Raw genomic sequence first — 114,294 nt, 5'->3', positions numbered from 1 at the left:
CGTATTTGTAATGTTTGTGTATTGACTTTCATTTTGCAATTTTTTGAAAATTGATCAATAGTACCTACTTGTACTACTGTATTGGTTTGAGGGTTTTGTAATATGTTTCTCATATTATTATTTCTTTTTGCAGTAACATACAGTAGGTATCTGTAGAGATGGGTACCTTAGTGTCATTGCGTTCCAGTCTTCACTACTCAAGGCGTGTTTGAGCCACGAAGTCAAGTCCCAACACTTATTGTATATGCCGTGGTTGAATATATGGCAATGAAAATAGGCTTTTAGTATCTTCATATGATCATCGGTAGCGATTCTGTCATATATCAAAGATTTTATTTGCTCCTTATCTCTACCTATCCAACTCATATTCATATTGGTAAGCAAAGCACGTGTAGTTTCTTTCAGTTCAGAACTCTTTGCGAATTTTAATAACTCTTCTCGGTATTCGGGAGTAGCCTTAACTTTTACACCCGTTTTACCTACAGGCATCTCTGGTGCGTTTGCTTGTTTTTCAGCGGCTTGTTCGTCATATTCGCCTTTGTCTTTTTTGAATAGAAAATAAGCACCAACGCCTAACCCTACTAAGGCTATACCTCCAATGATATATGCTTGTTTTTTTGTTACATTCATATCTTCATATTTTAATAGTTTTAAAATAAACTTCTTGCATCGTATGCCATTAGGTTTCTCAAGGTAGCTAATTCTTTTTCTGAAAGGTCACCTTGTAAGAAACTAATCAAATCTTCATCACCATTGTTTCCTAATGAAAAATTCAAAGCACCAGAACGTTTTCCAAAAGCATTGTATATTGCAACAAAGCCGTTGTAATTGACACCTGAAAGAGCTTTGTATACCTCTTTTTCATTAGTTCCTCCTCCTCTCATTGCTGTATAAAGTATATTCGCTTTGGAAAAAGCAGCAGCTGGAGGCACATTGCTTGGTGCTGCTTTCGGGTTGTATTTCATTTTCTTAAAGCGATTTTTCCAATATAAATTATAAAAGGCGTATCCTGCAACTCCTAAAACAACTGTACCGAATAGGATAAAGCCTATATTAATCGTAGTTGATACAGCTTTTCGGTTATCTTCGGTGGCTACCTTGGCAAATACTTCGCTGGCGGCACCCGATAATTTATTTTTTTTACTCATTTTCATATTTTTTAAGGATTAGCAATTGCTATATTTTTAAGAATCCTTTTAAAGCATTCCAAAGAATACTGTTAGAAAAATAACTCAAAGCCTTTTTGTTATCTGAAAGGCTTGCGAGGCGTACTAATACTTTTTCGTCTAACGTTGCTAATTTTTCAAGGGCTTGTTGTTTGTTCATTGTTTCGTTGCATTAGATATTCGTACAATTCTCCTATGATTTCGTCGGTGATTTGAGGGTTGCTTATCATCTTTATAAATTCACTCTTTGCTAATGATAGATTAGCCCCTGCTAAAGCTGCTACGGGTGCTTGTGCTGGTGCTGACATCATTTTTTCGACAACTAACGGGGCTATTGCACCTAACGATTCACTCACTTTTTCAAAGGCAGGGCTTTCCCAGAAACCTTTTTTATTCAACAACTCCTCTTTTAATGCCAACTCGTGCTTCTTGTCTGCTGTATCTAACTGCAATCTTAGAGAGGCTTTTTCCTCGGTGAGGGTGCGTACTTGGCTTCGTAAATCTTTATTGTCTTCACGTAAGGTATCGTTGTCGCGCAATAGGTCTCTGTATCGCTCCTCGATTACTTTACTGCTGATCCAATCGGTAGTGGCTACTGGGGTGTAGCCGAGCCCCATTGGGTATCCCATAGCGGTGGGAGGTGCGAGCCGCACGGGCGATTCAGTGGGAGCAGTGGGAGCAGTGGGGGCTGTGGGAGCGGTGGGAATAGTGGGAGCGGTGGGAGCTGGGGCGACTTCGTTCATAGGTGTTTCTTTTTTGAAATTGAGGGTGAGGGTTTCGATTTTGTAGGTGGTTTGCTTGGCTCCTGCACCATAGAGGCGTTTTAAATCGATTTTTACATCGGTGGTAAAGCCTTTTGCGGGTAATGCCTTGAGAAAATCGCTTACAGAGCCGTATAGGGTGTGTATATCCTGCAAGGTGAAGCCGTACTTTGGGGCTGCTTGTTTGGCTAAACGGGCGGTGCCTTGTGTTACGGTGATGATATTTGCGGGGTTCTCGGATAGGAACTGCTCGATACGTTCTGCTGGGTTTTCCATTTTACTGATTTTCTAAGTTATTACTTTCTACTATGGGGACGATATAGGTCATTATGGCACTATTGGTTTTGCCTGCTTCTTTTTTGAATTTGATACGGAAGGCATTGTTTATGATAGGCATTTCGTTTTCAGCCATAAACATTTCACGTGGGGCAAATTCTTCACCTACGCTGTCATCGATGATAAATGAGGTTTCACCGTCGTTGCGAACTGTGAGTCCGACGACTCCTTGGGCGTTTGTGTCGCGATAGAAATCGAATACGGTATCATCGGTGATACGGTGGCGATATAATAGTCCTTTTCTCATTATTCGTTACAGTTGCAATCGCGTTGAATGGTAAAGATTAATTCACCGATGAAATCGTCGGTTAAGTTTTGATCTGCCAAGACAGCAACTTGGAATTTGTTGTTGTTGCACTCAAAGCCAACTTGCTTCATTCCTTGGATATGTCCACCTCCTTTGTGCTGAAAATCGCGGTAATCGACGGGCTCAATAATAGTGTTTGATTGAGGGTCGCGCACACTCATTTCGATAGCAAATTCGGGGTTATAGTTTTTGAAAGGAATAAAGTACACGCCTACGCATTTACCTTTTTCAAGTGTAACGTATTCGGTTTGCGCTTTTTGCCCGTTGGGTATCTTAACATTAACGCGGTTTGTTATTATACTACTTGTCATCTTGTTTTCAATTTGTTAATTAGTTTATTTTGTCAGTTTGCCAATGTGATAGACACATTGGCAAACTGACAAAATGGCACTTACTCTTATCGTTTCATATAAGTTTCAAAGCCTTTGAATAGGACTTGTACGAAAGATTTGTCGCCACTGGTTGCAGGGGTAATGGTGCTTCCTGCAGGGCTTTCGATGGTTACTTCGACGGTTTGTGTAGGCTCAATGAGTGCCAAGGCTCCAAGACGACGGTAAAATTCGTCAGATTTTTTGGCGTTGTTGATGCTGGCTACAGGTAATTTTACAATTACTTCACCGTTTTGACGCAATACGAGGGTTGAGGCTAACAATTCGGCTGGGAGTTCCTTGTTATAAGCGACTTCCCATACTTTTTTGCTTGCAGCGGCTTCGCCGTACAATAGGGTTACTGCATCGATGACAAAGAAGCGACCGTTGTCGAGGCGGTTACCGTCAAAGTTTGTTACCCCTACTTCTTGGGTGCTGTTTCCGTTGAGGAGTGGTACGTTACCTCCTAAGTTGATTAGTGCGTTTACGTATAATTCACTTGGGGTGGGTTTCATACGTGCCATTACTTCTGGTGAGAGGTTGAATTTGGCTGCTTGGCGGGCGAGGAATGTGGCAACACGTTGGTATTGCTCTTCATTTACAAAATACTCATTCATTTGTGTTTGTGTTTTAAGTGTTTATTAATAATTAGGCTTCTGCGAATAGGTCGGCTCCTGAGAGGAACAAGTTTTGTTGTTGTGGTTGTTCTTCAAAGGGGTTGTCTACTTCTTCGTAAGGGTAGTAGTCGTAATTGCTACTGCTATCTACGTATACGGTGGTTTCTTCGGCTGGGGCTCCGAGGGCTGTTTTGAGGATACCGTCTTTCATCGGTTCATTTTCCTTGGTGAGTACGCTTTTGAGTACTTCGGTGAGTTGGGTAGCTGCCATACCTGCACCAGCACTTTGGAGGAGTTTACCGCTTGTTTCTTTTGGGGTAGCAAAGGCGGCAAGGGCAAGTCCTGCAAGGGCGAGAGCTCCGTGGCGCAAGAGTGGTTTTTTGAGTACGCCTGATAGCTTGTCGGCGGCAACTCGTGAAACCATAGCGCCTGCTACGACACCTGCTGCTGTTGTAGCACTTTCGGTGAGTGTTTTTTGATTAATTTTGCTCATTTTTTCTGATTGTTTTTAAATTGTTATAGGGTGTTATTTTTTCATCATTAGGACGATAACAATAAGTGCGGCGGCACCGAGCCCGATGTATAGGGGGGTATTGTCTTTCTTATTGTCGTCTAACATTTTAGCTAACATTAGCTGTTGGAACATACTATTACTATTGCTTTCGTTGAGGGTGCCGTTTTGGCGTGCAACTGCTGTTTTGTATACGTATTCTTGTTCTTCTGGGCTTAAATCTTCACCGTTTACACGAACTGGCTGACCGCTTTTGAAAGAATTGATAACATTGGCGGCTCCTCCTGCTAAATCTACTAACTGTGTTAGACGTTCGAGTGTTGTGCCTGCTGTAATATTGTTACGCTGAAAGATATTACCGCCTTTTTTTTCTCGTAACTCTTGCCGTATTACACGATTTTGCTGGCGTTGTTCTTGTCTGATTTGTCGATTTTGCTGGCGTTGTGCTTTTTTTTCGGGGTTTGCCTTTAGAAAATCAAAGAATCCTCCCATACCTCCACTGTTACAAGTGGTGCAGGGTGCGGCGAGTTGATATACTGCTAATTTTGCTTCCATTTTATTTTTTTCTCATTAAGACGATAATAAAACCTAAGAAGAGGATACCTCCTAACATATATAAGGCGGTGTTATCGCTACCTTTATCGGTGATACTATCGACGATTTTACGTTCGTTTCTAAGTTTTTCGGCGTGCTGGCTTCGGGCGGTGGCGTTGGCAAATGAGGCTTGCTGGCGCTCTAACTCGAGGCGTTGGCGTTCTATTTCGAGTTCTTCTTTGCTTTTGGTAACGTGGTAGTGATTTTCGTTTACTACGGTATTACCGCTGTTGCCATTGTCATTGTTTTTGTTGCCAAAACTATCGTACAAGTCTTTGCCTTGTTGTGCTAATGTTAGCCCATTGCTTATGCCGTTTAATAGGGCTCCAGTATTCATTATGCGTTTACTTTTGTGGGTGATTTACGGAATAATAGGTAGCCTCCTACGATTGCTGCGCCTACTAATATTATAGTTTGTGTTTGCTTGGCTTGCTCTTTGGCGGTTGCTTTGGCTTGCTCTTTGGCGGCTGCTTCTTGTGCTTCGCGTTCGAGGGCGAGTTTTTGAGCGTCTTTGTTGGCTTGGTAGCTGGTACGGGCGTCGGCGATACGCTTATTATAGCTATTGAGTAGGTCGCGTTTTTGAGCGTTTAATTTTTCAAGTTCAGCCAAAGTGTTTCGCTGTTGTTGCAAATTTTCTGGTGATAATCGTTGCTTTGCGTTATTTATATCGGAAGTAACTCCTGCTACCCATTGTTCATAAGGGCGCACTTTTTCTATCCACTCTTTTTCGCGTTCAGTGTAGGTGTCGCAAGAAAAAGCTTTATTCCAAGTTCCTTTGATGTTTCTATCCCACCAACCCCAACCTAATCCTTCAACTTCGGCTTGTTGTTTTGGGTTGTTTTCCCACGCGTCTACGATTACTTTTGTACGTGCGATTTCAGCATCTAATTTATTGTTATCATCTCTTATTTTTTGTTGCTTTTGCTCAAGTAATACGTATTCTTTTTGTTGCATTCCGTTGTTATAGTTATCACGTTCTTTGATAAGTTCATTCAAACGGTCTCGCACTTCTACAAAATGAGCTTCTGCTCTTTGTGCGCGTGCGCGGTGAGGGTCGCAACCTCCTAATCCTTGGCAGGGTGAGGATAAGGAGGCGCGTGCAATTCTGTTTTGTGCTATTGTATCAAACATATTTTTTAAGTATTAGTTTTTGCTGATGAGTGTTAGTACTCCTATTCCTAATGCGCCAACAAGGGCGAGGTTTAGGAGTTTTTTGTTTTCGAGCCCTACCATTCTATTTGCTTCTGATTGTGCGATTTTACGGCGATTTTCGTCGCTGTGTTGCTCTTCGTATAGGCGTTGGGCTCGTATTTTTTTGAGTTCTTCCCAAAATGTTTTATTGGCAAGGTTGTAGGCTTCTGTTTTGCTTTTGGCGAGGTCTAACAGTTCTTGTTGGTACTTTTTATCGTACTTGAGATAGATACTGTATTGCTCACGCCTTAGTTCGTCTTCCATTGTTACTTGGGTAACGACTGGGAGGTATATATTACGGCGTATGGCGGCGATTTTTTCTTTGAAAGGTAACATCTCACGACGGTAGGCTTCAGCTTGTTGTGCGCCGTATTCTACCCGCAAGGTGGTTACATTCTCTTCAAGCCACGCGTCAAAACTCTGTTCGCTTCCATAAGGATATATGCCTTTTTTCTTGTCGCGGCTTTCTACTTTTAGGAAGCGGTATTTGGCTGATATTACATCTTTGCCACTGGGCACTATGAAGTACCAACTTCGTTCGGATACACTGCCTTGGCGTTCTATAATTGCTACATTAAAGTTTTCGGATAGCTTGAATTTGAGCATATCAAGCATATCATCAACGGCTTTTTTGGTGTTTTTGACGAATGTGTCGTAACTCTTTAGTGTTTCGGTACTACATTTTTGGTTGTGTACTTGGCATTCGTGGTAATAGTGTGCGCTACCGAGGTCTATTTCTTTCAAAAGTTTATTGAGTTCACTTGTAGCGGTAGGCTCCAATCCCTGCTCTAACTTGGTGCGCAGGGTGTTCATTGTGGTTTTGAACTGCTCAAAGAATTGTTCTTTTAGTCCGCGATTGATATAGTCGGAGGTGTAGAAAGCACCCGCGCAAGGGTCGCCCCAAAGCATTATGGCGAGGGCTACAATAGCGGTTACAGCGGCAATACATAGTCCTACAATGGTACCCACTCCAGGGACAGCGTTGGAAGCTAAAGCGGCTTTTCCTCCTATGGCTACAATGGTGGCGGTAGCGGTGGCTGAAGCTGCATTACCTACAGCATTGACTGTTTGTTGTGCTTTTTGCTTGTGATACGCGCCAGTGGCTTCGGCATTTTGCTTGCCTGCCTCATAGGATTGGTTTAGCAACTCTTCTAACTGCTGGTTTACATCGGCTTCACCGAGGGCGGTGGCTTCGTATTCTTTTTTCCAAAGGTTGTATTTACGTCCGTCGAGGGTGATTGTAAAGCCGTCTATCTTGAAAGGTACATTGGTTTGTTTCTCTTTGGCGAGTTGGTATACACGCGCTTTGAGGTGGGCGAGTTCGGGGTTATTAGGGTTGAGTTTTCCGATATTATCTATCGCCTCTACAAATGCTCGCCACGCTTGCCGTTTTTGATGTCGGGTGTCGCTTGTGAGCATTGTAGGTAGGGGCGATGATAAACCAGACTTTTCATTATGATAAACCGATACATCGTCTTTTTCGAGGTATGGCAGTTCTTGCATTGTGTTGATGGTACCGTCGATTACGTAATAACCTTGTGTGAGATTTGCGGTTTTTTGGTTTTTCGGTACTACTACGTATACGTGGGTGAAGCCGTTGGGGTTCATTGCTTGCTTAATACGGCGCATATAGTGCTTTATTCCTGCATTGAGGAGTATTGTTGAGGCAAATATGCTGTAGCTTTTGCAGTCGATACCGTCGAAACGGGAGAGCCAGCTACAAGCGGGGGAACGCAGTAGCTGTTTGTCGCCGTCGATACTATATTGAAAGTGCCAATACAAGAATTGGTGAATATCATTACAAAGTTTTTCGAGGGGCATTCCACTGAAAAACTTTAGGGTTAAATCGCGGGTGTGGTGCTGGTACTTGCGGGCTGTTTTTGCCATATTTTGGATAGCAAAAGAGGTGTCGCCGTTGCCGAGCTTGGTAGAGGAGCAGTCGGAGGGGGGCATAAAAGCACCATAGAGCGCGCCAGTGCGCACTTCGCGGTGTAGCCCCCTATTAATCTCGTCTGCTGTTATACTCATATTATGCGATTTAAGGTTATTAATATTCGGGGGCAAATATAGTATGGTGGGGAGGTACTTTTGTCAGAAACGGCACGAAGCTGTGAGAAACGGTCGCTATTGGTTAGACACGGAAGTAAGAAAGCCCGCTTTATGGGCGGGCTTGGAGGAGGAAGGTGTTTAGGAGATTGTTACTTTTCGTTGTATAGTGTAATACCTTTGATAAGTTTGAAGTGTTTTAGATTGTGGGTGTATACAGGTAAATCGTAATACACTCCCGTAGCACCGATAAGAATATCGGCAGGATCAAGGCTATTGTCTTTTTTAGATATATCAATGGAGAGTTCGGATATACCTTTGTTGAGATGTAGCATTTTTAAGGTATCAAATTTCTTTTTGTACTTTTGTCGTGTAGGTTTGTCAATACCCTTAAAAACACTTAACCATTTATTTAGTTCAATGAGTATTACTGGTGTTATGGCAATATTTTCTATACCTATTGCTTCAATATTTTCAACTACCTTTGGGACTCTTTCAAGGTATTTACTTATAATGTTTGTATCACAAATTACCATATACGTATTTTTTATCAAAAGGTTTTAGTTTTCCTTCTTTTATTAGTTTTTTAGTAATATCTTGTAATTCTCCCCAAGATACATCTTCTGTTTTTTTCTTAGAAGATACGGTTTTAGGTTTGGGCATTACAAGTCCCAAGCCCTTGCGGGTGCTGGTTTTGCTTGTGGTGCGTGTGGTTGTGATTGTAGCTGTTGCGGGCATAATATTGAGTGTTTTTTTGTTTGTATGGTGCAAAGATACAAAAATTTTGCCAATTAACAAATTGTGCTAATTGGCAAATTTCTTTGATTAAATTTCGTCGTTGTAGAAATAGGGGTCTATCGCTTCAGCAAACTCATTAAGGTAGGACATTGCGACGGTGAGATTAGGTGATACATCTTGTGGGTTTTCAAGCCATATAAGAGAGGCTTTGTAGTTGAGTGTGCGTATCATCTTGGCAAACTCTTTGGCGGTTACTGATTTGAAAAACTTACTTACGGCTTCAATATTGAAGTTGTAAGGGACGGTTGTCGCACCGTTGGGCGTGTGGCAAAGGATACTGTTATTCACCATTGCTACATTCTTTTCATTATTTTGCACTTTTGAAAAAAATATAATAGGCTAAAATTACTAAAAGGTTTAGCCTTTCCCTTTGCAAAACACACACGAGGGCGGTTGCGGTAGCATTAACTATCCGCAAGGGGGTACTAAACCTTATATAGGTGAGGTACGGATATAAAAAATCCGCACTATTTATTAGAGCGGTTTACGCCCTCTATGTATGTTTTGCGGTGCAAACATACGACTATTTTTTGAATTGGCAAATTTTATACTTTTAGTTTTCGGTTTTTTATTTCGTGTTGGAGTTCATCGGATAGGGTGTATCCTTCTGGGGCTCCATAGAGTTCTACAAAGGTGAGGAATTCTTGGAAGGTGATGTTTTTGCATTTGTTGCCTACAAAAGGGCGATAGCTTCTTACAATGTCGTTGATTGCAAAGCGTAGGTGTCGTTCGCTCCAGTAGGGCAAATATAGTTCGTATAGTTGTTTTTTGGTTTTTACGGTTGTGAGTACTTTCAAATTCATAGGGTTTGTTGTTTGTTTTTCTTTAATTCTCGTTCGTATAGGGTGATGTATATTTCTTTTTGTTTGTCGGAAACGTTTTTGTTGTTGTAGTATTGTTTGCTGGAGTCTACTATTTTGCCTTTGCGCTTTACGTGCAGTTGTATGCGGTTGCCGTAGTAGTCTTTTGCTTCGCACTCTACTGTTATGCCTCGCTGTAGGCAGTAGGAGAATGCTTTGGGGAATAGGTCGAGGTTCATTGTTTTATGGTTTTACGTTTTTAAGCAGTTAGTAATGTTTTTCACAAGGTTTTCGGCATTTTCAGCGAGTTTATTGGCTATAAATTTTATGATTTGCAATGAAATATCATCATCGACTTTTAAGATAAATTCTTCATTTATATCATTGCTGAATTTTACATACCCCTCGTATCTATTTTGTTGCTCTTCTGGTAATTCTTTCCAAGAATAACCACGTTCAAATTCTAATGAGAATTTTATTAGTTTAAAATCTGTTTTGCTGTTTTCGGTGTTCATCTTTGATAAATTTTTCGTTAATAATCTTGCCTTTTCGGTTTTTAATTTCGTTGTAGGCGATGTTTATACACTCCTCAAGGGTGGTGTTTTCTAAGAAGGCTATATCATCTAAATAACCAATTATGGTAATGATTTCGTAAAAATACAAAAAGGGCGTTTCTCCACCTATCCCTAATAATCTGAAATTAGCGTGCATTAGACGATTTAAACTATCTTGAATGTTTAATGCTAACACTACTTTGCTATTCCCTCGATTTCTTTCAAAATTCAAAACATCATTGATTTGCTCTAATACGTCTATTCTTTCCATATAGCAGTAGTTAATAAGTGTTACCATTACATCGCCAATAGCGTCCTGAATAGCGGTTTTGTCGTTGTCATAACACGCTTTTATGAGCTCACCGACTTCCTCGTGGGTTTTGATGAGCTGGTTAAAACGTGTTATTTTCTTATAGATTTCTCTTTCTTTTGCCCATTCTTGGATAAGGGGCACGAGTTCTTGGATTGTTCTCATTGTTTTATGGTTTTAATAGGGTAAATCGTTGAATAAATCGGGGTCGTTGTCGTCGTTGGACGGGTCGGACAAGGCGGACGGGTGGGACGGGGTGGTGGTTGCTGGGTTGGCTGCTGGGTTGGGGGTTTGTGGGTTGGTTTCGTCTTTGGGGATACCTACAAAGAAGTATTCTTTGGTGGTGCGGGTGTTATCGGGGTTGTAAACGGTGCGCTTGATGTAGCCTTGTGAATTGCATAGTTCTTTTGGGTTGAATACGTAGCCTTTGAGTTGGCAAAATAGGGCGATGTTCTTTTTGAAATTCTTTATTTGTACTGCCATTTTGCCGACTACATTGCGGTAGTCGTCGTACATTTCTTTTTTTAGTATTTCTCGGTTTAGGTTTTCTTCACAAAAATATTCTTCTGCCCATTCCATAAAGTTGTCGCCTATGGAGGCTTTGAGGGTGTTTATTTGTAGGTTTTCGATAGGCGATAGCACTGGTGCGTGCTGATTGGCAAGGAAAAATTGCAAGCACTGTAGCATAAAGTTATAGAATAGGTTGTACTGTTTTTCGTCCCAGTCTTGGAAAAAGGCGTGCCCAAAGTCGTCGATGGGTTGAAACTTGTCGGTGAGTGAAAAGTAGTAATAATCGGAAAATGTTACGAATAGGATTCGCCCTATATCGCTACTTGTCATATTGCGTATGGCGTGGTTGTAGGTTCCTACCATTTTTGGTGCTTTTTCGTAGGGTATATGGTAGTCGCCTTTTGTTTTTTCGTTTACGGTGATACCGTCGGTTACGTAGGTGTATACTTCGGAAAAGGGTATTGAGGCGTGCAAGTCGTCAAAATAGATGAGTGGTTCGCCTTTGTAGGTCCCGAATAGGTGTTTGTCGCGGAATAGGTCGGGGTTTTTACCGCCTCGATAGAAATAGGGTGCGAGTTCTCGTAGCCCGTTAATCATTAGCCCTTTACCGCTTCGTCCGTTGTTTTCGGTTACGCTGTCCTTTACTTTGTCGTCCATTACGTATACGTATTTTTCAAAGCCGCGTTTTTTGTATTTGTGGAGGAGGTAGCCAATGGCAAAGCATTTGCCGAGAAAGTGGCGTTCTTGGGTGATTTGCTGTTGCTCGGTAAGGTGTGGGCTGTTGAGTATATAGGTTTTGCGGAAATCGGGGTTTTGTTCTTTTTCGGTTTCCCAGTGTACGCGGCTTCCGTTGATTATAAAGTTCATAAATTCACAATCGGTTTGGTGTATATGTACGCGCTGGTTGCCTGCTTCATCTTGGTACATTTCAAAGAATGAGGGCAGGGCGGTGAATCGGTTGGATATGATGTGTTTGTCCCACACGTAGCAGGTGATGTCTTTATCGGTTACGGTTTGTAGCTGGGAGGCTGTTACTTTTACGGATATGTTATCAAAGAAAAAGATTTGATAATCGGCGCCGTAGTTGGTAAAGTCGAGGGTGCGTGCGGGTAGATTGACGAGGTCGGAGGCTCGTAGGGCGTTTGTTTTTTCGAGCATTTCGAGCACGTCGGGGGAGGTTCCTTGACGGATAAGGAATTCTTGGCAGTATTGGCGTATATCTTTTGAGGTGGGTACTTTTATTTTGTGTTTGTTTATTTGGATTAGTATATCGTCGGTTTCATTGGGATTTTTGTCGGTTACAAATTCGGGTTTGTATCCGAAAAAGTTATGACAGTTGAGGAAATAGAATAGGTTTCGGGCGTTTACGCGGTATTGTTTTCGCTCATTTAGCATTACAAAGTTGCAGGATACGGCAACGCTTAATTGTTCTTTGAATTTTTTGGTTATATATTCTTTTGAGGCGTGTGTAAAGTCGCGATGTAGGAGGTAGTCGCGAAAGTCTTTGCCTTTGGTGTTTCCGTCTTCATCGGTGAAATAGTAGTTGGGGAGGAATGCGGTGGGTAACTTCCAGTATTGTAGTGAGTATTTGTAGGCGAATTTTATGCCTGAGGGGTCTAAATCGGGTAGGTTTATTAGGTTTTTGGTGAGTTTTTTTAGTTCGTGGTATATGGTAGGTGTTATGATTTCGGCTTCGGAATTGCACCATACAGGATTGAATTCTTCGGATAGTGAGGCGACGGATACGCCGTCAGACCCACCAGAGCATATTATGATGTATGGGAGGAGCATTTCGTTTAATTCTTCTTGGAACATTTCTTTTTCTAAATCGCTGGTTTCTGGTTTTTCCATACGTTTTTGGAGTTCCATTATGCGCTCATAATTATTGCCTATTTTATCGAGGATACGCTTGTAGCCGTGTACGTAGTGGGTGGGTTTTTGTCCGAAATAAGAGTGTTTGTAGGATTTGTTAGATTCTTTTGGGCAATAGGTTTTTGCCCATTGCTCGTAGTTATCGGAATAGGCGAACATTGGGTAGGCGGGTGTGTTGGTTACACGCATTATTTTTCCGCTTTTGGTACGGCGTTCGGTGTAATCAATTTCGATGATACCGAAACTTTCGAGTAGTTCGGCGGTTACAAAGCGGGAATATACTTGTGGGTTTTCGATTTTTGGTTTTGCGATAATTTTCCAATAGTTTTCGGGTAGGGTGGTGTCTTCGCGAAAAGTTACGTTGCTTTGGAATACTTTGTCGGTTGTGGGTACGTTAAATTCGGCGTACAAGTCCTTGAGGGCTTCGCCAAATTCTTTGCCGGTGTACTTTTGAACGAGTTGTATGGGGGTAATAAATTCGCCACTGGAGAAGTCTTTTATCGCCCAAAAGTTCTCTCCCTTTGGAATGAAAAGAGAGGCAGAGGCGGTGCGTTCACCTTTGTTGAATTTGAAGTTTTTGGCACCCATACAGCCTATGCAGGCGGGTTCGTAACGGTAGAGTATATCAAGTCCTTTGTTAGTGTGGGCGTATAGTTCTTCAGGGGTGTACTTGTAGTCGTTATTCATTAGTTTTTAGGTGTTAGGGTATGGGGTAATTGCCAGTTGTTTATTGGAAAATAAAGCCGTGCCGATATTGCGCAGGTAGCACGGCTTCACTAACGAACTGACTAACATTATTTAATCTTCATCGGGGTAGGCGAAAGCTATTATTGTTGTATTTTGTGGGTCTTCTTGGTCTAATTCAGTAAGTAAGAAAGAGAGTTGCGCAACGCCTATATTGCTGTTAAGACTAAGGTGTCCACCAGCGAGGCGGTTGTATATATCGCTTATAGCATTCTCGTTTCGGTAGGATAAGTCGATGATTAGCATATCGTTTTCGACGGTTGTACATAGTACTTTGAGGTATTCGATGTTGTACAAGGCGTTTAGAATGCGGGTAACTTGGTTTATGTGATTCATTGTTTTATGGTTTTACGTGTTCGCTTCGTGTTCGGTTTGTGTTTGGTTTGAGGGCGTTTGCAAAACGCCCCTACTGGCGGTGTATGTCGATGAGTTTTTCGATGGGGGTACTAAAGATTTCGGAAAGGGCTATGAGGAATGAATAATGTGTGAGTTTGCTGCTTGCCTCTTGTAGCCATTTTTTTATGGTTCGCTGTGGTGTGTTGGTTTTGAGGTGTAGAATGGCGATGACGGTGTCGTCGATACGTTGTTGTATTTCGGTTTTTAGTGTTACGGAAATGGTTTGTGCTTGTATCATTTGTTATTTTATTAGTGTTTCTAATTGTTCTAAGGTTATATTTATTATATTTGCGTTTTAAAATTAGATGATATGCAAGAAGTACAAGAAAATCAAGACAATGCAAAACAGCAAAGCAATGTGCCACAGATGATTGAAAATGTTCTTAAGAATGAGGGTGTACAGGCTTTGCTTTTTAGTATCGCTAAAGCTATTGAGGGTAAAGTTACTACTCCCGCGGTAGACGGTGTGGGCATCCGGAAACGTAAAATTATTTTTGAGGAGCGGCGTATGGAGTCGTGGAGGCGTAATAGGCGCACTCACTTGTGGACTTATACTGGGCTGGTGGCTGGTGTTTTTATTTGCTTGAGCCTTTTGGTATTCGCGCAACGCATTAGCGAAACTATTTATGCAACGCTTGTAAGTGCTCTCATTGGCTATGTCTTTGGACAAATAAAGAATAGCAACAAGGCAAGCGCTGATACCGAGAAGGTTTAGTAAGGGTGTTTCTTTTTTCATTGTTTTTAGGTTTTATTTATTATTTTTGCCTCGCCCTTTCTTTGGGCAAATCTCTCCCATAGAGAGGGAACCTTAAATGAATGGAAATATTTCTTCTATTCAAATCCACAATTTACAAGTAAATAGTTCCTAAAAAGGCTCTGCCCAAAGTGGCGGGGCTTTTTTTGTTTTTTTTAGGTTTAATTTTTGTGTCTCAAAAATAGTTCGTATATTTGTCGCCTAAATATGATTACCATTATTAGTGACGCTTTTAGTGTTACTTTTTCGGGTACAAAAGTATAGCTATTTTTCTAAACTCCCAAATTTTTATAGATATTTTTCTCAGTTATGAAAGAAAGAATTTTGCAATTTATTGATTATAAAAACCTTAGCAAAAATAAATTTTATAAAGAGACAGGGCTTGCTAATGGTATTTTAGACAAAAACAGTGGGCTTTCAGCAGAAAGTATAGAGAAAATTTACTCTAAATACCCAGAAATAAATCTACACTGGCTTCTCACAGGAGAGGGCGAAATGTTGAGAAAAGAGGAAATAGTACAACAAGCGCTTAATAATGTAAGTAGTACTATTACTCAAAATCAAACTATAAATGTTCCTAAAGATTATGAAGAACTAAAAAAAGAAAATAAACGACTTACTCAAGAAAACTCTGGTCTGAAGGATAAGATTATATCACTAATGGAAGAGAAAATAAAGAAGTAAAATAACAAAAAAAATTAATAAGTGAATAATTTTTTGTATATTTGCGCCATAGTAATTTTTAAATTTATAAACCGATGAAAAAACAAGTATTTTTAGTGCTATTCTTAGCGGTAGCTATGATAGCAGGCTGTAGCAAGAGCGACACCAACGACAATCAAGTAATAGAGCTAAAAGTAAAAGCTATTTATGCTCCTAATACTGCAAAAGCTCTTTTTAATATAAGTATAACAGAACAAAAAACTATTACAGGAATAACGGTTACACTTTACAAAACGGCAGAGGATTTGCAAAAAGGAACTAACAAGGTAGCCAGTGGGGTAACCGATGAAAAGGGAGAAGTTCTCTTAAAAAACTTAGAAGAAAGAGAGTATTATATTCAAGCTCTTAATGACCATTGTCTGGGTAATGTGGAAGAAATAGCTAAAAACCAAAATAAAGTAACTCTTAAAAAAGGATTGGTAGCTAATTATGAAATTACTAATGTAGACCAAATGTCAGCAGTAGATATAAACAATAAATTAAATAAATCTATTTATATAAGTATAGATACTGATTCAGAGAAAGTTTTACTGGAAAAAGGAAAGAGTGTTGAAATTGTTGTAATTCCTACGGTAGGGTCTACCAGCTCTAATTATTTAAGTCATCAAATAAGTTTGTATAATAGTGTAGATGATACTCAGCCTTACGATTATAAAAGATTTTCAGTTAATGCAAATTGTCAAACATTTGTGTTAGACTTACAATAATAAAAAAATCCACCTATGGTTTACCTCCATTTAGGTGGATTTTTTTGCTCCGCATACAAAAAGATTTGTATGCAAAAAGATTTGTATGCAGATTTGTATGTAAAAATTCAGAACGTAATTGCTTTATTTTCTTATATTTATATTCTTTTTATTATACTGCATACAAAACATATAAAAGAAATAGATATATAAAGATAGAGAGAAACAAAACCTTTGTTTGTGAAGTAAAGTACTTGGAATACTGTGTCTATTTTGTGTCAATTACATTATAAATTCTTCTTTTTGTAGAGAGAATAACAACTGATAGCTAATTATTTGCAGGATATGAAGTGAGTATACCCCCTCCAGTTCCCGCTACAAAATAGGCGTAATTAGTTTGATAATCAACTAATTACGCCTAACTTCTTAAAATGTATGGGGCTTGTTTGGGGCTTTTTCCTGCATCTAACTATCAAAAACTTCAAAATGATTATCTTCATAAAAAAAGATAATACGCTTAATTTTCTTTCCTACAGTATTATTTACTATAGAAGATGATAAAGATACTTCTTTATCTAAACTAACTTTTTTTTCTTCTTTAATAGGAGAGGATAGAGTAGGAGAGGGACTTTCCATTTCTATTTCTGGAATATCACTGAATAAGTCAGGTTGTTGTACTTTTTTAGGTACGGAAACTTCTTTATCCTCTTTACGAGGAAATGTTCCTTTTCCTTGAGTTATCCAATACATATCCACCTCTGGAAATTTTTCTATAAGCTTTAAGATAAAATCTAAACTCGGCTTATTGCGTTCTGATAGAAGATGTGATATTCCTGAACGCTGAATTTCTAAAGTATCGGCAAAAGCTGCTGCATTCAATCCATAATAATCCATCACTTGTTGTAAGCGAATAGAAAAGTCTGATGTGTTTAACATTATAACTTATATCATTTTTATTAAGAATGTACAAATGTAAATCAATATTTTGAGATATACAAATTTAAAACAATAATATTTTCCCAACTACTGAAGTATTAATTTGTTTAATTTACATAACTAATTTATTTACAACAATTAATGAATAAACTATAAAAATTTCCTATAGTACCTTTATGAGAGATTTTCTACTAAAAAATGTTTGTTTTTATTGTGATTACACCTGTAAAAATCCATTAGGTTAATGCTATTTTATGTAAATGTAATTATAGATTACATTTGTAAAAATCTTCATGTTTAAGTTTTTACATATATATAATTGTCATCTATTAAAAATTTCTTATTTTTGTCCTCAAAAAATATATATAAATGGAAAAAAGACTTTCAGGACGTTATATTACCTATCAAATGATTATTCCTCTTTTAGATAAATATCCCTTTGATGAAATTATTCACTTAGGAAACTCTGTTAAAGGTATTCCCATTAACTTGTATAGAGTAGGTAAAGGTAATAAAAAAATATTACTTTGGTCACAAATGCACGGTAATGAATCTACTACTACTAAAGCTTTTTTTGATGTATTATTAAAACTTAAAACAGCTAATATTTTATCCGAATTGAGTATCTATTGTATCCCAATGCTAAACCCCGACGGAGCTAAATTGTTTACACGTGTAAACTTCAACAATATTGACCTCAATCGTGATGCTCACGAGCTAACACAGCCTGAAAGCAAGTGTTTGCGTAAAGCTTATGACCTTGTACAGCCTGATTATTGCTTTAATCTGCACGATCAACGAACTATTTTCAGTGTAGGACGAACTCCATTTCCAGCCACAGTTTCTTTCTTAGCTCCTGCTTATAATAAAGAACGTAATATCAACGAAGTACGACAGAAAGCAATGGAGCTAATTGTTGTAATGAATAGCATTTTACAACATCATATACCTAATCAAATAGCGCGTTTTGACGATAGTTTTAATATCAACTGTACTGGAGATAAATATACTTCATTAGGTACACCTACAATCCTTTTTGAAGCAGGACATTACCCTAATGATTACAACCGTGAACACACAAGATCTTATATAGCAATAGCTATTTTAACAGCATTAGATTACATCGCTACTTCTTATATTACAAATGTAAACTATGCAGATTACTTCAATATACCGGAAAACGACAAATGTTTTTATGATATTATTTTGCGTGATGATACACATAGTGGTAATGATGTAGGTATTCTTTACAAAGAAGTTTTAGAAAATACTCAAATCTCGTTTGTCCCTTATATTGTTGAAATTGGTGATTTATCCACTAAATATGGGCATAAAGAAATACCCCTATCTAAATATCTTAATGCTCCTATCAATAAAAGTTCTATTGAAAATAGTTTAGATTTACAAAAGCTTTAACACAAAGTAATACAGAAAATGTAAAAAATAAGTCTTTTTATTTGGATAATTCAAAATAAAATACTTACTTTGCGCGCTGAGTAAATTATAAAAATATAATAGATGGCGAGATACAAATTAGATGAAACTGATCATCAAATATTAGATCTGTTGATTGATGATACTCGAACCCCTTTTACTGAGATAGCCAAGCAGTTGGAAATTTCAGCGGGGACTGTTCACGTAAGAGTACGAAAAATGGAGGAACTTGGTATCATTAAAGGTTCTACACTCACAGTAGATTATGAACGATTGGGCTATACTTTTATAGCGTATGTAGGAATTTTTTTAGAGCGTAATCATCAGGCTCAATTTGTATTAGAACGTTTGGAAGAAATTCCTTTTGTAACGGTGGCTCACATTACCTCAGGGCAATACAATATCTTCTGCAAAATCCGTGCTCGTGACACCAAGCATGCCAAGGAAGTTATATATATGATAGATGATATCCAAGGAGTCGCTCGTTCCGAAACTATGATTTCTATGGAAGAATCTATCAACGACAAGCGTCGCCTATTGCATAAAGCTTTCCGTGAATTACAATAAAATAGTATTTAAACAACTTTGAAAGAGCTACCTAAAATAGGCAGCTCTTTTATTATAAAAATATTTCATTATTTAAAAATCTATTATTTATTATGTCAAAATTCTATAACAAAATTGCAGAAAAATACGACTTTATCTTTCCACTATCTCCAGCTCACCAAACATTTTTTGCGAATGAACTTCGAGGGCATACTGTCCTCGATGTAGGTGCTGCTACCGGCAATCTTACCGCTTACCTAAGCTCACAAGGATACGAAGTTACCGCTATTGACCTCAGTGAGCGATTGATTGCCAAAGCTGCCGAAAAAGACATTACTGTACAACAGCGCAATATGCTTACTATTGATGAGCTTTCCACCTTTGATAACATTGTTTGTATCGGTAATACGCTCCCTCATTTGGATAGTAAGGCCTCCGTACAGCTCTTTTTGCAAAAAGCTTATGGACAACTCACTCAAGGGGGTAAACTCGTCCTGCAATTGGTCAATTTTGAAAAGTATTTAGCCCAGCAACAAGGCGATTACCTCGGTAATCTTCCCTTGATAGCCAACGATAAGGTGAAGTTTGAGCGATTTTACTATCTCAATAAGGAAGGAAAAATCCGTTTCAAGACTATTTTAGACGATACCATAGAAAATGAAGAACTGTTACAACCTATTTTCGCCCACGAACTCACCCAATGGCTCACCAAAATAGGATTTCAAGCCATCAACCTATATGGTAATTTCAAAAAAGATTCTTTTGATAAGGGAAAATCAATGGCACTGATAGTAACTGCTGAGAAGTAAATAGTAGCTTATGAAAATTATCAAAGTAATATCGCTTATTATAGTTGTTTTGTTGTCTTCTTGTAAGCCTACCTTACCAGATTTGACAAAAAGAGATCGTATAAAACTACTCAAAAAATATGCGTTCTACTTATGTATGGAGCATAATTACAATCGAATAGACAGCACTTTTCGATTTCCTAATGACCATATAGATGGGGTTGTATTTTTTCATTATGGGTTAGAGGGTTTAGAAAAGACAAAGGATTTCGTGATCCAAAATACACAGTTTGAGTTTCCCAGCGGACTATTAAAGAATGAAATGGCAGATCCTAAGGCAAACCTTATTTGTTTGGATTGTTTTGATTTTTATAAGAGCAAAGAGCTCCACCGCTTTGTAAGAAAAATGGAGAGAGAACTAAGAGAATAAATTTCTTATACATAGGCAACTATTTCCATATCTTACAAATATTCCGTACTTTTGCATTTTTTAAACTTTAGAATAAACAATATGGCACGATTAGGCGTTTTTTATGCACTTAGTGATGAGCAGGTAGATGCTATTGCAGAACAAGATGATGACAAGATGTATGCTTATATGCTCAACACTATTGAAGAAAATCTCTTGGGTACACCCAAAAGTTATCAGATAGATAAAGCGTGGGAAGGCATTCACTATTGTCTTTGTGAGGGAGATTGGTATAAAGAAGAGGGAATAGCTCCTAATATTGTTTTTGGAGGTTATTTATTATTGGATCATAATGATTGTATAATATTTGTGAATGACCTCGATAATATTCAAAAAATTGTAGACTATCTTGAAGAGAATAATCTACAAGAGATTATCAAAAAAAATTTTGACAAAATTCCCTCAGACTACTCATATACTAAAAACGAGGAAGAACTTAACTATTTGTTGAGTTGGAGCAAAGGGGTATTAGATTTTTATAAATATGCTTTGAAAAACCAATTAAATACTATTTTTACCGTAGATCTTTAATTAATCATTAAACATTAATCATTAACAATGTTATCAGTATCCAATTTATCCGTACAATTCGGCAAGCGCGTCCTCTTCGATGAGGTCAATGTAACCTTTACTCAAGGCAACTGCTATGGCATCATCGGTGCCAATGGAGCAGGCAAATCTACTTTCCTCAAAATCCTTTCAGGCAAGCAAGAACCTACTTCGGGGCGTGTGATCCTGGAACCGGGCAAGCGTATGTCGGTGCTCGAACAAGACCACTACGCTTATGACGACTATACTGTGCTCGACACCGTGATTATGGGCAACAAAGTCCTCTCCAAAGTCAAAAAAGAGATGGACGACCTCTATGCCGACTATTCCGATGAACACGCCGAACGCATCGGTGAGCTACAAATACAGTTCGATGAGATGAACGGCTGGAATGCTGAGAGTGATGCGGCAGCCCTGCTCTCCAATTTGGGCATTACCGAAGATATGCACTACACTATGATGTCCGAAATGGACGGTAAGCTCAAGGTGCGAGTGCTTTTGGCACAGGCGCTCTTTGGTAACCCCGATGTACTCATAATGGACGAGCCTACCAACGACCTTGACTTTGAGACCATTGGTTGGTTGGAGAACTTTTTGGCAAACTATGACAATACGGTGATTGTCGTTTCCCACGACCGCCACTTCCTTGATGCCGTTTGTACCCATATCTCCGATATTGACTTCGGGAAAATCAACCATTATTCGGGTAACTATACTTTCTGGTACGAAAGTAGTCAGTTGGCAGCCCGTCAGCGTGCGCAACAGAACAAAAAGGCGGAAGAGAAAGCCAAAGAGTTGCAGGAATTTATCGCGCGCTTTAGTGCCAACGTGGCAAAATCGAAGCAGGCGACCTCTCGTAAGAAGATGTTGGAGAAACTCAATATCGAGGAAATCAAACCATCCTCTCGTCGTTACCCTGCCATCATTTTCGACCGCGACCGCGAGGCGGGTGACCAAATCCTACACGTGGAAAACCTCGCTGCCTCTATCGACGGACAGGTATTATTCCAAAATGTAGACATCAACCTTGCCAAAGACGACAAAGTAGCCGTGATTTCTAAGGATTCACGTGCCACCACTGCCTTTTATGAGATTCTCAACAGCAACCTCAAGCCCGATGCGGGTACCTTTGCGTGGGGTATTACCACCTCACAGTCTTACCTGCCCGTGGATAACTCTGATTTCTTCACCCAAGACCTTTCTTTAGTGGATTGGTTGCGCCAATGGGCAAAAACAGAGGAAGAGCGTGAGGAAGTATATGTACGAGGGTTCTTGGGTAAGATGCTTTTCAGTGGCGAGGAAGCCCTTAAAAACTGCAAAGTGCTCTCAGGGGGCGAGAAAGTGCGCTGTATGCTCAGCCGTATGATGATGTTGCGTGCCAATGTGCTAATGCTCAACGAACCTACTAACCATTTGGATTTGGAGAGCATCACCGCCTTCAACAACTCGCTGAAAAACTTCAAAGGCACCGTGCTTTTCACCACCCACGACCACGAATTTTCGCAAACCGTCGCCAATCGTATCATTGAGCTTACCCCCAATGGTATCATAGACCGCTATATGACCTTTGATGAGTATATGGATGACAAGAATATTCAGGAACTCCGCGAAAAAATGTACAAACAATGATTAATTATTAATGATTAATGGTTAATCACAGCACTTTGGCAAAGTTTATGGCACAAAAAGGTGATTAAAATGAGCTTTGCCAGAGTTTTTTTCAGCTAAAAACCAAAAAATAAAACCATATGGAACTAAATCAATTCATTTGGAACAACTATAAAGAGAGTAAAGAAGGGCAAGAAGTGATTAAGCTTTTTGAGGAAGGATATCTAGATGATATTCTTTCTAAATTTGCTGTTGATAAAAATAAGAATTTAGATTATTATCTAAATATCTTAATAGATATTATAGATTATGCAGAGATTCCTAATGAAATAGAGCTAAAAGACCTTTACTTATATATTTTAGAAGAAGGATTAAAAGGTTTTGATGATGAAAAAGAAGAAAAGTTTGATATTTTTTATCCTAAAGAATATGAATTTATCATTTCAGTTATTGAACCTTTATCATTAGCTTTATTTAATTTAAAAGAAGAAGAAATAGAAGCCCCCCTATATATTCCTTACTTCTTTTTTATGAATTTTTCTAAATTACAGAAAATAGCAGATACTTTTAATGTTGAACTACCAAAAGTTCCTCTAAGAAAAGACAAAAGAGAAAGGGCTTTGTACTACTTAGAATTTTGTAAACTTTGGAATGAATTTAGAAAACAAAATAACCTTACCATATTTGAACTATGTGCTTTCCTTTATGATTTTGCCCCTAAATTTATTGGGAAAGAAAAAGAAGAAATCTTGCCTAAACCTACTAATATTTGGTTATGTGGTGGAGCAAAAGATGATTATCCTTATTTAATAGAAGCCAAAGAAGAAACAACTTATTTTTGGCAAGGCAATCAAGATACTTTGAAAGGAGATATTATCCTTATGTATTGTCTTTCTCCCAAAAGCAGTATTGAATTTGTTTGTAGAGCTGTAAATGATGGTGTCCGAGACCCTTTTTTCCATTATTATGGAAGTATAACATTAGGGCATATCCAACATATTAAACCTATTACTCTTGCTGAAATAAAAACAGATGAGCATTTAAAGGGACTTCCAATTGTTCGAAAGAACTTTCAAGGAGTGAATGGTACAAGACTTCATAATGAGGACTATACTCGTATTTTAGAAATACTAGAACAAAAGGGAGAGGATATTTCTCGGTTACCTAAACTCTCGTCTGCCAACTTTACTCCTAATAAAGATTGCAAAAACGAACGAGAAGTAGAGGTTAAAATAGTAGAACCTTTTCTGAAAGACCTTAATTATTCAGAAAATGATTGGGTTCGACAGCTTCCTGTAAGAATGGGACGAGGAGAGCGCAATTTTCCTGATTATGTGTTCTTTGCTGAAACCCAAAAAGGTTATGAGAAAGGCAAAATGATATTAGAAACAAAGTTTTATATCAAATCTAATGCAGAACTAGAAGAAACTTTTCAGCAAGCACAATCGTATGCTCTTAGATTAAATGCCAATAGGATAGTTATATGCGATAAAGATTTCATTTGGATTTATACGAGGAAAAACAATAACTTTGACCGAACTAAGTATTTAAAATACAATTGGCAAGAAATGAATAATCCTGAAATTTTTAATACCGTTAAAAAGGAAATAGGTAAAGATTTTATAAGATAAATTCTAAAAATCCAAAATGTCTATAATTATAGAAAAAACTAAACGAGGAAAAACGACAAAGAATTAATCATATAAAAAATGAAAATCATAGGAATCAGTGTACGCACTACCAATCAGAACGGACAAGCGATGCAGGACATCGGGAACCTTTGGCAACGCTTTTTTAGCGAGCAACTTTTGGCAAAAATACCCAATAAGGTAAGCGATGCCATTTACAGCATCTACACCGATTACCAAAAGGACTATACCGAGCCTTACACTTGTATGATAGGGGTGGAAGTTACCACGCTCAGCACGATTCCCGACGGCTTAGAAGGTAGGGAATTTCCTGAACAAACTTTTGAAAAGTTTGTAGCCAAAGGCACAATGCCTCAGGCAGTAGGTGCAATGTGGCAACATATCTGGGACAACGACGCTACGCTCAATCGCACTTATATATATGACTATGAGCGCTACACCGAGAAGTCTCAGCAAGGGGATGCCTCCGAAGTAGATATTTTTATAGGTGTAAAGGATTAATAAGAAGTAGAAATGTCGCAAAATGAATGACTTCGAGCAATATATAAGGGAAACTGAACCCCATCGTCGTGAAAAAGGTGAGGCGTGGCAGACAGCTATTGGCTTGCAGGCGGTAGACGGATTGAAACCTTCGGATTATCTCGTGCAAACAGCTAAGCAACACATCGAGGGGGATATTACTATGGAGGAGGCTAAGCACCTCATTGATAGTTATTATCAGTCCAAGACAGTACGCCACGAGCAGGGAGAAGAGCGCACTGAGGAAGCCGACAAAGTTTCGGCGCACATCACTGAACTGCTTACCGAGTCAGCTTTTAGCTTTTCCCCAGTGGCATATATAGGCATTCATCGCAAGTTATTCACTGGTATTTACAAGTTTGCAGGCAAATTGCGCGACTACAATATCACCAAAAAGGAGTGGGTACTCGGTGGAGACACGGTTCTCTACGCCAGTACACACAATTTGCGTGAGACTTTGGATTATGATTTCGAGCAAGAAAAGCGTTTTTCTTATCAAGGCTTGCTTGTGGAGGAAGCTATCAAACACATAGCTAAATTTGTATCAGGACTCTGGCAAATACACCCTTTTGGTGAGGGCAACACCCGTACAACGGCGGTTTTCACGATTCAATATTTGCGTACCTTTGGCTTTGCGATGAGCAATGAAGCCTTTGCCTATCATTCTTGGTATTTTCGTAACGCTTTAGTCCGTGCCAATTACAACAACCTTACTAAAGGGATAACAGCAACTACTGAATACATAGAACGTTTCTTTAGAAACCTAATTTTAGGCGAGGGAAACGAGCTTAAAAATAGGTATTTATTAGTAGGGGATGAACTTCAAAGTGCAAAAGAGCAAATTCCAAAGGGCAAATTTTGCACTTTGAATTGCACTTTGGAGGAAATGGCAGTATTACAATACTTACAACAAAATCCTACCGCTACTCAAAAGATTATTGCTGAGCATATAGGAAAATCGGAACGTACCGTAAAGACTATTACAGCAAATCTGGTAGAAAAAGGACTTATCGAACGCAAAAATGGTAAGCGAAATGGCTTTTGGGAAGTAAAAACAAACAATTAATCTTAAAATAAGTATTATTATGAAAACAACTTTCAATTTTGAGCTTTTTAAAAAGCGCTTAAATCTATTTTTAGAAAAGATAGAAGACCTTGGTGGCGAGATAGAACCTCTTACGATAGAAAAACCTGCTACAGAGGACAAAATCAAAGCCGTAGAGGCAAAATTAGGCTATACATTGCCTTCACATTTCCGCGAAGTACTCTTAGAAAACACTGCTCATTTGGATTTTTATTGGGATATTAATGATATTACGGATGAGGGAGACATTTCTCTACCTGATAAATTAGTTGAAATCTTTCGCGGACAGTTGCTTTTTGGATTGGATTTGCTTTTGGACTATGAGGACGATCGCAAAGGTTGGGTAAAAGAGGTATATCCCGATTACAATAACGAATATGATTGCGTTTGGCATAATAAAATGTCCTTTCACCAAGTAGGCAACGGCGATTACATCGCTATTGAGTTAGAGCCAGAGAACTATGGTAAGGTTGTGTATCTCAGTCATGATGGTAGTGAGAACCACGGGCTTTATATAGCCGATAACTTTAAGGAATTCCTGATGAACTACGCTGCTATCGGTTGTACAGGGGGTGAGGATTGGCAATGGGAGCCTTTTTATACCAAAGGCAAAGGCTTAGACCCCACTTGTGAGAACGCCCAAGCGTGGTATAAGGTATTGGGGATAATACCTGAGGAATTAAGAAACAACAACAACTCGTAACTCTTAACTCATAACTCATAGATCTTAACTAAATTAAATGTTACCAGAAGAAGAAAACTACGTCGTTAGCAAATTTGAATCAATGCTCAAAGAGAATAACATTCTCTTTTTCGACGTTGATGAATTTGAGGAGATTGTAGAATATTACGTAGAATATGGGCGTATTAGTAAAGCCAAACGTGCCTTAGAGATTGGATTATCGCAACACCCCGATGCGTCTTCACTGAAATTGCTAAATGCTGAGCAATTGGTGTTTGAAGACCGCTTGGAGGAAGCTTCAGAAATTCTCAATGAATTGCTTGTGCTTGAACCTATGAATGCCGAAGTACACGCACAGCAGGCTAATCTGTATTCTAAAATGAACAAACATCACCGTGCTATTGAGTTGTTGCAATACGCCCTCACTCTTACTGATGATGTTTCCAATATTTATGCCTTAATAGCAATGGAATACCTCTATATAGAGGATTATACCAATGCTAAAAACTATTTTATCAAATGTTTGGAACAAGACCCTCAGGACTATACAGCACTACAACAGTTAGTATTCTGTTATGAAGTTTTAGGTGATGTACAAGAAGCTACTTCTTTCTTAAATCATTACTTAGACCAAAATCCTTATTGTGAAGTTGCTTGGTATTATCTTGGCAGACTCTACTTGGCTATTGGTGATTACAAAAATGCTTTGCGTTGCCTCGATTTCGCTATTATCAGCGACGATACTTTCACGGGGGCTTATTTCGAGAAAGCTCGTGTGCTCGAAATGATGGAAGATTACGAAAAAGCTATCGAAAACTATAAGATTACTCTTACCTTAGACGATCCTTCAGCTTTAGCTTATTTACATATAGGTCGTTGCTATGAAAAAATGCATAATGATACTAAGGCAGAAGAGTATTATTTTAGAGCTACTCATGAAGATCCTCAATTAGACAAAGCGTGGATTACCTTAGCCGACTTTTATTACTTGCGCCATAATCACAGCAAAGCTTTGAAATATATTCAGAAAGTACTCACTTTTGAACCTAATGAGCCTTATTATTGGCGTCGCTATGCCGAATTAAATTATTTTGAATTCCAAAATCTTGAAGAAGCTGAATATGGCTATCGCAAGGCAGTACAAAATGGCGATTATTCTTATAATACGCTTATTGAATGGGTAGATTTGATGTTCCTCACTCAAAAATATGGAGATGCATTACCTATTGTAGCGGATATAGTACATATTTATCCACACGAACTCAACAATTATTTTCGTCTTTCCTTAGCTTATTATGGTGTAGGTGATGAGCATACAGCATTACAATATTACCAAATGGGCGTTACTAAAGCTCCCGAATGGCAGTCGTTTTTTGAACACAAATTCAACTTTAAAATACAATAGTTTATGGGGATAGTGCTCCGTCAATCGTTTAAGAATGTGGTGGCTACCTATTTAGGGTTTGCCATAGGGGCACTGAACACCCTTTTCTTGTTTACTTACTTCCTTTCCAAAGCTCAGTACGGATTAGTGAGTTATGTAACTTCCACCGCCACCATTCTATCCCCTCTTATCGCCTTCGGGGTGAACAATACCTTGGTACGTTATTATACTGCTTATCGAGATAAGAAAGAGCAAGCGCAATTCAACCTGATGCTTTGCTTTTTGCCTTTGCTCATCATTATGCCTGCCACCTTTGTCGGGGTAATTGGGTACGAACAGATTGCGCAATGGCTTTCGGCTAAAAACGAAGAAGTGCGCGATTACGTTTTTCTCATCTTCCTCACTTCCGTAGCGATGGCTTACTTTGAAATTGCTTATGCGTGGACGCGTGTACAGCTAAAAACTGTCTTTGGCAATTTCCTAAAAGAGGTATTCCATAGGGTAGGGGTGATGCTCCTGCTATTAGCCATTTATTTCCAGCTCATCGACTTTCACCAACTGATATGGGGCGTATTTTGGGTCTATGCCTTGCGTATGCTCTTGATGTTCGTTTTCGCTTTTTATGTACGCCGACCCCAATTTGCTTGGGGATTGCCTAAGAACAAGAAAGAAGTCTTTTTGTACAGCCTTTTTGTGATTTTATCGGGGTCGGTAGCTTCTGTATTGATGGATATTGATAAGTTTATGCTCAACCAATACTTGCCCATTGGCGAAATAGCGGTTTACAATGTAGCCATTTTTACAGCTACGGTAATTGCCATTCCGTATAGGAGTATATACCAGATTGTGAGTCCGCTGACGGCACAATTTATGAATCAAAACAAGCCAAAAGAGCTATCCGACCTGTATAAGCGCAGCACTGTGAACACTTATTTTGTGAGTATGGTGATTTGTGTGCTTATCATCGTGAACGCCCAGCAGTGTTACGCTCTTCTGCCCGATAAGGATTACAGCACAGGACTCACGGTGCTTGTCATAATATCAGTAGTAAAGCTATCGGACGCCTTAGTGGGCTTCAACAATGCGGTATTGCTCAATTCACCTTACTATCGTACCGTACTGTTTTTGGGTGTTTTTTTGGTCATAGGCACTGTTTTAATGAATATGTGGCTCATACCGCTTTACGGCATCAATGGGGCGGGATTAGCGACCCTAATCGCTTTTAGTTCGTATAACCTACTCAAGTCGGTTTTTGTGTATCGCAAATACAACTTACAGCCTTTTTATAAAGAAACGTTACAGACCACCCTCTTTGGTATCGTAGCCATAGGAGGTTTCTTCTTTTGGGACTTTCCGTTTCACCCTCTTGTAAATATCAGCTTAAAATCATTACTCGTAGGGGGATTCAGTGTATTTTTTCTTCTTAAATTGGGAATTTCGGAGGAGTTAATAAGGCTTATTCGCCGATTTAGTAATTAGTAAATTAGTCCTTGTATTCACTTTTCGTATAGAGTAGAGCCACTGTAGAGCCACTGTAGAGCCACTATAGACCCACTGTAGACCCACTGTAGGTTCGTTCTTCTTTCATTTATTATTCGGTGAAACTCTATGCTAAGTATGTTTGTATAATTGTTATGAATTTGTTCATCATAAAAGATATCCCAAAATATCTTTGTATATGATACTTTTTTCTGTATCTTTGTCATTGGATTTTAGTAACCATAAAATGTACTAAAAAAATAAATGTAATATGCATCCACGTATCAAAAACATTCTTGAAAATTACACTTATCCTATTATCAAATCTATTACTTACCCTAATGGTGATATGCTTGTTTTGGAGGGACAATGGATTAAAGAGAAGTATCACCTAAGAATTTTGTGTAAATCGTCCTTAGATAGTTATTTTTCTTATAACGAAGAGGATTATGTCTCTAATCTCTATCCGAAAATTATGGTAGAGAATGCCCAATATAAAATTTATGGAGGTGAATGTAGTTGGGAAGGAGATGGTTTTATTTACATTATCAATAAAGAAAATGGGGAACTTTTATGGTTTTTGTTTTTGGATAATAGCGAGTATTTTAAGGAAGCCTATTTTGAGGATACAAACCATATAATCGCTCGTTCTGAACTTGGCTTACGACTAAGAATTCCTATTAATGAACCTGAAAAACTAAGTGTAATAAAATGACTTTAGAAGAGATAAAAGCAATTGTCTATTACATTCAAGGCTTACAAGCCCTTTGGAAAGAAGGCTATAATGCTAAAAAAGTAGGAGATTATACTTCCAATTTTATATGCAAAGACTTCAGAGACTATAATACCACAAATGAGCTGTGGGAGGTTATCAATGAGTTACGGCTTATGGGAGAAGGAGAAGAATGGGAAAAAACCAAAGAAGAAGTAGAAGCTCTCATTCAAGAGAAATTAGGAATTAGTATTTGCGAACCTATCAGTATACTTTCTTACACAACTAACTTGTTTATAAAGCAACTTACCAATGATTTCTTAACCGATTCACTAGTTTTATCATTTATTGAACAGATAAAAGAGCTTATTACTTATCAAGAATATACTTTGGCATTGGAAAACTTACTGAAAAGCCTTTTGGAAAAATGTATTTTTATTCCAAGAGATACTTTAGCTATTTTGGATAACATAGAAGATACTCAAATTCAGCGATTACAACAAGCATTATGGGGAGTGTAAAACGAAAATTTTTCTAATTATTTTTGATGTTTTTTGTAAAATGCATAAATTATCTATATCTTTGCAGAAAACCATATTATTATGAACAAAAAAAGAAATATTAAGCAAAAAATTAACTTATTCATAGGTTCTATTGGAGCCTTTATAGGAGTAATGGTATTTATAGCCTATATTCCTCAAATTATAGCAAACTTAGAGGGGCATAAAGCGCAACCTTGGCAACCATTGTTTGCAGCAGGGTCTTGTCTTATCTGGGTGGTGTATGGCTGGACAAAAGAACCTAAGCCAGATTATATTCTCATTATTCCCAATTTTGTAGGAGTGGTTTTAGGATTTTTAACTTTTATTACTTCTCTTTAAATACATTGAGTTATAGGATATATTTCAATTAAAACAAAGAAAGTAAAATATAAATAAATCCATCAATAAAAAACTATCGTTTTTCTTTGGTGGATTATTCTTTTTTTATACCTTTGTCATTCGTTTGTTAAATAGCAAATAACTTTTTAAACTTACCAAAATATTATGTCTAAAGAATTAGAAAATGTAATGACCAATCACTTTGAAAAAAAACACCTTATCGCTTTGATATGTATAGTGATTGTAACCGCTGTAGTGTGGAATTTACCTACTGAGGTGTTTCATATTAGCGGACTAACGGTGGTACATCAGCGAATTATCGCTATTTTTGTGTTTGCCACTCTTATGTGGATTAGTGAGGCTATCCCTTCGTGGGCTACTTCGCTGGGTATCATCACCCTAATGTGTTTAACGGTTTCTAACCACAGTCTGTTCTTCTTTAAAGGAGAAGAGAACGAGATTTTCGGAAAACTACTCAGCAGTAAAGAGATTATGGCTACCTTTGCCAACCCTGTAATTATACTCTTTTTAGGTGGTTTTTTCTTGGCTATTGCCGCCACCAAATCGGGGTTAGACGTCTTGCTTGCCAAGAATTTGATACGTCCGTTTGGGAATAAAAGCGAGAATGTGTTATTGGGTTTCCTGCTCATTACGGGTATTTTCTCAATGTTTGTGAGCAATACTGCTACGGCAGCTATGATGCTCACTTTCCTTACACCTGTTTTTGCAGCATTGCCTGCAAGTGGCAAAGGACGTACCGCACTCACGATGAGTATCCCGATTGCTGCTAACTTGGGCGGTATGGCTACCCCTATTGGTACACCCCCTAACGCTATTGCTCTACAAGCTCTTAATGACCCAAAAGGACTGAATATGGGCGTTGATTTTGGCGAATGGATGTCGTTTATGTTCCCATTGGTACTTTTGTTACTCTTCATCTCGTGGCGACTTATATTAAAATTCTTCCCTTTTACTCAAAAAACAATTAACTTACATATTCTAGGAAAAGTACACCAAGGTTGGCGTATGTGGGTAGTAAGTGGCACTTTTATCGTTACCATTCTTTTATGGCTACTCCCCAGTGAACTAACGGGTATTGATGCCAATACCGTTGCCTTAGTGCCTATGGGTATTTTTGCAGCAACAGGCGTGATTACCGCCAAAGACCTACAGTCCATCAATTGGAGTGTTATTTGGATGGTAGCAGGAGGTTTCGCTTTAGGTTTAGGTATCAATGAATCGGGCTTAGCCGAACTTGCTATTGATACTATTCCATTTGGGTCGTGGTCGCCTATAATAGTATTGATTGCCTCAGGACTTATTTGTTATCTTCTCAGCAACTTTATTTCCAATACTGCTGCGGCAGCCTTGTTAATTCCTATTTTGGTAACTATTTGTCAAGGAATGGGAGAAAACCTAAGCGCAATAGGGGGTACCTCTACAGTGCTTATTGGGATAGCTTTGGCAGCATCATCAGCAATGTGTTTGCCTATTTCTACTCCTCCAAATGCCATTGCGTACTCTACAGGCTTAGTAAAACAAAACGATATGCTAAAAATGGGGCTTATCGTAGGGCTTATCAGTATGGTGATAGGGTACCTTGTTTTGTATGTTGTAGGAGAAACACATCTCTTAGGATAATATGAAAAACATCATTATCTTACTTGTATATATGTTAGATAAAAAAATGAATTATGAATTACGACAACTTTTTTCTTCCTGCAGAAAATTTTGAAGAAAGTAAACAATTTTTTGCAGAAGTTTTAAATCTGAAAATCAAGTTTGATTTTTCAGAGATAGGAATGATAGCTTTCAATATGGGAGATGAAGAACCTGCCATTATTTTGAAAGATAAGACGAAATTTCCCAATACCAAACCAACAATTTGGTTGGAAGTGGACGACGTAAAACAAATATATGATGAGTTGCAAGGAAAGGGTATATCATTTTTAAGTCCGCCGTTTCCTATCAGAACGGGTTGGGCGATTGAGTTTTTAGACCCATCAGGAAATGTATTAGGTTTTACGGATTACAAAGCAGAAAAATAAAATCTCTCTAGAAGTAATAAATTATGGCACTTTGGCAATATCAATTTACGATCATACCTAATCAATATATATTGAAAGATATATCTAATGAGGAGTTTGAATATGAATTATGGGAACACGCTAATATTCATAAAGAAGATTTTATGCAGGTGAACTCTTTTCTGCCAAAGACTAAATCTTGGAGTAAGAATTTAGATATATATGGCAATACTGATTCTAACTGTTTGGAAGTATTTTTTGATAGAGAAGATAGAGTTACTTCAGTTTCTTTGAGAATAGATTTCAGAAGTGATTACAATAAAATACTTTATCAGTTATTATCTTTTTTCAAAGCAAAAGATTATACTTTATTGGATGAGAACTTACAACCAATAAAAACAATAAATAATGAAAGTTTGGAAGTAATTATAAAGCAATCTGCTCAATACAAAAAATATAATGAATTAGCATACCTTACAAATAAGAAGTAAGAAAAATTAAAAAATGAAGAACATTATCATCACAGGTACCAGCCGAGGGATAGGCTTTGAACTGGTACAACAGTTGGCATCGCAAGGACACAATATCTTAGCTCTTTCACGGCACACAGCTCCCATAGAAGCACTAAAATTACCCAAAGTACATTGTTTTCCTTTTGACATTACCTTAGCTACAGATAGAGAAGCCGTAGCGCAGTTTGTAAAAGAGCAATGGCAAAAGGTAGATATCTTGATTCATAACGCAGGGAAACTTATTAACAAACCCTTTGAACAACTTACTGAAACTGACTTTTTAGAAGTGTATAAGGTGAATGTGTTCGGAGTGGCACAACTCACTCAGAAAGTATTGCCTTTTATGAGGAATGGCTCGCACGTGGTAAGTATCAGCAGTATGGGAGGCATACAAGGGAGTTTGAAGTTTGGCGGTTTGGCAGCGTATAGTTCCTCTAAAGGTGCTCTTATTACCTTATCGGAGCTCTTAGCCGAAGAATACAAAGAGCGCGGTATCGTTTTCAATACTTTAGCCTTAGGTGCGGTACAGACCGAAATGCTCACTGAAGCCTTCCCTGATTATAAAGCTAATATCACCCCACAGCAAATGGCACGCTACATTGCCGATTTTGCCGTTAATGGTAGTAAGGTATTCAATGGAAAAGTAGTACAAGTAGCCAATACAACTCCATAAAACAATTAAAAACTAACGACTAATAACTAAAATATGTACATCATTATTTTAACGTATCAAAAAGACCTTTCAGAGGTTGAAAAACATTTAGAAGCACATCGCGCTTATTTAGATAAGCATTATGCTTCAGGACATTTTGTTGCTTCAGGAGCACAAGTGCCTCGTGTAGGTGGTATAATTTTGTGCAAGGGCGGTAGTAGGGGAGAGGTAGAAGCTATCATTGCCCAAGACCCTTTTTATCAGCACCAAATAGCAACCTACCAGGTCATTGAGTTTACTCCTACCAAATTCTCTGAAGAGTTCGGTAAGGTACTCTCTTAAAACCACAATTAACAAGTGAAAATTATTTTTCTAACAGCCCTTACTTTCTCAATCTTAATACTCCTGCTTTATTACCTAATTCAGCAGTCTAAAAAGCCTTCGGGTTTTGTAGGTGTAATAATGATGAGACTTTTTAATCGCGTTTATATACCAATGGTACAATGGGCATTAGGATTTTATAAACCGTCAGAAGCTCCACGAAAAATATTAGATATAGGAGTAGGAAATGGCAAATCAACTGTCCTGCTCACTGAATATTTCCCTCATAGTGAAGTTTGGGGAATTGAAATATCCGAAATCGCTATTAAGGAAGCAAAGAAGCTTCATACAAGGGCTATCTTTCAGTTAGAGGACATTCAGCATAGCTCATTTGGCGATAAAACTTTTGATTTGATAACTGCTTTTCAAACACACTTCCATTGGCAAGAACTCAAAGAGGCTTTTTTGGAAGTCAAACGCATACTCTCAGACAAAGGTATTTTTCTCATTGCTTGTGAATATGCAAAGATTAGTTATTACCTTCCTAAGCTAAAAAGGACAGAAGATTTTAGTCAATTTTTAAACTCAGTAGGACTATCCTTAATACAAGAAGAAAGAATGCAAGGTTGGGTGCTTTATGAATTAATAGCTACTGAATATAAGTAACTTATAATAAAAATATAAACTTTTTATTTAATATGTATTTTATAAAGTATCTACTTACTATGTATATAAATGTGAAAATAATCTAATAATCAGTATATTAACCACTAATTTAAACAAAAGCAACAAGTATTTATTACGCTTACTAACGCTTTCGTTTTTGTTATGATACTTATACTTTAGCTTTAAAATGTTTTAATAAAATATTAATAACCAATATTTTAATATAATAATTATATATGAGTAAAAATATAGTCTCTACTACCAGAAGGAAACGCAAGACAAATCGCTCCAAAAAGGTAGGTTTGCCTGCCGGTAGTCTGGTGTATTTCGGTAATAAAGAGAAGCCTCTCAATATAGAAGTCTTTGCCTATAACGAGCATTCTTGTGAGGTAAAGAAAGTTTCTTCGGCTGAGGAAGCCCTTAAATTTATAATCGATAGCCGTATCACGTGGGTGAATGTAAACGGCTTAAACAATATCGAGGAAGTAAAAAAGTTAGGTGCTTATACTCATTTAGATAACCTATTTTTGGAAGACGTACTCGATACCGAACACCGTCCGAAAGTAGAAATCCTTGATGAACATATTCTCGTGATCATTAAAATGCTGTACTACGGCAAAGATAAGCAACTTATTTCAGAGCACTTAGCATTATTATTAGGCAAAAATTACCTCATCACTTTTCAAGAAAGTGAAGACGAAGACGTGTTTGACCCCGTACGCAAACGTTTGCAAAACGCCGATAGCAGTCTACGCAAACGCCCCGCTGACTATTTGCTATTCGGACTCTTAGATGCTATTGTAGACAACTATTTTGTGATTTTGGATAAAGTAAGCGATAAGATTGAGACCATTGAAGATGATATTATTATTCACCCTCGTGAAGATATGATTTCCGAAATCCAGTTGCTGAGAAAGAGTGCTATCTTTTTGCAGAAATCAATTACGCCCTCGCGTGAGGTAGTAAACAAGATAGAGAAAACCCCTCATCATCTTATCGACATCGATACTAAGCATTATTTTCGTGACCTCCACGACCACACGGTGCAAATTGTCGAAACACTCAGTACCTACCGCGATATTTTATGGGGACTTACTGACACCTATATGGGGGCAATGAGTAACAAGATGAACAACATTATGCGCTTGCTCACCCTTATTTCTACTATTTTTATTCCGCTCACTTTTATTGTGGGGGTATACGGTATGAATTTCAAGTATATGCCTGAATTAGAAGTATGGTGGGCATATCCGTTAGTATGGTTGGTGATGATAGGTATTTCAGTAACAATGATTTTCTACTTCAAACGCAAAAAATGGCTTTGATTTTTGTAAAAATGCACTATCTTTGCGCGCTATGAATTTGTTAGACGAGAATGTACAACGCTTTATCAGGGAATACGAGGGGACAACTACAACATTGCTCCTCAAAAAAACTGTGTTTAATGGCATTTCTAACAAAGAATTAGTACAACAGATTGAAGGCAGACGTACAGCAGCTAAAAAACTCCCTTTTTTGCTTACTGCGGGAGGTATATTGTTTCCCCCAACACTTAATTTAGAGCAAACCTCCTCCGAGGCAACCGCTCAATATAAGGCACAAGGCTTACACGGAGAATGTTTTTTAGACCTTACTTGTGGGTTCGGTATTGATGCATTTTTTCTTTCAGAGAAGTTTAAAGAAGTTACGTTGGTAGAACAAAATAAGGAACTTCTGAGCAAAGTAAAACATAATTGGCAGGTATTAGGGCGAAAGGCTACATTTATAAATGGAAGCGCAGAAGCTTTTTTGAAAGCAACAACAGCACATTACAACCTTATTTATCTTGATCCTGCTCGTAGAGACGCACTCAAACAAAAGAAGTTTCTCTTAGAAGACCTCTCACCTAATATCTTAGAGTTACAGTCTGTACTATTGCAAAAGGCAGATAAAGTGCTTACCAAACTATCACCTATGATAGACATTAGTTATCTGTTGCATACGCTATCCAAGGTAACACATATTCATTTGGTAGCCTTGCGCAATGAAGTAAAGGAGGTATTGGTAGTACAAGAACCTAAAAAAGAAACACAAGTACAAATACATTGTGTGAATTTGGAGACTGAAGAGCCTATTTTGCAATTTACAGAAGAAGCGTTGCATAGTTCTCAAGTGGTGTATAGTGCGCCTAAACAATACTTGTATATTCCTAATAATGCTTTGTTGAAATCAGGAGCTTTTAATTATATAACGCAGTATTTTGAGGTAGAGAAGTTGGACGTAAATACCCATCTATACACTTCCGAGCAGCTAAAAAAGCCCTTTGCCGGACGTGTTTTGCAGGTAACTCCTATCAATCTTAAAGAGTTAAAAAAAGGTAGTAAATATTGTATTCTCTCTAAAAACTATCCGTTATCGGTAGCAGAAATTAAAAGGAAATACCGTATCGTGGAAGGTGGTAATGAATATCTTATCTTTACCCGTTCCGTTGAGGGGTTGGTCGTACTTTTAGGGAAGGTAATCGAGTGAGAAAGTTTTTTCTTTTGAGGTAGAAATGCTTAGTAAACGATAGTTGTACACTGTGAGTAATCAAGCGAATAGGTTTGCTATCCGTAGGATAAACTGACTTGTTATTAAAAATTCCCGATAAGGCTACAGTCCAATCATCTTTCAGATATACAAACGAAAAGCGCGTCACAGAAGTAGGATAAACCTTAATGTTCAGCTGTTGCAGTATGTCCATTTGGTTACCAAAATTCAGCCCACCGATAAACGCCCCTGTAAGTAACCAGTGTTTGCCAGCTACCCACGAATAGCCATAGCCCACGTGAAAACCTATTTGGAAATTCTCAAAAGCCTCGCTACTCACATTCTCTGTTTTAGCATCAGGCTCTATGCGATGCCAATAGAAACCACTGCCAAAAAGCAAACTTCCTGCTGATTTCACTTGGAGTTCGCTTTGCTCAAAGGCAGCTCGTGCCGAAAACTTGTCAGCACGCCATACGTAAGTGCTTTCTACACCTATTTGTTGGGTAGAAAGGGTAGGGAAGAGGGTGTAATTCCCTTTACCTCTATCGATATAAAATCCTGTATAGTCTTGATAATAAGCATCTATAAGAATGCGTTTACCGTATTTATGTGCTTGTATATCAATACTGCGAGTTTTTAGATTTGTTTCATTTTTTAGTCGGAATAAGTTCTGTGCATAAAGTACGTTAAGTCCTAATATCTTGCGCAAACCTATTCCAACTCCTAAACTAAATGGGGAGTTGGGTGAATAAACCTCTTTCCCTTGCGTAAGTATGAGCATTTTGGTAGGAGTATATGCTCTGAGCCATATTTCTTGCGGATAAGGTTGAATGTAGGTAGTATCGCGCTCTTGTGCAAAGAACGAAAGGCAACCTCCCCACAAAAATATCAATAATAAGGCTCGTAAATTCATTATAATATATAAAAACGAGTGCAAAAGTAATACATTTTTAGCAACTATGAAAATCATACTCAAATACTTTCCCTCACTTAGTGAGTTGCAACAACAACAATTTGCAAAGCTCAAACCGCTGTACGAAAAGTGGAATGCTCAAATAAACGTCATCTCGCGCAAAGATATAGACGATTTCTACGAGCGACACGTGTTGCATAGCTTGGCTATTGCTAAGCACATTCAGTTCGTTGATGGCACAGTACTATTAGATGTCGGCACTGGTGGAGGTTTCCCTGGCATACCTTTGGCTATAATGTTCCCTAACTGTCAGTTTACATTGGTCGATTCTATCGGAAAGAAAATAAAAGTAGTACAAGAAGTAGTAAAAGCTTTAAGGCTCACCAATGTAACGGCTATGCAGATAAGAGCCGAAGAACTAAAAGATACTTACGACTTTGTAGTAAGTCGTGCCGTTACTCAAATGAAGGACTTTGTACCTTGGGTAAAAGGAAAGTTCAAGAAGACTTCTAAAAACGACCTCCCTAATGGTATCCTTTACTTAAAAGGCGGTGACCTTACTGAGGAGTTAGCACCTTCCCCTAAGGCAGAACTGACTGATATCAGTAGTTATTACGATGAACCTTTCTTCGAGACTAAGAAAATAGTGTATTTACCTTTTTAAGCCCCTATTATAAAGATTGTAGGTCGTTTTTGTATATCAATATTTACTTTTCTCCAAAGATGTATAGGGTGTGTTTTGATTTCTTCAGTAGGAAGTGTAAGATCACAAGCTATACATAAAAGAGTATCAGCTTGTAAGTTATCCATAAGGTCATTAAACATTTGTTGGTTACGATAAGGAGTTTCTATAAATAGTTGAGACTGTCCTTCACTTGCTTTGCGTTCTAGGGCTTTCAGTATTTTCTTGCGTTCTTGTTTATCAATAGGTAAATAGCCATTGAAAGTAAAATTTTGTCCATTGAGTCCGCTTGCCATCATTGCTAATAAAAGTGAAGAAGGACCTACTAACGGGATAACCTTTAATCCTTTTTGATGAGCTATACGTACTATATCAGCACCGGGATCGGCAATACCAGGACAACCAGCTTCCGAGATAATACCTATAGAATTTCCTTCCATACAAGGAGCGAGAAAGTTACTAAAATCACTATTACGCTGGTGCTTATCAATTACAGCAATTTGTAAATCAGCTTGTTTTTTATCTGGTACCATCAGTTTGATAAACTTTCTTGCTGATTTTTCATTTTCCACTACAAAATAAGTAAGTGAACTGAGTATATTGCTCACTTGTGCTGGTAATACATCAAGAGCGCTATCTCCCAACAAATTCGGGATTAAGTATATATTTCCTTTTGTTTGTTCCATTTATCTGTTATAAAATTTGCTAAAAATTCCTTTCCAACGATATTGCCTTATCCATTTACCTTCTTCTGCAGAGAGTAAGTAAGGTTGTTTTTCTTGTTTTGCTTTGTAAAAACCTTTGCAATAATCTAAGAAAAGTTTGCCACTACGTTTCTTTACAGCTAATTTTATTGCAGCAAATAATGTGAGAAGTACACCATATCGCATACGATAAAATACGCTTCCTTGTAAATAACGGGCATTGCTTTTATAACCTGCCCCTGTAGGACGAAGATGTTTTACGTGAAGAGTATCGTCAGTTTGTACTATCCATCCGTGATAACGTGCTAACAACTCATCAGCTGTATCCCACCCCATTGCCATTTTTAATCCTCCTATGGCTTCAAAACACGCTTTCCGATATGATTTTACAGCACCTCTCAAATGGTCTTTATTTGTGAGATTTTCAAGTACCCACAAGTTATTTTTCTCAATATAACAAAAGCCTCCAAACATTCCTAACTGAGGATTTTTGCTATATTCTTGGTTCATTACTTCAAGATAATTATTGGGAAAAATAAGGTCAGCATCAAATTTACAAATCACTTCTATGTCTTCTTTTAGATAAGAAAGTCCATAGTTAAAAGTTTGTACAACTTTAGCTCCAGGTAAGTGTTCTCCTTTTTCACCACGTTGTACTAATTGTACTATAGGATACTCAGAAGCAATGTAATTTACTACCTCAGCAGTGTTATCAGTAGAACCATCATCTACTACTATAATTTGAAAAGGAGGATAAGTTTGATTGAGCAGAGAATGTAGAGTACTACCAATGCTTTCTGCCTCATTATAAGCAGGGATAACAATTCCGATATTCATTTTACTTAGCACTATCGGTTTCTATAAGTCCGTCTTTTAATCGGATAATACGCTTAGCATACCGTGCAATATCTTCCTCGTGAGTAACCAAGATAACGGTATTTCCTTTTTGGTAGATTTCGTCAAAAAGGTTCATTATTTCATAAGAAGTTTTAGAGTCGAGATTTCCTGTAGGTTCATCTGCTAAAATAATAGAAGGGTGATTCACCAAAGCACGTGCGACAGCCACTCTTTGGCGTTGTCCTCCTGATAACTCATTAGGTTTGTGAAGCATACGATTATCTAAGCCTACTAATTTCAATACTTCTTTAGCTCGCTCGTGTCGTTTTTCTTTCTTAACACCAGCGTATACCATTGGGAGAGCCACATTATCTAAAGCTGTAGTGCGTGGCATCAAATTAAAAGTTTGAAATACGAAACCTATTTCTTTATTGCGTATATCAGCTAACTCTGAATCACTCATCTTGCTTACATCCTTTCCATTTAAGATATATTCACCAGAAGTGGGAGTATCTAAGCAGCCTAAGATATTCATTAAGGTAGATTTTCCTGATCCTGATGGTCCCATTAGAGCAACATACTCTCCTTTTTCTATGGAAAGGTTGATACCTTTTAGTACGTGTAGAATTTCAGAACCTAATCTAAAATCGCGTTTGATATTTTTAATTTCTAATAAACTCATCTTTTCCTTACTGAATTTTTTGATTTAAAAAATCTAACAACTTTCCAAAAGCTTTTCCACGGTGACTGATACGATTTTTTTCGTCTTGAGTGAGTTCAGCAAAAGTTTTATCAGAGTTTTCAGGAATAAATATAGGGTCATATCCAAAACCATTAGTTCCTATAGGAGTTGTGCTTATATTTCCTTTTGCAATACCCTCAAAAGTATATACAACACCTTCTAAGCACAAGGCTATAACAGTTTTAAATTGAGCTTCTCGACGAGAGATTCCCTCCATATTTTTCAAAAGCAATTGCACATTATCCACATCGCTTTTGTGTTCACCTGCATAACGTGCTGAATATACCCCTGGAGCATTATTTAATGCTTGAACTTCTAACCCTGTATCATCAGCAAAAACATTACAGTGATACTGTTTTTGAACGTATTGTGCTTTTAGTAAGGCATTGTCCTCAATGGTAGTAGCTGTTTCAGGAATATCCTCATTACAGCTAATATCATCCAAACTCAACAATTGAATGTTTGGAGGTAAAAGGGCTTGTATTTCCCTTAATTTATGCTGGTTATGGGTAGCAAATACTAATTTCACAACTAAAACTATTCCTTTTCTTCTGTATTTTCTTCAGCCGTTTCAGCTAATTGTGTTTTTTGTAAATGTTTCAGTTCTCGAAGTTTATTTTCCCACGTTTTAAGAGCCTCTTTTTGATTATTGATGTTCTTAATCACATCACGTACCAATGGATTCTTCTCATCAATATTACCAAAGAAAGCTAAATTATTTTCCAATTGTAATACTTCCGATTTGAGTTCCTCAATACGACGTTTTACAAAAATCACCTCATTGTTGAGAGAATTCTCATTATCATCATTGATAAGTCGTTCCAATTTATTGTTGTACTTAATAATCTCAATTTCTTGTTTATCAAAATTGAGTTTTTTGTACAATGCATCGATTATTTTATGGAATTTGATATCGATAGTTCTCTTAGAATGATGAGTAGTTCCTAAAGCATTCCATTCATTCACAAAATTTTGTAAGGTTTCTATTTCCCTATCTCTATCAGTGCTTAATTGGTATTCTTTCAGTTTGTCCAAGAAAGCTTTCTTTTGCTCAAGAGCATTATTTTCTTTATTCTTAGAATGTTGGATTGCTTCTGCCAAATGAGTAAAATAGGTGTCACAAGCCTTTTTGAACTCTTTCCAAATTTTTTCGGTATTTCTAAGAGGTACACTTCCTATTTCTTTCCACTCTTTCTGAATATTTTTCATCAATTCAGTAGTAGTTTCCCAGTCAGTGCTATTTTGGTTTGCTTTAGCTATTTCTACTAAGGCTAGTTTTTTTGTCAAATTTTCTTGTTGTTCTTTTTTAAGAACTTTGTAGAACTGGTTTTTCTTTTTGTTGAAGCTTCGCAAAGCTACATTGAAGCTTTTCCACACTTCATCAGCTTGTTGCAAAGGTACTTTTCCTACATTTAGGAAGTTTTGGCGCAATTCTTCTACTTGTTTAGAGAGTTGCTTCCAAGCATTATGTGTAGTAGGTTCTTTTTCTCCTAATTTTTTAATACGTTCAATAATGCTTTGTTTTTTCACAGCATTTTCCTCATATATTTTATCTAAATTTTTGAGGTAATATTGGCGTTTGTCGTGTATTTTTTTTGTCAGTTCGCTGAAACGTTGCCATAAACTCTCGCGGTGTTCTTTATCCACGGGGCCTATTTCTTCCTTCCAAATACGATGTAGCACTTGTAGCTCACGTGAGGCAAGTAGTGCATCTACATCATCTTGAGCGAGAGCTTCAGCTCGTTGAATGATTTTTAATTTTTCTTCCAAATTGCGTTTGAAGTCAATATCACGTAAATCTTTACTTAGGTGGATATAGTCATAGAAATTTTCTACGTGGTGATGGTAGGTATTCCACAAGTCTTCATAATCGGCGTTAGAAACAGCTCCTGCTTTGCGCCAGCGTTCTTGCAATTGCTGGAATTGTTTAAAAGTTGTGCCTATGTGTTCCTCTGTATTGATAAGGTTCTTTAGCTCTTCTATAATTTCTCGGCGCTTAACAAGGTTTTCCTTATGAGTTTTTTCCATTTCCTTGTAGTACTGATTGCGCTTTTCACGATAGTTATTGAAAGCTGTATAGAACTCCTTATAGATAGGAATTTCATAAGAAAAGTTATGAGGTTCACCTCCATCGGCAATAAACTCTTCTCTTTTCTCTTCTACCAGCGCATCGTACTTTTTATCAAATTCATAGCGGATAGCATCCACTTGTTTTTTGATAGCTTGAGTTTTCTCGGTAAGGAGCAGTTCTTTCAACTCTTTAGTCAATTCACTAAGAGACATTGCTTCATAATTTACAAATGAAGCTTCTTCTAAACGATTGTCCTCTATGGCTAATGTGTTTTTTTCCTCTGACATATCTAAGATTTAAATACAACTATTGTTTAAAAACGCTACTAAATTACAACAATATTTTGAAATACCTACTTTTTTTTGAAAATATTTTCACTTTTATTCTCTATAATAAACATAAGTAGTTTATTATCAGTATTTATTAAGGGAGATTTCTTTAAGATTCTCTATAAAAAAATCTACTTCTTCTATTGTATTAAATGCTGAAAATGAGAAGCGCAACGAAGGATATTGTAGTGCTTCTTTTGGCATAAAAGCCGATAATACGTGTGAAACTTGTACGCTACCACTTTGACAAGCACTTCCTTTTGAGCAGGCAATACCTTTTAGATCTAACTGAAAAAGCAAAGTGTTATCTTGCTGTTGTAATGTAGGAAAGCCTACATTCACTATAGCATAACTACTTTCCTCTAAACTCTCTGATGTCCCGTTGAATACTATCTCAGGAAAATGATGTTTGAGTTGATGTATAAAATATTGTTTCAAGTTTTTGAGTTTTTCAGTATTCTCTTCTAATTTCTTATAACACAAGCTAAAAGCTACTTCCATACCTGCTATATTATGTACAGCTTCTGTACCTGCGCGCAAACCTTTTTCTTGTTCTCCTCCAATAATACTGCCGTGTAAAGCTATACCTTTTCTGATAAAAGCAAATCCCACTCCTTTAGGTCCGTGAAACTTATGAGCTGAAGCTGTGATAAAATCTACAGGAATCTCTTGTAAGTTAATAGGATAATGTCCTACAGATTGTACTGTATCAGAATGAAAATAGGCCCCTTTTTCTTTGCAAAGTGTAGCAACCTTTTTTAAAGGTAAAATATTCCCTATTTCATTGTTTAGATGCATCAAACTTACTAATACTTTTTTTCCAATATATTGTTCGAGTAAGTTTTCTAAATGTTGAAGATCTATCTCTCCTCTTTCCGTAAGATTCACATAAACTATTTGTATAGGGTATTCCTTAGCTAATACCTCTAAAGTATGTAGTACAGCGTGATGTTCTATAAGTGAAGAAATAACTACTTGTACGTGTAAATCACGTATGCAACTGTGAAGAATAAAATTATCAGCTTCAGTACCCCCTGAAGTAAAAATAATTTCAGAGGGTAAAGCTTTTAGTTCTTTCGCTATTTGCTTGCGACTATATTCAATAAGTGATTTTGCACCACGCCCTAAGGCGTGAGTAGATGATGGATTACCATAAGTAGTATTCAATACTTCTGTTATCTTTTCTACAACCTCAGGATAAAGGGAAGTAGTAGCCGCATTATCAAAATAGACTTTCATAGTTTTTGAAGGAGAAATTGTTATGCTTTGTTGGAAGTAGTATTATTCCTGTTGTTATTATTATTTTTGCGATAATTTTTATTGCGGTTGTTGTTATTTTTATTTCCTAATCCTTTTTTCTGTTTAGAAAGGAAAAGTCCTACTATAAAAGCTAATATAGCGACTGTAAAAGCACACCAGCAAGCTTCATTACACATAAAAGAAGAGTTAAATAATGGAGCTATTAACAAGCCTGCAAATACGTATTTAGAAACATCTAACAAAAAATCTGAAATTCTTTTTTTCATTCTTTATTTTTAAAATTTTCGGCAAAGATACAACTTTTTATCAAAATGGAAATAATAGTGGTAAAACAAATACCATTACAATCCCCATAATAATTTGTAACGGTAAGCCTACTTTTACATAATCGGAAAATGTATAACGTCCTGCCGACATTACTAAAGCATTGGGTGGAGTAGAAAATGGTGAAGCAAAACACATACTCGCTCCTACAGCTACTGCAAACATAAATGCTTGAGGTTGTAAACCTAACGATAAAGCTGTTTTCATAGCAATAGGTGCTAAAAGAACTGCTGTGGCTGTATTACTAATAAACATCGTCATTAATGAAGTGGTGAAATATACCCCTGCTAATAGTATATATGGACTTTTATCGCCTAAACTTCCTACTAATGCATTAGACACTAAAGCAGATACTCCTGTTTTTTCTAAGGCTAATGCCATTGGCAACATACCTGCTATAAGCACAATACTCTCCCAGTTAATTGTTTTGTAAGCTGCTTCGATATTGCGTAAAGCTCCTGAAATAACCATTAGAAGAGAGGCTATAAGCACAGCTGTTACAGGAGCTATAGGAATAAAATCGAACATCATCGCTACTACCATTGCTACCATTATCAAGGCTGCTATAGGAGCTTTATGAGTGAGGGTTACTTTCGATGCTTCGGCAAGAGGTTGACCTAATACTACTAACTGACTTCTTTCGGCATCTAACTTGGCTATATGATCCCAAGTTCCTTGTACTAATAATATATCACCTGCGTGCATCTTTTCGTCTTTCAAGTTTTGTAAAATATAGGTATCCTTACGTTGAATACCTAAGATATTAAGCCCAAAGTGCTCACGCAGTTTGCTATCACTAACACGAGTATTTACTAATTTAGAAGCGGGCATTATCAACACTTCAGCTATCCCTATATCGTGAAAGTGTAATTCATTAGGTAAGCGTTGTTCAGGATGGTGTGTATCAAGGAAGTCCAAATGATTTTCGGTATTCATTTGTTCAATTGACTCAAAATCACCTCGTAAATAAAGAATATCTCCTTCATAAATTACAGTATCAGCATTTACAACCTCCTGATTACCTGTTTTAAAGAAAGGGTTATTAGAAGTAGGCTTGCGCCTAATTTCTAATACTGAAATATGATAACGTTGTGAAAGGTTTATTTCTTTAAGTGTCTTTCCTTTGAATAAAGTGTTTTCGCTTACCAATACGCGATATAAGTTCTTAGATAATTGATATTCACCTACTAAGTCACTCAGAGATTTTCCTCCCTTGCCTTTGTCACTTCCTCCTTCTCCTTTCTTAGTTAAAAAGATTTTAGTAATAGGTATCAATATTAACATCCCAACTAATAAACATATCAATCCTACAGGGGTGAATGAGAAAAAAGTGAGTTTGTCATAGCCATTTTTCACTAACTCTCCATCGATTACTAAGTTAGGAGGTGTACCGATGAGCGTCATCATACCGCCCATACTACTGGCAAAAGCCATAGGCATCAGCAATCTACTACTATTGATATTACCACTCATCGCCATACTCACAATAATAGGCATCATCAAGGCTACTGTGCCTGTATTACTTACAAAAGCTCCAATAAAAGCTGTAACAAGCATCACCAGAACAAGGAGCTTCACCTCACTATTACCTGCTAAACGCAAGATTTTACTGCTCATCATCTTTGCCAATCCCGTTTGGAAGATAGCACCTCCTACTACAAAAAGCCCTATCATCATCACCACTACTTTATCCGAAAAACCTGACAAGGCTTGTTCGGGTGTAAGGATACCAAAAAGTACTAAAAGCACTAAGGCACACATTGCTACCAAATCGGAACGGACTTTACCGCTCATAAAAAACAAGGCTGATATAAAGAGAATGATGAGTGTTGTGTACATAACAAATTAAATGATTAATTCGACAAATCTACACTATAATTACTTGGCTCAAAAGTTACTGAAACGTGTTCTTGTAAGGAAGTAGATAATGAAATACCTTTAAAATCAGCTTTTATAGGATAATCTTTATGATTGCGATTCACTAACACTGCTGTTGTGAGTCGTTTTAGAGGTACTTCTAAGAAGTGTTTCACTCCATAGATAAGTGTACGTCCTGAATTGAGCACATCATCTACCACTATCACTGCTTTATCAGTATATTGTTCAGCAGGAATAGAAATCGTAGTACCTATCAATGGATTTTTTTTATCCATTATAATTTGGCATAAAACCACTTTTAAAGGTGAAATACCTGCCAATGCTACTGCAAGTTTCTCTGCAAATACATATCCATTGCCATTGATACCTGCTAACACGATTTCCTCTTCATTAAGATGTGTTTCATAAATTTGATAAGCAATGCGCCTTATCTTGTGTTCAATATCGGCGTGATTTAATATTTGTGTCATATACATATAATTTATTAAAGGCGACAAAGTTACAAACTATTTCCATAAAAAGCAAGATTTTTTATCTGAACTTCTATCATTTATCATTTATTTTGTACATTTGCCTCACCAATTATTTATTATTATGTTTATAACAGAACGTCTTCTAACTTTAGCTGATATTCCTTACCGCGATTTTACAGCTAAACTTATTCCTACCATTGATAAAGAATGTATCATTGGAGTACGAACCCCAGCAATACGCTCTTTAGCTAAAGAATTACTAAAACAACAACCTAAGGAGGCTATGGTTTTCTTAGAAAAACTGCCTCATTATTACTACGAAGAGAACAATCTGCATGCCTTTATCATAGCACAAATAAAGGATTTCGAAAAGACTATGCAGTACACTACACAATTTTTACCATATATTGACAATTGGGCTACTTGTGATATTTTTGCCCCTAAAATTTTCTTGAAATACCCTGAAGAGGTGTTGAGTTATGTTCAACAATGGCTCAAAAGTAACGAAACTTATACGGTGCGTTATGCTATTGGAGTATTACTCTCTAATTACTTAGATGAGCATTTTAAAACAACTCATTTAGATTGGGTAGCTGCCATACGTTCAGAAGAATATTACATCAATATGATGATAGCGTGGTATTTCGCTACAGCTTTAGCTAAACAATACAAGACTACTATCCCTTATATAGAAGCTAAAACACTTACGCCTTTTGTACAAAACAAAACCATACAAAAGGCGAGAGAGAGTTTGCGTATTTCAGCTGAAACAAAAGAATATTTACTTCAATTTAAATTGCCAAATTGAAAATTATTCAAACATACTAAACACACAACCTCCATATTTTTTAGAGGTTACAAAGTGAGGTAAATTTGAAAGGTCAGTACGAGAAGAATGTTCTATAATGAGAGTACCATTTTCATTGAGAAAATCTCTTTCAAAAATAAGTTCGGCAATCTCAGTAAATTTTTCTATAGGAAGTTCATAAGGAGGGTCAGCAAAAATTACATCAAAACGCTGTACAGTGCGTTTGAGGTATTCATACACATCAGCTTTGAGCACTGTGATAGGATAGTCAAGCTCACGTGCTGTTTTGTTAATAAACTGCACGCAACCACTATGACTATCCACTGCAATAAGTGAAGGACACCCCCTGCTAGCAAATTCATAACTGATATTTCCTGTACCCGCAAAAAGATCAAGTACTGAAAGTTCATCAAAATAGTAATAGTTGTTAAGAATATTGAACAAAGCCTCCTTGGCAAAATCGGTCGTAGGTCGAACAGGGAGTTTGGCTGGAGCTATCAGTTGTTTACCTTTATTTTTTCCTGAAATGATGCGCATTTTTTATTAATTATATCAGGCGACAAAAGTACTAAAAAATACGAATACATACAAATTGCTTGTGCATTCAATAAAAAGTTGTACTTTTACGCCCTCAAAACTATCACTATATGATTGCTTTAAATTTTATATGGAATTCTAATGAGATTCTCGCTACTATAAACTTACCTATTGTAGGCTCATTTTCTCTTCGTTATTACAGCTTAATGTTTATCGTCGCTTTTAGCTTGGGGTGGTATCTGACTAAAAAAATATACCTCAACGAAGGTAAAACTATACAACAGCTTGATACTTTATTTGTCTATACAGCAGTTGCTACCTTAGTAGGTGCACGCTTAGGTGATTGCTTATTTTACAATTGGGATTATTTCAAAGACCACTTGCTCGAAATCTTTTTACCTATTAAAGAGAAACCCGGTGGCGGTTGGGAACCTACAGGCTTTTCAGGTTTAGCAAGTCACGGAGCTGCCATAGGGATTATTATCGCTATGATACTATATGTACGTAAATATAAAGATATCAGTCTATCATGGATATTAGACCGTGTAGTAATTCCTATTACTATTGGAGGAATGTTTGTACGCTTTGGGAATTTTTTCAATTCTGAAATCAATGGTAAAGAAGTAAGTGACACTTTTCCTTTAGGGGTCAAATTTGTACAAGGAGGAGCTATCTCTCCACGCCAAGCAATGGAAATCACTCAACAATCTGACCCACAATCGGCTTACCAACTCATTGCTCACGACCCACGTTTCTCCGAAATATTAGCTTCCATTCCTTATCAACACCCTGCACAACTATATGAAGCCTTTGGTTATTTCTGTCTGTTTTGGGTATTGTGGTACGTGTATTGGAAAACTAACAAAAAAAATAAACCCTACTTTATTTTCGGTCTTTTCTTAATAGCTTTGTGGAGCATCCGTTTTGCGGTAGAATTTGTAAAAGAAAGTCAAGGAGGATTTGAAAGTTCTTTAGGTTTACTTTCTACAGGTCAATGGCTGAGCATTCCATTTATCATAGCAGGCTTTTATTTACTATTTAGAAAAACACAAAAAGTATAATTATATTCAAAAACAAAAATGCAATTTTTTAGAAAACACTTTGTAACAGTAGCTTTAGCATTAGTTGCCTTAGCTGCAATCGCTCTCATTTTGCCTCGTTTTTTTGGCAGTAATAAAACTGAACAAATCGTAGAGATTACTCCTGATGACATTCAGTTTACTAAAGATGGAGAGCTTTCTATTTTCAAAAACGATTCTCTTATCCAAACCATTGATGTAGAGTTTGCAAAAAATGAAATGGAACGTTCCTTAGGATTGATGTATCGTTCTTCAATGGATGAACATCAAGGAATGTGGTTTATATTCTCTGAAGAAGCACCACGCTCTTTTTATATGAGAAACACTGAAATTTCTTTGGATATTATCTATTTAGACAAAGATAAGAAGGTAGTAAGTATTGCTAAAAACGCCCGGCCATACGATGAAACTTCTTTACCTTCAGAAAAACCTGCGATGTATGTACTCGAAATTAATGGAGGTTTAGCCGATAAATGGGGAATTGATAAAGGTGATAGGGTAGAAGTAAAATAAACCTTTACGATGGAAGAAAAAGTAATATTAGTAGACGAACAAGACAACCCTATAGGCTTGATGGAGAAGCTTGAAGCACATCAAAAAGCACTATTGCATAGGGCTTTCTCTGTATTTATACTTAACGATAAAGGGGAGATTATGCTGCAACAAAGAGCTGCTAATAAGTACCATTCTCCTAATTTGTGGACAAACACTTGTTGCAGTCATCCACGTGAAGGAGAGACTACTATTGAAGCTGGTAAACGCCGATTACAAGAGGAAATGGGATTTGTTACAGAGCTTAGTGAAGTGTTAAGTTTTATTTACAAAGCTCCTTTTGACAATGGGCTTACTGAACACGAACTCGACCATATTCTTATAGGTTATTACAACGATTCACCTATTATTAACCCTGATGAAGTATCCAATTGGCGTTGGACATCTCCTAAAAACATCAAAGCTGATATTACAAAATTTCCTCATCAATATACTGAATGGTTTAAAATTATTTTTGATAAATTCTACGATCAGATTAGTCAATAAAAAAGGGATGAATTAATCATCCCTTTTTTAATAACTCTATTGCGTGGTTTCGTGCTGAAACTCCACTATTTTTACCTTCTAACATTTCTGATAGTTCAGTAATACGTTCTTCTTCAGTGAGCAATTTCAAATGTGTTGTAGTCTTGCCATTCTCATCTTCTTTAAATACCTTAAAGTGATAATTCCCTTTAGCAGCTATTTGCGGTAAGTGAGTAATTGCAAATACTTGTCGGTTTTTACTCATCGCTTTCATTATATCACCCATTTTCTGAGAAATTTCTCCAGACACTCCTGTATCTATTTCGTCAAACATTATAGTAGGCAATGCAGTATGCTCTGCCATAATAGCTTTTACTGCTAACATTATACGTGAAAGTTCCCCTCCTGAAGCTACTTTTTTCAAAGTACCAAAGTCTCCACCTTTATTAGCTGAAAATAGAAATGATAACTCATCATTACCATTAGTAAAGAAACTATCAGTAGCTTTGAGTTCTATGGCAAATTTACCATTTGGCATACCGAGTTCGTGCATAAAGTACGTGAGTTTCTCATCTAAAGCAGGAATTACCTTTTCACGTGCATTGTGAATCTCGGTGGCTTTCTCAAGGGTAGCAAGCTTTTGAGCTTCTACTACTTTTTGCTGTTGATTGAGATCTATATCCACACTTTCAGTTTTAGACACAGCTTGTTCTAATTCCTTCTGAATTTTAATAAGTTCAGCAACTGTAGTTACTTTGTGTTTCTTTTGAAGTGCATATATTTTGTTGAGTTGAGCCGATATTTCCTCCAAACTCTCAGGATCAGTTTCTATATTTTCGTCTATATAGGCTATTTCACTGTTCAAATCTTCGAGTTCTAAAAATGCTGATTCTATACGTTCATAGAGTTCTCTGTATTGCTGTTTGTATTCTGCAAGATTAGAAAATGCGCGCTTGAGTTCACGTAATTTATTGAGTATCCCTACCTCTTCATCATTAAGCAACTGTATACTTTCTGCTACACTTTCTTTTATATCTTCTATATTTGAAGCTTCTTGATAACTCTCTTCTAATTCCTCCAAAATGCCTTCTTCTAATGTAACTGATTTAAATTCTTTTAATTGGTGTAGATTATAATCATATTCCTTAGTCGCATTTTTTTGAAATTCGATAAGTTCTTGTAATTTTTTCTGTTCCTTTTTTAATAATTGATGAAGCTGTGAATATGCTGTAAGAAGTGCTTGATCATCAGCCATAGTATCAATAATTTCAAACTGAAAAGAAATATCGCTCAAGGCCAAAGTTTGATGCTGAGAGTGAATATCTACCAAAAGTTCTCCTAAACGAGAAAGTACTTCTAAAGTAGCAGGAACATCGTTTACAAAAGCCCTTGATTTACCTGAAGGGAGTATCTCTCGACGAATAATTGTTTGTGAATCATAGTCAAGATCTAATTCGTTAAACAACGATTGGAAGCTGTATTTTTGTAGTGAAAATTCTGCTTCTATTACACATTTTTCATCTTTATTACGAAGGGAAGCCATATCGGCACGTTTCCCTAAAATAAGAGAGAGAGCATCAAGCATAATTGATTTACCTGAACCTGTTTCACCTGTGATAATAATAAAACCTTCAGGAAAATCTACTTTCAAGTCATCTATAAGAGCATAGTTTTTTATAGAAAGAGATGTGAGCATAGTCGTTATTTAATTTCTCCCCATTTGGCACCTTGGGTAGGGGCTAATTTTTGTAAGGTTTCTTTTAGTATTTTAGTATCTACCATTACTCCACCCGCAAAAATAGCTGCAATTTCGTCAGTTTTTGCATTAAAAAAGAGTGTCATTGCATAGGAATTAAGGCGAAGACTTGGTATTTTATCTAATAATAAAATAGCAGTTTGAATTGTTTCTTTAGCTTGTTTTTCATTAGAATTCATTTGGTCTAAGCCTAAACGGTGGTATTGGTATAGAGTTTTGTGGTAATCGTCATAATTCTCAGAAATAAGTTCATTTATAAGTGAAAACCGATTATTTCTGCCATTATCTGTCCATCCTTCATAGCCACTATTTTGTCCTAAATTAGCAATCTGTTTGGCTTTGATAAAATAAGGATACCCTCCTTTTTCTGAAAAAGTATCAGCATCAAAGCCTAATAACAAATAAGCATAGTAAGCAACTACTGAAGTAAGATTAGACTCAAAAGTACTTTCATTAAATGAAAGTGGTGCAAATTCTTGATATTCAAAAGATACTTCTTTATCTTGCAAGTTAAAAATAGGTGATTGATAAGCACTATTATACACAGGTCGCGACGATTGTACCAAAAGAGTAGCCTCATAACGTGTATTTTCAAACTTAGTAATCACCAATGTAAAACTACAACGCAATCGCTCGTTTTCACGCACCTTTATATCTGTCCATCGCGTTTGATTGATAAACTCTTGCAATGACTTTTCTAAAGTTTTGAATACTGAACGATTGCTCAAATTCACTTGCTGTGTATTTACTGTTACTATAGCATTGAGCTCTTGTGAATGAGTAAAAACACAACTGAATAATACAAAAAAGAATAGTATTTTTTTCATCAAATTGTTTTTAATAAGGAATTTCTTCTGTGATTTCAAGTCCGTAGCCTGACATACCCACATAATTTGACGCATTTTTAGAATTGCTAAGCAATCGCAATTTACGAATACCTAAATCATTGAGTATTTGAGCTCCCATACCTATATCTTTAGTGTCTTTATCTATTTGAGGTAGAGGATTTCCTTTTTGGTTTTCCTTCATTTGAGTAATATGTTGTAATAGGTTCTGAGAATACCTTTCTTTATTGATTACAATTACAGCACCTTTGCCTTCCTCGTTTATTTTCTTAAAGATGCGTTCTAATGGATTATCTTTATCACCTGCTAAGACTTCTAAAATGTCATTACTAATAAACGAAGCATGTACACGAGTGAGAACAGCTTCATCATTTTTCCAAGTGCCTTTTGTAAAAGCCAAATGGATTTGTTTGTTAGTAGTTTGCTCATAAGCACGCAAGCGAAATTCTCCATAAGGAGTTTGCAACAAAAAGTCTTCTTTTTTTACCACTAAAGTATCTTTGCGCATACGATAGGCAATGAGGTCTTCTATAGATATGATTTTAAGATCAAACTTTTTAGCTACTTCCACCAATTGAGGTAAGCGAGCCATCGTACCATCTTCATTGAGTATTTCTACTAAGATACCTGCAGGATAAAGTCCTGCTATACGTGTGAGGTCTATAGCAGCTTCAGTATGTCCTGAACGGCGTAACACACCTCCTTGTTTAGCACGGAGTGGAAATATATGTCCTGGGCGTCCTAAATCAAATGGTTTAGTTTCAGGATTTACCAATGCTTGGATAGTTTTAGCCCTATCGAAAGCTGAAATACCTGTAGTACAACCATTTCCTTTCAAATCCACTGATACAGTGAATTGAGTTTCGTGTAGTACGGTATTGTTCTGCACCATCATTGGTAGGTCTAACTCTGCACATCGTTTTTCAGTAAGTGGCGCACATACTAATCCGCGACCGTGAGTAATCATAAAGTTAATCATTTCTGGAGTTACTTTCTCAGCTGCTGCTATGAAGTCTCCTTCATTTTCACGGTTTTCATCATCTACTACAATGATTACTTTTCCTTTTTTTATATCCTCTACAGCTTCTTCTATGCTGTTTAGTTTAAAATTATTCATTTTTTATATAATATATAACTTAACTTTAAAAGTTGATAGTGATATGTTTGATTTTTGCGCTCTCTTCTATATCGCCCTTAGAGATATTATCAGCAAGACCGAAAGCAGTTTTGATTGCAGTTTTATCGAATGTAAAATAGAAATTTTGACCTTTAGGAGTAACGAGCACACTACTAATAGAGGGTTGTATTTCTAAATCAGGGTATTTATCTTTCACATCTTTGAAAGTACTCTCTAATGATATACCTTTTTCAGTAGTGTACAAAGGAGAGAGTACTAGTACGCTCTCTATCACTTCTACGCCTTTTTCATTGGTAGTAGGTGTGATTTCAAGAAGTTCTTTACCATCCTTGCTAAGGATTGTAATGCGCTCAGAACTTGCATAACGCAACTCTCCTTCCACATTAGAATTTACAATTGAATCCTTAGCAAAAATAGAATCTAATTTTTGTATAGGTGTATTTTTTTGAAGTACCCCTATACTGTTATTAGTAATGAGAAAATTATTTTTGCTGTTGTTACAAGCAGTAAGCCCGATCAAGGCTATAGCGGTGATGATAAGCTTTTTCATTATTTTTTGATAATTTTGTTCAATATTCCTAATACACCTCGTATAAAGGTAGCACTGGTTACCATTTTTACTAATGGGTTTTGTCCTGAGCGTTTTGCTGGAGCTTTAGAATTGTTGTTTGATGATGTTTTTTCTACTTTCTCTGCTCTATCAGCTTCTTCTTTTGCTGCTTTTTGCTTTTGTTCTTCCTCGTGAACTTCTTCAATTTTTTTATTGAGTAACTCATAAGCACTTTCACGATCGATAACTTCGTTGTATTTGCGTACCAATTCAGAGTTATTTACAAGGTTTTCTATTTCGGTATCGGTAAGTATATCCATTCTACTCATAGGAGCACGCATCATTGTGGCTACCAAAGGTGTAGGGATTCCTTTTTCGTTTAATGCAGTCACTAAAGCCTCTCCCGTACCAAGTGTTGTAAGAGTTTCTGTAGTATCGTAAAATTCTGATGAAGGATAATTTTCAGCGATTAGCTTAATAGCTTTACGATCTTTAGCTGTGAATGCACGAAGTGAGTGTTGTACTTTCATACCTAACTGTGAGAGCACTGCATCAGGTATATCTGTTGGATTTTGAGTACAAAATATCAATCCTACACCCTTAGAACGTATGAGTTTTACAATATTTTCTAATTGGTTGAGAAGGGTTTTTGATGCTTCATTGAAAATAAGATGTGCCTCATCTATAAAGATAACCAATTTTGGTTTCTCCATATCACCTACTTCTGGGAAAGTAGTGTATATCTCGGCTAACAGACTCAACATAAAGGTAGAAAACATCTTAGGACGATCTTGTATATCAGTAAGTCTAATGATATTCACATAGCCTTCACCTTGGTTGTTTGTACGCAATAAGTCTTGAGGGTCAAAACTGCGCTCTCCAAAGAAAAGATCAGCACCTTGATGTTCTAACTCTACTAATTTACGCAAGATTGCACTGGTAGAGGTTTTAGAGATAGAACCATATTCTTTTTCAAAACTTGTTTTGCCCTCTTCAGTAGCATATTGAAGAATTTTTTTGAGATCTTTGAGGTCTAAAAGAGGTAATGCATGGTCATCACAGTATTTGAATACAACTGCGAGAACGCCCTCTTGTATATCGCTTAGGTCTAAGATACGTGAGAGCAATACAGCACCAAATTCTGAAATAGTAGCGCGCATACGCACTCCTTTCTGGGCTGAAATGGTGAGTAATTCGGTAGGAAAAGCTTGTGGTTGAAAATCTAATCCTATTTTGCCCAATCGTTCTAAAATAAAAGGTTTTACTTCACCCGATACTGCAATCCCACTGAGGTCACCTTTCAAGTCCATTAAAAGTACTGGAACACCTTTTTTAGAAAGGTTTTCAGCAATTACTTGTAGTGTTTTAGTTTTCCCTGTACCTGTAGCTCCTGCAATAAGCCCGTGGCGGTTTAAAGTTTTTAAAGGTAGTTTTACTAAAGCATTTTCAATAGGTTGCCCTTCGTATACTGCACCACCTAAGATGATGGCATCACCTTTAAAGGTATAGCCGTTGGTAATAGTTTCTCTGAAAGATTCTATATTAGTCATTTCATTTAATTATCTAAAGTGTTTCAAGCGACAAAGATACATACTTTTATCGAAATATACAAATTTTCCTTATTTTACTCTTGATACCGTAATGCCGTCACGAATAGGCAATAACACTGTCTCCACCCGTGAATCATCTTTTAACTTCTGATTATATATCATTAGTGCTTGAGTATGCTTATCGTTCTGTTTTACTTCTTCTACTACCTTACCACTCCATAACACATTGTCTGAAAGAATGATGCCTCCTCGGTTCATTTTTTCGATAATCAAATCAAAATAAAGACTGTAGTTTTGCTTATCAGCATCAATAAAAACAAGATCAAAAGTAGTGTTGAGAGTAGGAATAATATCGGCAGCTTTACCGAGATGTTGTACTATTTGACTTCCATAGCCACTACGGTCAAAAAAATCACGTTGCAAGTCGATGAGTTCTTCTTTGATATCAATAGTATGTAGTACTCCATTCGTTGATAATCCTTCTGCCAAGCAAAGGGTAGCATAGCCCGTATAAGTACCTATTTCCAAAATAACTTTAGGCTGTACTAACTTAGATAATAAACTGAGAAAACGCCCTTGTAAATGCCCACTAATCATTCGTGGTTGGAGTACACTAAGGTGTGTACGTTTACTGAGCTCTTGCAACAAAAGAGGCTCATTATCAGTATGTTCGTTGGCATAATTTTCTAAATCTTCTGATAAAAAGTGCATTAGCAAAATATTTTTTAGGGCAAAGATAGTAATAATATTAGAAAATATTGTAATTTTGGGCGCAAATTCACGACTATATGAAAGCACTCGTTATCATTGATGTACAAAATGACTTTATGCCTACAGGATCTTTACCTGTGAAAGAAGGAGATCAAATTATACCTTTTATCAATGCAGAAATGCAGAAAGGTTATGACCTTGTAGTTGCTACTCAGGATTGGCACCCTGCTACCCATAAAAGTTTTGCAAGTCAGCATAAGGGTAAAAAGCCTTTTGATGTAGTTCAGTTAAATGGTATAGAGCAAATACTGTGGCCAGACCACTGTGTGCAAGGGACTTTTGGTGCTCAACTACATAAAGACCTCGACATAAGACCTATATCAGCCATTTTTAGAAAAGGAATGAACCCCGAAATAGATAGTTACAGTGCTTTTTTTGATAATAACAAACTTAATAATACCGGCTTGCACGGCTTTTTGCAGGACAAAAGTATTACAGAACTCGTATTTTGTGGTTTAGCAGGTGATTTTTGTGTAGCTTATAGTGCCAATGATGCCAAAGCCTTGGGCTACAAAGTAAATTTGTTTGACAAAGGAATAAGATCTATTAATTAAGAAGTGGCTCAAATAATTTCATATCAGAGAGAAGGTGCAACTGTATATGTACAAAAAGGTGCTGAATGTGATCCTTCTTTACTGGATAAACCAAGAATATGGATAGACTTTAATACCCCTTGGGAGGATTTATATTTCCTATCACAAGCTGATATAAAAACAGATTCTAATGGCAATGAAATAAGCTTGAAAGAAGGAATGCAAGTTTCTGTTTTTGATTTTGACTCTGATGAAAATAATAATCCAGATAATCTATTAGCTGATGGTATTGTAGTTTTGAATGAAACAGGAACATATACCAATACGAAATGGCTTATAAAAGTACTTCCTAATGAAAAATATGGGAAATACTATTGGGTATCAGATACTAAAAAGTAAAAAATGAATTGTATAAAATGAAATATATCACCTACATACTATCAGCCTTACTCCTTGCAAGTTGCGAAACTCATTTTTTTTCGTCTCCTGAGAAATATGAAACTCCCTTTGAAAATAAAGATGGTTTAAAAAGCTCTTCGTATGAGGAAGTGATTGATTATTACAAACAACTTTCGCAAGACTTTGCTTCTATATCTTTCAAAACAATGGGACAAACTGATAATGGTGTACCCTTGCATTTGGTGATATACAGCCCTGATGCTGAATTTAACTTCAATAAATACCGCAAAGAACGAACTATTATCTTCATCAACAATGCAATTCACGGCGATGAACCTGACGGAGTGGACGCTACGATGTTGCTTTTCCGTAATTTAGCCCAAAATGAAATCAAACTTTCTGGGAATGTGATGGTAGTAACCATTCCTGTCTATAATATAGGAGGAATGCAAGAAAACAGGAAAGAGAGTGCTGCTCACTATAATTTAGACAACGATTTTGTAAAAGCTGATGTAGAAAATACTTTATCTTTCGCTAAAATCTTTCAAGAAATACAACCCGATATTTTTATAGACAACCAAGTAAGCCGAAAAGAAGAGTATCAATACACTCTTAGCTACTCATTTTCTAACAAACAAAAGTTAGGAGCTTTCTTAGGAGGGTATATTGAAAATGTATTGACACCACGCCTTGCTGATACCCTCCTGAATAGAAGTGATATTTTCAAAAAAGATACACTTCACAAACCTTTTCGACGTTTAATTGTTGATGATACTATCGGCAGAGCAAACAATGCTATTGGCTATGCTTCACTTTGGAATTGTATAGGTATTCGCTTAAATACTCATATATTTCAATCGTATAAACAACGGGTAGAAGCTAACTATGAAACTATGAAAACTATTATAGAAGTTGCCGATGCTGATAATCAGTATATTAAACAACTAAAAATAAAACAAGCTCAGACATATGCTAAAGAAGTATCATCTGAATACTACATAATTCCTAAAGCGTGGCAACAAGTAATTGCACGACTCAATGCTCACAATATAGAAATGAAAGAGCTCACAAAAGATACTTTGATGAATGTAAATTATTATCAAATAGAAGACTTTAAGACTATAACACATCCATTTGAAGGGCATTATTTACATTATGACACCCAAGTAAGTAATCATAAAGAAAAAATGCAACTTTACAAAGGTGATTATGTGGTACCTACTTCACAGTTTGCCAAACGATATTTGTTAGAAACCTTGGAACCTACTGCTGTTGATTCTTTCTTCAACTGGAACTTTTTTGATAGTATTTTTGGAGAAGGAGTACAAGAAGAAAATAAAATTATTTATCCAATTTACCGAAAAGAGTAATAGTATTATGAAGAACATAACTAATTATTTTATCTTCTTATGTTGTATCTTACTGATTTCTTCTTGCAAACAAAAATCTAAAGAAGAAACCTCAGAAAAGGAACTGTCTACCTCTATTTCTGATACCATTTCTCAAAAAGAACAACTTTCTTGTGAAGAATGGCTTACAAAAGTGATGCGCTCTTCAAATTTTATTCCTTTAGCTGAAGTATCTATTGCCGATTGTTATCTCTATATAGATGAAGCAGAGTTAGATAACATTACTATGTGCGTATACCTTCCTACTGATGGAGATAGCAAGACAATGCCTATAGGTTGGTTGCAATTGAATGTTACTGAGAAGAAACTTTATGATATTTTTTCAGATCCCGATAACCCTAAAGAGCTAAAGTTTAACACTTCTTTGTTAGACCAATACGATTTTGAAACATTTTGTGGAGTATCATCTCAAATAGAAGAGAAAGTTAATGAAAAACGCAAAAATTGTAAAGATATAGCTAACCATCATAATTTCACTTTTACTACTATATGTGAATACCCTAAGGTTATAAACTTTACTGCCTTATATGATTCTCTTAGAGCAGTTGAAAAAGATCAGAATTTATTAAAGAAATTACCAAAAAAAGATACATTATTCACTAAAAATAAATCTATAGAAATTAAATATCGATTGTATAAAGATAGTATAACAGTGAATATGCTCTGGATTGAATCAGCAGGAAGTATTGATTACAAGATTTATAAAGAAGGAAATAAAGGAGTTACTCTAACAATTAATGCTCCAGATTAATAAAATACGACCTTTAAAATATCTGACTTATATGAAACAATTATTATTTATTTTATGTATTTTACCAGCTTTTACTGTAGCACAAAATTTAAGCGTAATGACTTACAATATTCGCTATGACAACAACTACGATGGTATAAACTCTTGGACAGAAGGCAATAGAAAAGAAAAGGTATTTACCATTATCAACGATGCAAATCCTGATATCTTTGGGGTACAAGAAGCCTTAGCTCATCAGCTTAAATTCTTGGAAGAGCGTTTTCCTACCTATCAACGTGAAGGTGTGGGACGTGATGATGGTAAAGAAGCTGGTGAACACTCAGCTATCTTCTTCAAAAAAAATCGTTTTGTCTTACTTGATAAAGGTAACTTTTGGCTCTCTCAAACACCTGATGTTCCCTCCTTAGGTTGGGATGCTACTTGCTGTAATCGCATCTGTTCTTGGGTGAAACTCAAAGACAAAAAAACGACCTTTTGGGTATTCAATCTTCATTTTGACCACGAAGGTAAAGTAGCTCAAATACAAAGTGCTGACTTAGTTTTACGAAAAATCAAAGAAATTGCCAAAAATGGGAAAGTTATTTTAATGGGTGACTTCAATCTCCCTACTGAACATCCTGCTGTACAAAAGATAGCAACACAGCTGTATGATACTCAGTTATCTCCCACTAACAAAACACCTAATATGGGTACTTTTAATGCCTTTAAAACCGATGAGCCACTGAAAGGACATATAGATTTCATTTTTACAGAAAAATCTATTAAAATCAAACAATACAAAATTATAGAAACCCGCATCGATAGTCTCTATCCCTCTGACCACTTACCTGTATGGGTACAATTACAACTAAAATAAAATAACAAAACGATATGAAACAGTATTTATCCGACCGTATCAACGCTATGGAAGTTTCGGCTACCTTAGGAATGGCAGCTAAAACACGAGAACTCAAAGCTGAAGGCAAGGATATCATCGGTCTTAGCTTAGGTGAACCCGATTTTGATATTCCTGATTTTATAAAAGATGCCGCTATTGAGGCTATACAGCAAAATTACAGCAAATACACACCTATTGACGGGTATTTGGAGCTGAGAGAGGCAATTTGTGAAAAGTTCAAAAGAGACAACAATCTCAATTACAAACCTTCACAAATTGTAGTTTCTACGGGAGCTAAACAATGCTTGGCAAATGTAGCTTTGGCGATGCTCAATACTGGTGACGAGGTGATATTTCCTGCACCTTATTGGGTGAGTTATAAGGAAATAGCTAAAATGGCAGGAGGCATTCCAATAGAGGTTCACACAACCATTGAGAATAACTTCAAAATAACTCCTGCTCAGTTAGAAGCTGCTATTACTTCTAAAACAAAAATGGTATGGTTCAATACCCCTTGTAACCCTAGTGGTTCTATCTACAGCAAATCCGAATTAGAAGCCCTTGCTGTAGTACTTAGGAAACATCCTCATATTTTCATTCTTTCTGACGAAATTTATGAATACATCAACTTCACCAATGAGAGAGTAACTAGTGTTGCTGAAATCGATGGCCTTTATGAACGTACTATTACTGTAAATGGAATGTCTAAAGCATTTGCAATGACAGGTTGGCGTATAGGTTATATGGGAGCCCCCGAATGGATTGCTAAAGCTTGTGCTAAAGTACAAGGACAAGTAACGAGTGGTGCTAACGCCATAGCACAACGAGCTTCTATTGTAGCTTTAAAAGCTCCTAAGAGCAAAATACAATATATGGTAGATGAGTTCAAATGTCGAAGAGACTTAGTATTACAACTTTTAAATGAGATTGAAGGCTTTAAACTCAACATTCCTGAAGGAGCTTTTTATGTGTTCCCAGATATATCGTCTTTCTTTGGTAAAACCTTAAGAGGTCGCGTTATAAACAATGCTACTGATTTTTCTTTATATCTATTAGAAGAGGCAATGGTAGCTACTGTTACAGGAGAAGCTTTTGGAGATGCTAATTGCATTCGTTTCTCGTATGCAGCTTCTGAGAAAGATTTGCGAAAAGCTATCCGTCGTATCAAAGAAAGTTTGCAATAATTTTGTTTGGCAATTCAATGAAAAGTATTACTTTTGCGCCGTTTCTTAAAAATAAGAACATTTATTCTTTTAAATTCTTACATCAATGGCTATATCAGAGAGTAGAACTATTAAATACTTAAAATCTTTTTATCTAAGAGATTACCTTACTATATTTGTAGGGTTAGTATCTTACGCTGTGGGTATTACAGGCTTTATAATGCCTAATGGGATAGTAACAGGAGGATTAGCAGGTATTTGCCTTATCCTAAATTACAAATTGGGGTTAGATTTTGCTATTACCTATTGGACAATTAATATCACCCTTTTATTAATAGGTTTTAAGGCAGTGAGCAAACAGTTCACTTACCGAACTTTTATCTCCATATCTATTTTATCAGGATTGATTTGGGCAGGGAAAGAGTATTTGATGCCTTACTTTTTGGAACACCCTCCTTTGAGTGGTGATTTTCTTTCTGTAATTATGGGTGGTTTACTCTGTGGTACAGGTTTAGGTTTAGTATATTCGGCTAATGGAAGTACTGGTGGTACCGATATTATAGGATTTATACTCACTAAATATTGGAATATGAGTATTGCACGTATTCTCTTGGTAGTGGATGTGTGTATTGTATTATCCTCTTTCTTCATTTTAGAACATCAAGACAATTCAATTGAAAAAACTGTTTATGGGCTCATCCTTCTTCCATTGATGTGGCAAATGGTTGAAATTGTTATCAATGGGGCAAGACAATCAGTGCAGTTATTTATATTTTCAAAACACTACGATGAAATTGCAAACCATATCAATAGTGAACTAAAACGTGGTTGTACTATTATTGATGGTATTGGTTGGTACTCTAAATCTTCACAGAAAATAGTGATTGTAATTGCTCGTAGAACAGAAGCTACTTCTATTTTCCGCTTAGTACGTACTATAGACCCTTCAGCGTTTGTAACCAAAACAAATGTTATGGGAGTTTATGGTAATGGCTTTGATAAATTGAAATAATTTTTCCTATTTTCAAGAAAAGTAGTATATTTGCCCACTGAAAAAAACAATAACAGATGATTCAGAGAATACAAACAGTTTATATGCTGATAGTTGCAATAGTAGCAGGTCTTCCTGTTCTTTTTGGGTTGGATTGGATCAGAACAATAGTCTTTGCCCTTTCGGCTGTATTGGCTATCTACAGCATATTTAAATATAAGAAAAGAAGTGTTCAGCAGTGGCTCAACTGGCTGAATATACTTATAAATTTTACTTTACTAGGAATATTTGTATATCGAATGCTAAACTCACCTGGAGAAAGCTTTATTTCTGAGAAAGGTGTTGGGGTTTTCGCACCCGTGCTTTCTATCGTTTTTTTGTTTATGGCCAACAAGGCTATCAGACGGGACGAGAAGCTCGTAAAATCTGCAGACCGATTGCGATAGACCTATAATCTTAGTAGTGTTGTGCGTTAAAAAAATCCTAAGTATATATACTTAGGATTTTTTTATTACCTTTGCACTTTATTCGCTAAATATATAAACAATGAAAAGAACGTATGCTGGAATTCCAGAGGAAAATGCAACACTGGAAAATGCCAAAGTAATGTTAGTAACAGTACCTTATGATGGTACATCTACATGGGGCAAAGGAGCTGACAAAGGTCCTGAATTATTTTTAGATGCCTCAGAAAATATGGAGTTATACGATATTGAAACTGATACTGAACCTTACCTCAATGGAGTGTATTTAGCAGGTGAAGTAACTGAAAGTAGTTCACCTGAAACAATGACACAAGCTGTTTATGAAAAGACCCAAGAACTATTGAAGCACGAAGATAAGCTCTTTACTCTTTTTGGTGGGGAACACTCAGTGTCTATTGGTTCAATACGTGCTGTAGGTGAGAAATATGAAAAACTCACTGTATTACAACTTGATGCTCATACTGATTTACGTCCTGAGTATCATGGTTCTACCTCTAATCACGCTTGTGCTGTGTTTGAAGCGAACCAAAAGCACAAATTGGTACAAGTAGGTATCCGCTCAATGGATGCAGAAGAAAAACAATATTTGCCTAAAGGTCGTGTGTTCTTTGCTCACGAAATTGCTAAAAATAACAATTGGATAGAGGATGTATTAGACAAAGTATCTGGTAATATATATATCACTATTGACTTAGATGCTTTTGATCCAGCAATAGCACCTTCAACAGGAACTCCTGAGCCAGGTGGTTTACAATGGTATCCTACGCTCAAACTCTTGCGTAAAGTGTTTAAAAAATGTAATGTAGTGGCATTTGATATTGTAGAACTAATGGATAGTCTGCAAGCAAAACCAACTGCTTTCTTAGCTGCAAAACTCTACTACAAAATGTTAGCTTATTATTTTAAATATAACAAGAAAAAAGGTGTCTAATAACGACACCTTTTTTCTATTCATTTATTATAGTGAGTTTTGCAAAACGCAATAGTATATTCTTCAGTCCTCCTGACTCAAAATTAACTTGTGCTTTTCTATCATTGCCTACACCTTCAAGAGCTTTGATGATTCCTTTACCGAAACGTTCGTGATAAACAGTTGTTCCTACTTCTAATTCGTTGTAGATAATTCTGTTAGGTGAAGCATTTTGTATACTATTCACGGGTTTAAGCTTGCGTAATCGCTGTTGTTCATCACCCGTAGGGGCATTTTTAGAGGGGGGGGTACCACTGATAGGCTTTTGTAAACGCAATTTACTCTTATCTACTTCACCAAAAATATCTCTATCTATCAAAGGTTTATAACGATAGTTAGGATTAGACAAAGTGGGGGTAAGATAATGTAAATAACGTTCATCTATTTCCTCTATAAACCTACTTGGTTCGGTATCTGATAGATTTCCAAAACGATAGCGTCTTTCAGCATAGGTGAGATAAGCCTGCTTTTCAGCACGTGTTAGCGCCACATAAAACAAGCGACGTTCTTCTTCTAATTCATCACGTGATTGTATACTTTTTGCCAAAGGAAAAAGATCTTCTTCCATCCCCACTATATATACATACGGAAACTCCAAGCCTTTAGCTAAGTGAATCGTCATTAAGGCTACCCGATCGTCATCTCCTATCTCTTTATCGCTATCGGTAGCTAAAGATACATCTTCTAAATATTCAGCTAAACTACCTGTACTATCCGCTACATCTTCTTGCCCAATCACAAAGTCCTTCATACCATTAAGCATCTCCTCTATATTTTCCATTTTAGCGATCCCCTCAGGAGTACCATCTTTTTTAAACTCTTGTAATAATCCTGTTTTTTTAGCTACTTGTTCTGCTACTTCAAATACATTCGCTCGCTGATTGAGTGCTTGCAAGTTGAGTATCATTACCACAAAATCTGTGAGTTTTTGCTTGGTTGTACTATTAATATGTAATTCAGGTAACTTATTTACATTGTACATTATCTCAAAGATAGACTTCTTATAGTGATTGGCTGCCAATGTAAGTTTTTCCATTGTAGTTTCTCCAATACCACGAGCTGGAAAATTAATAATGCGTACCAACGCTTCTTCATCATTAGGATTGATAATCAAACGCAAATAAGCAAGCATATCTTTAATTTCTTTGCGTTGGTAGAATGAAAGTCCTCCATAAATGCGATAAGGTATGTCACGTTTTCTAAGAGCATCTTCTATAGCACGCGATTGTGAATTAGTTCGATAAAGTACAGCAAATTTCCCATTAGCTAACTGGTGCTGCATCTTATTTTCAAAGATAGAACTCGCTACAAAACGTCCTTCATCGGCATCAGTAGGACTACGATGTACTTTGATAAGCTCTCCCATCTCATTTTCAGTGAATACTACCTTATCTAACCGTACTTTGTTGTGTTCAATTACACTGTTAGCTGCTTCCACTATATTTTTAGTAGAGCGGTAGTTCTGTTCCAATTTATATTCTTTAGCTTCAGGATAATCACTTTTAAAATTCAATATATTATTGATATTTGCCCCACGGAAAGCATAAATACTTTGAGCATCATCACCTACCACACAAATATTATGAAAACGGTCAGCGAGAGCTTTTACAATAAGATACTGAGAGTGGTTTGTATCTTGATACTCATCTACAAGTATGTACTGAAAGCGATTTTGGTATTTAGCTAATACTTCAGGGTATACATTCAGCAATTCATTTGTCTTCAGCAGTAAATCATCAAAGTCCATAGCTCCTGCTTTAAAACATCTTTCTACATACTCCTGATAGATTTCTCCAAAACGCGGTTGCTTCCTAATAGCATCGTTTTCTACAAGTTCAGGATTATTGAAATAAGCTCGTACTGTAATAAGATTATTTTTTAAAGAAGAAATGCGTTGTTGTATCTGTTTGTATTTGTATACATCTTTATCCAACTCCTTTTCTTTAATAATTCCATTAATAAGTCGTTGAGAGTCTTGAGTATCATAGATAGTAAAGTTCTGAGGATAACCTAATTTATCAGCTTCAAAACGCAATATTTTAGCAAATACAGAGTGAAAAGTACCCATCCATAGATTTTTAGCCTCGCTATTGCCTACAATATCCGCAATACGTTTTTTCATTTCATTAGCTGCCTTATTAGTAAAGGTAAGTGCAAGTATATGAAAAGCATCTACTCCTTGTCGCATTAGGTTAGCAATACGATAAGTAAGCACACGAGTCTTGCCCGAACCTGCTCCAGCAATTACAATAATAGGACCTTCTTTCTGAAGTACTGCCGCACGTTGTGGTGCATTAAGTCTATTGAGTTCCTTTTCAAATGTATCCATAAATAGTGTGTTTTTAAGGGCGCAAAGGTAGCGATAATTTAGCAATTAGGCAATTTAGGAACTGATAGTAATTTTGCTTCTCTCATAATTATTTAGTACTTTTGCAGCCTAACATTCAACAATCGATGAAAAAACTTTTATTAGCTAGTACCTCAACTGTATATGGTGGTACTTATCTCTCTTATTTGCGTGATGAACTCACCAATTTTTTCCAAGAAACTAACGAAATTCTTTTTGTACCTTATGCGCGCCCTAGTGGAATTTCTCACGATGAGTATACTCAAATAGCCGCTAATTTTTTTCAACAATTAGACAAAAAGGTAGTAGGTTTACACACTTTTGTCAATCCTAAACAAGCTATAGAACAGGCAGAAGCTATTTTTACAGGAGGTGGTAATACCTTTGTATTAGTAAATGCTCTATATCAATTAGATATTATAAACTCTTTACGCAAAGTAGTATTAGGAGGTACACCCTATATGGGCACGAGTGCAGGAAGTAATATAGCAGGACAAACAATGCAAACTACTAATGATATGCCTATTGTCTATCCTCCTTCTTTCCGTACTTTAGAGCTTATTTCTTTCAATATCAACCCTCATTATCTTGATCCCGACCCTCATAGCAAACACAAAGGCGAAACTCGCGAAACACGTATTAAAGAATTTCACGTGTTCAACAATATACCAGTAATAGGGTTGCGTGAAGGCTCTTGGCTGCGTGTAATGGGAGATGAAATAAATTTAAAAGGAGAATTCACTGCCCGTTGGTTTGAAAAAGATAAAGAACCAATAGAAATTAGCAATTTTGATAAATCACTATGACAAACATTCAATATATAAAAGTCCAAACACAACTACCTGAAAAAGCTATTGAAAACACACTTTCACTATTAACCGAAGGCTGCACTATCCCCTTCATTGCACGCTATCGAAAAGATAGCACTCAGAATTTAGATGAAGTAGCCATTGAGCATATTGCCAAATCCCAAGCTGATTACGACAATATCTGTAAGCGCAAAGAAACAATTCTCTCTTCTATTGAAGAACAAGGAAAGCTTACAGACGATTTGCGTAAACGTATTGAGAACTCTTTTGAGCTCAATGAATTAGAAGACCTATACTTACCTTACAAAAAACGGCGTAAAACAAAAGCCGATGTAGCCAAAGAAAACGGCTTAGAACCTCTTGCAAAACAGATAATGAGTCAGCGTGTAACCGACTTGGAACTATTAGCAGGGCGTTATCTTTCCGATAAAGTACCTACTGAAGAAGATGCTTTACAAGGGGCTTCGGATATTATAGCTGAATGGATTAACGAGAATACGTTTATACGTCGCACTCTTCGCCGAATATTCCAGCGCAAAGCAATCATCAGTAGCGAAGTAGCCAAAGGTAAAAACGAAGAGGAAGAAGCTCAGAAATACGCTCAGTATTTCGATTGGGAAGAAGCCCTTAACAAAGCGCCCTCTCACCGTGTATTAGCAATGTTGCGTGCCGAAAAAGAAGGATTTGTAAAACTAAAAGTACAAGTAGATAGTGAAGAAACCTTACCTTTTATGGAAGAAAACATCATAAAGAGTAGGGGAGAAGTAGCCGATTTCTTGAAGAAAACGGTAAAAGACAGCTACAAACGCTTATTAGAGCCTTCTATTTCCAACGAAACACTACAAGAGGCAAAAGATAAAGCCGATGCGAAAGCTATCAGTGTGTTTGCCGAGAACCTCTCACAGTTGTTATTAGCGTCTCCTTTGGGTGAAAAGCGCATTTTGGCTATTGATCCAGGATATCGTACAGGTTGTAAGGTAGTGTGTTTAGATGAAAAAGGCGACCTTTTGCATCACGATGTTATCTACCCTCACGCTCCCCAGAATGATATGACTATGGCTACCAAAAAGCTCAGCACAATGGTTTCTCAATACAACATTGAAGCCATTAGTATAGGCAATGGTACTGCTTCTCGTGAAACAGAGTCGTTTGTAAGAAGTATTGCTTTTCCTAAAAAGGTAGAAGTATTTGTGGTGAGTGAAGCAGGAGCATCGGTCTATTCAGCTTCTAAAATAGCTCGCGATGAGTTCCCCGATTACGATGTAACTGTACGTGGGGCAGTATCCATAGGCAGGCGTCTTGCCGACCCATTAGCTGAATTAGTGAAGATAGACCCTAAGAGCATAGGAGTAGGTCAATACCAACACGATGTAAACCAGTCGTTATTGAAAGAGGAGCTTGATGCAACCGTAGTGCGTTGCGTCAATAAAGTAGGGGTAAACCTCAACACAGCAAGCAAATCACTACTCAGTTATGTATCAGGAATAGGAGAGAAGATGGCTGAAAACATAGTAGCTTACCGCTCGGCTAATGGTGCTTTTAGTAAGCGAGAAGACTTAAAAAAGGTACCTCGTTTGGGTGATAAAGTATACCAGCAGGCAGTAGCTTTCTTACGTGTACATAATAGTGAGAACCCGCTCGACAATTCAGCAGTACACCCCGAAGCCTATCCTATCATCAAACAAATGGCGAAAGATACAGGTATCTCAGTTGCACAACTTATAGGTAACAAGCAAACTATTGCTTCTATTAATATTCAAAAGTACAAAACAGATAAGGTGGGTGAACTTTATTTGAAGGACGTATTAAAGGAATTAGAAAAACCAGGGCTGGACCCTCGTACTACTGCTAAAGCCTTTGCCTTCGACCCTAATGTAAAAACCTTTGATGATGTGCGTGTAGGAATGATATTACCTGGTATAGTAAATAACATTACTGCCTTTGGTTGCTTTGTGGACGTAGGTGTTAAAGAAAGTGGATTGGTACACATCTCTCAACTGAAAGAAGGTTATGTCTCTGATGTAAATGAAGTAGTTAAACTCCACCAACAAGTGCAAGTAAAAGTTATAGAGAAAGACGAAGTGCGCAAACGTATTTCACTAAGTATGGTGTGGTAATGAAAATTATTTCAATTCTTCTATAAGAGAAAAATATAGATTTCTAGTATTTAGTTAGAAAAATAAAAATCTTTATTAAGTATCTATTAGACAATCAGAATTTAAGAGTTAGAGACAGCTCTAACTTCTTTTTATGAGTATATATGTTATCAAAAAAATTCATAGCTTCTCTAAATTTTATTTTTTTTGACTATAATTCTTAATTATTTCATACATTTGTGGCCAAAATAAGCTTAATAATGAAAAAAGTATATCATAAAGAACAATTACAAATCATTAACTTGCGCAATGCTAACGGAATGGAGGTAAGTATAATGAACTTTGGTGGAATCATTAACTCCATAAAAGTACCAGTAAATGGGAAAATAGTAGAATGTGTATTAGGATTTGATACCTTTGAAGAATATGTAAGTGATACTTATCGAGCTGAATACCCTTATTTAGGAGCAATCATCGGTCGTAATGCAGGACGTATTAAGTATGGAAAGGTAATTATCGAAGGAAAAGAAATACAACTACGTTGCAATTTGGGTGAAAACCAAATACACGGAGGCTTTATAGGCTTTGATAGTGTATTTTGGGAAGTGATTGATCAAGTAAAAGGTGAAAATTCTTCTGTAACTTTACGATATGTTAGTAAAGAAGGTGAAGAAGGCTACCCTGGTGAGGTAACTGTATTAGTTACTTATATGCTTACTGCTGATAATCGTTTACGAATAGATTACCACGGAATCACTACTGCCCCTACTATACTCAACTTAACTCAACACACTTATTTCAACCTCAATGAGAATGATAATAATGTTCTCAACAACACACTACAAATAAAAGCTGAAAAATACGTTCCTTTAGAGGAAGGTTTTTTCACGCCTACTGGCGAGCGCCCTTCTGTTGTAGGTACACCTTTAGATTACCGCAACGGACAGAATGTATATCCTCACACCGATAATTCCTTTATACGTGAAATATCTGCTGACGAGGTAATGGCAACTCTCATTAATGGAGAGGGAACTTTAAAAATGCAAGTACGTACCAATCATCCTGTGTTACACATCTATGCAGGTTATTATTTGCCAGAGTTACATCCTGCACACCGCAAAACTTTAGGGCAAAACAAAGGTATCTGCTTTGAGGCTCAAGGCTATGCCGATGCTACTAAACATCCTCAGTTCAACAATGTAGTGCTACTACCCAATGAGGTATATGAGTTTTTCACAGAGTTTAAATTCCAAGTAATAGATAAAAAATAGCAAGTGAAAAAATGAAATATTTAGCAACTAAAAATCCGTATTTTAATGTCTCTGGGCTTACATCCTCAGAGGCTAATTATGTATGTGAGCGTATTAAAGAACGACTAAAACCCATTCAAGATCTTGTTAGCTCTATTGAAACTCATACCTCCAGCATTGATGGAGAACCTTTAGATACTTTCACAAAGGTAGATGATATAGGTGGTAAACTCAATGAAATCGGCTCATTATATGCCATTTCAGCTTATTTACGATCGGCTATCAAAGAAAAAGATAATCGTTTAGAAATAGTCAACAAAAAACTAAACGAAATACTTGTCAAAGCTGAAGAGGAGGTTAAACCTATTGATTATGAACCGCTCAATCTGCTTAAAAACGTGACTATCGACGATTATCTCAAAACTCTTTCCTTAGAAGATATGGTTTGTTATAAAGAGGCAGAAGCTAAAGCTGCTCATATAGGAAAATACATTCATAATTTTGATGAGGTACGTAACCAACTCAATAAAAAAGAACTTATTACCTTTAAAGAAGTAGGCGAGCAAGTCTTCAAGGTTAAAAACACTCCTTTGTACGAACTCTCTGAACTACAACAGTTACAAGAACAGCTTCTGGCTGAACATCGTGAGTACGAAAGTGAAGTAAACTTCTATAAAACACAATTCCGTACTTACCAGAACAATTGTAAATTGCAATATGAACAAGAGTTACAATGCTTGTTACAAGAACGTCAAGCAAAAGTAAATGCTTTGGTTGTAGAAAAGACTGCAGAGCTTACTAAACTCAAAGAAACTATTGCTAATTACAGAATAGTAGTACCAAATGTTTACAAAGAAACTATTGGAAGGCTACTAAAAAAATAAGGTTAGGAACAAAACAAAATAGTTAACTTATAACAGATTTGCTTTGTACTTATTTAGAAAACTACAAATCGGATTTCATTTGATAGCAAACACACCTCATAGGATATTCTCGCTTTATACCCAAAATAGTTTTAAAAGGGAATGGTGTTGCTCCCAAAAAAGAGAGTTTATCGCCCTCTCATCAAAAACTTCACTTTAGACTTTGCCTTTGTGGGTATAGAGGTCTTAAACTTTATTTTTGTCATCGGCTGTGTTCCGTTTTGTAGTTCTCACTTATATAATTCATCAATTCGTTAATGTAGAAAAAAAATAGACAATTATATTTTTTATTAAAGAAATATTAAATATTTGTGATTTTTATTACCTTTGCAAAGTAATAATAATGTAGTAGTGTATAACAAAAAACATTAAAGATTATGGCTATAATTGATGTCGTGAGCTGGTCTCCTCAAGGTAGTAGAGTCGTTTATGCTTGGAAATTCCCCGAAACTAATTTAGCTACTTATACCCAACTAATTGTACAAGAATCTCAAGAAGCTGTATTGTTTTCTAAAGGGCAAATCATAGGAAAATTTGGACCTGGAAAGTACACCCTCAACACTGAAAATATACCCATTTTGCGTAATTTATTCGGAATTCCTTTCGGAGGAAAAAATCCCTTTACTGCAGAAGTATGGTTCGTAAACAAAGTTCAATCGTTTAGTATTGATTGGAATGTGAGTGGAATGCCCATACACGACCCTGATTATAACACCCAATTACCCCTTGTAGCCGTTGGTAGATATGGTTTGAAAGTAAACGACTCCGAAATATTCCTCCTTAAAGTTGTAGGCACAAAATCTGAATTTACACAAGATGACCTTACAAATCAATTTTTTGGAGAATTCTCTACTAAAACAAAATCACAAATAGCCCAATATGTTATCAAACATCGGGTAGGGTATAAATATATTTCAGCTTTTTTAGATGAATTATCAGGCTATCTCAAAAATGTACTCAATCCTTTTTGGACGAACTTAGGTTTAGAACTCCTTCAATTCAATATCACTAATATCGATATTGATAAATCTACTGAAGAAGGTAGAAAGGTAGCTGAGGCGATTGCTACCCAAGCCTCAATGTCAATTACAGGACACACTTGGCAACAAGAGCAAATGTTCAATACTGCCAACAATGCGATTGAAGGATTCGGAAATGGCAATGGAGGTTTATTAGGAGGATTAATGGCAATGAGTATGATAGGAGGTATGAATAATTCTGGAATGGCAGGAGGAATGATGCAACCTCAGTATAACCAACCTACTTTTGGAGGTAATCAACAAGGAGAACAACAAGGAGAACAAGCTCCTATAAAAATGGTTTTCTGTTCTAATTGTGCGAAAAAATATCCAAGTAATAGTAGTTTTTGCCCTCATTGTGGCAATCCTTACAATCCTTGTCCTAATTGTGGTGCCGACAACGATACTAATGCCAAGCGTTGTGTGAGTTGTGGCACCCAATTACAACAAACAAACAATACTACTCCTGAGCAAACTATAGCCGATGTTTGTAATCGTTGTGGAACTGTATTCCCTCCTTCAGCAAAGTTTTGTCCAAAATGTGGGAATAAACGATAATATTCATCAAACAAATAATAGGTAACAAAATGAATACACGTCGAAAATTATCATTAATAGCCTTAGTTTTAGGTGAAATATTGTTGATAACAGCCTTTCTGTTATTGGGTACAAATTTAGCTACGAATATACTTATTCTAAATATTGTAGTAGCCTCATTAGTCTATGCCTTATTTTTTGTTGACGTACTCTTCCCTTGTATACGTTTAGGAAAACAACAGTCTATTGAAGTAGGTTCATTGGGAGTAAGATGGTTTTTCACTTGGATTTATGCCTTTGCTGCAATAGGAGTAATGTTATGTGCTAATATATTCTTCAGTTGGTTCTTTGTCCTGCAATTCGTTATACAAGCAATCCTTATTTTCTTACTAATTTTAGGTATGATTGCTGTATTATCAGCAACCGATAGAGTAGGGGAGGTGCCTATCTCTGAAAACAGTATTAGGTCAGGTGTTTCTGAAATGAAACAAGTAATGAACAATTTAAAAATACAAATCAGTACACTCCCCAATTTACCAGAAAATCTTGTACACCGAATTAATTCTTTAAATGAAAACTTGCGATACATTTCACCTGCAAATACAATAGAAGCTCGTGAAATAGAAAATCTTTTTTGCCAAGAAGCTAACAATATGTTAATCGTTATCAGTAATTATAAGTACAATACAACAACCATTGAAAATCATCTAAAAAAAATGGAAATGTTATATCAAAACAGAAAATCAGTCTATTCAATTTAAAAAACCAAAAATATGTTAGGAAAAATCTTTTCAGAATCCGATAGTATCTATCACGATCAAGCTAAAGTACTATTAGATTATTATAGTGCAGCTGCTGAAAAAATAGTAGCCGAAGAGGAACGTATCGAAAAACAAATTGCAATTTTGGAAGAAGAAAAAACAATGTTGCAAAAACAAATGGATGGACTTTGGGTATGGTTTCTCACCTTAATATTTTTCTTTGTGTATTATATTAAAAAAAATACCCTTGAAAAAGAAATTGCCGACAAAGAAATACGTATTGCTGAGTTCAAGAAACAACATAGCGAAATCTTTAGAGATTACAAAGTAACCAAACTTGGTTTAGCCTATGTTCCTATTGCTGAACAAATAAAATACACTGATAAAAGTTTTATAGTAGATTATACAGGACAAGTAGACGAATCTGAAGTTGTACTTCAAATCCCTCGTCAAAACGATTTACTAATTGAAACCATTGAAAAACTTGAAAAACTATCAGAACAAGCTCCTATAGTAGAAACTTCTTACGATACTGAAACTATTGAAACTGACCAATACTCTACTTCATTCCAAAAAATCAATCAACACGATTATTTTGGAAGTTTAGAACGTTCATTGCGTACCATTTCCTATTGTGTGGATGATTTGAACACTACTTCAGTATCTTTGCCTTTAGTAGCTAATAAGAGCGAGTATTTAGCTTACCTGAATGAATATGCCACCGATAATGTTCCACAGGGTGCTGTTATAATTCCTGTTTTCAACAAAGAACGATATGCCGATAGTATCAACAAATTTCAGGAAATCAATCAACTAAGAGATTCTTTATCTAATAAAACTGAGCAATTCGAAAATATATTAAAGAGTTTGATGCTTACTATAGCTACTTCTGTACAAGCTATTTCAGCACTGAAAGTAGCTTCAGCTAACAAATTGATTACTACTTCTAACAAAGTGTTATATCAACTCTTGAAATCTCCTTATAATCATTATTCACCTATTTTAGAACACGAAGAAATAGAACGTATTCGCAATGAGAAGTTTGATTATAGCGAATCTGTACAAGAGTACATTCCTTTCCATCTAAAACAGAGTTCTCGTGTGTATTACAACCTAACTTCAGGAATGTGGACTGCAGAAGATGGTAGCACTACCAATCTTCCTTTTGGAGTACATCAAATCTATGAAGAAATTGTAGCTCCTATGGTACAAAACTTAATGCAAGAAAACCGATTGGAACGCCTCAAAATCTACAATCATATTCACGACCAAAAAACACATTATCTAAATGAGTGGCATAAAGATACCGAAGCTTTCTATCGCTCAAACCGATTGGAAAGTGCCGATATCATCAACTTAATGCAAGAAAATTTGCGAAAATACGTAGCTGAATACAACACTTTGATTTCTTACCAACGCACTGAAGATAGTATGATACAAACAGAAGATAACTTAAACAGTGCAGTAGTGAATGTAACCGACAATTCAGCTGAAACTCTTGCTGCTTTTGAGATGCAATCTCAAGAATTTAAAACAATACAAGATAACTTCGAGGAATATATGGAACGCCTAAAAGAGGATATAGAACTCAAAGCTATGAAGTTTGGACATATAGAGTATTACGATGCTAAATTGCGCGACGGGTACTCTAATGAAATAGCGGTAGCTACTAATGAAGTGCATGACTTAGACAATCGCCGAAGACCTCTTGCTCTTGTAAATCCACTTTTTGCTAAAACATCTGAATTACCACCTGTGCCTAATGTAGAGGAAGTTACTTTTGAACACATTTCATTAAACTTACCTGCTATAGCTAAAAATGCACTCAACAATTTGAATAATTTCAGTAATAACAAATAAAACTATAGAATTATGGCTCGAATTGATTGTGTAGTAGACACCCAACCAATGGCAGAAGAAATAAAATCTGTCTCCTATCAGATAAATGACACTACCACAGCCGTGGTAGCAATGAAAGCTGCTATAGTTTTAGCTGAACAACAAGCAGCTGATATGGTATGCAGAAATGTAAACAGAGGATTTTATACCCTTATGTGTTCCCAAATATCTCAAAAAATAGCAAAACTACAAAGCGAAGTCGATTCACAACTGATGCAACTCAACACACAGCGCAAACAACTCTTAGCAATTAAAAATCGTATGGAACGCAATTACAATATGCTTTCTGACAGATATTTAAAACTATTCAACGAAATAAACCAAAATCTCAAACAACGCATTTTAGAACTTGACCGTCCTGTGTTTAATTTTGCAGTTCAAGAAGTAGAAAAAGTATCAAATAGAACTAAATACTTAGCTGCCACAGTACCTATTTCTCAGTTAGAATCACTCATTACAAGTCAGCAGATTGTAATATCTAATATAAAATATCGTGCAGAAAAAGTGATTGAGTCAATGACTAACTTTTTAGCGAATACTTCTGAGCAAAAAAAATTATCAGAACGTGTATTACTAAAAAATGAAAAAGTTCAAAATACAACATTACTTATACCTATCTTAGTATGTGAATCCAATTTCGACAGCTTTGATAATAAAAAACTTGAAGTAATTGTCTGTAAAGAACAACTTAACGCCTCTGTACAATCAGCAATGAAAAATATACTAAATCAACACTTAGAACAATTAGTATGGAATGATGCCTGCGAGCCTCACCAAGAAGTAAAAAGTGAATTTAGTAAGATGCTTGCAACTAGCAATACCTCACAACGAGTGAAAGATATGGCTAACAAACTTTTTACAGCAACTCATTTCCAAACCATTAAAAACGAATAGCTATGAGTTATACTAAAACCATTAGAAAAACCGTGAGGATTCCCTATTCAGGGAGTGTGTCGTATGGCCCTTCACAAAATGGAGGTAGTGTAAGTTACAGTGGCACTGTAACTGAGGAAATAGAGGTAAATGTAGAAGTAGATACAGATCCTTTTGAAAAAAGTATCAATGATTGTAACCAATCGGTAGGTGGACTTACAGAAGCTGTTGTAGCTACCGAAGTTGCTCAAATAGCTTCAATAAATACCAATGCTAAAAAAGTAAGTGGTGCCATCATTAAAGGTTTTTTCAGTACAATCCGTTCAGAAATTACTCAGCAAATAGCAGAACTACAATCACAAGTTGATGCAACGCTCATACATTTGCGCGGACTTGCCCAACGTTGTGTAGAGAAGCAAAAGCAGATGGAAAGAGATTACAATAGCATTGCTAAACGCTATTTAAAAACTTTTGAAGATCTGAATAATGAACTCTCTAATCGCATATATGAACTGAATAAACCTGCCTTTACTTTCAGCAAACAAAGCAATCAACAAAACAATCGTGCTTGTGAGAACGATTTAGTGAGTACTGTAACTATTTTTGCCAAAGAGGAAGCTGAATTAGTAGCGCAAGTCAGTGCTTCAGTAGCCAAAAAAAGAGCACTTGATACTATTGAAAAGGTTAATACTTTTTTGCAAAAACAAAAACAGTTAGAAGAGCTTATCAACCTAAATATGCTAAAAGAAAGCAAAAATGCTACAGCATACACTCCTATTTGTTTTATAGAAACGGAAAATGAACAAAAACAAATAGATAAAAAGCTATATCAACAAGAGTTTATTCCTCAGATGCCAACAAATGAGCTTATAGATAACTTTTTGAAGCAGAATTGGTATAAATTACCTGAAGAAAACACCGTACAGATTGAAAGGTATTTCAACATTGAAGTAGATAATCGTTATTCCAATATCGATGAGCATAGTTCACGAGTGAAAGCTCATATTTTAAAAATGCTACAACTCAATGAAATAGAATGTATATAACCATAAAATCACCTTATAATGAAAGAATTAAAAGAAATTCGGTTTAACGAAAACAATATACAACTAAAGGACAATTTAGTAAAAGGAAGCATATTACCTGAAAAAGTAGCAGAGCTCACTCGTACCATTACAGTACAAGGAGATACAGTGATAGAAGGCCCTGTATACGCCCATAAACTCGAAATACAAAATGGAGACTTAGAAATTCAAGGTGCCGTCTTTACTCAATTAGAACTCTATGTGAATAGTGAAGCTCAAGGAAATGTAGCTTTCCAAAAAAGTGTAGGGTCTGCTAACTCTATTGTTTCAAGAGCTGATAAATTAAAACTTACATTTCATTCCGACATCAATGCTAAAAGCGTAACTCTTTACAATGCTTTTATAGCAGGTAGCATCTATGCCGATGAAATTGTGTTAGATAATTGTGTCGTGTGTGGAGGAGTATTCGCTACTCAACAAATAGACTTGAAAAACAGTGTGGTTGGCACATTCAACACTCCTTCTATACGTATAGAAGGATCTGTGTATCTATTACTTCCAAGTGCTTTTTCTATAGAAAAAATGCTTGCTACTGCCGATGCACAACTATACAACCTCAGTTTAGCCGATTTAGGTGCTCTCTACAAAGGATTACCGCAAACACCTAATTCAGGAAAAATAACAATGGATATTGAAACCGACGAGGTAAAAAGCACTCTTGTAAATAACGAAATACAGAAAACTCTTCGCAGTTATACTGTTGTAGGCAAAGTATTAGCTGTAGATTTGATAGATACCGATAAGTTTGAAAACCATTTCTTACTTGCTGCAGCAAGTTTAGGAGATCAGCTTCTCAAAACTTATGATTTAGGAGTAGATAAAAATGGTAATGCAGCAACTCTTACTCTTAATAAAATCCGTGACTTCTTTTTTGATATTCTCAATGGAAAAATAAGTGTTCAAGATATTGATGGCAAGTTTGATATTTCACAGTTAAATAAGTAGTCTTACTCTTTTTTGTTGTAGTGTTATTTTATTTTTGTATTTTTGCCCTCTGAAAAATCGCTAAGAATAAAGGTAAGTTACATTCACAACTCTTTACCTTTTATCTCTTACCTCTTAACTATAAAAATGTACGCACTATTCAAAAAAGAAATTCGTTATTTCTTCACTTCGCCCATTGGTCTTACTATCATTGGGCTCTTTATCGTGCTCAACGGCTTGTTCCTATGGGTCTTTAAAACAGATTACAACATTTTCAATGCTGGTTTCGCCGATATGTTGCCTTTTTTTAGGCTTTCATCTTGGGTTTTCGTCTTTTTAGTACCCGCCATTACGATGAGAAGCATCTCCGAAGAGAAAAAAAGCGGTATGTTAGCCCTTTTGTTCACCAAACCGGTCAGCACCCTGCAAATGGTGCTCGGCAAGTACTTGGGTATTCTCTTCTTACTCTTTGTAATCCTTTTGCCGTCAGCCCTGTACGTCTATATGGTATGGGTGTTGGGCAACCCCGTAGGCAACTTAGATATAGCTGGCACTGTAGGGTCTTACATTGCCTTGTTTTTGCTGGTAGCCACTTTTGCCTCAGTAGGCTTATGGGCGTCGTCTATAAGTAGTAACCAAATCATTTCCTTTGTGTTAGCGGCCTTTCTGTGCTTCTTTTTCTTCTTTGGTATCGACCAACTTATTGCCTTTGTAGCCCCCGAAGATTTTGGTGGGGTAGGCTTCCAAACGCATTTCGATGCTATCAGTAGGGGAGTGCTTGACACCCGAAATATCGTGTATTTCCTCTCTGTTATCTCATTTTTCATATATCTCACTACCTTATCACTCAAAGCCTACAAACGATGAAAAAACTCTTTCAAAACTCTATTAGCAAGGTAGTTATAGCCTTAGTTTGCCTCCTTGCAATTAATTATATAGCCAAACAATGGCACACGCGGATAGACCTCACTCAAGACAAACGTTATACGCTCTCGGAGGTGAGCAAGAAAACACTTGCTAAAATACAGAATCCTATCGTGATTGATGTATTGCTCAAAGGCAATATCCCTACCGAATTTAAGAAATTACAGACTGAAACAATTCAGTTATTAGACGAGTATGCTGTTGCCAATAACAACATTATCGTCAATTTTGTAAATCCATTAGAAGGGGAGGAGCACCCCGAAAGTGTGATTCAAGAACTGATAAATAATGGCTACCAGCCCTTGCAAATCACTCAAAATGAAGCGGGAAAATCTTCTATTGAGTATATTTTCCCGTGGGCAGTCATTAGTGATGGTAAGAAGAGTGAGCGCGTTCGTCTCTTTGTGAACAAACTCGGCTCTACCGACCAAGAGCAGGTACAGAACTCAGTACAGAAATTGGAATACAATTTTACCGATGCGCTCTATAAGTTTGCCTTAGATAAAAAGAAGAAAATCGCAGTGCTCAGAAGTAATGGTGCTTTGAAAGATATCTATATGGCCGACTTCCTCAAAACAGCGCGCGAATACTACTTTATAGCACCTTTCACCCTCGATTCAGTGGCTACCAACCCCGAGAAGACTCTACACGACCTCGAAAAATTCGATTTACTACTCGTACCTAAGCCTACTGAGCCTTTCACCGATGCCCAAAAACAGGTCGTAGACCAGTATATAATGAATGGCGGTCGTGCTCTATGGCTGATTGACAATGTAGCGGTTTCCTTAGAAGATATGTACAAAACAGGTGGAATGACAATGGCAATGCCCGTCAATCTAAACCTTACTGATATGTTTTTCCAATATGGTTTCCGTATCAATTACACTTTGGTAAACGATTTGTACTTTTCTGAAATCATTGTAGCCACAGGCGATGGTTCTCAAACCCGTTATATGCCTATTCCTTGGGTGTATAATCCACTGGTGATTTCAGGCAATAATCACCTTATCAACAATCATTTAGATGCCGTCAGGTTTCAGTTTGCCAATAGCATTGATACGCTGAAAAATGGTGTGAAGAAAACAGTGCTTCTCGCTAGTTCACCTTTCTCAAAAGCAGATGGCACCCCACGCGAAATCAACTTGCGCTTCGACCCCAATAACCAGAATAAAGAAGCCTACAAACACGGAAATATTCCCTTAGCAGTGCTTTTGGAAGGAGAGTTTAACTCAGTTTATAAAGACCGTATTCGTCCCATAGACCTTAAAGAAAAAGCTGATAGAAGCAAACCTACTAAAATGCTTGTAGTGGCTGATGGCGATATTATCAAAAACGATATAGATAGCAAAAATAATATTCCCTTAGAACTCGGATTTGATAAATGGACAAACAAATATTATGATAATAAAGCATTCTTGCAGAATGCTTTAAACTACCTCTTAGACGATACTGAGTTTTTGAGTTTGCGTAATAAGAAAGTACAATTGGCTTTCTTAGATAAGGAAAAAGTAGCCGAAAGTGCCAGCAGTTGGCAAGTAAAAGTATTTGTGTATCCATTATTGCTTTTGATATTGGTAATGCTATCAGTATTATATTTTTATAGGAAGAAGAACATAAAGAGAGGATAAAATGAAAAGAGTAGTAGTAGGACTTAGCGGAGGGGTAGACAGTAGTGTAGCTGCCTATTTGTTAAAAGAACAAGGTTATGAGGTAATAGGCCTTTTTATGAAGAATTGGCACGATGATTCAGTTACTATTTCCGACGAATGTCCTTGGTTAGAAGATAGTAACGATGCGCTTTTAGTAGCCGAAAAGCTCGGTATTCCATTCCAAACAGTGGATATGAGTGAACCCTACAAAGCCCGTATTGTCGATTATATGTTCAATGAATATGAACACGGTAGAACGCCCAATCCCGATGTGTTATGTAATCGCGAAATCAAGTTTGATGTCTTTATGAAGCTTGCCCTTAGTTTAGTCGCCGATTACGTAGCAACAGGACACTATTGTCGCAAAGAAGAAATAGAGATAAATGGTGAAAAAATCTATCGATTGCTATCGGGGAAAGATAAAAATAAAGACCAATCGTATTTCCTATGTCAGCTTTCACAAGACCAACTCAGTAAAGTACTTTTCCCTATTGGAGAATTGCAGAAATCGGAAGTGAGAGCCATTGCCAAAGCTCAAGATTTGATAACCGCTGATAAAAAAGATTCTCAGGGACTTTGCTTTGTAGGAAAAGTGCGTTTGCCCGAGTTCCTACAACAAAAACTACAACCCAAACAAGGCGATATTATTGAAATCCCCAATGATTGGAAAGGATATACTGACTTTGATATGCCACGCACTTTTGAAACTTATGAAGGCGAATTGGAGTATTTGTCACAACGTTTTGTTTATCGTCCCGAAGACGGTAAAAAAGTAGGTATCCATCAAGGGGCTCATTATTTTACTAAAGGGCAACGCAAAGGCTTAAATGTGGGAGGAACTAAAGAACCTTTGTTTATCATAGAAACTGATATTGAGAAGAATATCATCTATACGGGACAAGGACACACTCATCGCGGATTGTTCCGCAGTGCTTTGTTTATCGCAGCCCCTGATGAACATTGGATTCGCGAAGATTTGGCATTAAAAGTATATGAATCGAAAGAGTTTATGGTACGTATACGCTATCGTCAGCCATTACAGAAAGCGGTTTTATATAAAGTCGAAAACGGTTTGTATATTCATTTTTCAGAACCTCAAAGTGCTATTACTGAGGGACAATTTGCTGCCTGGTATAGCGGAGATGAATTAGTGGGTAGCGGTGTTATTTCATAGGAAAAAACACCTATTGTAAAATGGTTATAATGTATATTATGTCAAATAACAGATAGGGAAAAAGATATGAGAAAGGTACTTATCATCACTTATTATTGGGCGCCTGCTGGCGGACCTGGTGTACAACGTTGGTTAAAATTCGTAAAATATTTACGAGATTTTAATATAGAACCTATTGTATATATTCCTGAAAACCCAACTTATCCTATCATCGACAATGAAATAGGAAACGATTTGCCTACTGATATACAAATTATTAAACATCCTATATGGGAACCTTATGCTTGGGCTTCGTTATTCTCTAAAAAGAAAACCCAAAAGATTAGTTCGGGTATCATTCCGCGCAAAAAAGTTTCTATTTTAGATAAAGTATTACTTTGGATACGTGGTAATTTCTTTATTCCCGATGCTCGTAAATTCTGGATAAAACCTTCTATAAAGTATCTGAATAAGTTTATAAAAGAAAACCAGATAGAAACTATTATCACTACTTCGCCTCCCCACAGCGTACACCTTATAGGTTATGAGTTAAAGAAACAAATTCCTCACCTCAAATGGATTAGCGATTTCCGCGACCCGTGGACAACTATTGGTTATTACAAAGATTTACGCCTTACTAAATGGGCAGATAAACGTCAGCATTATTGGGAAAAAGAAGTGTTACAACAATCAGACTTGGTGATTACAACCAGTTTCAAGACGCAAAAAGACTTTCAGCAGCTTACCAATACTCCTATTGAGGTGATTACCAATGGTTACGATGAGGAAAAAACAATCACCCCTCCCCTATCCAATAAATTCCTTATTTCGCACATAGGTTCTTTATTATCAGATAGAAACCCCAAAATACTGTGGAAAATATTAGCCGAATTAATACGCGAAGAACCTCATTTTGCCGAAGATTTCACACTTTGTTTTGCAGGCAAAGTAAGTGAAGAAATCGAAGAAGATATTCGCCATAACGGACTTACACCTTATTATATTAATAAAGGTTATATTAGCCATCAAGAAGCTATTAGTTTGCAAAAGCAATCGCAAGTATTGTTGCTCATCGAAATAGATTCCGAAGAAACACAAGGTATTATTGCGGGTAAACTGTTTGAATATATGATTTCAGGGCGACCTATTCTCGCCATAGGACCTCATAACTGGGATGTTACACCTATTCTCACTGAAACACAAACAGGTACTTTTGTGGGATATACCGATGCTTCTCAGATGAAAGCCAAAATAGTAGAGTTCTATCATCAATTCCTACATAAAACACTTAAAACCAACCCCAAAGAAGTAGAACAATACAGCCGTAAAGCCCTTACCGAGCGGTTGGCTAAGTGCATTGAAAATAATCTTTCAAGTTAAATTCTCTGCTAAAAACTTGTCTTTTCAAAAAAATATACTACTTTTGTCAAAAAAATAAATCAACCGAAGAATATGTTAGTAAAAGTATACGGAAGTGCAGTGTTTGGAGTAGAAGCTACTACCATTACTATAGAAGTAAATATTGTTAAAGGAATTGGCTATCACCTTGTTGGACTACCCGATATTGCTATTAAGGAAAGTAACTTTCGCATTGCTGCTGCCTTACAGAATACAGGGTATAAAATCCCAGGAAAGAAAATCACTATCAATATGGCTCCTGCCGATATGCGTAAAGAAGGTTCAGCCTATGATCTTAGTCTTGCAATAGGCATATTGGCTGCGAACGAACAAATACAAAGTGACGAAATAGAAAAATATATCATTATGGGAGAACTTTCTTTAGACGGAGGGCTACAACCTATTAAAGGAGCACTCCCTATTGCTATTCAAGCACGTAAAGAAGGTTTTAAAGGTTTTATTTTGCCTGCTCAAAACGCCAAAGAAGCGGCAATTGTAGATAATTTAGAGGTTTATGGTGTTGAAAATATCAAAGAAGTAATTGATTTCTTCAATGGCGAAAGAGAACTTGTTCGTACAGTAGTGGATACTCGTAAAGAATTTTATAAAAATTTAGAATTCCCTGAGTTTGATTTTGCCGATGTAAAAGGACAAGAAACTGTAAAACGTTGTATGGAAATAGCCGCTGCAGGAGGTCATAACATCATTCTCATAGGTCCTCCTGGTTCTGGTAAAACAATGTTAGCCAAAAGATTACCTAGTATCCTCCCTCCTATGACACTTCATGAAGCTCTCGAAACTACTAAAATACATAGTGTTGTAGGTCGTATCAAAGATACAGGTTTGATGAGTCATCGCCCTTTCCGTAGTCCACATCACACAATTTCTGATGTAGCCCTTGTAGGAGGCGGTACATATCCTCAACCTGGTGAAATATCCTTAGCGCATAATGGTGTACTTTTCCTTGATGAATTGCCTGAATTTAAACGTGCTGTATTAGAAGTGATGCGTCAGCCTTTAGAGGATAGAGAGGTTACCATTTCGCGTGCTAAATTCTCTATCACCTACCCTTCTTCATTTATGTTAGTAGCGAGTATGAACCCCAGTCCCAGTGGCTATTTCAATGATCCTGAAGCTCCTGTAAACTCTACTCCTGCCGAAATGCAACGTTATATGAGTAAGATTTCAGGTCCCCTATTAGATAGAATAGATATTCATATAGAAGTCAATCCTGTCCCTTTTGAAAAACTTTCTGATGATCGAAAAGGGGAAAGTAGCAGCGAAATACGCAAGCGAGTAATTGCCGCACGTAACATTCAAACAGAGCGTTTTAAAGAATATGAACACATTCATTACAATGCTCAAATGAATACTAAACAAATACAAAAATTCTGTAAAGTAAGTGAGGAATCTTTAAAACTTTTAAAAAATGCAATGATGAAACTCAACCTCTCCGCACGTGCTTATGATCGTATTTTGAAGGTAGCTCGTACTATTGCCGACTTAGAAGGTACTGAAAATGTACAACCTCATCACATAGGTGAAGCCATCCAGTATCGAAGTTTAGATCGTGAAGGATGGTTTGGTAACAACTAACAATGGAATAATTAACGTTAATACACTATAACAATGAGAAAAAATCTTATAGCGATAGCTACCATTTTCATTACTTTGGTAGCTTGTAACACAAGCAACAAAATCAATACTGATGAGGCTACTACACTCATCACTGAATATTTAGAGGAAAATCCCCTCTATGAAACCGGCAAATTCAATACTAATAAACAAAAATTAGTAACCAATAAGGATAAAGAACTCATTGAGAGCATTCAGCAATTATCTGATGAGGGATTGATAGCTATCAACAATGAAAAAACACGTAAAAAGTGGTTTTCTAAGGATAGTGTATATGTGATCTCCCCTACCCTAACTGAAGAGGCTCTCCCCTATTTAGTAAAACAAAACAAAAATAGTGCTCAAGTAAAGACCATTATCTACAAACTAAATAATAAAAAGATAACTCTCGAAAAAAGTACTGAAAAAATGGCTACTTGTGTAGTAGTTTTAGATAAGGAAAAAACTCCTTTCTATAGTTTTGGAAAAGACCCCTATCCCAATAGCAACTTTATTACTCAAAAGTTTAAATTAAAATATAACGAGAAATCAGGATGGAAAATCATAAAAAAATAAACTATGAAAAATTTTAGTATCCTTACTCTCATACAAGCTGTAATGAGCCTCATTTCAGCTATCCTTATCTCTAAAATGTCATTTATAGGTAAGATAGGGGTAAGTACTTTTTACAGCCAATATGCAGTTTTTAAAACGTGGTGGAAGACAGCTATCTTGCTATTTATAGTACAATTCATCTTACTGTTATTTCTGCAAACTTTCCGCTCAAAAGTAAGCGCAGGATTTGCTCGTGCTTTAGCGCTTTTACTTGCTGTTGTAGGTGCAGTGGGGTTCTATCTCTCGTATGTAGATTTCACCACTACTTCTCATAAGATGATGAAATTCAGTTTTCATTTTGGATTTTATCTCTTTTGGATAGCGTGGCTCATTACTTGTGGTTATTTTCTTTTAGCCAAGGAAGCAAAGCAAACGCCCCCCCCCCAAGAAGAAGTGTTATAGCAAATTGTGAGGTCCAAACAAGCCATCCAAAAGCAGTACCTATAGGAGTTGGAACTCCAAAGAGATATAATACTTCTGCTATAAAAAATGAGTAAGCACCAAATCCTGCATTGGTGAAAGTCATAGCAAAACTACCTATGACAAAAGCTGTAAGTACGTTTGGTAAACTTATATTAGTAGTCTCTGGTAAGGCGAAGAAAGGAATATAAAACATCAAAAAGTACATTGCCCATATAAATAATGTATGCACCAAAAAAATCCAACGATGGCGTATTTTTAACACTGAAAATACGCCTTCTTTTATACCGTTTAAAAACGTCTTCACCTTTATAAAAAACTTACGTTCTGAAGTATATATAAGGTATAAGAAAATCACAAATGATAGCCCTCCTATTAGCAAGATCCATAAGAGTTTTTCAAACGGAATTTTAGAGAGTATAAAGTTGCTTATCACCTCAAATTGCAATACAAAAGCTGTAGCGGTAAACAAAAATAACAAGAGTAAATCAATCACACGTTCAGAGATAATTGTCCCAAATGATTTTTCAAAAGGTACTCCATCATAATTGCTTACTAATAAAGCTCGTGACACTTCACCTGAACGCGGTATGGTTACATTTACTAAATACCCCATAAACACTGCCATTATTCGATGTAATAAAGAGGTTTTATACCCCATTGGTCTAAACATCAATTCCCAACGAACTGCTCGTGATACATCGGCTAAGAATCCTAAAAACACAGCTAAAATTATATAAAAATAATCAGCTACGAGAAACGTCTTTTTTATCTCAGTAAATTGTTCTTCAGTAAATTGCTGATAAGCATACCAACATAAAAACCCTCCCACAAATAGTGGAAGGGTAATCTTTAACCATTTTTTCATTCCAAAAGATTTGTTTGTTCATTAGGGAAGATTATAGAAGGTTTAAAGGTTTTTGCTTCTTCAAAATTCATTAAAGCATACGAGATGATAATTACTATATCTCCTCTTTGTACCCTACGCGCTGCAGGTCCATTTAGTACAATAGCTCCTGAATTTCGTTTCCCTTTGATGATATAAGTATCAAAACGTTCTCCATTATTCACATTTACTATTGATACTTTCTCACCTTCTATCATTCCTGCAGCCTCTACCAAAGCTTCATCTATGGTAATGCTACCTATGTAATCTAAATCTGCCCCTGTAACTTTCACACGGTGAATTTTAGATTTCAATACTTCTATTTGCATTTTTATTGTATTAAAAAACGCGGCAAAAGTAGGAATAATTTGTCAATTAGCCAATTTGTCAAATTATCATTTTGTTAATTTATTAATTTTAAAATTCAAAATCACCTGATTATGAACAATATATAAAACTTCTTTATATTATTCTTTTTATTTTATTACATAACAATTGTATATATCAAAAAAAACATTTACCTTTGCTTCAACTAAAACTAAAAGTTAATCGCAATGAGTGTATTAGTGAATAAAAATTCAAAGGTGATTGTACAAGGCTTCACCGGAAGTGAAGGTACTTTTCACGCTGAGCAAATGATTGCTTACGGCACGAATGTAGTAGGCGGTATTACCCCTAACAAAGGTGGACAAACACACTTAGGAAAACCCGTATTTAACACCGTAGCCGACGCTGTAAAAGCTACAGGTGCTGATGTTTCTATCATTTTTGTACCTCCTGCTTTTGCTGCCGATGCTATTATGGAAGCTGCCGATGCTGGTATCAAAGTGATTATTACTATTACTGAAGGCATTCCAGTTGCTGATATGGTAAAAGTAGCTGCCTATATCAAAAATCGTAATTGCCGTTTGGTAGGACCTAATTGTCCTGGAGTTATTACTCCTGAGGAAGCTAAAGTAGGTATTATGCCTGGTTTTATCTTCAAAAAAGGCAACGTAGGAATTGTCTCCAAATCGGGAACACTCACTTATGAGGCTGCCGATCAAATCGTTCGTCAAGGTTTAGGTATTACTACAGCTATCGGTATAGGAGGCGATCCTATCATCGGAACTACTACCAAAGAAGCTGTAGAACTACTGATGAACGACCCTGAAACTCATTGTATCGTAATGATTGGCGAAATAGGAGGTCAGTTAGAACCCGAAGCTGCCCGTTGGATCAAAGCTAATGGTAACAAAAAACCTGTAGTGAGCTTCATTGCAGGCGAAACAGCTCCTAAAGGACGTACTATGGGCCACGCTGGGGCTATTGTAGGTGGTGCCGATGATACCGCCGAAGCTAAAAAACGCATTTTAAAAGAATGCGGTATCCATGTAGTCGATTCACCTGCCAAAATAGGTGAAAAAGTAGCCGAAATACTCAAAAAATAGAAATACTCAAACTGTTTGATTACTGTCTAAAAAGTTCCATATACTTTTTTAGACAGTTTTTTTATGCTTTTTTTGATTAACTCATTCAATATTTGTACTTTTGCACCCCGAAAAGTAAAACATTACATTACAATGAAAAAACTAATATCTATTGTTTTGATTTCTACAATTATATCTTTCTTCAACAACCTTTTTGGTCAAAAAAAACTACTTGACACCGATGTATTCCGTAAAAATCCTTCTGAAGTAACTTCTTTTGAAGAAGCTCAAAAAGAAGCTGAAAAAATATTGCAATATCTCATTCAAGAAGAATTGATTCCTGGCGCTTCTATCACAGTTACCAAACAAGGAAAAATAATATGGCAAGGTGGATACGGCTATGCCGATATTTCTAAAAAAAAACCTATTGACCCTAAAACTACAATTTTTAGGGTGGCAAGTATGTCTAAAGCCATTACTGGAGTAATTTTAGCGCGCCTGCAAGAGCAGAAAAAATTTGATTGGAATATGTCTCTATACGAATACATTCCTGATTTTCCCCAAAAACCTTTTGATTTTACTATAAAACAGTTAGCAGGACACTTAGCCGGTATACGCTCCTACAAAGCTAATGAATATACACTCAACAAGCCTTATACTATAGCACAAGGAGTTGATTTATTTAAAGATGATATTTTGCAATCAGCCCCTGGTACAAAGTTTCTTTATAGCAGTTATGGTATCAACCTTATTTCGTTAGCTATTGAAAAATGTCTCAATAAAAAATTTGAAGATATAGCAAAAGAAGAAGTTTTTAAACCTTTAAATATGTGGCGCACTTTCCCTGATAGAGGTAAAATTATTCAAGATGAAGCTATTCCTTACACACGCAGTAAAAAGGGATTGGATAAAGCTACTGATGTGAATAACTACTTCAAGCTTGCTGGTGGTGGATTCCTTTCTACATCCAATGATATAGCTAAAATGGGTACAGCTATAGAACGTCACAGCTTTCTTTCTCAACCTATCCAAAACGAAATGCTTAAAAAACAATGTACTATAGACGATACTGAAATAAGTTATGGTATTGGCTGGCAAGTACAACGCGATTGGAACGGACGTGATTATTTTGGTCATACGGGTATGGGCGTAGGAGGATTCGGTTGGTTATCAGTATATCCTAATGAAGAAGTAGTGATAGTAATGCTTTTCAACGTAACCGACCCACAAATTAGTATCTATTTGCAACGCCTCACCGACTTTATTTTAGAAGGAGCTGAACATATTCCGTCTATTTATCAATAAATATTCAGTTTTATATATTCTTCCTCCATACTTCAAAAAATTGCAGAGGCATTTACGAAACGCCTCTGCAAATAAGATTTATTATTTCTATTTTGTAGGAATATTCTGAAGTATTGCTAACAAGAACTTCCAAAACTTCTGTACAGAAGCTATATTTACCTTTTCAGCAGGCGAGTGTGCCCCTTTGATAGTAGGACCAAAGCTCACCATTTCCATTTCGGGGTAATGGGTTCCTAAAATGCCACATTCTAAGCCTGCGTGGCAAGCTACTACATTAGGTGTTTCACCGAAGAGCGTTTTGTATTGTGCTTTTACAATCTTCAAGATTTCAGCATCTACTTTGGGCTCCCAACCTGGGTAACTACCGGTGTATTCTACTTCAAATCCAGCTAACTCAAAACTACTGCGAATCGTATCAGCCAAATCATATTTAGAAGTTTCTGAAGCCGAACGAGTGAGGCAGTACACGTTTATTTCGCCGTCTTTAATTTGTACCCTTGCTACGTTATTGCTGGTTTCTACAAGGTCAGCAATCGTCTGACTCATTTTGTACACCCCGTTGAAAGCTGCGTAAAGAGCGCGTAACACATCTTCTTGTTCTTCTTCTTCCATTACTTTCTCAGGTACCGCAGTAGGTTCAAGCAATACTGTAAGAGTCGGTTCAGTTACTGAATACTCGTGTTGGAGTGCTTGGGTAAGCGTAGCTACTTCTTTTTTAAAAGCCACTTCGTCGTTTTTATTAATAGTTACCACCGCAACGCTTTCTCTCGGAATAGCATTGCGCAAACCGCCTCCATCTACACTTGCAATGTGCAAACCAAATTTCTCAGTACAAGTGAATAATATACGGTTCATTAGTTTGTTGGCATTAGCATAACCCTTATGGATATCTGTACCACTATGTCCGCCGTGCAATCCTTTTATGGTAAGTGTATAGCCTACTGAATTATCAGGCGTATCTACCACGTCGTACTCTCTAAACGCCGATACATCTACACCACCAGCACATCCTATATCAATTTCGTCGTCTTCCTCAGTATCTAGGTTGAGAAGAAAATCACCAGAGAGCAATCCGCCTTTGAGACCTTTAGCACCCGTCATTCCTGTTTCTTCGTCAATAGTAAAGAGTGTTTCGAGAGCAGGGTGAGGGATATCCTTACTTTGGAGTATTGCCATAATACTTGCTACCCCAATACCATTATCAGCTCCTAAAGTAGTACCATCAGCACGTACCCAGTCGCCATCTACTAACATTTTGATACCTTCCGTACTAAAATCAAACACTGTATCGTTGTTCTTTTGGTGTACCATATCGAGGTGTGATTGTAGCACCACTGTTTTGCGGTTTTCCATTCCTGCCGTAGCGGGCTTTTTAATGATTACATTACCCGTTTCGTCTTGATAGGTATCAAGCCCTAAACTTTTGCCAAAAGCCACCATAAAAGCAATGACTTTCTCTTCTTTTTTTGATGGGCGAGGTACGGCATTCAAGCTCGCAAAGTTCGCCCATAACTGTTTTGGTTCTAGCTCTGTTATTTTCATTATATTTAGTTATTTATTAGTTATCGTAATATTGTTTTTAGTATTTTGTCGCTAATATCTTTCACTTTTCATTTTTTCACTTTAGAACCAATACCCTATATTAAACAGCCATATTGCTTGCCGTATTTCGGGTGAGTAAGTGCATTTTAGTTCTATAGGTCCCAAAAAACTTTCAATACTATACCCTATACCATAGCCCGAATAATCAGGGTATTTTTCCCATTGAAAACTTTCAAAAAGATTATTATCTGCTTTAGCTACATTAGCCAATAGTAACAAGTGATGTTTTTTAAAAGGTTGAAAATCTATCACCCATTCTGTTTTTAAGTAGTTTTTAGCACCAATACTCAAAAAATCATAGCCATAGAAAGGTGAGTAGTTAGAGAATACATTTTTATTATATCCTCCTAAAAAGAAGTCTAATGAATAAGTTTTAGAATTTCCTATCGTAACACCTCCTTCAAACCCTATTCGTGTATTCAATCTTGGTAGTATGGGAATAGCGAATGATATTTCTGTTTTGCCTGTGGTGAACTTATTAAAATTTGCATCATTAGGAGCTGCAAGTGCGTAAAGGTTAAATTGTGTATTAAAAAACACACCTTTACTCGGAAAAAAACTATTGTCAAAACTATCGTATTTTAAATAAGAATATAAACTGCCAAAGTGTTTTTTTTCAGAATATGAAGCAATAGCGCTTACTGAATATATTTGTTCAGCATCAAACTGTACTTTGCGGTGTTCTGCACCTAATCCAAACACAAAACCATTGCCTAAGAGCGTTTGTAAATACAATTGATTTACCCAATCGTAAGCCTCTACGTCCATTCGGTTGAGTTCAGATTGTTCTATTCTATAATTAGATAAACGTCTTGTATTCAGATTACGGTCGAACTGCACAAATTTAGAACGCAATCCATAACTGATATAGAATCCTTTATCTACAAAATAATCAAACTGATAGCGTATATTATCGCCTACGATAAGGTCAAGTGAAAGGAAGTCACTATCCTGTAAAAAATAGTTTTGAGTATAGTTCATCAAGAAGCCTGTTTTCAACAGATTATCATAATGAATGCCAAACTTCAAAAAAGTACGTTGTGGATTTTCTTTCAAGAAAAAATCAATATGTTCCCCTTCAAAAGTATGCCTAATTTGATAATTAATAGAATGGAAATTATTTGTTGCCATTAGGTTAGACAATCCGTCGTTCAGTTCTTCAAACGAAATTTTTCGATCCAAGTGTTTTAAGTGGAGTTTTCCTCGCAAGTAGCTACGAGTAAAGTGCTCGTTGTTATGAAAATGTATTTCTTTTAGATAAAAAGAATCTATTTTCTCTATAGGTTCTCTCCGTTGGGTAGTATGTTTTTGTTGAGCAGCTATTTCACGCAAACGAGGCAAAAAATGTTCAGCAGCTATTTTCCCATTGTTGATGATTGTCTCACCTTTATCAAACGAAATCACATTGAATCCTTCTATATTAGGTTTGATGTATACATCTGTTTCTTTTATTTTCTGTGGCATATTATCTACCATCGGGAAAGTTGTAATTTGTGAAAAGATACTTAAAAAAGAGTTGATTTCCTCACGTTTTGCTAACGGACTCTGTACATCTACCCCTATAATAATATCCATTCCTTTTTTTTTCACTTCGTCTACGGGATAATTATCAGCTATACCTCCATCAGTAAGCCATTTACCATCTATTTCTACCAAATCAAATAGCGAAGGGAATGAGCCACTAGCTTGTATAGCTTGAGGTAAAAAGCCGTCTTCAAGTACTACTCCTTTCCCTGTTTCTATATCAGTAGCCACGCATAGAAAAGGAATAGGTAACTTAGAAAAATCAAAAATTTCATTTACAGGATAGAGTAATTTCACAAATTCATTGTAGATATTTTGACCTTTCGATACTGCACGAGGTAACCCTACTTTGAAGTTATCAAAAGGTAATGCTACAATATAACGATCGTATATATAACGTTCGTGCAATGATTTTGCACGACGTGAAGTTTTGTCTTGCAAAAGTTTATCGAAGTCTAATTGTCGGAAGATAGAGTCCAATTCATTAGCCGAGTATCCTGCAGCATACATAGCACCTACCATTGCCCCCATACTTGTTCCCCCAATATAATCAATACGTACTCCTGCTTCCTCCAATACTTTTAACACTCCTATATGTGCTAATCCTTTCGCTCCACCTCCACTGAGCACTAAGCCTACTTTTAAGTCTTTATTAGAAGTATTTGACTGACTATAAACTATATAAGGAGTTATTATAAGGAGTATGATAAGTAATAAAATTCTCATACATTTTCTTCTTTTATAAACTTGGCACAAAGGTACAAATAATTGGTGAATTAACAAATTTTAAATTAGCAAGTTCCTATCACAACCCAATACTTTCGTTGGATACTTTTGCCTTTTGCTGAAACAAGAGTTTCTTCAAAAGGTAATTTTGTTATTTGTTCAAAACCAGCTGCTTTAAGTATTTCAGCTACTTCTTCAGCGGTATAAAACTGAAAACCTTCACGCGCAAAAGGCGCCTTCTCTCCTGTACTTTTATCTATAAAACCAATAGCTACTTTACCTTGTGAGCTGAGTAAAGTGTGAATCTTTTTGTAATAATATAATGGGTTTTCTAAAAAATAAAGGGTATTTACCGAAAAACATACATCAAAAAAATAATCGAAATTAGGGAGTTTATCAGCAACTACTTCTAAAAAATGTACTTTTTGTTGGCTAAGCAAAGCGTTGTTGTACTCAGTTGCTTCAGTTATCATTGCGGAAGAAGTTTCTACTCCTATATATTGTAGGGAACTTTCCTTGTTAAATAAATATGGGAGATGTTTGCCATTGCCAAAACCTATTTCTAAAACTTTTTGATGAGGTTGCAGTGCCAAACAATCAATAGTACAGTTTATCATACTACTATTGGAAGCAAAAATAAAATCACCTACTTCTTTGGCGTAGTCTCCTTCAGGATGACGAAATAGTTGTCCTAATAGGCGCATATCAGTAATGGGAGGAGTCATTATTTCTTATAGTATTTCTTATAGTATTTCAATTAATTAGAACGGCAAAATTACGATTTTTTGTATAATAATTTGTGTAGTTAGTAAAAACATAGTACTTTTACGCCTTTAAAATTAAAACATTAAGTTCAATTTAATCCTATTATCTATAAGATTATGAAGATATTAGTATGTATCAGTAGTGTTCCCGACACTACTTCTAAAATAAACTTTACGGAAGATAACAAACAGTTTAACCCTTCAGGGGTACAGTTTATTATCAATCCTAATGATGAGTTTTGCCTCACTAAAGCTATTATGCTTAAAGAACAATTAGGGGCAAGTGTTACTCTTGTGAATGTAGGAACACAAGAAACAGAACCAGTACTAAGAAAAGCTTCAGCTATAGGAGCCGACGATATCATTCGTATAGATGCCGCTCCTACTGATGCTTTTTTTGTAGCTAATCAGCTTGCTAAAGTTGCTAAAGAAGGTAATTACGACCTTATCATCACAGGTAAGGAATCTATCGACTATAATGGAGGAATGGTAGGAGGTTATTTAGCTTCGCTTTTAAATCTTCCTTTTATAAACAAATGTATAGGTTTAGAAATAGAAGGTGCTAAGGTAACTGCCCAACGAGAAATAGATGGTGGTAGAGAAAAGCTATCAGCTGTGCTTCCTTTGGTAATTGCAGGGCAAAAAGGTCTTACTCAAGAGAAAGACCTCCGCATTCCCAATATGCGTAACCTAATGGCAGCGCGTACTAGAGCAATCACGGTATTGCCTGCTGAGCCTACTGATGTTAGAGTAACAACAGTAGGATTTGAGAAACTTCCTGCAAAACAACCTGTGAAAATGGTATCTGCCGATGATTTAGATACCCTTATTGATTTATTACACAACGAAGCAAAAGTAATTTAATAAAAAATGTCAGTACTCATATATATAGATTCCGAAAACGGAAAAGTGAAAAAAAGCGCTTTTGAAGTAGCTACCTATGCTCGTGCAATTGCCGATAAACAACAAACAAAAGTAGTAGCTGTAACTATAAATGTACCTCAACCTGAAGTATTAGCCGCTTATGGGGTAAATAAAGTGCTTAGCATTACCAATGACCAACTACAACATATTTCTGCCAATGCACTCAATCATTTATTGCAACAAGCAGTAGCAAAAGAAAATAGTACAATAGTAGTATTTAGTGCTTCATCACAAGCTAAAGAAGTAGCTCCTTTATTAGCTAATAGCTTGCAAGCGGGGTATGTATCTAATATCATTTCTTTACCTACAGAAGATTTTATTGTGAAAAGTAATGTGTTCTCAAATAAAGCTATTAGTCTTAGTCAAATCAACACACCTATAAAAGTATTAGGATTAGCTCCTAATGCTTTTAAAACAGAAGAAAAAAATGTTGAACTTACAGTAGAACCTTTTGCTCCTACACCTCCTGATAGTGATTGGGGGATACAAGTAATCACTACAGAGAAAACCTCGGGTAAAGTGTCGTTAGACGATGCTACTATAGTGGTTTCAGGAGGAAGAGGGTTGAAAGCTGCCGAGAATTGGCAGATAGTGGAAGGACTTGCTGAAGTATTAGGTGCAGCAACCGCTTGTTCTAAACCTGTTGCTGATATGGGATGGCGACCTCATTCTGAACACGTAGGACAAACGGGTAAACCTGTAGCGCCTAATCTCTATATAGCTATAGGTATTTCAGGAGCTATACAGCACTTGGCAGGCGTAAATGCCTCTAAAGTGAAATTAGTTATCAATTCTGATCCTGAAGCACCTTTTTTCAAAGCTGCCGATTATGGTGTTGTAGGTGATGCTTTTGAGGTAGTTCCTAAACTCATTGAAAAACTTAAAGCAAGACAATAACAAATAATCCAAACATTATAAACTTTGCCAAGGATTCTGTCCTTTGGCAAAGTTTTTATTTTTTATTTCCCGATACAGAATATGAAGTAAGTATACTAAATATCTGTTTATTAATTAATTATGTCATTTCTTGAAGCGAAAAAATGTAAAAACGCAACAAAAATAAAGAAATCAAGGTCAAATAAGGTTAAAAATACTTTGTTTTTGAGTTCTTAAAAGAGGTATTTTTCTTTGCACAAAGGTACGTATTTTTTTGTGATTTAACAAGATTATTTCTATTAAGGAGCTATTATAAACTTATCCCAAAACTCATCTTTTTCTATTATAGATAGCTTTAATACAGACTTCCAATAGTTATAACCATAAGCTTTTTTATTTTCATTTTCTGTTTCTGTAATAGTACTTTTTATACTGCTTATATCTGAATTTAATCTATAATCCCCTTTTATTGTATTTATAATATTGGTTATTTCCTCATTAGACCTCTCTCTCATCCTTTTTAATAAGTCTAATCTACTAAAATGACTCTTTATAATTTCATAAGTCCTACTATCAATATTTTCAGGATTCCCCAAACAAAAGGTAACTATTGGTATATCGTCTTGAAAATCAAAATCAGCCATTAAATACCTTTTGTTAGGTAGTTCATCAAGATATAAATTTAAAAACAAATGATGATTATTATTACTATCAAGCCATAAACTACCTTTCTTACTATTACACTCTGAACAGCAAGGAAATAAATTTAATGGATTTACTGAAAAGTCAGGAAATTTTTCTTTTGGTAGGAAATGGTCTAATGTATTGACTGAATTTAAAGTACAATATTGACAAGTATTAGTTATTGTTCTAATCTGATTACCCAAAATTTCTCCCTTGATTTTTTGAATAATTGCAGCCTTATACTGATACAAATCAATTAAACTATCCTTTTCAGTTATTGATAGGTCTTCTAATGAGGTTATCTCATATAGTTTTTTATCTCTAAATTTTCCTGAATAAATATTAAATTGAGACTCAATATTATCTTCAATATTCAATAAAATATCTTTATTTTTACGCTTGCTTTTTACAGCTTCTTTAAATACTTCAAAACAATCTTCATTATAAGGTTTAAGATTTTTCATTTCTATTTTGTATTAGACTTTTAATTAGAATTTTTATGTTTAGATTTAAAGGAACTTCACCTTGCAGCTCATTTTCAATCTCCTTATATGTCTTTCCTGACTCTACAAGTTCTTCTATTTTTGTTTTATAATATTTAGGAACATCTCTATTACCAAAAATTTCGTTGGTGATAGTAGTTAAGTTTTCTCCAAAGGTTTCAAATTCTAATTTTCGTACTCTTAAAGTTGTTTCTTCCTTATCTAAGACAAAAATATTTTCAGAAAATATCTCTCTAACTATTAAAGGTGAATGTGTTGCTACTAAACCAAAAGAATTAAACTCTTGCAATAAGCCCATTATTGTGTTCATAAATTCTGTTATAGCGTTAGGGTGTAGATGAGTTTCAGGTTCATCAAAGAGAATAAAGGAACTATATCTAATATTAGCTATTATTTCTGTTATGATTAAAAATAGGGACTTTTGCCCTGAACTCATTTTATTGATAAGAGGAATACTTTTTTCCTTAAATTCATAATCATAAGAAATTGTTTCATTAAATAATTCATTAAATAAACCTTTATCAATAAATTGCCTGCAAACTGTAGCATATTTATTAAGACTATTCCGCTCTTCAATTTTAGTTATAGATTCGCTAATTTTACTTAAAAGTTCGCTGTCTGTAAGAGGTGTTTTTGTTTGGAGATTTACTAAACCACAAAAGATAAAATTGAAATCAGGTTTGCTTTTTAATCTCTCAAAGGAATCTAAATTACTATATGAAACAACTATTATTTTTCCAAAAAGAGGAACAGGAAGTACATTTTCAAAATCCTTATTTGATAATTTTTGTATCAAATCTTTGAGAAAAGAAGTCTTTCCAACTCCATTTTTTCCAATTAAACAATAAAGCCTTTGTGGAATAATTTTTTCAATGTCAAAATTAAACTTAAAACTTACTTTTGATTCAGAATAAGGAGGTTTAAAAAGAAGCTCAAAATTGAAAAAATCCTTTATATTTTTTCCATATTTTAATTTATGTCTTATCGTTCTAATAATCTCTTCAGTCTTATTTGTGTCTCTACAAAGGGAATTTTTAAATCCTTTTTCTTTTTCAAATCTTTCACAAATAGAAGGAAAACAGGCAATATCATTAAGTGCTGATAAAAAGGAATACAGTTTATCATTAAGGACGTGTTTTAAAGAAAAATAAGTAACCTCATCTTGTATAAGGCTACAATAATTACCATCTAATTTATAAAACTCTTTATCTATTACATCAAATGTTATTGGGTTATTAATATTTAAAATTTTTATATGACCTATAAATTTTATATTTAATTGACTTTCAACATAAATAAGGTCAAAACTTGTGCGATATGTATACCAGTCATTCCAATCTTTCTCTTGCAAAATCACACAAGGGTAATGTTTGGGAATAAAACTTGTATTATACTTATCTATTACAAAAAAAGGAATGTCATTTTCAGGGAAATCACTTGGAATATAATCATCTTCTATTCTAACAATAAAATATTCTAATTTAGAAGAAGCATTATATCTTTGATTTATACGATATTGATATTCATTTAGATATTTATTGAATAGTGATTTTTTAGCTTCAATATTACCCTCTTCACTATTATTCAGAATAGCTTCTAAAAGCTTTTTAAAAGTCTCATTATTTTCAATAATTTTAAATCTTCTCTCAAAGGTTTCTTCCAAACTCCAATCATTATTTCTTACAAGATGTTGATGGGCATCATCATAGGCATTATTATACCTACTATCCTCTGAAGGCATATCTCTCAAAGGCAAAATTTTTGAAAGAAAATCAGGTAAAGTAATATTTTCACTTAGATTGAAAGGGTTTTCCAATTTCAAAATCTCATCAAATAATCTTTTCTTTATTTCGTAAGGAAGTATAAATTCTTGAGGCATATTAATTTAGGACTGAAAAATTTCGGCAAAGGTAGCTTTTATTCAATAAAAAAGCAAGCCTTTCAGCTTGCCTTTTGTTTTAAGTATCTAATTCCTGTAACCGTTGTGCTACATCCTCATACTCTATACTGTGTGTATAGACTTTTTGATAGAGTAGCCTTGCCTGCTCCTTCTCTCCTTTTTCTTCATAGAGATTGCCTAATAGAAACATAATGTCTATCAAATCATCATCAGGATTAGAAGTGCGCAAAGGTGCTTTTTTGAGGGTTTCTATAGCTAAATCTATTTGATTCTTACCTATAAAACTATTGGCTATTCCTTGCAATGCTTTTAGGAATAAATCACTGTTTTTAGGTATCTTCTGAAAGTACGAAATTGCCTTATCATAGTTCTCACAAAGGTAGTAACAATTCCCTGTCAATAGTACTTGTCTTTCATCATATTTGCGAGAAAGCAAATCTTCGTATAGCTCAATGATTTTAGGACAATCAGCCTTATCATCCTTCAGAATAAGCGTTTCTACGTAAAGGAGCTTTAGCCTTTCAGAACTTGGATTTAACCTCAAAGCCTTACCAAAGCAATCACTTGACTCTGCATACCGTCCTAAGTAATACAAACAAACTCCTTTCAAATCTACTATATCAGATTCATAGGGACTTAAAGGTACTTTATATAGAGCTGTATCTAATGTAGCAACAGCTCCTTCAAAATCTCCACTATAAAAATTAGAAATAGCCGCTTCAAGATGAGTTTTCACAACCTTCTTAGGAGAACGAGACCTTCTAACTAAGAAGAAAATCATTATCACTCCTATTCCAAAAGGAATTAAACAAATAGCAATAAACCAAAGGAGGAAGGTTAAACAACCATCGCTATTACCATACTTGTTTTCATCAATAGAAAAACCTAATAGGTTTATTCCTTGTTGATAGGAGTTTGACGGTTGCGGTGTGTTTCTGCTTCTTAATAGGTTAGAGTGATAAGTAAGCCCCGTATTAGGAATATTGACAGTGTTATATAGCTGTCCATTGCTACTTAGTCCCAATCTGAAACCACCAGCTCCAACACTCATTCCAACTCCTGATGTACTAAAATTGAGTCTGAAAGCTCCAAATGATTGACTTCTACGAAAACGAAAACCCATATTATTTTACATTAGGATTGAACTCTTTTGTTTTAACATACTTTCCTACATTAGGATTGTCTTTAGAGGCAGAAGGAAAGATATACAACGTATTATAATGCATATCTGCACTATTTTCTCCTGAAAAAGATGCTATACTATGTTGAGCTAATAAGTTATTTTCTGACTTATTTAACAACTTTCCTATATTTATTCCATAATTACTATTGTAATAAAGCTCTAATGCTTTTTTATCGTCAAAAAAATCAATATTGATTTTCCCTCCTTTTTCTGAAACAATCTTATTTATAACTCTTTCTATTTCATTCACAAAGCTATCATTTTTCAGATTGACTTTGTCTATCAAAACGAAGTAAGAAGGAGCTTTGTCATAACGAATAACAGTAGTCAAGTCCTCTTGAATTTCATATTTTATTAAAGGTTCTTCTTTTTGAGCAGTTGCTGGTTCTTGCTCTGTTGTATTTTCTTCTGTCTTAATGACAATTTTAGGTTTGTTTTCTTCTTTTGAAGAAGATGTTTCAGCAGATTTAGGGACAGTAGCTCCTGCTATTGTAAATAGTACAATATAAGAAACATACCTAACTATTTTGTTTTGCCAAAAACTCACATTTTCCTTGAGTTTATCAGAAACTGTGGGTAAAAGAACAACCCCAAGAATTACAAAAGCAATTCCTGTTATAATGCTTTTTTGAGTAATAACACCTAAACCTGTTATTATGAATAATATTCCTAAAATATATTTTGCTACTTTCATAAAATCAATTGTTTTTAAGATTAATAATTTGCTATTATAAGGTTCTCATAGTTTTTAGTAGGAGTTCTTATTATTTGCTTGGTTTTCAAGTTGAGTTTGAATAGACTTTTTTCTGTGCCTGATTGTAGTCCAATAATTTCGTTCGTGCTTTTAGAGTATTGTATATAGCTTAAATAGTCCTGTCCTGTTTCTACGATAGTCTCTAATTCTTTACCTGTTGATAGGTCTAACTTTACGATTTTACGATTACGCAAATCATAAGCATACAACTCATCATTAGCTATTACAAGTCTTTCATATCCATTAGAGGGTGCTTTTACAATCTGTTTTGTTGTCAAATTAAGTCTGAAAAAAGAATAGTCATTCTTAAACATTTTTTCGTTATATTTTATTTGTTCTCCAATAATCTCATTGGTACTTTTAGAGAAGCGAATATGACTTAAATAATCATTCCCTACCTCAGCAATAGTTTCTATCTCTTTACCTGTTTGAAGGTCTAATTTTACAATTTTGTGATTGCGCAAATCATAAGCATACGGCTCATTATTAGCTATTATGAGCTTCTCATAAAGATTACAAGGTAACCTTACAATCTCTTTTGTAGTTACATTAAGTTTGAATAAATAATGTCCTGAATTTCCTGATTGTATGCCTACAATTTCATTAGTACTCTTTAAGTAGTAAATACCTCTTCCTAAGTATTCCTTACCTATTTCAACAATGGTTTCTAATTCTTTACCTGTTTGAAGGTCTAATTTTACAATTTTACTATAGGCTACATAAGCATACAAAACACTTGGTTTAGGAAGAATAGTTAGGCGACCTATACTCTTAGAAGTTTCATTGGAAGATAGAATAACTTCTCCTGATGTAGCCTCTTCAGGAATTTCTACTTTTAGATGGTTGGAGGTAACTTCTTTGATAGTCCCTTTTGCTCCATTAAAAGTAATTGTGTAGGTCTGTGAAGGAACAAAATTCTCTCCTTCAATGGTAATAATATCTCCTACAGTAACCTCTTGTGCAGAAAAGTTTTTAACTGTAGGAAAATTAGTTTGTTGAGGTGTAGGTTGTTCTTTTGCTGGAGCTGGAGCAGGTTCATCTTTAGAACAGCTCACAATGACTCCCATACAGAACAAAGTCAAGAAGATTTTTAATGCTTTCATAAGCTAAAAAAGATAGTTTTTGAATGCTTTTCAGCCCCTAAAAGCGGTTAGTAATATAAAATAAAAAAGCGTGGGACTGTATAACTTAATCTTATTTGTTCTCAGGTATCGCCAAACACCCGTACCCTAATAAGTACAGCCCACGCCGAAGCGTGAGCGTTTCTACTTATTATTTTGTAGGGTACTATAAAATTGGCGATTTTAAGAAGCACAAAATAAAAGCTAAACGCTAATATGTCTTTATGTTAAAAAATAATTTTTCTGTTCTATATTCTTTTCTTTTAAAATGATGGGACAAAAGTAGTATTATTTTGTGATATTACAAAATTTTTAATAGTTGTATTTTTTTAATCCTTTGCTGAAGGTTCGCTCATCTAATAAAGAAAACTAAAGACCTCTTTTTTCTTATTTTTAGGATCTACTTTCCGATACAGAAGCGGGAAAATATGTTTCCTAAAACCTCATCATTACTTACTTCTCCAGTGATACTGCCCAAATGATAGAGTGTTTCGCGTATATCAATAGCTAATAAGTCACCCGATAAATGCATTTGCATTCCTTCTTCTACTTTTTCAATAGCTTGTAACGCGTTAGAAAGAGCTTCGTAATGACGGATATTTGTTACTACAGTTGCTTTGCCAATATGACTAAGCGTTTGGGCATAATCAGCGAGAAATCTTTTTAACTCAGTAATGTTTTGTCCTTCTTTAGCTGAAATTCTTAATAAAGTATTAGTATAGCCTTTGAGAGATTGTAGAATCTCATCATCAAAAGCAGTTGTTTCTTCTGATGATAAGTCTGTTTTGTTGTGTAGTAAAACATATTTAGTACCCTCTCGGTAGTTTTCCTTTACAAAAGTAGTAATTTCACTCACTGTATTATCTTTGTCATCAAATAGAAATAATATCACTGAGGCTTTTTCTATTTTTTCTTTGGCTTTTTGTACCCCTATTGCTTCTATTTGATCTTGTGTGTCACGAATACCTGCAGTATCAATAAAACGAAAAGCAATACCTCCTATATGCAAGGTTTCTTCAATCGTATCACGAGTTGTGCCTGCAATATCCGATACAATAGCACGCTCTTCATTTAGTAAAGCATTGAGCAAGGTTGATTTGCCAGCATTGGGTTTTCCTACAATCGCCACAGGAATACCATTTTTCAAAACATTTCCTACTGAAAACGATTGGATAAGTGATGATAACGTAGTTTTAATAGTTTTTAAAAGGTTTTTAAACTGACTTCTATCAGCAAATTCTACATCTTCTTCCGAAAAATCTAACTCAAGTTCTATTAGTGAGGCAAAATTGAGTAATTCTTGTCGTAATGCTTCTATTTCAGAAGTAAAACCTCCACGCATTTGTTGCAAGGCTACTTGATGAGAGGCTTTACTATCAGAGGCAATCAGGTCAGCTACTGCTTCAGCTTGATTAAGTGCTAATTTGCCATTTAAGAAGGCACGTTTAGTGAATTCTCCAGCTTCAGCCAAACGAGCACCATTGGCTAAACACAATTTAATAACTTCTTCTACAATATAATTACTTCCGTGACAAGAAAACTCTACTACAGGTTCTCCTGTATATGATTTCGTACCTTTAAAAATAGTAGCCAGACACTCATCAATTACTTGGTTTTTAGCTTCTAAAGTTCCTAAATGTACTGTGTGGGAGGGAGCGTTGATTAAAGGTTTTTTGCTGTAGCTCTTGAATATTTGGTCTGCAATTTCTATAGCATTTGCGCCTGATAATCGGATAACAGCAATGGCACCCATTCCCGAAGCAGTTGCTAAAGCAACAATAGTATCGCTGGTATATATTGTATTTTTCTTATTCATAGTAAGTGATATTTGTTATAACTCTTTAAACAAATTTTATATCCTAAAAGCAATAAAAAAGTTTATTAAAAGTCATAATTACGTATTAGTGAGGCGACAAAATTACGAAAAAACTTGCTAATTCAAAAAAAAATAGTACCTTTGCCCCCGATTTGGAGTAACCTCTGGCGAGAGTCGTGAATGTTGCCCAATGATAACATAATTATTTTATATTTTTTATGGAACCATTATTAAAGTACGTACAAGACAACTTTATTGAGAAAAAAGAATTCCCAGAATTTTCAGCAGGTGACACTATCACTGTGTATTATGAAATCAAAGAGGGAGACAAAAAACGTACTCAGTTTTTTAAAGGTGTTGTAATACAACGCAAAGGTCACGGCGTAACTGCTACATTTACCATTCGCAAAATGTCTGGTACAGTAGGGGTAGAACGTATCTTCCCTATCAATATGCCTGCCCTTCAAAAAATTGAAGTAAACAAAAAAGGTAAAGTTAGACGTGCTCGCATCTATTACTTTAGAGGACTTACAGGTAAAAAAGCCCGTATTAAAGAAGTTCGCTAAAAGAAAATTGATGAACAACATAAAAGCAAAGAGTAAAGTATACCTTTCTCTTTGCTTTTTTTCATTTACTAATGACTAAATGTCTAATCCCTAACACTTAAACATTTGTACGCAATACTCGACATAGAAACTACGGGAGGTAAATACGATGAAGAAGGTATTACTGAAATTGCTATTTATCAGTTTGATGGACATACTATTACCGATCAGTTTATCTCTCTTATCAATCCCGAACGCCCTATACAAGACTATGTTACTAAACTTACTGGCATCAACAACAAGATGTTGCGCAATGCACCAAAGTTTTATGAGATAGCCAAACGTATAGTGGAAATTACAGAGGGGTGTATCATCGTTGGGCACAATGCCGCCTTTGATTATCGCATTTTGCAAACAGAATTTCGCCGTTTAGGATATGAGTACATCAAAACAACACTCTGTACAGTAGAACTCTCACAACAACTCATTCCTGATAAAGAATCGTATAGCTTAGGGAAATTAGTACGTTCTTTAGGTATCCCAATGAGTGAACGCCATCGTGCTTCGGGCGATGCTATGGCTACTCTCAACCTTTTCAAATATCTACTTGAAAAAGATACTAAAAAGACTATCATTACTGCTTCAGTGAAAAACGATGTGCGTTTAGAAATGGCTTCACGACACCTAAAAATACTTGATGCTCTCCCTGAAACCTTAGGCGTATTCTATATTCACAACGAAGAAGGTAAAATTATCTATGTAGGAAAACATAAAAACATCAAAGGACGGGTGAACCAATTGCTCACCTCTCCCTCTAAACGCGATAGATATTTACAACGCCATACTTATAAGGTAACCTATGAAGAAATGGGGAATGAACTCATCGCAACCCTTAAAGAATTAGAACTTATACAACTTAACAATCCTAAATGTAATAACCGGAGTATTGATAAATCAAAAAATATCAATTATATACTTACTTCTCATTACAACAAAAGAGGATACCTCTGTTTTTTTATAGAATTATTGCAATCGCAAAACAATTTTATCACTACTTTTGAAACACTAAAAGAAGGGTTGTTTTTTTTGAAACGCATAGAAAAAGAATTTCAACTCAACGAAGTAGATTTCAACAACGAATCTCCTGACATATACAATGAGCGAGCTAAGGGAATTTTTACTAAATATGGGCTACAAAATGAAGATGTAGCAATTGTAGATAAAGGCAGAGTAGTAGGTGAAAAAAGTATGATTTTAGTAATAGATGGCAATATCAAAGGATATGGATTTTTAAATCTGAACTACCAACTCACACAACGTTCTATTTTAGAAACCCTTATCACTCCTTTAGCCAATTCTTTACTCAACCGACACCTTTTACACTCTTATCTCCGTAAGAACTCCAAGGTAAAGGTACTCAAACTAAGCGAACAAAAACCTTATCATAATGAATAAACATTTTTTTATTACACTCTTAGGAACTGCTGTTTTGGCAAGTTGTAACTCAACGAACAATGAAAGTGCCACAGCATTAAAGGAATCGGCTGAAAAGATTTCAAAACTTACTGATTCTATCAAAAAGATTGACGAACAACGCCTTGAAGCATTGAATTTCAGTCTTGAAACTAATGAATTAGCACAACAATATTTTGAAGATTTAAAGATTGACAATCCTTCGCAAATTGTTATGAATGCGCTAATGGAGATGAATGTAAAGGATCATAACCCTTACATCAAATCAGAGTCTAACGGTAAATTCTTATTTAATAAAATAAGAATACTCAATGAAAAATGGGTGATTTGTGAATTTACCGACGGTGAATTGTGGGGCGATCTGCTTTTGGAATACCACATTGATGGCAACCAAAATGTTACCTTTAAAGCCTTAGATGAGGTCATCCACCCTAAATAAATCGGAAGCTATACCATCTGAAAGAAACTTGCCCTTGCGCGTTACTTTCAGGTGGTTTTCTTCAATTTCTAAAAGCTCATCGGCAAGGTACTTCTGTGCTTGCTGTAATAAATATTGGTTATAATCTTCCCCAAAAAAAGTTTTTACTTCTTCTAAATCAATTCCTACCATCGTGCGTATGCGTGTAATAATAAGTTCGTTATATCGGTTGTTGAGGGTAAGTTCTTCTTTTTCCTGAGGTAATATTTCCTGCTGTATTTGTTGTATATACTTAATGTTATGAGCAATATTCCAACTGCGTTCTTTCCCGTTAAAACTGTGGGCTGAAGGACCTATTCCCATATAGGGCTTGCCAAACCAATAAGCCGTGTTATTTCTGCTAAAAAACCCTTCTTTGCCAAAGTTTGAAAACTCGTATTGTATAAAACCCTCTGCTTCCAGAGTATCTATCAACATTTGAAAGTGAGTGTAAGCCTGCTCATCGCTTATTGGTGCGATTTTACCCGTAGCAATAAACTTGTGTAAAGCTGTTTTTTCTTCTACTGTAAGAGCATAGGCTGAGATATGTGGAATATCAAAAGACAGCGCCTTATTGATATTCTCCTGCCAACGTTCCTTACTCATTCGAGGAATACCATAAATTAAATCAATAGTGATGTTATCAAAATATTGTGGAGTTATCTGCAATAAAGTTTCTACTTGAGCTACACTATGTACTCTGTTCATCAATTGTAAGTCCTCTTCAAAAAACGATTGTACACCCAAACTTAACCTATTGATACCTAAAGAGCGCAATTGTTCTAACATTTGTTCGGGAGAGGAGCCTCTAAAAAAGTCATCAGGATTAGCTTCCAAGGTAATTTCGGCTGAGGGACTTACCTTGTAATATGTGAAGATTGTATGAAAAAGTTGTTGTAATTCGTCATACGAAAGGATACTGGGCGTCCCTCCTCCTAAGTAGACTGTTTGTAATTCACTATTTATAGCTTCATCCTTGCGCAAAATGAGTTCCTTACAAAGGGCATTCACCATTTCTTCTTTTCTTTTCAGAGTAGTTGAAAAATGGAAATCACAGTAATGACAAGCACGTCTACAAAAAGGAATATGAATGTACAAGCTATACAAAATGAAGTTCTTTTTTAACCTATACGGTCTTGATTTTGTTTTACAAAAGCATCCCAACCGCTATAGCTTTGCTGTTTTTGTGCCTTACCACCATTTAAAAAGTGACAAACAGCTACTGCTAAGCCATCGGTTGCATCGAAGTGTTTGGGAAGTTCTTTTATGTTTAGAAGTTGTTGAAGCATTTTGGCTACTTGTTCCTTAGAAGCACTACCGTTGCCCGTAATAGCCATCTTTACCTTTTTAGGTTCGTATTCAGTAATAGGAATTTCGCGCGATAAGCCTGCAGCCATTGCTACCCCTTGTGCTCGTCCTAATTTCAACATTGATTGTACATTTTTACCAAAGAAAGGTGCTTCAATAGCTAATTCATCGGGTTTATAGGTGTCTATCAGTTCTAAAGTACGATTGAAAATCACACTTAGTTTTAAGTAGTGATTGCTGTATTTACTGAGTTGAAGTTCATTCAGTTGTAAGAGTTTCATAGTATCTCTTTCCACCTGAATAAGTCCAAAGCCCATAATAGTAGTACCAGGGTCGATACCTAAAATAATACGTTCCAAAAGCTACTACAGATTATTTAACGTTAATTTTAATAGGGAGTTCAAATTGAGTGCTTACATTTTGTCCGTTTTTAGTAGCGGGGGCAATAGCATCGTTATCAGACAACATTGATAGATTAGCGCGCAAAGAATCCTCAAAACTTTCGTTTTCGGTACTAAGTAGTTCTTTAGTTTTCTCATCAGCTTTGATATCTATGAGCACTATTTTTCCGATATTATCTACTTTTATGTTGAGAATAACACTATCTTTAATAGGTTCAGACACTTCGTAAGGGTCTTTTCGCAAGCGTTCTTCAAAGAGAGCTGCAAAAGTTTTCTCAAAGCATTCTTTTTGAGTAGATTTAGTAGTAGCGGTATCGCATACCCCTTTAAAAATAGGGTAAGTATCTACATCTTCTTTTATTACTTCATCAAATTTAATCTTAGCAAGAGAGTCTAATTTTTTTTGTAACTCAGCTTCTTTCTGTTCAGGAGTGAGTTGAGATCCATTCTTTTTGCAAGAAGCAAAGACTAAGAATAAAGCTAAAAAACAAAAGTAAAATTTCATAATTGAATGTGTATTAAATGTTTTTAGGGCTCAAAAGTATTACAAAAAAATGATTTATAAAAATAAATCGTTTATTTTTTGAGGTTTTAAAGTGTAATTTACAGAGCAGTTTAATATATAAACCACTGATAATAAGATAAATATAATTATTTTAAACTTATTTTATAACGTTGTTTTCTTTGTTGTAAATAGTCCTTACGATACCATCGGCGAGACCAATACGAGGTACGTGAACAATCTCAGCTCCCGACCATTTCATTGCATTAGTGAATACAGTGAGAGCATAGAGGATTACGTCGGCGCGATCGGGATTGAATCCTAAGAGCCTAATGCGTTCTTCATAAGAAAAACCAGAAACATAGTTGTGATAATCGGTGAGATACTGATAGCTAAGAGGTTCACCTTCTTTACTATTAGAGTTCTTATGGATTTTATTGATATTTCCGCCAGAGCCTATGGCTTCTATATGCTCGCAATCTTTAGTGTGTTTTTTTATCCATTTTTCAACATCTTCCCACGTTTTGTCGCTCACCTTGTTATCTAATAAGCGCACTGTACCAATAGGGAATGAACGCGATTTTTTTACTTTCCCTTTAGAAAAGACAGTGAACTCAGTGCTACCTCCTCCCACATCTATGTATAGGTAATCTTTATCTTTTTGTATCAACCTTGAAATATCGGTAGATGCAATGATACTCGCCTCTTCAGCACCATCTATAATTTCAATGCGTACGCCAGTGCGTTTATAAACCTCATCGGCTACTTGTTGTCCATTAGTAGATTCACGCATTGCCGAAGTAGCACAAGCGCGATAATTTTCTACTTGATTTATTTTCATCAGTAAGCTAAATGCTTGCATAGCATCAGCTAATCTATCAGTATTTTCAGGAGAGATAAGTCCATCTAAAAACACATCAGCTCCCAAACGGATAGGCACACGCACTAAGCTCGCTTTGGTGAATTTTGGAGCTTCATTAGGTTCTTCTAAAACGTTAGAAATGAGCAATCTCACCCCGTTAGACCCTATGTCTATAGCTCCTAACTTTTTGATATTCATATTGTAATTATTTATCTTTATCTGCTTCTAAAGCACGTACTTTCAGAGGGTTTTTAGTTAGTTCGGCATATTCTTCCCGATTTCTGAATACATCTAAAGCGGTGTAAATAGCATGGCGGAATGACTCAGGATCGGCAATACCCTTACCTGCTATCTCGTAAGCAGTACCATGATCGGGGGAGGTGCGTACTTTGCTAAGTCCAGCTGTGTAGTTCACACCACTACCAAAAGCAATGGTTTTGAAAGCTATAAGACCTTGATCATGATAAGGAGCAAGCACAGCATCGTAGTTGCGATAAGTTTGAGAACCAAAGAAACTATCGGCAGCAAAAGGACCAAATACTAATATATTTTCATCGAAGTACAGTTTTTTTAAGGCAGGGCGTAGCACTTCATCATCTTCATTGCCAATAACCCCTTTGTCTCCACAATGAGGATTGATACCTAATACAGCTATTTTAGGGCGTTGCAAGCGGAAATCTTTGATGAGAGATTCATTCATCAAACGAGCTTTCTCCATAATGAGTGATTCGGTAATGAGAGAGGATACCTCTTTTAGAGGGACGTGATCTGTAAGTAATCCTACCTTTAAGTCTTCACTTACCATAAACATTAGGCTGGTTCCATTGAGTTCTTTGGCTAAGTAATCGGTGTGACCAGGGAAGTGAAAATTATCAGACTGGATATTGTTTTTATTGATAGGAGCAGTTACTAATACATCAATTTCGTTATTTTTAAGAGCTCCTACAGCAGCTTGTAACGATAGGAAAGCATATTTTCCACCTTCTTCAGTTTCTTGAGCAAAGGTAACTGTAGGAGTTTCTTTCCAGCAGTTGAGTACATTTAGTTTACCTTCAATGGCGGCATCTACACTATCGATGCCTTGAAAATTAGCCATTGTATTGAAATGTTTCTTTTGGAAAGAAACTAATTTATTAGAAGCAAAAATAATAGGGGTACACAATTCCAATATTTGGTGGTCTTCAAAGGTTTTGAGGATAATCTCAAGCCCTATTCCATTCATATCACCAATGGAAATGCCTACTTTTATCAGTTTATCTTTCATAAAAATTGAGATGTTTTTTAGGGTATTATTCTTCTTTTTGATTGTAGAATACGGTTATTTTAGGTAGGCGTTTTTCTACTTCTTCATATTGTTGAGTAGTAAAATTACGGTTGTTTATATACAAAACCCCTTTCCATAGTACTTTTTCCACAGATTTTATAAACTGTTTGAAATCAAGAGGGTTGTTGTTAATATTTACGTAAGTTAAATGAGGATTTTCAGCTAATGCTTGAGGTAATTTGGTAAGATTGTTTGCATTGAAATATACGTTTTCCAAGTGTTGCAAACGCCCTATAGAGGCAGGAACTTCAGTAAGTGCAGCATTGCGCAAAGATAGTTCTTCGAGCAAAGGCAATTTGTCGAAATTATCAGGAAGAGTTTTGATTTTATTTTTAGTGTCAAACTGACTAATGATGAGTGATTTTAGTTTAGACAAGGCAAATACTTGTTCAGGGAAAACAATTAATTCAGCTCCTTCAAACTTTAAATTTTCTAATTGTTGTAAGTTGATGAGAGAATTAGGAACTTCGGTTATAGGATTATAGATGTCTAAGGTTTGTAGAGCAGAAAGATGACCAATATTTTCGGGGAGTTTAGTGAGGTTATTGAGACGCAACACTAATGTTTTTAGTGATTTATTTTCAGCACTCAATTCAGGAAAAGTAGGGATGCCTACTTCTTTTATTTCTAAATACTCTAATTGATTTGCCTCGGTAAGTAGTTTTTTTAACAAAGTTTCATTTAATTGTACTTGGTCGTTGCTATATATCTTTACTTCTTTAAAATTAGTAAAGTTAGTTTTTATCAATTCATCAACCGAGTTGAAATTTAGGTCGTTACCATCAGAAGTAGCAATGTTTACTCGTATAGATTGCGCTTGAGTAAACATAGGAATTGCTATGATAAAGGAGCATAAAAGTTGTTTTATTTTTTTCATTGTTCTATTTTTTATCTGTAAATAATTATTACTTTTGTACTTTCAGAGTGCAAAGATATAAAAAATATGAGAGTAACACAAACTTATTCTTTTCACAGCAATGGTAAATTACTTATCACAGGTGAATACGCGGTGCTTGATGGGGCACTTGCTTTTGCCCTTCCTACTCGAAAAGGACAAACATTAGAAGTAACTGAAAATGATGTGCAAGGAGGTTGGCAAGCCTTTGATAGCAATGGTAATTTATGGTTTGATAGCGCTGTGCTCACAACAGATGCTGACCAGAAAGTGGCTCAAACTCTACAAAAGATACTCACTACAGCAGCAGAACTCAATCCTGATTTTAAAAACAAATGGATGTATTCACAAGTGCAAACACATTTAGAATTTCCTCGTTTGTGGGGGTTAGGAACATCTTCTACACTTATCAATAACATAGCCCAGTGGGCAACAGTAAACCCGTATGAACTTCTATTTAAGAGTTTTGGTGGTAGTGGTTATGATATTGCTTGTGCTAAGAGTCAAACTCCTTTATTATATCGTCTTCAAGAAGGTAAACCTCATAGTTACCCTTTGCACTTTCTTTTTCCTTATACACACTATATTTACTTTGTTTATCTCAACCAAAAACAAAATAGTAAAGACGGCATTGCTCGCTATCGTTCAGTAAGTAAGAGCAAACGCAAACTCGCTGAGAGTATCACACACCTTACAGAACACCTTGTATTAGCTTATACCATAGCCGATTTTTGCGCTATACTTAATGAACACGAAATGCTCATCAGTGAGTATCTCGGTATTCCCACAGTGAAAGAATATCTTTTCTCTGATTATAAAGGTACAGTAAAGAGTTTAGGAGCTTGGGGAGGAGATTTTGTATTAGCTATTTCAGAAACTGAAGATACACCGAATTATTTTTCATCTAAAGGTTTTGATATTTGTATTCCTTATGATGAAATGGTGTGAGAAAGTAAATACAC

124 protein-coding genes (1 of these 124 running past the window's edge) are annotated in these 114,294 nt (G+C 36.0%); 65 read left to right on the top strand and 59 right to left on the bottom strand.

What is annotated here, in order from left to right:
- From I7X29_RS02285 to I7X29_RS02175, 23 genes are all read right to left on the bottom strand, one after another.
- Positions 1-113 carry the start of a carboxypeptidase-like regulatory domain-containing protein gene (locus tag I7X29_RS02285; protein WP_198472654.1) on the bottom strand. Its footprint begins 448 nt before the window's first position, so 113 of the gene's 561 nt are visible here — the first part of the coding sequence; its start codon is at positions 111-113; its stop codon lies off the left edge, out of view.
- 4 nt (positions 114-117) lie between these two features.
- Complete coding sequence (locus tag I7X29_RS02280) at positions 118-630, bottom strand: flagellar basal body-associated FliL family protein (RefSeq protein WP_198472653.1); 513 nt, start codon at positions 628-630, stop codon at positions 118-120.
- Positions 631-650: 20 nt separating this feature from the next.
- Entirely contained in the window at positions 651-1,148 is a 498-nt protein-coding gene (locus tag I7X29_RS02275; protein WP_198472652.1) for a hypothetical protein, read from the bottom strand.
- Positions 1,149-1,176: 28 nt separating this feature from the next.
- Positions 1,177-1,326, bottom strand: a complete 150-nt coding sequence (locus I7X29_RS02270) for a hypothetical protein (protein WP_198472651.1) — start codon at positions 1,324-1,326, stop codon at positions 1,177-1,179.
- A complete protein-coding gene (locus tag I7X29_RS02265) occupies positions 1,304-2,203 on the bottom strand; it encodes a hypothetical protein (RefSeq protein ID WP_198472650.1) in 900 nt (299 codons plus the stop codon). The genes I7X29_RS02270 and I7X29_RS02265 overlap by 23 nt, the downstream gene beginning before the upstream one ends.
- Before the next feature lies 1 nt (position 2,204).
- Positions 2,205-2,510, bottom strand: coding sequence for a hypothetical protein (locus I7X29_RS02260; RefSeq protein WP_198472649.1), 306 nt, complete (start codon positions 2,508-2,510; stop codon positions 2,205-2,207).
- Complete coding sequence (locus I7X29_RS02255; protein WP_198472648.1) at positions 2,510-2,881, bottom strand: hypothetical protein; 372 nt, start codon at positions 2,879-2,881, stop codon at positions 2,510-2,512. The genes I7X29_RS02260 and I7X29_RS02255 overlap by 1 nt, the downstream gene beginning before the upstream one ends.
- A gap of 86 nt (positions 2,882-2,967) precedes the next feature.
- Positions 2,968-3,555: a hypothetical protein gene (locus I7X29_RS02250; protein ID WP_198472647.1), complete on the bottom strand. Its 588-nt coding sequence runs from the start codon at positions 3,553-3,555 to the stop codon at positions 2,968-2,970.
- 31 nt (positions 3,556-3,586) lie between these two features.
- Positions 3,587-4,048: a hypothetical protein gene (locus tag I7X29_RS02245; RefSeq protein WP_198472646.1), complete on the bottom strand. Its 462-nt coding sequence runs from the start codon at positions 4,046-4,048 to the stop codon at positions 3,587-3,589.
- A gap of 33 nt (positions 4,049-4,081) precedes the next feature.
- Positions 4,082-4,621 carry a hypothetical protein gene (locus I7X29_RS02240; protein ID WP_198472645.1) on the bottom strand — a complete coding sequence of 180 codons (540 nt, stop codon included), beginning with the start codon at positions 4,619-4,621 and terminating at the stop codon, positions 4,082-4,084.
- Position 4,622: 1 nt separating this feature from the next.
- Positions 4,623-4,997 carry a hypothetical protein gene (locus tag I7X29_RS02235; RefSeq protein ID WP_198472644.1) on the bottom strand — a complete coding sequence of 125 codons (375 nt, stop codon included), beginning with the start codon at positions 4,995-4,997 and terminating at the stop codon, positions 4,623-4,625.
- The gene (locus tag I7X29_RS02230; RefSeq protein ID WP_198472643.1) at positions 4,997-5,791 is read right to left on the bottom strand and encodes a hypothetical protein; all 795 of its coding nucleotides are present in this window, start codon (positions 5,789-5,791) and stop codon (positions 4,997-4,999) included. Before I7X29_RS02230 ends, I7X29_RS02235 begins: the two co-directional genes overlap by 1 nt.
- Positions 5,792-5,803: 12 nt before the next feature.
- Entirely contained in the window at positions 5,804-7,879 is a 2,076-nt protein-coding gene (locus I7X29_RS02225; protein ID WP_198472642.1) for a hypothetical protein, read from the bottom strand.
- Positions 7,880-8,049: 170 nt separating this feature from the next.
- Positions 8,050-8,433, bottom strand: a complete 384-nt coding sequence (locus I7X29_RS02220) for a type II toxin-antitoxin system VapC family toxin (RefSeq protein WP_198472641.1) — start codon at positions 8,431-8,433, stop codon at positions 8,050-8,052.
- Positions 8,420-8,635 (bottom strand): hypothetical protein, encoded by a 216-nt coding sequence (locus tag I7X29_RS02215; RefSeq protein ID WP_198472640.1) that lies wholly within the window; start codon positions 8,633-8,635, stop codon positions 8,420-8,422. The genes I7X29_RS02220 and I7X29_RS02215 overlap by 14 nt, the downstream gene beginning before the upstream one ends.
- Before the next feature lie 87 nt (positions 8,636-8,722).
- Positions 8,723-9,013 carry a hypothetical protein gene (locus I7X29_RS02210; protein WP_198472639.1) on the bottom strand — a complete coding sequence of 97 codons (291 nt, stop codon included), beginning with the start codon at positions 9,011-9,013 and terminating at the stop codon, positions 8,723-8,725.
- 227 nt (positions 9,014-9,240) lie between these two features.
- Positions 9,241-9,498, bottom strand: a complete 258-nt coding sequence (locus I7X29_RS02205) for a hypothetical protein (protein ID WP_198472638.1) — start codon at positions 9,496-9,498, stop codon at positions 9,241-9,243.
- Positions 9,495-9,734, bottom strand: coding sequence for a hypothetical protein (locus tag I7X29_RS02200; RefSeq protein WP_198472637.1), 240 nt, complete (start codon positions 9,732-9,734; stop codon positions 9,495-9,497). Before I7X29_RS02200 ends, I7X29_RS02205 begins: the two co-directional genes overlap by 4 nt.
- A 12-nt stretch (positions 9,735-9,746) precedes the next feature.
- Positions 9,747-10,010, bottom strand: a complete 264-nt coding sequence (locus tag I7X29_RS02195) for a hypothetical protein (protein WP_198472636.1) — start codon at positions 10,008-10,010, stop codon at positions 9,747-9,749.
- The gene (locus I7X29_RS02190) at positions 9,979-10,524 is read right to left on the bottom strand and encodes a MazG-like family protein (RefSeq protein WP_198472635.1); all 546 of its coding nucleotides are present in this window, start codon (positions 10,522-10,524) and stop codon (positions 9,979-9,981) included. The genes I7X29_RS02195 and I7X29_RS02190 overlap by 32 nt, the downstream gene beginning before the upstream one ends.
- Positions 10,525-10,536: 12 nt before the next feature.
- Positions 10,537-13,428, bottom strand: a complete 2,892-nt coding sequence (locus I7X29_RS02185; RefSeq protein WP_198472634.1) for a hypothetical protein — start codon at positions 13,426-13,428, stop codon at positions 10,537-10,539.
- Positions 13,429-13,539: 111 nt separating this feature from the next.
- On the bottom strand, positions 13,540-13,821 hold the full coding sequence (locus I7X29_RS02180; protein ID WP_198472633.1) for a hypothetical protein: 282 nt from the start codon (positions 13,819-13,821) through the stop codon (positions 13,540-13,542).
- A gap of 70 nt (positions 13,822-13,891) precedes the next feature.
- Entirely contained in the window at positions 13,892-14,119 is a 228-nt protein-coding gene (locus tag I7X29_RS02175; RefSeq protein ID WP_198472632.1) for a hypothetical protein, read from the bottom strand.
- Between the two features lie 72 nt (positions 14,120-14,191).
- Here I7X29_RS02175 and I7X29_RS02170 point away from each other — a divergent pair, with 72 nt between their 5' ends.
- From I7X29_RS02170 to I7X29_RS02160, 3 genes are all read left to right on the top strand, one after another.
- Positions 14,192-14,596, top strand: a complete 405-nt coding sequence (locus I7X29_RS02170; protein ID WP_198472631.1) for a hypothetical protein — start codon at positions 14,192-14,194, stop codon at positions 14,594-14,596.
- Between the two features lie 348 nt (positions 14,597-14,944).
- A complete protein-coding gene (locus tag I7X29_RS02165) occupies positions 14,945-15,319 on the top strand; it encodes a transcriptional regulator (protein WP_198472630.1) in 375 nt (124 codons plus the stop codon).
- A 74-nt stretch (positions 15,320-15,393) separates the two neighbouring features.
- Positions 15,394-16,065: a hypothetical protein gene (locus tag I7X29_RS02160; protein WP_198472629.1), complete on the top strand. Its 672-nt coding sequence runs from the start codon at positions 15,394-15,396 to the stop codon at positions 16,063-16,065.
- A gap of 444 nt (positions 16,066-16,509) precedes the next feature.
- Here the strand turns inward: I7X29_RS02160 and I7X29_RS02155 are convergent, their stop codons facing one another.
- Positions 16,510-16,980: a helix-turn-helix domain-containing protein gene (locus I7X29_RS02155; RefSeq protein ID WP_198472628.1), complete on the bottom strand. Its 471-nt coding sequence runs from the start codon at positions 16,978-16,980 to the stop codon at positions 16,510-16,512.
- A gap of 369 nt (positions 16,981-17,349) precedes the next feature.
- Between I7X29_RS02155 and I7X29_RS02150 the strand changes: the two genes are divergently transcribed.
- From I7X29_RS02150 to I7X29_RS02040, 23 genes are all read left to right on the top strand, one after another.
- Positions 17,350-18,396, top strand: coding sequence for a M14 family metallopeptidase (locus tag I7X29_RS02150; RefSeq protein WP_198465970.1), 1,047 nt, complete (start codon positions 17,350-17,352; stop codon positions 18,394-18,396).
- 102 nt (positions 18,397-18,498) lie between these two features.
- Entirely contained in the window at positions 18,499-18,981 is a 483-nt protein-coding gene (locus I7X29_RS02145; RefSeq protein WP_002678948.1) for an Lrp/AsnC family transcriptional regulator, read from the top strand.
- 92 nt (positions 18,982-19,073) lie between these two features.
- Positions 19,074-19,769 carry a class I SAM-dependent methyltransferase gene (locus tag I7X29_RS02140; RefSeq protein ID WP_198472627.1) on the top strand — a complete coding sequence of 232 codons (696 nt, stop codon included), beginning with the start codon at positions 19,074-19,076 and terminating at the stop codon, positions 19,767-19,769.
- 82 nt (positions 19,770-19,851) lie between these two features.
- A complete protein-coding gene (locus tag I7X29_RS02135) occupies positions 19,852-20,178 on the top strand; it encodes a hypothetical protein (protein ID WP_225879436.1) in 327 nt (108 codons plus the stop codon).
- An 81-nt stretch (positions 20,179-20,259) separates the two neighbouring features.
- Positions 20,260-20,748 carry a DUF1877 family protein gene (locus tag I7X29_RS02130; protein ID WP_198465965.1) on the top strand — a complete coding sequence of 163 codons (489 nt, stop codon included), beginning with the start codon at positions 20,260-20,262 and terminating at the stop codon, positions 20,746-20,748.
- A gap of 27 nt (positions 20,749-20,775) precedes the next feature.
- Positions 20,776-22,395 carry an ABC-F family ATP-binding cassette domain-containing protein gene (locus I7X29_RS02125; protein WP_198472626.1) on the top strand — a complete coding sequence of 540 codons (1,620 nt, stop codon included), beginning with the start codon at positions 20,776-20,778 and terminating at the stop codon, positions 22,393-22,395.
- Positions 22,396-22,514: 119 nt separating this feature from the next.
- Positions 22,515-24,005 (top strand): hypothetical protein, encoded by a 1,491-nt coding sequence (locus I7X29_RS02120; protein WP_009751164.1) that lies wholly within the window; start codon positions 22,515-22,517, stop codon positions 24,003-24,005.
- Positions 24,006-24,083: 78 nt separating this feature from the next.
- The gene (locus tag I7X29_RS02115) at positions 24,084-24,524 is read left to right on the top strand and encodes a GyrI-like domain-containing protein (RefSeq protein ID WP_198472625.1); all 441 of its coding nucleotides are present in this window, start codon (positions 24,084-24,086) and stop codon (positions 24,522-24,524) included.
- A 22-nt stretch (positions 24,525-24,546) separates the two neighbouring features.
- A complete protein-coding gene (locus I7X29_RS02110; protein ID WP_198472624.1) occupies positions 24,547-25,608 on the top strand; it encodes a Fic family protein in 1,062 nt (353 codons plus the stop codon).
- Between the two features lie 19 nt (positions 25,609-25,627).
- Entirely contained in the window at positions 25,628-26,329 is a 702-nt protein-coding gene (locus I7X29_RS02105; protein ID WP_198472623.1) for an SMI1/KNR4 family protein, read from the top strand.
- 37 nt (positions 26,330-26,366) lie between these two features.
- Entirely contained in the window at positions 26,367-27,713 is a 1,347-nt protein-coding gene (locus tag I7X29_RS02100; protein ID WP_198472622.1) for a tetratricopeptide repeat protein, read from the top strand.
- A 3-nt stretch (positions 27,714-27,716) separates the two neighbouring features.
- Positions 27,717-29,171: a lipopolysaccharide biosynthesis protein gene (locus I7X29_RS02095; protein ID WP_198472621.1), complete on the top strand. Its 1,455-nt coding sequence runs from the start codon at positions 27,717-27,719 to the stop codon at positions 29,169-29,171.
- Between the two features lie 271 nt (positions 29,172-29,442).
- Positions 29,443-29,886, top strand: a complete 444-nt coding sequence (locus I7X29_RS02090) for a hypothetical protein (protein WP_009419748.1) — start codon at positions 29,443-29,445, stop codon at positions 29,884-29,886.
- Positions 29,883-30,404, top strand: a complete 522-nt coding sequence (locus I7X29_RS02085) for a hypothetical protein (RefSeq protein ID WP_009750493.1) — start codon at positions 29,883-29,885, stop codon at positions 30,402-30,404. The genes I7X29_RS02090 and I7X29_RS02085 overlap by 4 nt, the downstream gene beginning before the upstream one ends.
- 81 nt (positions 30,405-30,485) lie before the next feature.
- Complete coding sequence (locus tag I7X29_RS02080) at positions 30,486-30,764, top strand: SemiSWEET family transporter (RefSeq protein WP_009750494.1); 279 nt, start codon at positions 30,486-30,488, stop codon at positions 30,762-30,764.
- A gap of 165 nt (positions 30,765-30,929) precedes the next feature.
- The gene (locus tag I7X29_RS02075) at positions 30,930-32,405 is read left to right on the top strand and encodes an SLC13 family permease (protein WP_111973264.1); all 1,476 of its coding nucleotides are present in this window, start codon (positions 30,930-30,932) and stop codon (positions 32,403-32,405) included.
- Between the two features lie 53 nt (positions 32,406-32,458).
- Positions 32,459-32,812, top strand: a complete 354-nt coding sequence (locus I7X29_RS02070) for a VOC family protein (protein ID WP_198472620.1) — start codon at positions 32,459-32,461, stop codon at positions 32,810-32,812.
- 23 nt (positions 32,813-32,835) lie between these two features.
- A complete protein-coding gene (locus I7X29_RS02065; RefSeq protein ID WP_198472619.1) occupies positions 32,836-33,282 on the top strand; it encodes a hypothetical protein in 447 nt (148 codons plus the stop codon).
- A 13-nt stretch (positions 33,283-33,295) separates the two neighbouring features.
- A complete protein-coding gene (locus tag I7X29_RS02060; RefSeq protein ID WP_198472618.1) occupies positions 33,296-33,976 on the top strand; it encodes an SDR family NAD(P)-dependent oxidoreductase in 681 nt (226 codons plus the stop codon).
- A 33-nt stretch (positions 33,977-34,009) separates the two neighbouring features.
- Positions 34,010-34,297: a YciI family protein gene (locus tag I7X29_RS02055; RefSeq protein ID WP_198472617.1), complete on the top strand. Its 288-nt coding sequence runs from the start codon at positions 34,010-34,012 to the stop codon at positions 34,295-34,297.
- Positions 34,298-34,312: 15 nt separating this feature from the next.
- Positions 34,313-34,942 (top strand): class I SAM-dependent methyltransferase, encoded by a 630-nt coding sequence (locus tag I7X29_RS02050; RefSeq protein WP_198472616.1) that lies wholly within the window; start codon positions 34,313-34,315, stop codon positions 34,940-34,942.
- 236 nt (positions 34,943-35,178) lie between these two features.
- Positions 35,179-36,267 (top strand): magnesium/cobalt transporter CorA, encoded by a 1,089-nt coding sequence (gene corA, locus I7X29_RS02045; protein WP_198472615.1) that lies wholly within the window; start codon positions 35,179-35,181, stop codon positions 36,265-36,267.
- A 31-nt stretch (positions 36,268-36,298) separates the two neighbouring features.
- Positions 36,299-37,450, top strand: a complete 1,152-nt coding sequence (locus I7X29_RS02040; RefSeq protein WP_198472614.1) for a class I SAM-dependent methyltransferase — start codon at positions 36,299-36,301, stop codon at positions 37,448-37,450.
- Here I7X29_RS02040 and I7X29_RS02035 read toward each other — a convergent pair.
- Positions 37,398-38,363, bottom strand: a complete 966-nt coding sequence (locus tag I7X29_RS02035) for a DUF4421 family protein (protein ID WP_225883642.1) — start codon at positions 38,361-38,363, stop codon at positions 37,398-37,400. The genes I7X29_RS02040 and I7X29_RS02035 overlap by 53 nt on opposite strands.
- A 46-nt stretch (positions 38,364-38,409) precedes the next feature.
- Between I7X29_RS02035 and rsmG the strand changes: the two genes are divergently transcribed.
- Positions 38,410-39,027 (top strand): 16S rRNA (guanine(527)-N(7))-methyltransferase RsmG, encoded by a 618-nt coding sequence (gene rsmG / locus I7X29_RS02030; protein WP_198472612.1) that lies wholly within the window; start codon positions 38,410-38,412, stop codon positions 39,025-39,027.
- Here rsmG and I7X29_RS02025 read toward each other — a convergent pair.
- The 9 genes from I7X29_RS02025 to I7X29_RS01985 form a co-directional block, all read right to left on the bottom strand.
- Positions 39,024-39,731: an SAM-dependent methyltransferase gene (locus tag I7X29_RS02025; RefSeq protein WP_198472611.1), complete on the bottom strand. Its 708-nt coding sequence runs from the start codon at positions 39,729-39,731 to the stop codon at positions 39,024-39,026. The two genes, rsmG and I7X29_RS02025, sit on opposite strands and share 4 nt — an antisense overlap.
- Entirely contained in the window at positions 39,732-40,586 is an 855-nt protein-coding gene (locus I7X29_RS02020; RefSeq protein WP_198472610.1) for a glycosyltransferase, read from the bottom strand.
- Between the two features lies 1 nt (position 40,587).
- Positions 40,588-41,268 carry an ABC transporter ATP-binding protein gene (locus I7X29_RS02015; protein ID WP_009751145.1) on the bottom strand — a complete coding sequence of 227 codons (681 nt, stop codon included), beginning with the start codon at positions 41,266-41,268 and terminating at the stop codon, positions 40,588-40,590.
- Between the two features lie 7 nt (positions 41,269-41,275).
- Positions 41,276-41,857, bottom strand: a complete 582-nt coding sequence (locus I7X29_RS02010; RefSeq protein WP_198472609.1) for a non-canonical purine NTP diphosphatase — start codon at positions 41,855-41,857, stop codon at positions 41,276-41,278.
- An 8-nt stretch (positions 41,858-41,865) separates the two neighbouring features.
- The gene (locus I7X29_RS02005; protein ID WP_198472608.1) at positions 41,866-43,686 is read right to left on the bottom strand and encodes a DUF349 domain-containing protein; all 1,821 of its coding nucleotides are present in this window, start codon (positions 43,684-43,686) and stop codon (positions 41,866-41,868) included.
- A 126-nt stretch (positions 43,687-43,812) separates the two neighbouring features.
- Positions 43,813-44,967, bottom strand: coding sequence for a cysteine desulfurase family protein (locus tag I7X29_RS02000; protein ID WP_198472607.1), 1,155 nt, complete (start codon positions 44,965-44,967; stop codon positions 43,813-43,815).
- 20 nt (positions 44,968-44,987) lie between these two features.
- Positions 44,988-45,254, bottom strand: a complete 267-nt coding sequence (locus I7X29_RS01995) for a DUF6722 family protein (RefSeq protein WP_198472606.1) — start codon at positions 45,252-45,254, stop codon at positions 44,988-44,990.
- A 40-nt stretch (positions 45,255-45,294) separates the two neighbouring features.
- Positions 45,295-47,151 carry an SLC13 family permease gene (locus I7X29_RS01990; protein WP_088594279.1) on the bottom strand — a complete coding sequence of 619 codons (1,857 nt, stop codon included), beginning with the start codon at positions 47,149-47,151 and terminating at the stop codon, positions 45,295-45,297.
- A 14-nt stretch (positions 47,152-47,165) separates the two neighbouring features.
- Positions 47,166-47,660 carry a phosphoribosyltransferase family protein gene (locus tag I7X29_RS01985; protein ID WP_034555991.1) on the bottom strand — a complete coding sequence of 165 codons (495 nt, stop codon included), beginning with the start codon at positions 47,658-47,660 and terminating at the stop codon, positions 47,166-47,168.
- 124 nt (positions 47,661-47,784) lie between these two features.
- On the opposite strand from I7X29_RS01985, the gene I7X29_RS01980 reads away from it, so the two are divergent.
- A complete protein-coding gene (locus I7X29_RS01980; RefSeq protein ID WP_088594280.1) occupies positions 47,785-48,471 on the top strand; it encodes a DNA alkylation repair protein in 687 nt (228 codons plus the stop codon).
- 3 nt (positions 48,472-48,474) lie between these two features.
- Here the strand turns inward: I7X29_RS01980 and I7X29_RS01975 are convergent, their stop codons facing one another.
- On the bottom strand, positions 48,475-49,008 hold the full coding sequence (locus I7X29_RS01975) for an RsmD family RNA methyltransferase (protein ID WP_088594281.1): 534 nt from the start codon (positions 49,006-49,008) through the stop codon (positions 48,475-48,477).
- Positions 49,009-49,118: 110 nt separating this feature from the next.
- Between I7X29_RS01975 and lgt the strand changes: the two genes are divergently transcribed.
- From lgt to idi, 3 genes are read left to right on the top strand one after another with little or no spacing between them, the layout of a single operon-like run.
- Positions 49,119-50,069 carry a prolipoprotein diacylglyceryl transferase gene (gene lgt, locus I7X29_RS01970; RefSeq protein WP_088594282.1) on the top strand — a complete coding sequence of 317 codons (951 nt, stop codon included), beginning with the start codon at positions 49,119-49,121 and terminating at the stop codon, positions 50,067-50,069.
- 18 nt (positions 50,070-50,087) lie between these two features.
- A complete protein-coding gene (locus I7X29_RS01965; RefSeq protein ID WP_088594283.1) occupies positions 50,088-50,600 on the top strand; it encodes a DUF192 domain-containing protein in 513 nt (170 codons plus the stop codon).
- A gap of 9 nt (positions 50,601-50,609) precedes the next feature.
- Positions 50,610-51,125 carry an isopentenyl-diphosphate Delta-isomerase gene (idi, locus tag I7X29_RS01960; protein WP_009751134.1) on the top strand — a complete coding sequence of 172 codons (516 nt, stop codon included), beginning with the start codon at positions 50,610-50,612 and terminating at the stop codon, positions 51,123-51,125.
- Positions 51,126-51,141: 16 nt separating this feature from the next.
- Here idi and recN read toward each other — a convergent pair whose 3' ends face one another.
- The 6 genes from recN to I7X29_RS01930 form a co-directional block, all read right to left on the bottom strand.
- Positions 51,142-52,800, bottom strand: coding sequence for a DNA repair protein RecN (gene recN / locus I7X29_RS01955; RefSeq protein ID WP_198472605.1), 1,659 nt, complete (start codon positions 52,798-52,800; stop codon positions 51,142-51,144).
- Between the two features lie 5 nt (positions 52,801-52,805).
- Complete coding sequence (gene porD / locus I7X29_RS01950; protein WP_198472604.1) at positions 52,806-53,687, bottom strand: type IX secretion system protein PorD; 882 nt, start codon at positions 53,685-53,687, stop codon at positions 52,806-52,808.
- Between the two features lie 10 nt (positions 53,688-53,697).
- On the bottom strand, positions 53,698-54,822 hold the full coding sequence (ribB, locus tag I7X29_RS01945) for a 3,4-dihydroxy-2-butanone-4-phosphate synthase (RefSeq protein ID WP_009751131.1): 1,125 nt from the start codon (positions 54,820-54,822) through the stop codon (positions 53,698-53,700).
- 25 nt (positions 54,823-54,847) lie between these two features.
- Positions 54,848-55,393 carry a hypothetical protein gene (locus I7X29_RS01940; RefSeq protein WP_088594286.1) on the bottom strand — a complete coding sequence of 182 codons (546 nt, stop codon included), beginning with the start codon at positions 55,391-55,393 and terminating at the stop codon, positions 54,848-54,850.
- Positions 55,393-56,943, bottom strand: coding sequence for a helicase HerA-like domain-containing protein (locus I7X29_RS01935; protein ID WP_198472603.1), 1,551 nt, complete (start codon positions 56,941-56,943; stop codon positions 55,393-55,395). The genes I7X29_RS01940 and I7X29_RS01935 overlap by 1 nt, the downstream gene beginning before the upstream one ends.
- A 69-nt stretch (positions 56,944-57,012) precedes the next feature.
- The gene (locus tag I7X29_RS01930; protein ID WP_198472602.1) at positions 57,013-57,654 is read right to left on the bottom strand and encodes an O-methyltransferase; all 642 of its coding nucleotides are present in this window, start codon (positions 57,652-57,654) and stop codon (positions 57,013-57,015) included.
- Between the two features lie 77 nt (positions 57,655-57,731).
- Between I7X29_RS01930 and pncA the strand changes: the two genes are divergently transcribed.
- From pncA to speB, 9 genes are all read left to right on the top strand, one after another.
- A complete protein-coding gene (pncA, locus tag I7X29_RS01925; RefSeq protein WP_009751127.1) occupies positions 57,732-58,268 on the top strand; it encodes a bifunctional nicotinamidase/pyrazinamidase in 537 nt (178 codons plus the stop codon).
- Between the two features lie 3 nt (positions 58,269-58,271).
- Entirely contained in the window at positions 58,272-58,646 is a 375-nt protein-coding gene (locus I7X29_RS01920) for a hypothetical protein (RefSeq protein WP_009751126.1), read from the top strand.
- Between the two features lie 17 nt (positions 58,647-58,663).
- Complete coding sequence (locus I7X29_RS01915) at positions 58,664-60,016, top strand: M14 family metallopeptidase (protein ID WP_198472601.1); 1,353 nt, start codon at positions 58,664-58,666, stop codon at positions 60,014-60,016.
- A gap of 7 nt (positions 60,017-60,023) precedes the next feature.
- Positions 60,024-60,806: a hypothetical protein gene (locus tag I7X29_RS01910; RefSeq protein WP_225883641.1), complete on the top strand. Its 783-nt coding sequence runs from the start codon at positions 60,024-60,026 to the stop codon at positions 60,804-60,806.
- A 31-nt stretch (positions 60,807-60,837) separates the two neighbouring features.
- Positions 60,838-61,662 (top strand): endonuclease/exonuclease/phosphatase family protein, encoded by an 825-nt coding sequence (locus I7X29_RS01905; RefSeq protein WP_198465936.1) that lies wholly within the window; start codon positions 60,838-60,840, stop codon positions 61,660-61,662.
- Between the two features lie 14 nt (positions 61,663-61,676).
- Complete coding sequence (locus I7X29_RS01900) at positions 61,677-62,867, top strand: pyridoxal phosphate-dependent aminotransferase (RefSeq protein WP_198465935.1); 1,191 nt, start codon at positions 61,677-61,679, stop codon at positions 62,865-62,867.
- 85 nt (positions 62,868-62,952) lie between these two features.
- On the top strand, positions 62,953-63,858 hold the full coding sequence (locus I7X29_RS01895; RefSeq protein ID WP_009751121.1) for a YitT family protein: 906 nt from the start codon (positions 62,953-62,955) through the stop codon (positions 63,856-63,858).
- A gap of 56 nt (positions 63,859-63,914) precedes the next feature.
- Positions 63,915-64,283 (top strand): DUF4293 domain-containing protein, encoded by a 369-nt coding sequence (locus tag I7X29_RS01890; RefSeq protein ID WP_040361118.1) that lies wholly within the window; start codon positions 63,915-63,917, stop codon positions 64,281-64,283.
- Between the two features lie 100 nt (positions 64,284-64,383).
- On the top strand, positions 64,384-65,253 hold the full coding sequence (gene speB / locus I7X29_RS01885) for an agmatinase (RefSeq protein WP_198472600.1): 870 nt from the start codon (positions 64,384-64,386) through the stop codon (positions 65,251-65,253).
- 16 nt (positions 65,254-65,269) lie between these two features.
- Here speB and I7X29_RS01880 read toward each other — a convergent pair whose 3' ends face one another.
- Positions 65,270-67,621 (bottom strand): ATP-dependent helicase, encoded by a 2,352-nt coding sequence (locus tag I7X29_RS01880; RefSeq protein ID WP_009751118.1) that lies wholly within the window; start codon positions 67,619-67,621, stop codon positions 65,270-65,272.
- Positions 67,622-67,746: 125 nt separating this feature from the next.
- On the opposite strand from I7X29_RS01880, the gene pepE reads away from it, so the two are divergent.
- The 17 genes from pepE (at position 67,747) to I7X29_RS01795 (ending at position 87,570) form a co-directional block, all read left to right on the top strand.
- Entirely contained in the window at positions 67,747-68,445 is a 699-nt protein-coding gene (gene pepE / locus I7X29_RS01875) for a dipeptidase PepE (RefSeq protein ID WP_009751117.1), read from the top strand.
- A complete protein-coding gene (locus I7X29_RS01870; RefSeq protein WP_198472599.1) occupies positions 68,442-70,565 on the top strand; it encodes a Tex family protein in 2,124 nt (707 codons plus the stop codon). The genes pepE and I7X29_RS01870 overlap by 4 nt, the downstream gene beginning before the upstream one ends.
- Positions 70,566-70,804: 239 nt before the next feature.
- Positions 70,805-71,815 (top strand): aldose epimerase family protein, encoded by a 1,011-nt coding sequence (locus I7X29_RS01865; RefSeq protein ID WP_198472598.1) that lies wholly within the window; start codon positions 70,805-70,807, stop codon positions 71,813-71,815.
- An 11-nt stretch (positions 71,816-71,826) separates the two neighbouring features.
- Entirely contained in the window at positions 71,827-72,678 is an 852-nt protein-coding gene (locus I7X29_RS01860; RefSeq protein WP_009751113.1) for a hypothetical protein, read from the top strand.
- A gap of 416 nt (positions 72,679-73,094) precedes the next feature.
- Positions 73,095-74,294 (top strand): SPFH domain-containing protein, encoded by a 1,200-nt coding sequence (locus I7X29_RS01855; protein WP_198472597.1) that lies wholly within the window; start codon positions 73,095-73,097, stop codon positions 74,292-74,294.
- 29 nt (positions 74,295-74,323) lie between these two features.
- The gene (locus I7X29_RS01850; RefSeq protein WP_198472596.1) at positions 74,324-75,034 is read left to right on the top strand and encodes a hypothetical protein; all 711 of its coding nucleotides are present in this window, start codon (positions 74,324-74,326) and stop codon (positions 75,032-75,034) included.
- A gap of 12 nt (positions 75,035-75,046) precedes the next feature.
- The gene (locus I7X29_RS01845) at positions 75,047-76,894 is read left to right on the top strand and encodes a hypothetical protein (protein ID WP_198472595.1); all 1,848 of its coding nucleotides are present in this window, start codon (positions 75,047-75,049) and stop codon (positions 76,892-76,894) included.
- 12 nt (positions 76,895-76,906) lie between these two features.
- Positions 76,907-77,827, top strand: coding sequence for a hypothetical protein (locus I7X29_RS01840; RefSeq protein ID WP_198472594.1), 921 nt, complete (start codon positions 76,907-76,909; stop codon positions 77,825-77,827).
- 2 nt (positions 77,828-77,829) lie between these two features.
- Complete coding sequence (locus I7X29_RS01835; RefSeq protein ID WP_198472593.1) at positions 77,830-78,852, top strand: hypothetical protein; 1,023 nt, start codon at positions 77,830-77,832, stop codon at positions 78,850-78,852.
- A gap of 18 nt (positions 78,853-78,870) precedes the next feature.
- Positions 78,871-79,836: a hypothetical protein gene (locus I7X29_RS01830; protein ID WP_198472592.1), complete on the top strand. Its 966-nt coding sequence runs from the start codon at positions 78,871-78,873 to the stop codon at positions 79,834-79,836.
- Between the two features lie 126 nt (positions 79,837-79,962).
- Complete coding sequence (gene gldF / locus I7X29_RS01825; protein WP_198472591.1) at positions 79,963-80,682, top strand: gliding motility-associated ABC transporter permease subunit GldF; 720 nt, start codon at positions 79,963-79,965, stop codon at positions 80,680-80,682.
- Positions 80,679-82,367, top strand: coding sequence for a gliding motility-associated ABC transporter substrate-binding protein GldG (gldG, locus tag I7X29_RS01820; protein WP_198472590.1), 1,689 nt, complete (start codon positions 80,679-80,681; stop codon positions 82,365-82,367). The genes gldF and gldG overlap by 4 nt, the downstream gene beginning before the upstream one ends.
- Before the next feature lies 1 nt (position 82,368).
- Entirely contained in the window at positions 82,369-83,562 is a 1,194-nt protein-coding gene (mnmA, locus tag I7X29_RS01815) for a tRNA 2-thiouridine(34) synthase MnmA (RefSeq protein WP_198472589.1), read from the top strand.
- Between the two features lie 66 nt (positions 83,563-83,628).
- On the top strand, positions 83,629-84,921 hold the full coding sequence (locus tag I7X29_RS01810) for a glycosyltransferase (RefSeq protein ID WP_198472588.1): 1,293 nt from the start codon (positions 83,629-83,631) through the stop codon (positions 84,919-84,921).
- 72 nt (positions 84,922-84,993) lie between these two features.
- A complete protein-coding gene (locus I7X29_RS01805) occupies positions 84,994-86,535 on the top strand; it encodes a YifB family Mg chelatase-like AAA ATPase (RefSeq protein WP_198466995.1) in 1,542 nt (513 codons plus the stop codon).
- A gap of 33 nt (positions 86,536-86,568) precedes the next feature.
- Positions 86,569-87,129, top strand: a complete 561-nt coding sequence (locus I7X29_RS01800; RefSeq protein WP_198472587.1) for a hypothetical protein — start codon at positions 86,569-86,571, stop codon at positions 87,127-87,129.
- A gap of 3 nt (positions 87,130-87,132) precedes the next feature.
- Positions 87,133-87,570, top strand: a complete 438-nt coding sequence (locus tag I7X29_RS01795; protein WP_088594311.1) for a hypothetical protein — start codon at positions 87,133-87,135, stop codon at positions 87,568-87,570.
- Here the strand turns inward: I7X29_RS01795 and I7X29_RS01790 are convergent.
- Together I7X29_RS01790 and panD are read right to left on the bottom strand one after the other, a co-directional pair.
- Complete coding sequence (locus I7X29_RS01790; protein WP_198472586.1) at positions 87,500-88,456, bottom strand: lysylphosphatidylglycerol synthase transmembrane domain-containing protein; 957 nt, start codon at positions 88,454-88,456, stop codon at positions 87,500-87,502. The genes I7X29_RS01795 and I7X29_RS01790 overlap by 71 nt on opposite strands.
- Entirely contained in the window at positions 88,453-88,803 is a 351-nt protein-coding gene (gene panD, locus I7X29_RS01785) for an aspartate 1-decarboxylase (protein ID WP_009751096.1), read from the bottom strand. The genes I7X29_RS01790 and panD overlap by 4 nt, the downstream gene beginning before the upstream one ends.
- Before the next feature lie 225 nt (positions 88,804-89,028).
- On the opposite strand from panD, the gene sucD reads away from it, so the two are divergent.
- Entirely contained in the window at positions 89,029-89,904 is an 876-nt protein-coding gene (sucD, locus tag I7X29_RS01780; protein ID WP_198472585.1) for a succinate--CoA ligase subunit alpha, read from the top strand.
- Between the two features lie 132 nt (positions 89,905-90,036).
- Entirely contained in the window at positions 90,037-91,188 is a 1,152-nt protein-coding gene (locus I7X29_RS01775) for a serine hydrolase domain-containing protein (RefSeq protein ID WP_088594314.1), read from the top strand.
- 87 nt (positions 91,189-91,275) lie between these two features.
- Here the strand turns inward: I7X29_RS01775 and I7X29_RS01770 are convergent, their stop codons facing one another.
- From I7X29_RS01770 to I7X29_RS01760, 3 genes are all read right to left on the bottom strand, one after another.
- A complete protein-coding gene (locus tag I7X29_RS01770; RefSeq protein WP_198472584.1) occupies positions 91,276-92,730 on the bottom strand; it encodes an aminoacyl-histidine dipeptidase in 1,455 nt (484 codons plus the stop codon).
- Between the two features lie 81 nt (positions 92,731-92,811).
- Complete coding sequence (locus I7X29_RS01765) at positions 92,812-95,040, bottom strand: patatin-like phospholipase family protein (RefSeq protein WP_198467002.1); 2,229 nt, start codon at positions 95,038-95,040, stop codon at positions 92,812-92,814.
- A gap of 65 nt (positions 95,041-95,105) precedes the next feature.
- Positions 95,106-95,765, bottom strand: coding sequence for a class I SAM-dependent methyltransferase (locus tag I7X29_RS01760; RefSeq protein WP_198472583.1), 660 nt, complete (start codon positions 95,763-95,765; stop codon positions 95,106-95,108).
- Positions 95,766-95,921: 156 nt separating this feature from the next.
- On the opposite strand from I7X29_RS01760, the gene I7X29_RS01755 reads away from it, so the two are divergent.
- Both I7X29_RS01755 and I7X29_RS01750 read left to right on the top strand, forming a co-directional pair.
- Positions 95,922-96,668 carry an electron transfer flavoprotein subunit beta/FixA family protein gene (locus I7X29_RS01755; protein WP_198472582.1) on the top strand — a complete coding sequence of 249 codons (747 nt, stop codon included), beginning with the start codon at positions 95,922-95,924 and terminating at the stop codon, positions 96,666-96,668.
- A 6-nt stretch (positions 96,669-96,674) separates the two neighbouring features.
- On the top strand, positions 96,675-97,625 hold the full coding sequence (locus tag I7X29_RS01750; protein ID WP_198472581.1) for an electron transfer flavoprotein subunit alpha/FixB family protein: 951 nt from the start codon (positions 96,675-96,677) through the stop codon (positions 97,623-97,625).
- A gap of 278 nt (positions 97,626-97,903) precedes the next feature.
- Here I7X29_RS01750 and I7X29_RS01745 read toward each other — a convergent pair whose 3' ends face one another.
- The 6 genes from I7X29_RS01745 to mnmE form a co-directional block, all read right to left on the bottom strand.
- Positions 97,904-98,752: an HNH endonuclease gene (locus tag I7X29_RS01745; protein WP_198472580.1), complete on the bottom strand. Its 849-nt coding sequence runs from the start codon at positions 98,750-98,752 to the stop codon at positions 97,904-97,906.
- Entirely contained in the window at positions 98,739-100,670 is a 1,932-nt protein-coding gene (locus I7X29_RS01740) for an AbiJ-related protein (RefSeq protein ID WP_198472579.1), read from the bottom strand. The genes I7X29_RS01745 and I7X29_RS01740 overlap by 14 nt, the downstream gene beginning before the upstream one ends.
- Before the next feature lie 79 nt (positions 100,671-100,749).
- The gene (locus I7X29_RS01735; protein ID WP_198472578.1) at positions 100,750-101,814 is read right to left on the bottom strand and encodes a DUF4236 domain-containing protein; all 1,065 of its coding nucleotides are present in this window, start codon (positions 101,812-101,814) and stop codon (positions 100,750-100,752) included.
- Between the two features lies 1 nt (position 101,815).
- A complete protein-coding gene (locus I7X29_RS01730; RefSeq protein ID WP_198472577.1) occupies positions 101,816-102,568 on the bottom strand; it encodes a hypothetical protein in 753 nt (250 codons plus the stop codon).
- A 20-nt stretch (positions 102,569-102,588) separates the two neighbouring features.
- Positions 102,589-103,731, bottom strand: coding sequence for an IPT/TIG domain-containing protein (locus I7X29_RS01725; protein WP_225883640.1), 1,143 nt, complete (start codon positions 103,729-103,731; stop codon positions 102,589-102,591).
- Between the two features lie 418 nt (positions 103,732-104,149).
- Positions 104,150-105,565, bottom strand: coding sequence for a tRNA uridine-5-carboxymethylaminomethyl(34) synthesis GTPase MnmE (gene mnmE, locus I7X29_RS01720; protein ID WP_198472576.1), 1,416 nt, complete (start codon positions 105,563-105,565; stop codon positions 104,150-104,152).
- A 218-nt stretch (positions 105,566-105,783) separates the two neighbouring features.
- Between mnmE and rplS the strand changes: the two genes are divergently transcribed.
- The 3 genes from rplS to I7X29_RS01705 all read left to right on the top strand — a co-directional run bounded on the left by rplS (position 105,784) and on the right by I7X29_RS01705 (position 108,022).
- Positions 105,784-106,131 carry a 50S ribosomal protein L19 gene (gene rplS, locus I7X29_RS01715; RefSeq protein ID WP_002678925.1) on the top strand — a complete coding sequence of 116 codons (348 nt, stop codon included), beginning with the start codon at positions 105,784-105,786 and terminating at the stop codon, positions 106,129-106,131.
- Between the two features lie 105 nt (positions 106,132-106,236).
- The gene (locus I7X29_RS01710) at positions 106,237-107,565 is read left to right on the top strand and encodes an exonuclease domain-containing protein (RefSeq protein WP_198472575.1); all 1,329 of its coding nucleotides are present in this window, start codon (positions 106,237-106,239) and stop codon (positions 107,563-107,565) included.
- Positions 107,558-108,022: a hypothetical protein gene (locus I7X29_RS01705; protein ID WP_009751086.1), complete on the top strand. Its 465-nt coding sequence runs from the start codon at positions 107,558-107,560 to the stop codon at positions 108,020-108,022. Before I7X29_RS01710 ends, I7X29_RS01705 begins: the two co-directional genes overlap by 8 nt.
- On the opposite strand, the gene hemW is transcribed toward I7X29_RS01705, so the two are convergent.
- The 6 genes from hemW to I7X29_RS01675 form a co-directional block, all read right to left on the bottom strand.
- Positions 107,996-109,147 carry a radical SAM family heme chaperone HemW gene (hemW, locus tag I7X29_RS01700; RefSeq protein WP_198472574.1) on the bottom strand — a complete coding sequence of 384 codons (1,152 nt, stop codon included), beginning with the start codon at positions 109,145-109,147 and terminating at the stop codon, positions 107,996-107,998. The two genes, I7X29_RS01705 and hemW, sit on opposite strands and share 27 nt — an antisense overlap.
- A 14-nt stretch (positions 109,148-109,161) precedes the next feature.
- Positions 109,162-109,707 carry a crossover junction endodeoxyribonuclease RuvC gene (ruvC, locus tag I7X29_RS01695; protein ID WP_198472573.1) on the bottom strand — a complete coding sequence of 182 codons (546 nt, stop codon included), beginning with the start codon at positions 109,705-109,707 and terminating at the stop codon, positions 109,162-109,164.
- 13 nt (positions 109,708-109,720) lie between these two features.
- Positions 109,721-110,254, bottom strand: a complete 534-nt coding sequence (locus tag I7X29_RS01690) for a hypothetical protein (protein WP_198472572.1) — start codon at positions 110,252-110,254, stop codon at positions 109,721-109,723.
- A 157-nt stretch (positions 110,255-110,411) separates the two neighbouring features.
- Positions 110,412-111,311 carry a Ppx/GppA phosphatase family protein gene (locus I7X29_RS01685; protein WP_198472571.1) on the bottom strand — a complete coding sequence of 300 codons (900 nt, stop codon included), beginning with the start codon at positions 111,309-111,311 and terminating at the stop codon, positions 110,412-110,414.
- Between the two features lie 7 nt (positions 111,312-111,318).
- A complete protein-coding gene (gene pdxA / locus I7X29_RS01680; protein ID WP_198467012.1) occupies positions 111,319-112,377 on the bottom strand; it encodes a 4-hydroxythreonine-4-phosphate dehydrogenase PdxA in 1,059 nt (352 codons plus the stop codon).
- A 25-nt stretch (positions 112,378-112,402) separates the two neighbouring features.
- Complete coding sequence (locus I7X29_RS01675; RefSeq protein WP_198472570.1) at positions 112,403-113,314, bottom strand: leucine-rich repeat domain-containing protein; 912 nt, start codon at positions 113,312-113,314, stop codon at positions 112,403-112,405.
- Between the two features lie 66 nt (positions 113,315-113,380).
- On the opposite strand from I7X29_RS01675, the gene I7X29_RS01670 reads away from it, so the two are divergent.
- Positions 113,381-114,280 (top strand): GYDIA family GHMP kinase, encoded by a 900-nt coding sequence (locus I7X29_RS01670; RefSeq protein WP_198472569.1) that lies wholly within the window; start codon positions 113,381-113,383, stop codon positions 114,278-114,280.
- Positions 114,281-114,294: the final 14 nt, after the last annotated feature.

This window comes from Capnocytophaga periodontitidis, assembly GCF_016126015.1.
GTDB classification, from domain to species: Bacteria; Bacteroidota; Bacteroidia; order Flavobacteriales; family Flavobacteriaceae; genus Capnocytophaga; species Capnocytophaga periodontitidis.
This window is presented reverse-complemented; position numbering and strand designations above follow the sequence as displayed.

What these genes read in the sequence shown, in the direction of transcription:
- I7X29_RS02280 (WP_198472653.1), bottom strand. Translation starts at nt 630, where the DNA reads ATGAATGTAACAAAAAAACAAGCATATATCATTGGAGGTATAGCCTTA.
- I7X29_RS02275 (WP_198472652.1), bottom strand. Translation starts at nt 1,148, where the DNA reads ATGAGTAAAAAAAATAAATTATCGGGTGCCGCCAGCGAAGTATTTGCC.
- I7X29_RS02270 (WP_198472651.1), bottom strand. Translation starts at nt 1,326, where the DNA reads ATGAACAAACAACAAGCCCTTGAAAAATTAGCAACGTTAGACGAAAAA.
- I7X29_RS02265 (WP_198472650.1), bottom strand. Translation starts at nt 2,203, where the DNA reads ATGGAAAACCCAGCAGAACGTATCGAGCAGTTCCTATCCGAGAACCCC.
- I7X29_RS02260 (WP_198472649.1), bottom strand. Translation starts at nt 2,510, where the DNA reads ATGAGAAAAGGACTATTATATCGCCACCGTATCACCGATGATACCGTA.
- I7X29_RS02255 (WP_198472648.1), bottom strand. Translation starts at nt 2,881, where the DNA reads ATGACAAGTAGTATAATAACAAACCGCGTTAATGTTAAGATACCCAAC.
- I7X29_RS02250 (WP_198472647.1), bottom strand. Translation starts at nt 3,555, where the DNA reads ATGAATGAGTATTTTGTAAATGAAGAGCAATACCAACGTGTTGCCACA.
- I7X29_RS02245 (WP_198472646.1), bottom strand. Translation starts at nt 4,048, where the DNA reads ATGAGCAAAATTAATCAAAAAACACTCACCGAAAGTGCTACAACAGCA.
- I7X29_RS02240 (WP_198472645.1), bottom strand. Translation starts at nt 4,621, where the DNA reads ATGGAAGCAAAATTAGCAGTATATCAACTCGCCGCACCCTGCACCACT.
- I7X29_RS02235 (WP_198472644.1), bottom strand. Translation starts at nt 4,997, where the DNA reads ATGAATACTGGAGCCCTATTAAACGGCATAAGCAATGGGCTAACATTA.
- I7X29_RS02230 (WP_198472643.1), bottom strand. Translation starts at nt 5,791, where the DNA reads ATGTTTGATACAATAGCACAAAACAGAATTGCACGCGCCTCCTTATCC.
- I7X29_RS02225 (WP_198472642.1), bottom strand. Translation starts at nt 7,879, where the DNA reads ATGAGTATAACAGCAGACGAGATTAATAGGGGGCTACACCGCGAAGTG.
- I7X29_RS02220 (WP_198472641.1), bottom strand. Translation starts at nt 8,433, where the DNA reads ATGGTAATTTGTGATACAAACATTATAAGTAAATACCTTGAAAGAGTC.
- I7X29_RS02215 (WP_198472640.1), bottom strand. Translation starts at nt 8,635, where the DNA reads ATGCCCGCAACAGCTACAATCACAACCACACGCACCACAAGCAAAACC.
- I7X29_RS02205 (WP_198472638.1), bottom strand. Translation starts at nt 9,498, where the DNA reads ATGAATTTGAAAGTACTCACAACCGTAAAAACCAAAAAACAACTATAC.
- I7X29_RS02200 (WP_198472637.1), bottom strand. Translation starts at nt 9,734, where the DNA reads ATGAACCTCGACCTATTCCCCAAAGCATTCTCCTACTGCCTACAGCGA.
- I7X29_RS02195 (WP_198472636.1), bottom strand. Translation starts at nt 10,010, where the DNA reads ATGAACACCGAAAACAGCAAAACAGATTTTAAACTAATAAAATTCTCA.
- I7X29_RS02190 (WP_198472635.1), bottom strand. Translation starts at nt 10,524, where the DNA reads ATGAGAACAATCCAAGAACTCGTGCCCCTTATCCAAGAATGGGCAAAA.
- I7X29_RS02185 (WP_198472634.1), bottom strand. Translation starts at nt 13,428, where the DNA reads ATGAATAACGACTACAAGTACACCCCTGAAGAACTATACGCCCACACT.
- I7X29_RS02180 (WP_198472633.1), bottom strand. Translation starts at nt 13,821, where the DNA reads ATGAATCACATAAACCAAGTTACCCGCATTCTAAACGCCTTGTACAAC.
- I7X29_RS02175 (WP_198472632.1), bottom strand. Translation starts at nt 14,119, where the DNA reads ATGATACAAGCACAAACCATTTCCGTAACACTAAAAACCGAAATACAA.
- I7X29_RS02170 (WP_198472631.1), top strand. Translation starts at nt 14,192, where the DNA reads ATGCAAGAAGTACAAGAAAATCAAGACAATGCAAAACAGCAAAGCAAT.
- I7X29_RS02165 (WP_198472630.1), top strand. Translation starts at nt 14,945, where the DNA reads ATGAAAGAAAGAATTTTGCAATTTATTGATTATAAAAACCTTAGCAAA.
- I7X29_RS02160 (WP_198472629.1), top strand. Translation starts at nt 15,394, where the DNA reads ATGAAAAAACAAGTATTTTTAGTGCTATTCTTAGCGGTAGCTATGATA.
- I7X29_RS02155 (WP_198472628.1), bottom strand. Translation starts at nt 16,980, where the DNA reads ATGTTAAACACATCAGACTTTTCTATTCGCTTACAACAAGTGATGGAT.
- I7X29_RS02150 (WP_198465970.1), top strand. Translation starts at nt 17,350, where the DNA reads ATGGAAAAAAGACTTTCAGGACGTTATATTACCTATCAAATGATTATT.
- I7X29_RS02145 (WP_002678948.1), top strand. Translation starts at nt 18,499, where the DNA reads ATGGCGAGATACAAATTAGATGAAACTGATCATCAAATATTAGATCTG.
- I7X29_RS02140 (WP_198472627.1), top strand. Translation starts at nt 19,074, where the DNA reads ATGTCAAAATTCTATAACAAAATTGCAGAAAAATACGACTTTATCTTT.
- I7X29_RS02130 (WP_198465965.1), top strand. Translation starts at nt 20,260, where the DNA reads ATGGCACGATTAGGCGTTTTTTATGCACTTAGTGATGAGCAGGTAGAT.
- I7X29_RS02125 (WP_198472626.1), top strand. Translation starts at nt 20,776, where the DNA reads ATGTTATCAGTATCCAATTTATCCGTACAATTCGGCAAGCGCGTCCTC.
- I7X29_RS02120 (WP_009751164.1), top strand. Translation starts at nt 22,515, where the DNA reads ATGGAACTAAATCAATTCATTTGGAACAACTATAAAGAGAGTAAAGAA.
- I7X29_RS02115 (WP_198472625.1), top strand. Translation starts at nt 24,084, where the DNA reads ATGAAAATCATAGGAATCAGTGTACGCACTACCAATCAGAACGGACAA.
- I7X29_RS02110 (WP_198472624.1), top strand. Translation starts at nt 24,547, where the DNA reads ATGAATGACTTCGAGCAATATATAAGGGAAACTGAACCCCATCGTCGT.
- I7X29_RS02105 (WP_198472623.1), top strand. Translation starts at nt 25,628, where the DNA reads ATGAAAACAACTTTCAATTTTGAGCTTTTTAAAAAGCGCTTAAATCTA.
- I7X29_RS02100 (WP_198472622.1), top strand. Translation starts at nt 26,367, where the DNA reads ATGTTACCAGAAGAAGAAAACTACGTCGTTAGCAAATTTGAATCAATG.
- I7X29_RS02095 (WP_198472621.1), top strand. Translation starts at nt 27,717, where the DNA reads ATGGGGATAGTGCTCCGTCAATCGTTTAAGAATGTGGTGGCTACCTAT.
- I7X29_RS02090 (WP_009419748.1), top strand. Translation starts at nt 29,443, where the DNA reads ATGCATCCACGTATCAAAAACATTCTTGAAAATTACACTTATCCTATT.
- I7X29_RS02085 (WP_009750493.1), top strand. Translation starts at nt 29,883, where the DNA reads ATGACTTTAGAAGAGATAAAAGCAATTGTCTATTACATTCAAGGCTTA.
- I7X29_RS02080 (WP_009750494.1), top strand. Translation starts at nt 30,486, where the DNA reads ATGAACAAAAAAAGAAATATTAAGCAAAAAATTAACTTATTCATAGGT.
- I7X29_RS02075 (WP_111973264.1), top strand. Translation starts at nt 30,930, where the DNA reads ATGTCTAAAGAATTAGAAAATGTAATGACCAATCACTTTGAAAAAAAA.
- I7X29_RS02070 (WP_198472620.1), top strand. Translation starts at nt 32,459, where the DNA reads ATGAATTACGACAACTTTTTTCTTCCTGCAGAAAATTTTGAAGAAAGT.
- I7X29_RS02065 (WP_198472619.1), top strand. Translation starts at nt 32,836, where the DNA reads ATGGCACTTTGGCAATATCAATTTACGATCATACCTAATCAATATATA.
- I7X29_RS02060 (WP_198472618.1), top strand. Translation starts at nt 33,296, where the DNA reads ATGAAGAACATTATCATCACAGGTACCAGCCGAGGGATAGGCTTTGAA.
- I7X29_RS02055 (WP_198472617.1), top strand. Translation starts at nt 34,010, where the DNA reads ATGTACATCATTATTTTAACGTATCAAAAAGACCTTTCAGAGGTTGAA.
- corA (WP_198472615.1), top strand. Translation starts at nt 35,179, where the DNA reads ATGAGTAAAAATATAGTCTCTACTACCAGAAGGAAACGCAAGACAAAT.
- I7X29_RS02040 (WP_198472614.1), top strand. Translation starts at nt 36,299, where the DNA reads ATGAATTTGTTAGACGAGAATGTACAACGCTTTATCAGGGAATACGAG.
- I7X29_RS02035 (WP_225883642.1), bottom strand. Translation starts at nt 38,363, where the DNA reads ATGAATTTACGAGCCTTATTATTGATATTTTTGTGGGGAGGTTGCCTT.
- rsmG (WP_198472612.1), top strand. Translation starts at nt 38,410, where the DNA reads ATGAAAATCATACTCAAATACTTTCCCTCACTTAGTGAGTTGCAACAA.
- I7X29_RS02025 (WP_198472611.1), bottom strand. Translation starts at nt 39,731, where the DNA reads ATGGAACAAACAAAAGGAAATATATACTTAATCCCGAATTTGTTGGGA.
- I7X29_RS02020 (WP_198472610.1), bottom strand. Translation starts at nt 40,586, where the DNA reads ATGAATATCGGAATTGTTATCCCTGCTTATAATGAGGCAGAAAGCATT.
- I7X29_RS02015 (WP_009751145.1), bottom strand. Translation starts at nt 41,268, where the DNA reads ATGAGTTTATTAGAAATTAAAAATATCAAACGCGATTTTAGATTAGGT.
- I7X29_RS02005 (WP_198472608.1), bottom strand. Translation starts at nt 43,686, where the DNA reads ATGTCAGAGGAAAAAAACACATTAGCCATAGAGGACAATCGTTTAGAA.
- I7X29_RS02000 (WP_198472607.1), bottom strand. Translation starts at nt 44,967, where the DNA reads ATGAAAGTCTATTTTGATAATGCGGCTACTACTTCCCTTTATCCTGAG.
- I7X29_RS01995 (WP_198472606.1), bottom strand. Translation starts at nt 45,254, where the DNA reads ATGAAAAAAAGAATTTCAGATTTTTTGTTAGATGTTTCTAAATACGTA.
- I7X29_RS01990 (WP_088594279.1), bottom strand. Translation starts at nt 47,151, where the DNA reads ATGTACACAACACTCATCATTCTCTTTATATCAGCCTTGTTTTTTATG.
- I7X29_RS01985 (WP_034555991.1), bottom strand. Translation starts at nt 47,660, where the DNA reads ATGACACAAATATTAAATCACGCCGATATTGAACACAAGATAAGGCGC.
- I7X29_RS01980 (WP_088594280.1), top strand. Translation starts at nt 47,785, where the DNA reads ATGTTTATAACAGAACGTCTTCTAACTTTAGCTGATATTCCTTACCGC.
- I7X29_RS01975 (WP_088594281.1), bottom strand. Translation starts at nt 49,008, where the DNA reads ATGCGCATCATTTCAGGAAAAAATAAAGGTAAACAACTGATAGCTCCA.
- lgt (WP_088594282.1), top strand. Translation starts at nt 49,119, where the DNA reads ATGATTGCTTTAAATTTTATATGGAATTCTAATGAGATTCTCGCTACT.
- I7X29_RS01965 (WP_088594283.1), top strand. Translation starts at nt 50,088, where the DNA reads ATGCAATTTTTTAGAAAACACTTTGTAACAGTAGCTTTAGCATTAGTT.
- idi (WP_009751134.1), top strand. Translation starts at nt 50,610, where the DNA reads ATGGAAGAAAAAGTAATATTAGTAGACGAACAAGACAACCCTATAGGC.
- recN (WP_198472605.1), bottom strand. Translation starts at nt 52,800, where the DNA reads ATGCTCACATCTCTTTCTATAAAAAACTATGCTCTTATAGATGACTTG.
- porD (WP_198472604.1), bottom strand. Translation starts at nt 53,687, where the DNA reads ATGAAAAAAATACTATTCTTTTTTGTATTATTCAGTTGTGTTTTTACT.
- ribB (WP_009751131.1), bottom strand. Translation starts at nt 54,822, where the DNA reads ATGAATAATTTTAAACTAAACAGCATAGAAGAAGCTGTAGAGGATATA.
- I7X29_RS01940 (WP_088594286.1), bottom strand. Translation starts at nt 55,393, where the DNA reads ATGAAAAAGCTTATCATCACCGCTATAGCCTTGATCGGGCTTACTGCT.
- I7X29_RS01935 (WP_198472603.1), bottom strand. Translation starts at nt 56,943, where the DNA reads ATGACTAATATAGAATCTTTCAGAGAAACTATTACCAACGGCTATACC.
- I7X29_RS01930 (WP_198472602.1), bottom strand. Translation starts at nt 57,654, where the DNA reads ATGCACTTTTTATCAGAAGATTTAGAAAATTATGCCAACGAACATACT.
- pncA (WP_009751127.1), top strand. Translation starts at nt 57,732, where the DNA reads ATGAAAGCACTCGTTATCATTGATGTACAAAATGACTTTATGCCTACA.
- I7X29_RS01915 (WP_198472601.1), top strand. Translation starts at nt 58,664, where the DNA reads ATGAAATATATCACCTACATACTATCAGCCTTACTCCTTGCAAGTTGC.
- I7X29_RS01910 (WP_225883641.1), top strand. Translation starts at nt 60,024, where the DNA reads ATGAAGAACATAACTAATTATTTTATCTTCTTATGTTGTATCTTACTG.
- I7X29_RS01905 (WP_198465936.1), top strand. Translation starts at nt 60,838, where the DNA reads ATGAAACAATTATTATTTATTTTATGTATTTTACCAGCTTTTACTGTA.
- I7X29_RS01900 (WP_198465935.1), top strand. Translation starts at nt 61,677, where the DNA reads ATGAAACAGTATTTATCCGACCGTATCAACGCTATGGAAGTTTCGGCT.
- I7X29_RS01895 (WP_009751121.1), top strand. Translation starts at nt 62,953, where the DNA reads ATGGCTATATCAGAGAGTAGAACTATTAAATACTTAAAATCTTTTTAT.
- I7X29_RS01890 (WP_040361118.1), top strand. Translation starts at nt 63,915, where the DNA reads ATGATTCAGAGAATACAAACAGTTTATATGCTGATAGTTGCAATAGTA.
- speB (WP_198472600.1), top strand. Translation starts at nt 64,384, where the DNA reads ATGAAAAGAACGTATGCTGGAATTCCAGAGGAAAATGCAACACTGGAA.
- I7X29_RS01880 (WP_009751118.1), bottom strand. Translation starts at nt 67,621, where the DNA reads ATGGATACATTTGAAAAGGAACTCAATAGACTTAATGCACCACAACGT.
- pepE (WP_009751117.1), top strand. Translation starts at nt 67,747, where the DNA reads ATGAAAAAACTTTTATTAGCTAGTACCTCAACTGTATATGGTGGTACT.
- I7X29_RS01870 (WP_198472599.1), top strand. Translation starts at nt 68,442, where the DNA reads ATGACAAACATTCAATATATAAAAGTCCAAACACAACTACCTGAAAAA.
- I7X29_RS01865 (WP_198472598.1), top strand. Translation starts at nt 70,805, where the DNA reads ATGAAAAAAGTATATCATAAAGAACAATTACAAATCATTAACTTGCGC.
- I7X29_RS01860 (WP_009751113.1), top strand. Translation starts at nt 71,827, where the DNA reads ATGAAATATTTAGCAACTAAAAATCCGTATTTTAATGTCTCTGGGCTT.
- I7X29_RS01855 (WP_198472597.1), top strand. Translation starts at nt 73,095, where the DNA reads ATGGCTATAATTGATGTCGTGAGCTGGTCTCCTCAAGGTAGTAGAGTC.
- I7X29_RS01850 (WP_198472596.1), top strand. Translation starts at nt 74,324, where the DNA reads ATGAATACACGTCGAAAATTATCATTAATAGCCTTAGTTTTAGGTGAA.
- I7X29_RS01845 (WP_198472595.1), top strand. Translation starts at nt 75,047, where the DNA reads ATGTTAGGAAAAATCTTTTCAGAATCCGATAGTATCTATCACGATCAA.
- I7X29_RS01840 (WP_198472594.1), top strand. Translation starts at nt 76,907, where the DNA reads ATGGCTCGAATTGATTGTGTAGTAGACACCCAACCAATGGCAGAAGAA.
- I7X29_RS01835 (WP_198472593.1), top strand. Translation starts at nt 77,830, where the DNA reads ATGAGTTATACTAAAACCATTAGAAAAACCGTGAGGATTCCCTATTCA.
- I7X29_RS01830 (WP_198472592.1), top strand. Translation starts at nt 78,871, where the DNA reads ATGAAAGAATTAAAAGAAATTCGGTTTAACGAAAACAATATACAACTA.
- gldF (WP_198472591.1), top strand. Translation starts at nt 79,963, where the DNA reads ATGTACGCACTATTCAAAAAAGAAATTCGTTATTTCTTCACTTCGCCC.
- gldG (WP_198472590.1), top strand. Translation starts at nt 80,679, where the DNA reads ATGAAAAAACTCTTTCAAAACTCTATTAGCAAGGTAGTTATAGCCTTA.
- mnmA (WP_198472589.1), top strand. Translation starts at nt 82,369, where the DNA reads ATGAAAAGAGTAGTAGTAGGACTTAGCGGAGGGGTAGACAGTAGTGTA.
- I7X29_RS01810 (WP_198472588.1), top strand. Translation starts at nt 83,629, where the DNA reads ATGAGAAAGGTACTTATCATCACTTATTATTGGGCGCCTGCTGGCGGA.
- I7X29_RS01805 (WP_198466995.1), top strand. Translation starts at nt 84,994, where the DNA reads ATGTTAGTAAAAGTATACGGAAGTGCAGTGTTTGGAGTAGAAGCTACT.
- I7X29_RS01800 (WP_198472587.1), top strand. Translation starts at nt 86,569, where the DNA reads ATGAGAAAAAATCTTATAGCGATAGCTACCATTTTCATTACTTTGGTA.
- I7X29_RS01795 (WP_088594311.1), top strand. Translation starts at nt 87,133, where the DNA reads ATGAAAAATTTTAGTATCCTTACTCTCATACAAGCTGTAATGAGCCTC.
- I7X29_RS01790 (WP_198472586.1), bottom strand. Translation starts at nt 88,456, where the DNA reads ATGAAAAAATGGTTAAAGATTACCCTTCCACTATTTGTGGGAGGGTTT.
- panD (WP_009751096.1), bottom strand. Translation starts at nt 88,803, where the DNA reads ATGCAAATAGAAGTATTGAAATCTAAAATTCACCGTGTGAAAGTTACA.
- sucD (WP_198472585.1), top strand. Translation starts at nt 89,029, where the DNA reads ATGAGTGTATTAGTGAATAAAAATTCAAAGGTGATTGTACAAGGCTTC.
- I7X29_RS01775 (WP_088594314.1), top strand. Translation starts at nt 90,037, where the DNA reads ATGAAAAAACTAATATCTATTGTTTTGATTTCTACAATTATATCTTTC.
- I7X29_RS01770 (WP_198472584.1), bottom strand. Translation starts at nt 92,730, where the DNA reads ATGAAAATAACAGAGCTAGAACCAAAACAGTTATGGGCGAACTTTGCG.
- I7X29_RS01765 (WP_198467002.1), bottom strand. Translation starts at nt 95,040, where the DNA reads ATGAGAATTTTATTACTTATCATACTCCTTATAATAACTCCTTATATA.
- I7X29_RS01760 (WP_198472583.1), bottom strand. Translation starts at nt 95,765, where the DNA reads ATGACTCCTCCCATTACTGATATGCGCCTATTAGGACAACTATTTCGT.
- I7X29_RS01755 (WP_198472582.1), top strand. Translation starts at nt 95,922, where the DNA reads ATGAAGATATTAGTATGTATCAGTAGTGTTCCCGACACTACTTCTAAA.
- I7X29_RS01750 (WP_198472581.1), top strand. Translation starts at nt 96,675, where the DNA reads ATGTCAGTACTCATATATATAGATTCCGAAAACGGAAAAGTGAAAAAA.
- I7X29_RS01745 (WP_198472580.1), bottom strand. Translation starts at nt 98,752, where the DNA reads ATGAAAAATCTTAAACCTTATAATGAAGATTGTTTTGAAGTATTTAAA.
- I7X29_RS01740 (WP_198472579.1), bottom strand. Translation starts at nt 100,670, where the DNA reads ATGCCTCAAGAATTTATACTTCCTTACGAAATAAAGAAAAGATTATTT.
- I7X29_RS01735 (WP_198472578.1), bottom strand. Translation starts at nt 101,814, where the DNA reads ATGGGTTTTCGTTTTCGTAGAAGTCAATCATTTGGAGCTTTCAGACTC.
- I7X29_RS01730 (WP_198472577.1), bottom strand. Translation starts at nt 102,568, where the DNA reads ATGAAAGTAGCAAAATATATTTTAGGAATATTATTCATAATAACAGGT.
- I7X29_RS01725 (WP_225883640.1), bottom strand. Translation starts at nt 103,731, where the DNA reads ATGAAAGCATTAAAAATCTTCTTGACTTTGTTCTGTATGGGAGTCATT.
- mnmE (WP_198472576.1), bottom strand. Translation starts at nt 105,565, where the DNA reads ATGAATAAGAAAAATACAATATATACCAGCGATACTATTGTTGCTTTA.
- rplS (WP_002678925.1), top strand. Translation starts at nt 105,784, where the DNA reads ATGGAACCATTATTAAAGTACGTACAAGACAACTTTATTGAGAAAAAA.
- I7X29_RS01705 (WP_009751086.1), top strand. Translation starts at nt 107,558, where the DNA reads ATGAATAAACATTTTTTTATTACACTCTTAGGAACTGCTGTTTTGGCA.
- I7X29_RS01690 (WP_198472572.1), bottom strand. Translation starts at nt 110,254, where the DNA reads ATGAAATTTTACTTTTGTTTTTTAGCTTTATTCTTAGTCTTTGCTTCT.
- I7X29_RS01685 (WP_198472571.1), bottom strand. Translation starts at nt 111,311, where the DNA reads ATGAATATCAAAAAGTTAGGAGCTATAGACATAGGGTCTAACGGGGTG.
- pdxA (WP_198467012.1), bottom strand. Translation starts at nt 112,377, where the DNA reads ATGAAAGATAAACTGATAAAAGTAGGCATTTCCATTGGTGATATGAAT.
- I7X29_RS01675 (WP_198472570.1), bottom strand. Translation starts at nt 113,314, where the DNA reads ATGAAAAAAATAAAACAACTTTTATGCTCCTTTATCATAGCAATTCCT.
- I7X29_RS01670 (WP_198472569.1), top strand. Translation starts at nt 113,381, where the DNA reads ATGAGAGTAACACAAACTTATTCTTTTCACAGCAATGGTAAATTACTT.